Source organism: Bacillus sp. AFS018417, assembly GCF_002560985.1.
In the GTDB taxonomy this organism is placed as follows: domain Bacteria; phylum Bacillota; class Bacilli; order Bacillales; family Bacillaceae_G; genus Bacillus_A; species Bacillus_A rhizoplanae.
Genome location: NZ_NTTM01000006.1, coordinates 1 through 115343, shown reverse-complemented (window position 1 = coordinate 115343; position 115343 = coordinate 1). Strand labels below are relative to the sequence as shown.

At 36.8% G+C, this 115343-nt stretch carries 103 protein-coding genes, 9 tRNA genes, 2 pseudogenes and 2 riboswitches (1 of these 116 running past the window's edge); of the genes and pseudogenes, 33 read left to right on the top strand and 81 right to left on the bottom strand.

Going from position 1 to position 115343, the window contains the following annotated elements:
* From CN326_RS04465 to CN326_RS04445, 5 genes are all read right to left on the bottom strand, one after another.
* On the bottom strand, positions 1 to 3816 hold the 5' portion of the coding sequence (locus CN326_RS04465; RefSeq protein ID WP_098306627.1) for a S8 family serine peptidase. Its footprint begins 321 nt before the window's first position; the window shows 3816 of its 4137 coding nt (coding positions 1–3816); its start codon is at positions 3814 to 3816; the stop codon falls past the left edge of the window.
* A 366-nt stretch (positions 3817 to 4182) separates the two neighbouring features.
* Positions 4183 to 8340 (bottom strand): S8 family serine peptidase, encoded by a 4158-nt coding sequence (locus tag CN326_RS04460; RefSeq protein ID WP_098306625.1) that lies wholly within the window; start codon positions 8338 to 8340, stop codon positions 4183 to 4185.
* Positions 8341 to 8747: 407 nt separating this feature from the next.
* Entirely contained in the window at positions 8748 to 12296 is a 3549-nt protein-coding gene (locus CN326_RS04455) for a S8 family serine peptidase (protein WP_098306623.1), read from the bottom strand.
* 351 nt (positions 12297 to 12647) lie between these two features.
* Positions 12648 to 13286 carry a response regulator gene (locus tag CN326_RS04450; protein ID WP_098306621.1) on the bottom strand — a complete coding sequence of 213 codons (639 nt, stop codon included), beginning with the start codon at positions 13284 to 13286 and terminating at the stop codon, positions 12648 to 12650.
* Positions 13261 to 15120, bottom strand: a complete 1860-nt coding sequence (locus CN326_RS04445; RefSeq protein ID WP_098306619.1) for a GAF domain-containing sensor histidine kinase — start codon at positions 15118 to 15120, stop codon at positions 13261 to 13263. Before CN326_RS04445 ends, CN326_RS04450 begins: the two co-directional genes overlap by 26 nt.
* A gap of 388 nt (positions 15121 to 15508) precedes the next feature.
* Between CN326_RS04445 and CN326_RS04440 the strand changes: the two genes are divergently transcribed.
* Both CN326_RS04440 and CN326_RS04435 read left to right on the top strand, forming a co-directional pair.
* Positions 15509 to 15994 (top strand): hypothetical protein, encoded by a 486-nt coding sequence (locus CN326_RS04440; protein WP_098306617.1) that lies wholly within the window; start codon positions 15509 to 15511, stop codon positions 15992 to 15994.
* Between the two features lie 208 nt (positions 15995 to 16202).
* Positions 16203 to 16736 carry a GNAT family N-acetyltransferase gene (locus CN326_RS04435; RefSeq protein ID WP_098306615.1) on the top strand — a complete coding sequence of 178 codons (534 nt, stop codon included), beginning with the start codon at positions 16203 to 16205 and terminating at the stop codon, positions 16734 to 16736.
* 74 nt (positions 16737 to 16810) lie between these two features.
* Here CN326_RS04435 and CN326_RS04430 read toward each other — a convergent pair whose 3' ends face one another.
* The 3 genes from CN326_RS04430 to CN326_RS04420 are packed head-to-tail and all read right to left on the bottom strand — an operon-like array spanning position 16811 to position 18574.
* Entirely contained in the window at positions 16811 to 17455 is a 645-nt protein-coding gene (locus tag CN326_RS04430; RefSeq protein ID WP_098306613.1) for an NUDIX hydrolase, read from the bottom strand.
* A 22-nt stretch (positions 17456 to 17477) separates the two neighbouring features.
* Complete coding sequence (gene mobA, locus CN326_RS04425; RefSeq protein WP_098306611.1) at positions 17478 to 18068, bottom strand: molybdenum cofactor guanylyltransferase; 591 nt, start codon at positions 18066 to 18068, stop codon at positions 17478 to 17480.
* The gene (locus tag CN326_RS04420) at positions 18065 to 18574 is read right to left on the bottom strand and encodes a MogA/MoaB family molybdenum cofactor biosynthesis protein (protein WP_098306609.1); all 510 of its coding nucleotides are present in this window, start codon (positions 18572 to 18574) and stop codon (positions 18065 to 18067) included. Before CN326_RS04420 ends, mobA begins: the two co-directional genes overlap by 4 nt.
* Positions 18575 to 18736: 162 nt before the next feature.
* Here CN326_RS04420 and CN326_RS04415 point away from each other — a divergent pair, with 162 nt between their 5' ends.
* Together CN326_RS04415 and CN326_RS04410 are read left to right on the top strand one after the other, a co-directional pair.
* Positions 18737 to 18919 (top strand): hypothetical protein, encoded by a 183-nt coding sequence (locus tag CN326_RS04415; RefSeq protein ID WP_098306607.1) that lies wholly within the window; start codon positions 18737 to 18739, stop codon positions 18917 to 18919.
* A 3-nt stretch (positions 18920 to 18922) separates the two neighbouring features.
* A complete protein-coding gene (locus tag CN326_RS04410) occupies positions 18923 to 19108 on the top strand; it encodes a hypothetical protein (RefSeq protein ID WP_098306605.1) in 186 nt (61 codons plus the stop codon).
* 46 nt (positions 19109 to 19154) lie between these two features.
* Here the strand turns inward: CN326_RS04410 and metK are convergent, their stop codons facing one another.
* On the bottom strand, positions 19155 to 20354 hold the full coding sequence (gene metK / locus CN326_RS04405; protein ID WP_098306603.1) for a methionine adenosyltransferase: 1200 nt from the start codon (positions 20352 to 20354) through the stop codon (positions 19155 to 19157).
* A 165-nt stretch (positions 20355 to 20519) separates the two neighbouring features.
* Positions 20520 to 20644, bottom strand: a riboswitch (SAM riboswitch).
* Positions 20645 to 20863: 219 nt separating this feature from the next.
* On the opposite strand from metK, the gene pckA reads away from it, so the two are divergent.
* Together pckA and CN326_RS04395 are read left to right on the top strand one after the other, a co-directional pair.
* Positions 20864 to 22450: a phosphoenolpyruvate carboxykinase (ATP) gene (pckA, locus tag CN326_RS04400; protein WP_098306601.1), complete on the top strand. Its 1587-nt coding sequence runs from the start codon at positions 20864 to 20866 to the stop codon at positions 22448 to 22450.
* Positions 22451 to 22700: 250 nt separating this feature from the next.
* Positions 22701 to 22922: a hypothetical protein gene (locus tag CN326_RS04395; RefSeq protein WP_098306599.1), complete on the top strand. Its 222-nt coding sequence runs from the start codon at positions 22701 to 22703 to the stop codon at positions 22920 to 22922.
* Between the two features lie 23 nt (positions 22923 to 22945).
* Here the strand turns inward: CN326_RS04395 and CN326_RS04390 are convergent, their stop codons facing one another.
* Both CN326_RS04390 and CN326_RS04385 read right to left on the bottom strand, forming a co-directional pair.
* Positions 22946 to 23851, bottom strand: a complete 906-nt coding sequence (locus CN326_RS04390; protein WP_098306597.1) for a DMT family transporter — start codon at positions 23849 to 23851, stop codon at positions 22946 to 22948.
* Positions 23852 to 24467: 616 nt separating this feature from the next.
* Positions 24468 to 24791, bottom strand: a complete 324-nt coding sequence (locus tag CN326_RS04385) for an iron-sulfur cluster biosynthesis family protein (RefSeq protein ID WP_098306595.1) — start codon at positions 24789 to 24791, stop codon at positions 24468 to 24470.
* Between the two features lie 138 nt (positions 24792 to 24929).
* Here CN326_RS04385 and CN326_RS04380 point away from each other — a divergent pair, with 138 nt between their 5' ends.
* Positions 24930 to 25832, top strand: coding sequence for a Nif3-like dinuclear metal center hexameric protein (locus CN326_RS04380; RefSeq protein WP_098306593.1), 903 nt, complete (start codon positions 24930 to 24932; stop codon positions 25830 to 25832).
* 89 nt (positions 25833 to 25921) lie between these two features.
* Here the strand turns inward: CN326_RS04380 and CN326_RS04375 are convergent, their stop codons facing one another.
* The 3 genes from CN326_RS04375 to CN326_RS04365 all read right to left on the bottom strand — a co-directional run bounded on the left by CN326_RS04375 (position 25922) and on the right by CN326_RS04365 (position 29977).
* Complete coding sequence (locus CN326_RS04375) at positions 25922 to 27760, bottom strand: acyltransferase family protein (protein WP_098306591.1); 1839 nt, start codon at positions 27758 to 27760, stop codon at positions 25922 to 25924.
* A 274-nt stretch (positions 27761 to 28034) separates the two neighbouring features.
* Positions 28035 to 28832: a 2-phosphosulfolactate phosphatase gene (locus CN326_RS04370; RefSeq protein WP_098306589.1), complete on the bottom strand. Its 798-nt coding sequence runs from the start codon at positions 28830 to 28832 to the stop codon at positions 28035 to 28037.
* Positions 28833 to 29002: 170 nt separating this feature from the next.
* Complete coding sequence (locus CN326_RS04365) at positions 29003 to 29977, bottom strand: phosphotransferase enzyme family protein (RefSeq protein WP_098306587.1); 975 nt, start codon at positions 29975 to 29977, stop codon at positions 29003 to 29005.
* A 205-nt stretch (positions 29978 to 30182) separates the two neighbouring features.
* Between CN326_RS04365 and CN326_RS04360 the strand changes: the two genes are divergently transcribed.
* Genes CN326_RS04360 through CN326_RS04350 form a run of 3 tightly spaced genes read left to right on the top strand, consistent with a single transcriptional unit; the run spans position 30183 to position 32759 of the window.
* Positions 30183 to 31184, top strand: a complete 1002-nt coding sequence (locus CN326_RS04360; RefSeq protein WP_098306585.1) for an ABC transporter substrate-binding protein — start codon at positions 30183 to 30185, stop codon at positions 31182 to 31184.
* A gap of 11 nt (positions 31185 to 31195) precedes the next feature.
* The gene (locus CN326_RS04355; protein ID WP_098306583.1) at positions 31196 to 31960 is read left to right on the top strand and encodes an ABC transporter ATP-binding protein; all 765 of its coding nucleotides are present in this window, start codon (positions 31196 to 31198) and stop codon (positions 31958 to 31960) included.
* Complete coding sequence (locus CN326_RS04350; RefSeq protein ID WP_098306581.1) at positions 31953 to 32759, top strand: ABC transporter permease; 807 nt, start codon at positions 31953 to 31955, stop codon at positions 32757 to 32759. Before CN326_RS04355 ends, CN326_RS04350 begins: the two co-directional genes overlap by 8 nt.
* Before the next feature lie 23 nt (positions 32760 to 32782).
* Here CN326_RS04350 and CN326_RS04345 read toward each other — a convergent pair whose 3' ends face one another.
* The 6 genes from CN326_RS04345 to CN326_RS04310 form a co-directional block, all read right to left on the bottom strand.
* Positions 32783 to 33181, bottom strand: coding sequence for an RDD family protein (locus CN326_RS04345; RefSeq protein WP_098306579.1), 399 nt, complete (start codon positions 33179 to 33181; stop codon positions 32783 to 32785).
* A 311-nt stretch (positions 33182 to 33492) separates the two neighbouring features.
* Complete coding sequence (locus CN326_RS04340) at positions 33493 to 33858, bottom strand: hypothetical protein (RefSeq protein ID WP_098306577.1); 366 nt, start codon at positions 33856 to 33858, stop codon at positions 33493 to 33495.
* 51 nt (positions 33859 to 33909) lie between these two features.
* Positions 33910 to 35001 (bottom strand): hypothetical protein, encoded by a 1092-nt coding sequence (locus CN326_RS04335; protein WP_098306575.1) that lies wholly within the window; start codon positions 34999 to 35001, stop codon positions 33910 to 33912.
* Between the two features lie 429 nt (positions 35002 to 35430).
* Positions 35431 to 36465, bottom strand: a complete 1035-nt coding sequence (locus tag CN326_RS04330; RefSeq protein WP_098306573.1) for an AI-2E family transporter — start codon at positions 36463 to 36465, stop codon at positions 35431 to 35433.
* A gap of 702 nt (positions 36466 to 37167) precedes the next feature.
* Positions 37168 to 37647: an RNA deprotection pyrophosphohydrolase gene (ytkD, locus tag CN326_RS04315; RefSeq protein ID WP_098306566.1), complete on the bottom strand. Its 480-nt coding sequence runs from the start codon at positions 37645 to 37647 to the stop codon at positions 37168 to 37170.
* 81 nt (positions 37648 to 37728) lie between these two features.
* The gene (locus CN326_RS04310; protein ID WP_098306564.1) at positions 37729 to 38043 is read right to left on the bottom strand and encodes a hydrolase; all 315 of its coding nucleotides are present in this window, start codon (positions 38041 to 38043) and stop codon (positions 37729 to 37731) included.
* 109 nt (positions 38044 to 38152) lie between these two features.
* Here CN326_RS04310 and ytzI point away from each other — a divergent pair, with 109 nt between their 5' ends.
* Together ytzI and CN326_RS04300 are read left to right on the top strand one after the other, a co-directional pair.
* Complete coding sequence (ytzI, locus tag CN326_RS04305; protein ID WP_098306562.1) at positions 38153 to 38296, top strand: YtzI protein; 144 nt, start codon at positions 38153 to 38155, stop codon at positions 38294 to 38296.
* Between the two features lies 1 nt (position 38297).
* A complete protein-coding gene (locus CN326_RS04300) occupies positions 38298 to 38531 on the top strand; it encodes a DUF3953 domain-containing protein (RefSeq protein ID WP_098306560.1) in 234 nt (77 codons plus the stop codon).
* A gap of 311 nt (positions 38532 to 38842) precedes the next feature.
* Here CN326_RS04300 and luxS read toward each other — a convergent pair whose 3' ends face one another.
* Positions 38843 to 39316, bottom strand: coding sequence for an S-ribosylhomocysteine lyase LuxS (luxS, locus tag CN326_RS04295; protein ID WP_098306558.1), 474 nt, complete (start codon positions 39314 to 39316; stop codon positions 38843 to 38845).
* A gap of 128 nt (positions 39317 to 39444) precedes the next feature.
* Here luxS and yidD point away from each other — a divergent pair, with 128 nt between their 5' ends.
* Entirely contained in the window at positions 39445 to 39675 is a 231-nt protein-coding gene (gene yidD / locus CN326_RS04290) for a membrane protein insertion efficiency factor YidD (RefSeq protein WP_098306556.1), read from the top strand.
* On the opposite strand, the gene CN326_RS04285 is transcribed toward yidD, so the two are convergent.
* Complete coding sequence (locus CN326_RS04285; protein ID WP_098306554.1) at positions 39672 to 40235, bottom strand: beta-class carbonic anhydrase; 564 nt, start codon at positions 40233 to 40235, stop codon at positions 39672 to 39674. The genes yidD and CN326_RS04285 overlap by 4 nt on opposite strands.
* A 220-nt stretch (positions 40236 to 40455) precedes the next feature.
* Here CN326_RS04285 and CN326_RS04280 point away from each other — a divergent pair, with 220 nt between their 5' ends.
* From CN326_RS04280 to CN326_RS04265, 3 genes are all read left to right on the top strand, one after another.
* Positions 40456 to 41802, top strand: coding sequence for a cytochrome ubiquinol oxidase subunit I (locus tag CN326_RS04280; protein WP_098306552.1), 1347 nt, complete (start codon positions 40456 to 40458; stop codon positions 41800 to 41802).
* Positions 41792 to 42820: a cytochrome d ubiquinol oxidase subunit II gene (gene cydB, locus CN326_RS04275; protein ID WP_098306550.1), complete on the top strand. Its 1029-nt coding sequence runs from the start codon at positions 41792 to 41794 to the stop codon at positions 42818 to 42820. The genes CN326_RS04280 and cydB overlap by 11 nt, the downstream gene beginning before the upstream one ends.
* Before the next feature lie 397 nt (positions 42821 to 43217).
* Complete coding sequence (locus tag CN326_RS04265; protein ID WP_375337679.1) at positions 43218 to 43811, top strand: kinase; 594 nt, start codon at positions 43218 to 43220, stop codon at positions 43809 to 43811.
* Between the two features lie 46 nt (positions 43812 to 43857).
* On the opposite strand, the gene CN326_RS04260 is transcribed toward CN326_RS04265, so the two are convergent.
* The 4 genes from CN326_RS04260 to CN326_RS04245 form a co-directional block, all read right to left on the bottom strand.
* Entirely contained in the window at positions 43858 to 44304 is a 447-nt protein-coding gene (locus CN326_RS04260) for an SgcJ/EcaC family oxidoreductase (RefSeq protein WP_098306548.1), read from the bottom strand.
* A 215-nt stretch (positions 44305 to 44519) separates the two neighbouring features.
* Positions 44520 to 44687, bottom strand: a complete 168-nt coding sequence (locus CN326_RS04255; RefSeq protein ID WP_098306546.1) for a FeoB-associated Cys-rich membrane protein — start codon at positions 44685 to 44687, stop codon at positions 44520 to 44522.
* Between the two features lie 17 nt (positions 44688 to 44704).
* Positions 44705 to 46693, bottom strand: a complete 1989-nt coding sequence (gene feoB / locus CN326_RS04250) for a ferrous iron transport protein B (RefSeq protein WP_098306544.1) — start codon at positions 46691 to 46693, stop codon at positions 44705 to 44707.
* Entirely contained in the window at positions 46690 to 46917 is a 228-nt protein-coding gene (locus CN326_RS04245) for a FeoA family protein (RefSeq protein WP_098306542.1), read from the bottom strand. The genes feoB and CN326_RS04245 overlap by 4 nt, the downstream gene beginning before the upstream one ends.
* A 206-nt stretch (positions 46918 to 47123) precedes the next feature.
* Positions 47124 to 47225, top strand: a riboswitch (TPP riboswitch).
* Between the two features lie 88 nt (positions 47226 to 47313).
* Between CN326_RS04245 and thiT the strand changes: the two genes are divergently transcribed.
* Positions 47314 to 47913, top strand: coding sequence for an energy-coupled thiamine transporter ThiT (gene thiT, locus CN326_RS04240; protein WP_098306540.1), 600 nt, complete (start codon positions 47314 to 47316; stop codon positions 47911 to 47913).
* A 42-nt stretch (positions 47914 to 47955) separates the two neighbouring features.
* On the opposite strand, the gene CN326_RS04235 is transcribed toward thiT, so the two are convergent.
* From CN326_RS04235 to CN326_RS04225, 3 genes are all read right to left on the bottom strand, one after another.
* A complete protein-coding gene (locus tag CN326_RS04235; RefSeq protein ID WP_098306538.1) occupies positions 47956 to 48285 on the bottom strand; it encodes a hypothetical protein in 330 nt (109 codons plus the stop codon).
* A 332-nt stretch (positions 48286 to 48617) separates the two neighbouring features.
* Complete coding sequence (locus tag CN326_RS04230) at positions 48618 to 48962, bottom strand: potassium channel family protein (protein ID WP_098306536.1); 345 nt, start codon at positions 48960 to 48962, stop codon at positions 48618 to 48620.
* Positions 48963 to 49082: 120 nt separating this feature from the next.
* Complete coding sequence (locus tag CN326_RS04225; protein ID WP_098306534.1) at positions 49083 to 49754, bottom strand: helix-turn-helix transcriptional regulator; 672 nt, start codon at positions 49752 to 49754, stop codon at positions 49083 to 49085.
* Between the two features lie 429 nt (positions 49755 to 50183).
* Here CN326_RS04225 and CN326_RS04220 point away from each other — a divergent pair, with 429 nt between their 5' ends.
* From CN326_RS04220 to hpt, 4 genes are all read left to right on the top strand, one after another.
* The gene (locus CN326_RS04220) at positions 50184 to 50558 is read left to right on the top strand and encodes a RidA family protein (RefSeq protein ID WP_098306532.1); all 375 of its coding nucleotides are present in this window, start codon (positions 50184 to 50186) and stop codon (positions 50556 to 50558) included.
* A gap of 204 nt (positions 50559 to 50762) precedes the next feature.
* Positions 50763 to 52058 (top strand): MFS transporter, encoded by a 1296-nt coding sequence (locus tag CN326_RS04215; RefSeq protein WP_098306530.1) that lies wholly within the window; start codon positions 50763 to 50765, stop codon positions 52056 to 52058.
* Positions 52059 to 52094: 36 nt separating this feature from the next.
* A complete protein-coding gene (locus tag CN326_RS04210) occupies positions 52095 to 53084 on the top strand; it encodes a sugar phosphate isomerase/epimerase family protein (protein WP_098306528.1) in 990 nt (329 codons plus the stop codon).
* A 215-nt stretch (positions 53085 to 53299) separates the two neighbouring features.
* Complete coding sequence (gene hpt, locus CN326_RS04205; RefSeq protein ID WP_098306526.1) at positions 53300 to 53830, top strand: hypoxanthine phosphoribosyltransferase; 531 nt, start codon at positions 53300 to 53302, stop codon at positions 53828 to 53830.
* Positions 53831 to 53934: 104 nt separating this feature from the next.
* Here hpt and CN326_RS04200 read toward each other — a convergent pair whose 3' ends face one another.
* The 4 genes from CN326_RS04200 to CN326_RS04185 form a co-directional block, all read right to left on the bottom strand.
* Positions 53935 to 55875, bottom strand: a complete 1941-nt coding sequence (locus CN326_RS04200; protein WP_098306524.1) for an ABC transporter permease — start codon at positions 55873 to 55875, stop codon at positions 53935 to 53937.
* Positions 55862 to 56632 carry an ABC transporter ATP-binding protein gene (locus CN326_RS04195; protein ID WP_098306522.1) on the bottom strand — a complete coding sequence of 257 codons (771 nt, stop codon included), beginning with the start codon at positions 56630 to 56632 and terminating at the stop codon, positions 55862 to 55864. Before CN326_RS04195 ends, CN326_RS04200 begins: the two co-directional genes overlap by 14 nt.
* Before the next feature lie 390 nt (positions 56633 to 57022).
* Entirely contained in the window at positions 57023 to 57658 is a 636-nt protein-coding gene (locus CN326_RS04190) for an SdpI family protein (RefSeq protein WP_098306520.1), read from the bottom strand.
* Entirely contained in the window at positions 57655 to 57927 is a 273-nt protein-coding gene (locus CN326_RS04185) for an autorepressor SdpR family transcription factor (protein ID WP_098306518.1), read from the bottom strand. The genes CN326_RS04190 and CN326_RS04185 overlap by 4 nt, the downstream gene beginning before the upstream one ends.
* Positions 57928 to 58101: 174 nt before the next feature.
* On the opposite strand from CN326_RS04185, the gene CN326_RS04180 reads away from it, so the two are divergent.
* From CN326_RS04180 to CN326_RS04165, 4 genes are all read left to right on the top strand, one after another.
* A complete protein-coding gene (locus CN326_RS04180; RefSeq protein ID WP_098306516.1) occupies positions 58102 to 58797 on the top strand; it encodes a response regulator transcription factor in 696 nt (231 codons plus the stop codon).
* 3 nt (positions 58798 to 58800) lie between these two features.
* A complete protein-coding gene (locus CN326_RS04175) occupies positions 58801 to 59811 on the top strand; it encodes a sensor histidine kinase (protein WP_098306514.1) in 1011 nt (336 codons plus the stop codon).
* A gap of 85 nt (positions 59812 to 59896) precedes the next feature.
* A complete protein-coding gene (locus CN326_RS04170) occupies positions 59897 to 60649 on the top strand; it encodes an ABC transporter ATP-binding protein (protein WP_098306512.1) in 753 nt (250 codons plus the stop codon).
* Positions 60646 to 62628: an FtsX-like permease family protein gene (locus tag CN326_RS04165; protein WP_098306510.1), complete on the top strand. Its 1983-nt coding sequence runs from the start codon at positions 60646 to 60648 to the stop codon at positions 62626 to 62628. The genes CN326_RS04170 and CN326_RS04165 overlap by 4 nt, the downstream gene beginning before the upstream one ends.
* Positions 62629 to 62758: 130 nt before the next feature.
* On the opposite strand, the pseudogene CN326_RS25535 reads toward CN326_RS04165, so the two are convergent.
* The 6 genes and pseudogenes from CN326_RS25535 to CN326_RS04135 all read right to left on the bottom strand — a co-directional run.
* Positions 62759 to 62872: pseudogene (locus tag CN326_RS25535) on the bottom strand (YjcZ family sporulation protein); the annotation flags it as partial.
* Positions 62873 to 63194: 322 nt separating this feature from the next.
* A complete protein-coding gene (locus tag CN326_RS04155; RefSeq protein WP_098306506.1) occupies positions 63195 to 63737 on the bottom strand; it encodes a DUF1003 domain-containing protein in 543 nt (180 codons plus the stop codon).
* Positions 63738 to 64067: 330 nt separating this feature from the next.
* Positions 64068 to 64271: a hypothetical protein gene (locus CN326_RS04150; RefSeq protein WP_098306504.1), complete on the bottom strand. Its 204-nt coding sequence runs from the start codon at positions 64269 to 64271 to the stop codon at positions 64068 to 64070.
* A 260-nt stretch (positions 64272 to 64531) separates the two neighbouring features.
* Positions 64532 to 64834: a nucleotidyltransferase family protein gene (locus CN326_RS04145; protein ID WP_098306502.1), complete on the bottom strand. Its 303-nt coding sequence runs from the start codon at positions 64832 to 64834 to the stop codon at positions 64532 to 64534.
* Positions 64835 to 64838: 4 nt separating this feature from the next.
* Positions 64839 to 65945, bottom strand: coding sequence for an o-succinylbenzoate synthase (gene menC, locus CN326_RS04140; RefSeq protein ID WP_098306500.1), 1107 nt, complete (start codon positions 65943 to 65945; stop codon positions 64839 to 64841).
* Positions 65946 to 67391, bottom strand: a complete 1446-nt coding sequence (locus tag CN326_RS04135; RefSeq protein ID WP_098306498.1) for an o-succinylbenzoate--CoA ligase — start codon at positions 67389 to 67391, stop codon at positions 65946 to 65948.
* 617 nt (positions 67392 to 68008) lie between these two features.
* Here CN326_RS04135 and CN326_RS04130 point away from each other — a divergent pair.
* Positions 68009 to 69775 (top strand): M60 family metallopeptidase, encoded by a 1767-nt coding sequence (locus tag CN326_RS04130; protein ID WP_098306496.1) that lies wholly within the window; start codon positions 68009 to 68011, stop codon positions 69773 to 69775.
* Between the two features lie 124 nt (positions 69776 to 69899).
* On the opposite strand, the gene CN326_RS04125 is transcribed toward CN326_RS04130, so the two are convergent.
* A complete protein-coding gene (locus CN326_RS04125; protein WP_098306494.1) occupies positions 69900 to 70376 on the bottom strand; it encodes a GyrI-like domain-containing protein in 477 nt (158 codons plus the stop codon).
* A 178-nt stretch (positions 70377 to 70554) separates the two neighbouring features.
* Between CN326_RS04125 and CN326_RS04120 the strand changes: the two genes are divergently transcribed.
* Entirely contained in the window at positions 70555 to 71052 is a 498-nt protein-coding gene (locus CN326_RS04120) for a CcdC protein domain-containing protein (RefSeq protein ID WP_098306492.1), read from the top strand.
* A gap of 170 nt (positions 71053 to 71222) precedes the next feature.
* On the opposite strand, the gene mnmH is transcribed toward CN326_RS04120, so the two are convergent.
* The 24 genes and pseudogenes from mnmH to CN326_RS03990 form a co-directional block, all read right to left on the bottom strand.
* Positions 71223 to 72260, bottom strand: a complete 1038-nt coding sequence (mnmH, locus tag CN326_RS04115; RefSeq protein WP_098306490.1) for a tRNA 2-selenouridine(34) synthase MnmH — start codon at positions 72258 to 72260, stop codon at positions 71223 to 71225.
* A 32-nt stretch (positions 72261 to 72292) separates the two neighbouring features.
* The gene (selD, locus tag CN326_RS04110; RefSeq protein WP_098306488.1) at positions 72293 to 73342 is read right to left on the bottom strand and encodes a selenide, water dikinase SelD; all 1050 of its coding nucleotides are present in this window, start codon (positions 73340 to 73342) and stop codon (positions 72293 to 72295) included.
* Positions 73343 to 73854: 512 nt separating this feature from the next.
* The gene (locus CN326_RS04105; protein ID WP_098306486.1) at positions 73855 to 74058 is read right to left on the bottom strand and encodes a hypothetical protein; all 204 of its coding nucleotides are present in this window, start codon (positions 74056 to 74058) and stop codon (positions 73855 to 73857) included.
* Between the two features lie 37 nt (positions 74059 to 74095).
* The gene (locus CN326_RS04100) at positions 74096 to 74683 is read right to left on the bottom strand and encodes a hypothetical protein (protein WP_141524961.1); all 588 of its coding nucleotides are present in this window, start codon (positions 74681 to 74683) and stop codon (positions 74096 to 74098) included.
* A gap of 13 nt (positions 74684 to 74696) precedes the next feature.
* Entirely contained in the window at positions 74697 to 74963 is a 267-nt protein-coding gene (locus CN326_RS04095; RefSeq protein WP_098306482.1) for a hypothetical protein, read from the bottom strand.
* A gap of 343 nt (positions 74964 to 75306) precedes the next feature.
* Complete coding sequence (locus CN326_RS04085; RefSeq protein ID WP_098306478.1) at positions 75307 to 75783, bottom strand: hypothetical protein; 477 nt, start codon at positions 75781 to 75783, stop codon at positions 75307 to 75309.
* 94 nt (positions 75784 to 75877) lie between these two features.
* Entirely contained in the window at positions 75878 to 76297 is a 420-nt protein-coding gene (locus tag CN326_RS04080; RefSeq protein WP_098306476.1) for a hypothetical protein, read from the bottom strand.
* A 275-nt stretch (positions 76298 to 76572) separates the two neighbouring features.
* Positions 76573 to 77325 (bottom strand): enhanced serine sensitivity protein SseB, encoded by a 753-nt coding sequence (locus CN326_RS04075; RefSeq protein ID WP_098306474.1) that lies wholly within the window; start codon positions 77323 to 77325, stop codon positions 76573 to 76575.
* Between the two features lie 840 nt (positions 77326 to 78165).
* The gene (locus tag CN326_RS04065) at positions 78166 to 78492 is read right to left on the bottom strand and encodes a hypothetical protein (protein WP_098306470.1); all 327 of its coding nucleotides are present in this window, start codon (positions 78490 to 78492) and stop codon (positions 78166 to 78168) included.
* An 11-nt stretch (positions 78493 to 78503) separates the two neighbouring features.
* Positions 78504 to 80132, bottom strand: a complete 1629-nt coding sequence (locus CN326_RS04060; RefSeq protein ID WP_098306468.1) for a pre-toxin TG domain-containing protein — start codon at positions 80130 to 80132, stop codon at positions 78504 to 78506.
* A 3-nt stretch (positions 80133 to 80135) separates the two neighbouring features.
* Positions 80136 to 80456 (bottom strand): hypothetical protein, encoded by a 321-nt coding sequence (locus CN326_RS04055; RefSeq protein ID WP_253630722.1) that lies wholly within the window; start codon positions 80454 to 80456, stop codon positions 80136 to 80138.
* Complete coding sequence (locus CN326_RS04050) at positions 80449 to 81171, bottom strand: DUF5081 family protein (RefSeq protein WP_098306466.1); 723 nt, start codon at positions 81169 to 81171, stop codon at positions 80449 to 80451. The genes CN326_RS04055 and CN326_RS04050 overlap by 8 nt, the downstream gene beginning before the upstream one ends.
* 3 nt (positions 81172 to 81174) lie before the next feature.
* A complete protein-coding gene (locus CN326_RS04045; protein ID WP_098306810.1) occupies positions 81175 to 81474 on the bottom strand; it encodes a WXG100 family type VII secretion target in 300 nt (99 codons plus the stop codon).
* 5 nt (positions 81475 to 81479) lie between these two features.
* A complete protein-coding gene (locus CN326_RS04040) occupies positions 81480 to 81818 on the bottom strand; it encodes a chorismate synthase (RefSeq protein ID WP_098306464.1) in 339 nt (112 codons plus the stop codon).
* Between the two features lie 16 nt (positions 81819 to 81834).
* Positions 81835 to 86373 (bottom strand): type VII secretion protein EssC, encoded by a 4539-nt coding sequence (gene essC / locus CN326_RS04035; RefSeq protein WP_098306462.1) that lies wholly within the window; start codon positions 86371 to 86373, stop codon positions 81835 to 81837.
* Between the two features lie 183 nt (positions 86374 to 86556).
* Entirely contained in the window at positions 86557 to 87750 is a 1194-nt protein-coding gene (gene essB, locus CN326_RS04030; RefSeq protein WP_098306460.1) for a type VII secretion protein EssB, read from the bottom strand.
* Between the two features lie 60 nt (positions 87751 to 87810).
* The gene (locus CN326_RS04025) at positions 87811 to 88062 is read right to left on the bottom strand and encodes an EsaB/YukD family protein (RefSeq protein WP_098306458.1); all 252 of its coding nucleotides are present in this window, start codon (positions 88060 to 88062) and stop codon (positions 87811 to 87813) included.
* 12 nt (positions 88063 to 88074) lie between these two features.
* Entirely contained in the window at positions 88075 to 88578 is a 504-nt protein-coding gene (gene essA / locus CN326_RS04020) for a type VII secretion protein EssA (RefSeq protein WP_098306456.1), read from the bottom strand.
* The gene (gene esaA, locus CN326_RS04015; protein WP_098306454.1) at positions 88550 to 92017 is read right to left on the bottom strand and encodes a type VII secretion protein EsaA; all 3468 of its coding nucleotides are present in this window, start codon (positions 92015 to 92017) and stop codon (positions 88550 to 88552) included. Before esaA ends, essA begins: the two co-directional genes overlap by 29 nt.
* 215 nt (positions 92018 to 92232) lie before the next feature.
* Entirely contained in the window at positions 92233 to 92529 is a 297-nt protein-coding gene (locus CN326_RS04010) for a WXG100 family type VII secretion target (RefSeq protein ID WP_098306453.1), read from the bottom strand.
* Between the two features lie 446 nt (positions 92530 to 92975).
* On the bottom strand, positions 92976 to 93794 hold the full coding sequence (menB, locus tag CN326_RS04005; protein ID WP_098306808.1) for a 1,4-dihydroxy-2-naphthoyl-CoA synthase: 819 nt from the start codon (positions 93792 to 93794) through the stop codon (positions 92976 to 92978).
* 36 nt (positions 93795 to 93830) lie between these two features.
* Positions 93831 to 94619: pseudogene (gene menH, locus CN326_RS04000) on the bottom strand (2-succinyl-6-hydroxy-2,4-cyclohexadiene-1-carboxylate synthase); the annotation flags it as partial.
* A complete protein-coding gene (gene menD / locus CN326_RS03995) occupies positions 94616 to 96370 on the bottom strand; it encodes a 2-succinyl-5-enolpyruvyl-6-hydroxy-3-cyclohexene-1-carboxylic-acid synthase (protein WP_098306451.1) in 1755 nt (584 codons plus the stop codon). The pseudogene menH and the gene menD, both read right to left, overlap by 4 nt.
* A complete protein-coding gene (locus CN326_RS03990; RefSeq protein WP_098306449.1) occupies positions 96367 to 97761 on the bottom strand; it encodes an isochorismate synthase in 1395 nt (464 codons plus the stop codon). The genes menD and CN326_RS03990 overlap by 4 nt, the downstream gene beginning before the upstream one ends.
* 247 nt (positions 97762 to 98008) lie before the next feature.
* On the opposite strand from CN326_RS03990, the gene CN326_RS03985 reads away from it, so the two are divergent.
* Positions 98009 to 98962 (top strand): 1,4-dihydroxy-2-naphthoate polyprenyltransferase, encoded by a 954-nt coding sequence (locus CN326_RS03985; RefSeq protein ID WP_098306447.1) that lies wholly within the window; start codon positions 98009 to 98011, stop codon positions 98960 to 98962.
* A gap of 317 nt (positions 98963 to 99279) precedes the next feature.
* Here CN326_RS03985 and CN326_RS03980 read toward each other — a convergent pair whose 3' ends face one another.
* A complete protein-coding gene (locus CN326_RS03980) occupies positions 99280 to 100065 on the bottom strand; it encodes an enoyl-CoA hydratase/isomerase family protein (RefSeq protein WP_098306445.1) in 786 nt (261 codons plus the stop codon).
* A 336-nt stretch (positions 100066 to 100401) separates the two neighbouring features.
* Here CN326_RS03980 and CN326_RS03975 point away from each other — a divergent pair, with 336 nt between their 5' ends.
* On the top strand, positions 100402 to 101133 hold the full coding sequence (locus CN326_RS03975; protein WP_098306443.1) for a yteA family sporulation protein: 732 nt from the start codon (positions 100402 to 100404) through the stop codon (positions 101131 to 101133).
* Positions 101134 to 101293: 160 nt separating this feature from the next.
* Here the strand turns inward: CN326_RS03975 and cspD are convergent, their stop codons facing one another.
* Positions 101294 to 101494, bottom strand: a complete 201-nt coding sequence (cspD, locus tag CN326_RS03970; protein WP_035432508.1) for a cold-shock protein CspD — start codon at positions 101492 to 101494, stop codon at positions 101294 to 101296.
* Positions 101495 to 101780: 286 nt separating this feature from the next.
* On the opposite strand from cspD, the gene CN326_RS03965 reads away from it, so the two are divergent.
* Positions 101781 to 102563 carry a TIGR00266 family protein gene (locus tag CN326_RS03965; RefSeq protein WP_098306441.1) on the top strand — a complete coding sequence of 261 codons (783 nt, stop codon included), beginning with the start codon at positions 101781 to 101783 and terminating at the stop codon, positions 102561 to 102563.
* A 150-nt stretch (positions 102564 to 102713) separates the two neighbouring features.
* Complete coding sequence (locus tag CN326_RS03960; RefSeq protein WP_098306439.1) at positions 102714 to 103436, top strand: lipase family protein; 723 nt, start codon at positions 102714 to 102716, stop codon at positions 103434 to 103436.
* 263 nt (positions 103437 to 103699) lie between these two features.
* Here CN326_RS03960 and CN326_RS03955 read toward each other — a convergent pair whose 3' ends face one another.
* The 6 genes from CN326_RS03955 to CN326_RS03930 all read right to left on the bottom strand — a co-directional run bounded on the left by CN326_RS03955 (position 103700) and on the right by CN326_RS03930 (position 113367).
* On the bottom strand, positions 103700 to 106108 hold the full coding sequence (locus CN326_RS03955; RefSeq protein WP_098306437.1) for a glycogen/starch/alpha-glucan phosphorylase: 2409 nt from the start codon (positions 106106 to 106108) through the stop codon (positions 103700 to 103702).
* A 135-nt stretch (positions 106109 to 106243) separates the two neighbouring features.
* Entirely contained in the window at positions 106244 to 107752 is a 1509-nt protein-coding gene (glgA, locus tag CN326_RS03950; protein WP_098306435.1) for a glycogen synthase GlgA, read from the bottom strand.
* A 93-nt stretch (positions 107753 to 107845) separates the two neighbouring features.
* Complete coding sequence (locus CN326_RS03945; protein WP_098306433.1) at positions 107846 to 108877, bottom strand: GlgC family sugar phosphate nucleotidyltransferase; 1032 nt, start codon at positions 108875 to 108877, stop codon at positions 107846 to 107848.
* Between the two features lie 173 nt (positions 108878 to 109050).
* Positions 109051 to 110181: a glucose-1-phosphate adenylyltransferase gene (locus CN326_RS03940; RefSeq protein WP_098306431.1), complete on the bottom strand. Its 1131-nt coding sequence runs from the start codon at positions 110179 to 110181 to the stop codon at positions 109051 to 109053.
* A complete protein-coding gene (gene glgB / locus CN326_RS03935; protein WP_483295631.1) occupies positions 110129 to 112066 on the bottom strand; it encodes a 1,4-alpha-glucan branching protein GlgB in 1938 nt (645 codons plus the stop codon). Before glgB ends, CN326_RS03940 begins: the two co-directional genes overlap by 53 nt.
* 356 nt (positions 112067 to 112422) lie before the next feature.
* Entirely contained in the window at positions 112423 to 113367 is a 945-nt protein-coding gene (locus CN326_RS03930; protein WP_098306429.1) for an L-lactate dehydrogenase, read from the bottom strand.
* Between the two features lie 389 nt (positions 113368 to 113756).
* Between CN326_RS03930 and CN326_RS03925 the strand changes: the two genes are divergently transcribed.
* Together CN326_RS03925 and CN326_RS03920 are read left to right on the top strand one after the other, a co-directional pair.
* Positions 113757 to 113990 carry a penicillin-binding protein gene (locus tag CN326_RS03925; protein ID WP_483295630.1) on the top strand — a complete coding sequence of 78 codons (234 nt, stop codon included), beginning with the start codon at positions 113757 to 113759 and terminating at the stop codon, positions 113988 to 113990.
* A 92-nt stretch (positions 113991 to 114082) separates the two neighbouring features.
* A complete protein-coding gene (locus CN326_RS03920) occupies positions 114083 to 114382 on the top strand; it encodes a hypothetical protein (protein ID WP_098306427.1) in 300 nt (99 codons plus the stop codon).
* A 152-nt stretch (positions 114383 to 114534) separates the two neighbouring features.
* Here CN326_RS03920 and CN326_RS03915 read toward each other — a convergent pair.
* The 9 genes from CN326_RS03915 to CN326_RS03875 all read right to left on the bottom strand — a co-directional run bounded on the left by CN326_RS03915 (position 114535) and on the right by CN326_RS03875 (position 115300).
* Positions 114535 to 114606: transfer RNA gene (locus CN326_RS03915), tRNA-Glu, on the bottom strand.
* Positions 114607 to 114612: 6 nt separating this feature from the next.
* Positions 114613 to 114703, bottom strand: a tRNA-Ser gene (locus tag CN326_RS03910).
* Positions 114704 to 114708: 5 nt separating this feature from the next.
* Positions 114709 to 114783, bottom strand: a tRNA-Asn gene (locus CN326_RS03905).
* Positions 114784 to 114786: 3 nt separating this feature from the next.
* Positions 114787 to 114863 (bottom strand) — tRNA-Ile (locus tag CN326_RS03900).
* Between the two features lie 8 nt (positions 114864 to 114871).
* Positions 114872 to 114942, bottom strand: a tRNA-Gly gene (locus CN326_RS03895).
* A gap of 7 nt (positions 114943 to 114949) precedes the next feature.
* Positions 114950 to 115025 (bottom strand) — tRNA-Lys (locus CN326_RS03890).
* A 34-nt stretch (positions 115026 to 115059) separates the two neighbouring features.
* A tRNA-Phe gene (locus CN326_RS03885) sits at positions 115060 to 115135 on the bottom strand.
* A 10-nt stretch (positions 115136 to 115145) separates the two neighbouring features.
* Positions 115146 to 115221: transfer RNA gene (locus CN326_RS03880), tRNA-Asp, on the bottom strand.
* 2 nt (positions 115222 to 115223) lie between these two features.
* Positions 115224 to 115300 (bottom strand) — tRNA-Met (locus CN326_RS03875).
* Positions 115301 to 115343: the final 43 nt, after the last annotated feature.

The following is a 115343-nucleotide window of genomic DNA, read 5'->3' as shown; positions in this document are numbered from 1 at the left end:
ATATCCAGGAATAAACTTCTTCATTGCTTTTAGATGTCCTGGAACCTCAGCAACAACTGTGAATACTTCACCAGAAGCTGGGATACCGGTGATACGGTATTCTCCTTGTTTATCAATGGTTCCCTTATATTTTTTACCGCTCGGAGACAGCGCATATACTTGGGCACCGATTTTTGTATAATCTCCCTGTTTCAAATAACCGCCTGCTGTTAAAAATGCTTCCGGCCCTATATAGCCTGTCACAGTCGAATGCTTCGTAATGATGTTAACATTTTGCGTATTGTAAAAAGGAATGGCAGTAGCTGCCGCTTGTCCCACTTTCATATAAGATGCCTGTTTTACATCCATAAAGATATCGCCAGAATACGATTCATCATGTACTACTTTGAACGTGACATCAAGGAAAGGCATATCTCCGTCCAGACCGCTGAAGGCATTCCCTTTCATAGATGCGCCAACCTTTACCGTACTAAAGTAATCGCCATCCGCCACCACAGGCTCTTGTAGTGATACCTCCAAGCCATTTTCCTTTACATACTCGTTTGCCGCATTGTTCAGCTTCACATTCTCAAACTTAAACAGATCTTTGATGAACTCTACCTGGAATTCCCCAGATACAAGCTGCTTCACATTATTCAAGCTCAGTGTCATTGTTACGGTATCACCGACTTTTACGTCTTTCTTATCGTAACTAGAAGTCGTATACTCTGTACCTTCTTTCATGAAGATATAGTCTTGTCTATCAACGGCCGTTGCCATATCAAACGTAGTCAACTTAAATTTTAAAGGTTGTGTTGCAATATCGCTTTCCTCAATTCCAAATTTTACATCTCCGTTTGCTTGGATCGGGAAGAATGCCTCTATGAATCCAGAGTTTCCATAGTAAGCCATTGTATTGGACGATTGATCATAGTTCAACCCTTTGGACTTTAATAGATCTACTGTCGCATCCTTGGCTGTTCCATGCAGCCATACTGCTTTTTGTCCATCCTCTACTGTAAACATGGAGTCATTAATCTCGATTACACCCGGTTTTTTATCCATGTTCACTTCCGGTGCTGTATTGTCCACAATCATCGGATTGCCTACAACATATGATTTTCCTTCCTCATCATGCCCAATCATTTCAATTGTATAGTCTCCTTCTGGAAGTTTCACAGGGACATCTCCAATTGGCTTGGAAGGATCATTTGTAAATGGATAGACATAGCTATTGAATAACATTCCGCCATACGCTCTATCTGTCATCATGTTGCTGGCGTCTATCGTTCCAGTCAGTCCTACGGCTTTCCCCGATTTGCTGTCCTTGACAACTATATCGATTGTTTTCATTGGGCTATTCAACTTCATTTTTCCAAGGATGAATGGCCTCATGTATTGCCAGAAAGGCGTATTAGTTGTTACCGATGGTCGTTCCGTTTCCATATAGGCAAATCCCTTTTCCGTCACCATGACAGCGAATGGAATTTGATACGTTTCGGCCGAATTATTCGCATTCGTTACATGAATATATCCTTCATATCTGCCTGCCGCTGCGCTAGCAGGAATCGTAATTTTCGGCTCTAGCTCCTGCGATTGTCCACTTGCTACTGTGATGGACGCCGGTACCGCAACTTGTACACCGTTCTTCACCGCATCTTGGATACCTGTACGCTCGCCATGGTACTCCACTTCCACTTTAAAGGATTTTTCTTCCTTGCTGTGGTTTTGAACAGCCACTTTTTTGCTCACTTCAATTGGTTTATCACCTTGTTTATAATATCTGCCGAACACGATGGAGCCCGTTTGTTCATCAATTTCAACAACGTTTCCATTCTCTACATTTTGCGTTTTGTCCAATACTTTGATGGATGTGTCTGTATGAACGGCTTGATACGCATCGATGCGCCCAGCACCCGCTTCGTATACGGAATAGTTCCCGTTCAAATCATCTGATGTATTCATAAGAGCCGACTTTACATCGAAAGGAGTATATTCTGGATGCTCCTGTAAAATCAATGCTGCTGTACCTGTCACGTGAGGAGTCGCCATGGATGTACCAGACAAGCGTACATATGCATTGCTATAATTAATGCCGTCCTGCGGATCATTGATATATTCCGGTGCAGTAGAGAAAATCGACACACCAGGAGCGACTACATCCGGCTTAATATCATAATTTCCGTTTACCGGTCCGCGTGAGCTGAAATCAGCTAAGTGATCGCCTTCTGTTTTTGTATTACTCAGTGTTTCGAATTTGAAAGATACTTCGCCTAATCCCTTTAACCGTTCGCCATCTGCTTTTGACAGTCGGAAAGATGGAATAAGACCTACCCCCTCACCTAAATAGGCAGGTATTTGTCCGTCTACATTGTTATACACGATAACAGCTTTAGCTCCGGCTTTTTTGGCGTTTTTGATTTTTTCATCAAAAGTAAGTTCCCCGCGCTGAATCAACGCAATTTTTCCGTTGAGATCTTTCCCTGCAAAATCAGATTCTTTCCCAAGTCCCGCAAATACAATTGGTAAAGATTGTCCTTGTAAATCTTCTAACTTATCAGGAAAATCTTTCCCTAATAACTGCATGTTTTCGAACTTTTCATTGGAGGCACTTGCACTGAATGTAGGAATAGACATAGAAACATCACTTGCTCCTACCGAAATGCCGAGAGCCGCCGATCCCGGGGAACCGAGTGTTTTTTCGTTCGGTCCAGAGTTACCTGCGGCAACAACTGTTACCACACCTGAAAGCATGGCGTTATTTGTCGCGACAGAAGTGGCATATAACGGATCGTTCGTCTGCGCACCTAGCGACATATTGATGACGTCCATACCATCTTCAATCGCTTTATCGATTCCAGCAAGGATTCCTTCTGTATATCCTGCCCCCCATGGTCCCAATACTCTGTAAGAATATAAATCTACCTCAGGTGCCACACCTTTCACAGCATAATCCGTATTATTTTTCTTTTGAGCTGCAATCGTTCCAGCTACATGTGTACCATGATTTGTATAATATACATACCCTGGATATTCCGGCTTACCAGCTTTTATCCAATCCTCGTATGTTGTTTCCATCGGATCTGCATCATTATCTACAAAATCATATCCGCCTTTATAGGCACCTTTTAAGTCAGGATGATTATAGTCAACACCTGTATCAAGAACGCCAACTTTAATACCTTTACCTGTAATGTTTTCCGCATGGAGCTTGTCTACGCCAATTTGCGGAATGCTGTCCGCCATTTTTGGCTGAATTGATTCTTTTGTTTCTACTGGAGGTTCCACTTTTACCTCGTAATCTTTAAAGACACGTTTTACGACTCCAGATTGCATTAAATCCTGCACTGCGACACCAGGTAAAGTCATCGCTACACCATTGATCGCATTCTTATATTCACGTGTAATCTTCACCTTTTGTGCATCATACGTGCCGACGTTCTTCTTCGATTTCAAGGATTCGACATGTTGTTTGAACACTTTATGTTCTTCATCCACTTTTGCTTGTGCAGCACTAGAAGATATTTTCTTTCCTTTCGCCGCTTGTTTTATCACTTCAATTTTCGCTGGAGCCTGATTGAATTCCACGATAACTTTGACTAATTCAGGACTATTAGAATCAATATCAGGCGAAATCGTAAAGTTAGGATTTACATCTAATTGCTCTAAAGCCTTTCTTTGATCCGCAGACAGGCTCGTCAAGACTTTCTCCGCATTATCAACTGGATTCAGTGCAACCGGGCTTTCTGCCAATACGTTATACGGAATGCCTTGTGACAATAGCATGCCTACAGCTAACGTTCCTATAAGAAGCTTTCCTTTTTTTCTTCTCTTCATAGCGCATCTCCTTTTCCTCATATAATTGTTTTACAAACAATCCGTGAAACTAGTAAACTAAGATGCCATTCTGAAAATCAAACAAAAGAAGTAACCTTTAAAGCTATCGATCTCACTTTGTGTAAAAATATAGTGGATAAAATCTATCATTAGATTAAGTTAGAAATCATTAGTGAGGGATGAAGAAAATCCCCCACTAATGGAAATTTCACTTTATCCCGCATTAACGGGCAGTAAGACCCCCACCTCAAGATTCAGAGGAAAGCGTGGAAGATAGGTGGGGATAACTGCCCGTAAAAGCCCGATTGGTTCAACTAACCATCAGTGGGGGATGAAAAACCCCCCACTGATGGAAGTTTCACTTTATTATTTCGATTTCGGCTCCAAACCGATTTGACGCAGGAAGTCTGCCAGTCCTTTTTTGCCGATTGTTTCTTTTGGCTTAACAACTTCTGGAACGCCGACTTCTTTTTGCAAGAAGTTTTTCTCAATGAAGCGGACATCTGTCTCGTCTACGACACCGTCTTGATTGATGTCTTGCGGCACGATGGATGCATCCTTCTTACCGTATACATCAACTACACTTTGCATATCGCGAATATCAATTAATCTATCACCATTCACGTCCCCTGCAAGATTTTTAACACCTATTCTAACATGTTGCCCGCGCATCTCACCGTTTACAGAATATCCAGGAATGAATTTCTTCATCGCTTTGAGATGTCCCGGAACATCAATAACAACTGTGTATGCTTCATTAGAAGCTGGGATACCATAAATGGTGTAGAATCCTGTATTATCAATTGTTCCCTTATATTTTTTACCGCTTGGGGACATCGCATATACTTGAGCACCGATTTTTGTATAATCCGCTTTTCTCAAATACTGAGAGCCCTCATTCCCAATGAAAAATGCTTCCGGTCCGATAGAACCCTGCACTCTCGAATGCATTGGAATGATGTTAAAACTTTCCGTGTTATAAAAAGGAATGGCAGTAGCTGCTGTTTGTCCCGCTTTCATATAAGACGCCTGCTTTACATCAAATCTGATAACATTATCGTAATATGCATCACTTACTAATTTGAACGTGACATCAAGGAAAGGCATATCTCCATCCATACCGCTGAATGCATTCCCTTTCATAGATGCGCCAACTTTCACCGTATTCTTGGAAGTTCCTTCTGTCACCACAGGCTCTTGCAGTGATATCTCCAGGCCTTTTTCCTTTACATACTCGTTTGCCGCATTGTTCAGTTTCACATTCTCAAACTTAAACAAATCTTTCATGAATTCGACCTGAAATTCCCCAGATACAAGCTGCTTTACATTATTGAGGCTGAGTGTCATCGTAACTGTATCGTCAACTTTTACATCTTTCTTATCATAACTAGAAGTCGTATATTCCGTACCTTCTTTCACGAAGACATAGTTTTGTTTCCCCATTGCCGTTGCCATATCATACGTAGTCAAGGTCAATTGTAAAGGTTTTGTTGCAATATCACTTTCCTCAATTCCAAACTTTACATCTCCGTTTGCTTGGATCGGGAAGTATCCATCTATGAACGGAGAGTTTGCAGAGTAACCCATTTGGTTGGAAGATTGATCATAGTTTAAGTCTTTCGATTTCAATACATCTACTGTGGAATCTTTAGCTGTTCCATGCAGCCATACTGCTTTTTGGCCATCTTCTACTGTGAACATGGAGTCATTAATTTCAATTATACCCGGTTTTTTATCCATATTTACTTCCGGTGCTGTATTGTCCACGATAAGCGGATTGTCTGCAACATATGATTTCCCTTCCTCATCATGCGCAATCATTTCCAGTATATAATCGCCTGCTGGAAGCTTCACAGGAAGATCGCCAATCGGCTTGGAAGGATCATTTGTAAATGGATAGACAGTACCGCTGAATGCTCCTATAAGAAAAGTTTCTGTGTCTGTCAGTAATTTGCTGGTATTCGCTGTTCCTATAAAACCTACAGCTTTTCCTGTTTTACTGTCTTTGACAACTATATCGATTGTTTGCATCGGACTATTCAACTTCATTACTCCGTGGACCACAGGATCTAAATATTGCCAGAAAGGTGTCGTGTTTGTTACGGATGGTTTAGTCGTTTTTATATATTCAAATCCTTTTTCCGTCACCATGACAGCGAATGGGATTTGATACGTTTCGGCTGGATTGTTCGCATTCATCACATGGATATACCCTTCGTATCTTCCTTTCGCTGCGCTAGAAGGAATCGTAATTTTTGGCTCCAGCTCCTGTGATTGTCCGCTTGCCACTGTAATGGATGCCGGTACCTCAACTTTTACACCGTTCTTCACTGCATCTTGAATACCTGTACGCTCGCCGTGATACTCCACTTCCACTTTAAAGGATTTTTCTTCCTTGCTGTGGTTTTGGACAGTCACTTTTTTGCTCGCTTCAATTGGTTTATCACCTTGCTTAAAATGTCTGCCGAACATGATAGAGCCTGTTTGTTCGTCAATTTCAACAATATTTCCGTTCTCGATATTTTTTGTTTTGTCTAATACTTTAATGGAAGTGTCCGTATGAACAGCTTGATACGCATCGATGCGTCCCGCGCCCACTTCGTATACAGAATACTTCCCATTCAAATCATCAGATGTGTTCATAAGAGCTGCTTTTACATCGAAAGGAGTGTATTCTGGGTGCTCCTGCAGAATCAATGCTGCTGTACCTGTCACATGAGGAGTCGCCATAGATGTACCTGATAAGCGTACATACGCATTGCTATAATTAATGCCATCCTGCGGATCATTAATATATTCCGGTGCAGTAGAGAAAATCGACACACCAGGAGCAACTACATCTGGCTTAATGTCATAATTTCCGTTTACCGGCCCACGTGAGCTAAAATCAGCTAAGTGATCGCCTTCCGTTTTTGTATTGCTCAGCGTTTCGAATTTGAAAGATACTTCGCCTAGCGCCTTTAACCGTTCGCCATCCTCTTTTGATAGGCGGAAAGATGGAATGAAACCTACTCCCTCACCTAAGTAGGCAGGTATTTGTCCGTCGGCATTGTTATACACGATAACAGCTTTTGCTCCGGCCTTTTTGGCGTTTTTGATTTTTTCATCAAACGTAATTTCTCCGCGCTGAATTAACGCAATTTTTCCGTTTAAATCTTTCCCCGTAAAATCAGCTGGTTTACCAAGTCCCGCAAATACAATTGGTAACGATTGTCCTTGTAAATCTTCTAACTTATCAGGAAAATCTTTCCCTAATAACTGCATGTTTTCAAACTTTTCGCCCGCTGCACTTGCGCTGAATGTAGGAATGGACATGGAAACATCGCTTGCCCCTACTGAAATACCGAGAGCTGCCGTTCCCGGAGAGCCGAGCGTTTTTTCGTTCGGTCCAGAGTTACCTGCGGCAACAACTGTTACCACACCTGAAAGCATGGCGTTATTTGTCGCGACAGAAGTAGCATATAACGGATCGTTCTTCTGAGCACCAAGTGACATATTGATAACGTCCATACCATCTTCAATCGCTTTATCTATTCCAGCAAGAATTCCTGCTGTATTTCCTCCGCCCCAAGGGCCTAATACTCTATACGCATATAAATCTACTTCAGGTGCCACACCTTTCACAGCATAATCCGCATTATTTTTCTTTTGAGCTGCAATCGTCCCCGCTACGTGTGTACCATGGTTTGTGTAATATACAAGGCCTGGATATTCTGGTTTACCAGCTTTTATCCAATCCTCGTATGTTGTTTCCATCGGATCTGCATCGTTATCTACAAAATCATATCCGCCTTTATAAGCACCTTTTAAGTCAGGATGATTATAGTCAACACCTGTATCAAGAACGCCGACTTTAATCCCTTTACCTGTAATGTTTTCTGCATGGAGCTTGTCCACGCCAATTTGCGGAATGCTGTCCGCCATTTTTGGCTCGATTGCTTCTTTTGTTTCTTTCGTTTCTACTGGAGGTTCCACTTTTACCTCGTAATCTTTAAAGACACGTTTTACTACGCCGGATTGCATCAACTCCTGCACTGCAACACCAGGTAAAGTCATGGCTACACCATTGATAGCGTTCTTGTATTCGCGTGTGATCTTCACTTTTTGCGTATCGTAAGTGCCGGCATCCTTCTTCGATTTTAAGGATTCGACATGTTGTTTGAACACTTTATGCTCTTCATCCACTTTTGCTTGCGCAGTAGTAGAAGCTATTTTCTTTCCTTTCGCCGCTTGTTTCATCACTTCAATTTTTGCTGGAGCCTGATTGAATTCCACGATAACGTTAACTAATTCAGGACTATTAGAATCAATATCAGGAGAAATCGTAAAATTAGGACTTACATCTAACTGTTCCAACGCTTTTCTTTGTTCTGGTGATAGATTCATCAATACCTGTTCTGCATTATCAACTGGATTCAGTTCAACCGCGCTTTCTGCCAATACGTTATACGGAATGCCTTGTGACAATAGCATGCCAGCAACTAACGTTCCTGTAAGAACCTTTCCAAATTTCCCTCTCTTCATACAAGTTCCCCCGTCTAAATTTATTTTTATCTGTAGTCAGTGTATAACATAAATTTACGAAGCTATTAGACTACGATTCTACTTTCTTATTGTATTAAATTAAAACTTTTCTGAAAATTAGCAAAAAGGAATATTTTTTATAGTTATTAGTTCTATACCGTATAGTACAAAAGAACTACTCTATGATTTAAAAGAACATAAAAAAGTAGAAGTAGTACGTCCTTTTTGTAATGGTACAACGCAATGAACCAGAAAAGACCCAAGTGAATAATCCTCACTTGGGTCTTGATTTAGTCATGTTAGCGATTTTATTCGCTGATAGGAAAATATTTCACTTTCCTATCAGTCATACGTGTAACTACACCTCTGTCTTCACTCTTAGGAGCCCGCCAATCGGCGAGTTTTCTTTATGATTGTTGGTGAACCGTTACTTGCTTAGGTTCTGTTGTGACTTTAAAACCGTCTTTTGTAACTACATCAGCTGAGATCGTATACGTTCCATTTGGAAGATCCGCATTAGGTACCCATTGTGTTTTCAGTGTATGTTCATTTTTCACTTCAAACGAATCGACTATCTTTCCGCTTGCATCTTTAACATTAATCGTCCAGTCTACTCTAGCATAAGCCCAGGCACGAATATTTGCAGGTTTGCTTTTGTTAATATTTGCAGTCGGAGTTATACTGATCGTTTGAACAGCCATAGTATGTTTAATATAGCTTGGATCTCCCCAAACTTTGTAGGATTGATTTCCTGCGTAATCAATGGCTAGAATAATAATACTTTTCGGTTCTGTATTAACTAAGAAAGATTTTTGCTCAAGACCTAGTGAATAATATTGTCCATTCACCCATACAACAGCAGAATTAAAGTCACTTGCATTGTCTTGCGGATTGAAGGAAATTTCATATTTTCCGTTCTTTGGCGTTACTGTAATATCTGAAACGGTCGGAGCGATGGAATCTACCGTAATTGGCATTTTAACAATCTGTGGCTTTGCGTTTGGATAATCTAATGTTGTTTTGATAACATATTGATAAACACCATCAGGCACATATTGTCCGGATGAGTCTTTCATATCCCATTTATATCCGTCATACTTTGTATCCCCATATGACATTATATTTTTTCTAAATTTCCATGGAGTACCAGTATATTCACTAAAGTCACCTAAATTTTTAATGAGATTTCCAGATTGATCTTCAATTTGCATTTCAACTTTGTCTAAATTACGTAAGGCTTGGAATGACGGATAGATACCATCGAGTATATAGTTTTTCGAGAATGCAATATGGTTAGGACTGAACCTTCCCGTATATGGGTTATATCCTAATGGATATCTTTCTGAATTTTCATCCCAAAGGGCCGTATATCCTACAAATGCATCCTTCTCCCATGCAGGTGCGTCGATATTTCGTGGTTCATCCCATTTTCCATAGAAGCCCATATATGGAACAGTTAAAGAAACTGCTTTATCCTGCTCTTTAGCAACCGGAACGAGACGAACAAATCCTTCTACAAAACTATTTTTCTTTAAGGAATCTGGTAAAGTTACATTAACAGTCAGCATTTTTGTTTGACCTGGTTTGATTTTAACTAATGCTCCTTCTGTTTCTGTAACTGTATTATCATTAACAGTGACTGTCGCACCATTAATACGTTCACTAGTTAATGTTAAATACTCTTTTGAATCCAAGTGCCCATCACTATCTAAATCAAATTCCTTCATTTCCGTCTTATCTCTTAACACATCTACATAAACTTTATATTCAATATCATCACTACTATTTTTACCTTTAGGAGCGTCGAATGCTTCCATGTTTAATTTGAAACTTGTATTTTGACCTATTTCCTTTAAAGCAACCGCTCCAGCTTGTTCTAAAGGCGCATTTCTATTTGTCACAATGACTGGTGTATTAATGGCATTTTGAATTTGCATTAGACCTGACCCTTGTACACGTGGTGAATATGGAACTTCTCCACCGGTCCCTGGATCCATGACAATATTAGCTGTATTCATTAAAGCAAGTTTTGCTTTTAAAACTGTATCTTCTGAATGGGTTAATCCTTTTTGATAAAGGGCCTGCAATAACAATGCTGAACCGCCTGCAACATGAGGTGCTGCCATGGATGTACCGCTCATCATTTCATAATCATTACCTGGTACAGTGGAATAAATATTTCCACCAGGGGCAGAAATTTCTGGTTTAAAATTTAATGTATGCGGAGTACCCATCGATGAAAAACTAGACATACTATCTTTTGCTGGGTTATCAGCGAAAGCATCGCCTGCGAATTTCATACTTAAATATTGACCGCTTGGCAGACTATTCATTTTACTCAGTAATGCTTCACCTGCAGCTTTACTTGTTGTGGCCGTTGGTGCTGCAGTTGGACTTAATTTTAGAGTAGGATAATCTGGCAAAACAGTAGGCGGTATCATAATAACTGCCTTTGCTCCAGCTCTCTTAGCTGCCCATTGAGCGGATGAATAATCGCTATATACATTTAATAGTTTAACTACTGCAATGTAATCAGTTTTTCCTTTAGGATAATCTGATGCATTCTTTCCTTCCGCAACATATACCAAATCATAGGGTACATCTGGTGAAAGAACCTTAGAGACTTTAAAATTATACGATGCTGGAAATTGCGTTTGATCTTTGAACGGCACCGAAAAACCACTTGCATCTGCTAATGCATTTAAATGAAGTTTAGTATTTTCATAGGAAGCAACCGATAACGCATATGGACTTACACCCGGTGCACCAACTGTTCCAATATCAGGATTTTCTGCATATGGTCTTAATGAAGAGGGAATGATATTATTTTTCGTACTGTAGGCTGAATTACCAGCTGCCACTACAACAAGGGTGCCTTGTTCTGTCGCAACTCGAATTGCTTTTTGGATCGGATCAAATTCTTCATCTACATAGCCTGCATCGACACCTAAGCTCATGTTTATTACATCTGCATCCAATGTAATGGCATGCTCGATACCCGCTATAATATCATCCTCATAGGCACCACCGCCATTATCAGGAAATACCTTCTCAGCTAATAGTTGAGCACCTGGTGCAATACCCTCGACACCGCCATTCGTTTCATCGCCATTTGCTCCAATTGTACCAGCCACGTGTGTACCATGCGGGCTGCCTTTTGTTCCCGGAATGACATTGGTATCATTGTCTGCCCAATCATATCCTGTTGGAATTTTATCGGAATACCAAATTTCGTTTACATCTGTCTCAACAAATTTTTGATTCATTTTATCTTGAGTCCATTTTTCTTTCGCTTTGGCTGTGTCAGATAGTTTCATATCTTTGTGCGTATAATCAATCCCGGAGTCTACGACCGCTACTACTAATCCTTCACCTTTATAACCATATTGTTCCCATACTTTTTGAGCTTGTACTAATTCTTTACTTGCTCCCATCGTTTCCTGGTATGTTCTAGCAACATGGACATTCATAACCCCTGGAATAGATTTGATATCTTTAATATTTTGAAACTCTGTTTCTACACTGAATCCGTTAAACCCTTCGAAAAAACGATGCTTCACTTTAATAGAAGCATTTGATTTAGAATTTTTTTCTTTTGAGATTTGTTCGATTACTTTGTCTTGCTTTTGTTTATATAAAGCTTTTTTACTTTTGGCTGTTTGCTCAATTTCTGTTGGTTGTTCAACTTCTACAATTAAGCGAACAGTATCATTTGGTTTATATGCTGTAGCCAAACCTTCTTTTTTAACGTCTTTATATAGTGAATCATCTTGACCTGTTTCGATCTTATCCTTATCAAAAAATAATTGTCCTCTTTGTTCCACAATTTCTTCAACCATTTGCGACTCAGCAGGCGTAACATCACCTTCTGCAAAAACTGTAAGTGATGCAAAGAATAATGATGTTATAGCGGCTGTGGCCATTACCTTAAATGCCTTCATTTTTCTTTTTTTCATTAACATATCTCCTTTTTTATTATTAAATAAATATCTTTCCTTTGTTGTAAAACGTAATGATTACGTTTTATATTACCAATTCAGTATAATACCTCTTTGGTAATGTCGCAATAAATAGGAATTATTACGATTTATAATTTATTCTAAATTTGTCACTTTAGATTCTTAATCTACTAGTAAACTATGATTCTGTCCTTATTATCTAGAATTTTAATCTTTCTGAAAATTAGACGAAAGAAGTAATTTCATAGCTATTGGTTCTAAAGCAAAATAAAACAAAAGAACTATCCCGCACCTTATTATTTTGAGTAAAATAATAAAACACAGAACAGTTCTTTTAAGCGCGTTTATTTAAGAAAATGGAACAAGTTGATTTCGAACGGCATAAATGACAGCTTGCGAACGACTCTTCACATTTAACTTTTTAAAAATTTTATTGATGTGAATTTTAACTGTCTTGTCACTGATATATAGTGCTTCAGCAATTTCCTTATTGCTAAGACCTTTGACCAGTTCAAACAGTATTTCTTTTTCACGCTCTGTCAGTTCATTTTCATTTGATTCTGATTTCGTTTGCTGATGATATGTAATCAACTTTTTAGTCATGCGCGGGTGAATCACAGAATCTCCTTGTAATACCATCCGGATTGCCGCCACCACTTCCTCGGATGATGAATCCTTTAATAAGTAGCCATCTGCACCTGCCCGAAGAGCAGACATCAAGTATTCATCATGTTCATACATCGTTAATACGAGAACACGGCAGTTCGGATACTGATCTTTTACAAGTGATGTAGCCTCAATACCATTTTTCCCTGGTAAATTAATATCCATTAAGATACAATCAGGTCTGCACTCTTCCACCTTCTTTAATACCTCATCCCCGGAAACAGCTTCTCCAACTACTCGCATATCAGATTCGAGTTCTAATATACTTCGAATTCCATCGCGCAAAACAGTATGATCATCCACTACTAATATTCGAATCATGATACTCCTCCCCTATTTCTGAATTTGGAATTAACAATGTAATTTCTGTGCCTTTTCCTGCTGAACTATCAATCTGAAGGGCAGCCCCTAGCTGTTCAGCCTGTTCATTCATATGTAATATACCATAATGCGGTTCATGCTTTGCTTTAATCATAGATTCAAAAAGGGAAAAGCCAATTCCATTATCCTTCACCTTCAAAAGTACATGTTCCCGTTGATAACTTAGCAACACGTCAACTTTGTCTGCTTTCGCATGCTTTACAATGTTTTGCAAGCTCTCCTGTAAAGTATCAAAGATGACTCGTTCTTTCGTAAAACTAAGTTTTCGAGAACGGCCTCTTTCATGATATGTAATGGCCAGATCATATTCTTGTTTTAAGGATTGAATTTTATTTGTAATTGCTTGTTTTAGCCCCAGTCTTTGTGTTGGATATGGCTTTAAGGCATAAATAGAATAACGAACTTCACTTAAGCTCTTTCGTAATTTTTTTATGCTTGTATCTACTACTTGCTGCATGTCCTTTGGTCGATCTGCGTACTTTTTCTGAGCTGATTCCAGCTGGAATATCACTCCGGCCAATGCTTGTGCGATTCCATCGTGGATTTCACGGGCAATTCGATTTCTTTCTTCCAAAATTGTTCTTTTTTCCTGTTCAGAGACGAGTGTCCGTGTTTTAAGCAAACTGCCTAGTTGATTGGCAAACGTAGCTAAAGTCTGTACATCTTCAGTAATAAAACTCGCACTCCTGCTTTTCCCTGCTACAAACATGCCAACCAATTCATGATTTACTTTAAGAGGTAAATATACAAGAGAGCGCATAGTATTTTCAAACACGTCATCTCCTGGAGCCATACCTGTTTTCCAATCAGTAACAACAATCGTTTCGGATATTTCTTCAAACTTCGCATGAACATCAGAATAATTCGAAATATCAGAACGAACTTCCCCATCCTTTAGTAAAAGTGTCCAGTTCCCCTCATCTTTTGCCCATAAAACATATGCCTGTATTCCTAAGAATCCTTTCAGTGATTGTTTCATCTGCTGTAAGTTTCCGGCAGATAACCCACGACTTAATTCCGTCGTAATAGAAAAAAGCTTATATAAGCGTTCTTTTTCCACCCGTATTTGCCTAACGAAAGAGCTGATGATACAGATTGCCACAAGCGGAAAAAAGAAGAACAGAACCATAATTTCATCCATCACTCCGCGATATCGGTAATCTAAAATATGTATAAGCGAGGAGTAAAATAAACAAAAACTCACACTCAATAATACTAATATATTTTTTTTACGCCACTCTTCTAGCGGATATGGCTGAGGAAGAAGTATGATTAAAAGATCGTAAAAAATGCTGTTAAAAAAGCAAAGAAACACGCTGAATAAAAACAAGCTTATGAATTTTCCATATAAAACCGAGAGATTCATCCCAGAAATAAAAAGAGAGAGGCATTCGTTGGAAAGCCAGTCTGCTAATATAATACTAAGAGCAAGCTGAGCACAATTAAATAGTGTCCTTTGCATAGGTAAACGGCGAAGCAAATGGATACATAACATCGCACATACACAAGAAACAACAGTTATATGTATTCCAAACTGCCAATTCATCGTATAAATGAGCGTAAGACTGAGTGTGATTCCCCCTCTCCAAATACGGATAGGAAAATACTCAGTAATCCCCATAAACATAATTAACAACAAAAGCAGTATGAGATGAGAAGGCATTTTACTTAAAAATAAGGAAATGATAACAGCAATCACACCAAGAAAAGAAATAGAATAAATATAAAAACTAGCTACTTGTTCTCTCATAGAAGTAAAGTCTATCTTTTTCAAAACGATCCCTCCCTCAAAAAATCTATCACTATCATTATCCAATAAAAAACCGGCACTGGCAAAATGAGAATGTTCCCATTAGCCAATCACCGGCTGTACGCTGTCCCTTAGGGAGGGTGGCACACTATTAGTATAAAATGGAATTCTACGTTTTCCTATCCACCAAATGTTATAATTGTAAATATATTCTATTCCAATCATATAGAACTAAAGATGTATATGAATTTCATAATTGCTTCTTTACCAGTAAAAATAATACTTTGAATCCAATTTGTTCATATAATTCGTACTGCTAAGAATAAATTGGGCCATGAATAAGCTTCATATAAGAATCACACAACATACTCATATTTTAAGTGCGCATTTAAAAAAATGAGGTGATTTTTTCATGAATAACCAGCCAATGTCTTTTCCGCATGTAAATTATAATCAACAGCCGTATTATCAACATCCAGGTTATCAACAGCCAAGTTATCAACAGCCAGGTTATCAACAGCCAGGTTATCAACAGCCAGGTTATCAACAGCCAAGTTATCAACCACTCGAGGACACAAGAGAGATCGACGATGATGTCTATCGTCCCGACGATGCTGAAGATGCTCCAACAACCCCACCACCAGCACAACCACCATCAGCACCAGCAGCATTTTCTTCTCCTATACAAACGGTTCAAATACGATCATCGCTATGTAATTGTTTAGGAAGATGGGGATTTATTGGTTTAAGAACACCAGGACCTTTTGGAAGAGATTTTTGGTTTTATCCAACTGAAGTTAGAAAAAACGGGGTAGTCGGATATATTTGGCAAGGAGGACGCCGCCGAAAAGTAAGCTATCGATATTCACAAATTAGAAACTTTATGTGTGTCTCTTGACGTAAATAACAGACCAACTATTTGAAAAGAAGAGGAGAAGTCCTCTTCTTTTTATATTCTCCAAGAATCATTTTTCCTATCAAACTTAAGGAATTTTATAGCATCCCAAAACCAGCTTCATAATTATTTCCGAGACTCAATTACAGCTATTAAATTTTTCAAATTAATATTATGATGAATTTAACTAATTCGAAAGAAGTTGATAGATATGAAAAACATACGTTTAAGAAACGGAAAAGAAGTAATTATAAGAGAAGCTTTACGAGAAGATGCTAAGTCTATGATTGATTTTTACAATATAGTAGGCGGAGAAACTGATTTTCTTTCATTCGGGAAAAATGAATTCAGTATGTCTTTACATGATTATGAAAACTTCATAGAGTCTACTAGCGCAGATAATAGTTCCATCATCTTACTAGCAACAATAGATGATGAAATTATAAGTATCGCTTCCATTACCTCTAGCCCAAAAGCGAGAACGAGACACGTAGGAACACTAGGAATCGTAATTGCGGAAGAGCACTGCGGATTCGGTTTAGGTAGAATACTGATGGACGAGCTTATCGAGTGGGCAAGATTAAATGGGACTACGAAGAGAATACATCTCGTAACGAGAGAAGATAATGCTAGAGCAATCGAGTTATATAAAAAAGTTGGCTTTAAGGAAGAAGGATTATTACAACAAGATACATATATAAATGGTGTTTATTATAATACTGTTATTATGGGCTTAATGATTTAAATACCTATTATAAACATGGACAGGAGGTTAACCAAAAACCTCCTATCCATACAAAAATTATTTGGTCATTCGCTTTACGCTTCAGTACTCCCTAACGATTTCATATTCTTTCTCATCAACCTTATAATGCTCTCATAATACGAATGTTCATGCTGCACAAATTTACTTTTATCTACGGTCTTATGGATTAAAACTTTTTCCCCAGCTTCATTCATTTCGAATCCTTCTACTGTAATTTCATCCATTTCTCCTAACCAAAGTTCAGAAAAACTGTTCAATTCAGCTTTAACAATGCCTGATACTTCTTCTATTTGCAGCTTATACTCATCCATTGGTTTTTTATTTTCATATAAAAAAACGTGAGCTAATTCTTTATCAATAAAATCTCCTATTGTAACGCAATAATCGATAATACCTAATGACACGAGTTCATCAAACGAGACATCAATCCCTACTTCTTCCTTCACCTCTCGGATTCCATCATATACCGTTTCATGAGCCAATATATGTCCCGCCGCTGTAATATCTAACAGATTCGGATAATCCTTTTTTGTCTCACTACGAATTTGAAAATGAATATAATCTACTCCATTTTCTCTACTTATAAACCAACAATGAAACGTCTCATGCCAATGTCCCATTTTATGTACTTCTTCACGAGTTGCGACTCCTACTGGATTTCTATGGTCATCAAATATTTTCAGTAATTCACTCTCCATTATATATTCCCTTCTTCCCCATTCACTTTTTCTTCTGTAATTGGCTATATTCTTCTTTTGTATTTACATTCAGAAATAGCTCTTTTGATAACTGTGATTCTTCCGCCGTCACATACTGGACATTACACTGAGATAATAGCCCCTGCATACTTCTCTTACCTTCTTTTAATAACTGTTCTATTTTTCCTTTTACCTTGTGATGATATAGCGCTAAAAGTGGTTGCTTCCGTCCTTCAACTAGTGGAACAATTGCTTCATATGTTTCGTCTGCTCGTTCGATGAATGTCATCGCCCATGCTTTCGAAATATTTGGTGTGTCACACGGTGCAACAATATACCAATCTGCATCTACAAATTCCATACCTGTTAATAAACCGGCAAGCGGACCGTTTCCTTTATACAGCGCAATATCTTCTACAACTGGTACATGAAGTATATGCGAGAGATCATTAGTAATCGCTGGATGGCTAATCACAACAATGTCTGTAACAACTTCTTTCAAAGCTTCTATACTATGTTCAATAAATGTTTTTCCGCACCAAGTTGCTAATGCTTTCGGTTCTCCAAAACGACTGGACTGTCCACCGGCTAATACAATTCCTGCAATTTTCACTGGCGATGCAACTCAAATGTAATGTGTCCAAGCTCTGGTAAAATTAATTTCTTCATCGCAAGGCGAACCGCACCTGTTGATCCTGGCATAGAAAAGACAACTTTCCGTCCAATTGTCCCGCCAATTGCTCTGCTTAACATCGCTGAGCTTCCAATATCTTCTAAATAACTAATCATCCGAAATAGTTCTCCAAAGCCTACAATTTCTTTATCAAGCAACGCTTCTACTGCTTCAATTGTAACATCACGTTTTGTAATACCGGTGCCGCCGTTTGTTAACACAACATCTACATCTTCTTGTTGGCAGCCTGCTAACACAGCTTGCTGAATGCTTTCTTTATCATCTTTTACAATTTCATAAGCTGTTACTTGATGATTTTCTTCTATTAATAATTCTTTTAATAACCGTCCGCTTTTATCTGTTTCTTCTGTACGTGTATCCGAAACCGTTATGATTTTACAACGAACCTGTACCGGTGCTTGTTTTTTATGTTCTGTGACGCTCATTGTCATTCGCTCCTTCTTCTGAACTTATCTAAATTTTATCATATATGATGCAGCAACAAAAAAATGTGCGGCCTGTCACACATTTTTACAGAAAAAACATCTCGCTTCCGTATTTTTCCTTATAATAGAAATATAGGGATTTTCAAAAGGGAGGAAATGAATATGGATACAATGAAAAAATTAACGACCTTATTTATTTTACTTTTCGTCGCTTCCATTAGCGCCGGCATGGCACTAAAAGACGCTGTGCCTTACGCAGCCATCGGTGGTTTTGGATGTGCCACAATCTTTTTACTTTGTAGTGCATACTGCTTTGGAAAATCCCGTTCACAGAGGGGGCAATAATTGATGTTCGGTAAAAAATCAACCGCGTGTACATCATGCGGAAAGGAAATTGCGGTACACGAACGTTCTTGGATTTACATGCAATATCCGCCAAGCGGTATGACAAATATCCAAAAATATATTGAGCTGGGCGGAGAAGTGTATTGTACTTCCTGCGTTGGAAAGTTAGAAAAACAGGAAAGTAATTAAATAAAAAAAGCTTTGCACGTATGTGCAAAGCTTTTTTCTTCCTATATTATAGACCAGCTTGCTCTTTTAAAGCTTCAGCTTTGTCTGTACGCTCCCAAGAAAGATCTACATCAGTACGTCCGAAGTGGCCGTATGCTGCTGTTTGTTTGTAAATTGGGCGACGTAAGTCTAGCATTTTGATGATACCAGCTGGGCGAAGATCGAAGTTGTTGCGGATTAGTTCTACTAATACTTCTTCAGATACTTTTCCAGTGCCAAATGTATCAACAGAGATAGATACTGGTTTCGCTACGCCGATTGCGTATGCAAGTTGTACTTCTGCTTTGTCAGCAAGACCTGCTGCTACGATGTTTTTCGCAACGTAACGAGCTGCGTATGCTGCAGAACGGTCAACTTTTGTTGCATCCTTACCAGAGAATGCACCGCCGCCGTGACGAGCGTATCCACCGTAAGTATCTACGATAATTTTACGACCTGTTAAACCAGCATCCCCTTGTGGTCCACCGATAACGAAGCGGCCAGTTGGGTTAATGAAGAATTTTGTTTCTTCATCGATTAATTCAGCTGGTACAACTGGTTTAATTACGAATTCTTTTAAGTTGCGATCGATTTGTTCCCAAGAAATCTCTGGGTGATGTTGCGTAGAGATTACAATTGTATCAACGCGAACTGGTTTACCGTTTTCATCATACTCAACTGTTACTTGTGTTTTACCGTCTGGACGTAAGTATGGTAATGTATCATCTTTACGAACTTCAGTTAAACGACGAGCTAATTTATGAGCAAGAGAGATTGGAAGTGGCATTAATTCTTTTGTTTCATTACATGCGAAACCAAACATTAAACCTTGGTCGCCTGCACCGATTGCTTCGATCTCTTCGTCAGTCATTTGACCTTCGCGTGCTTCTAACGCTTTGTCAACACCCATTGCGATGTCAGCAGACTGCTCATCGATAGATGTTAAAACTGCACAAGTTTCTGAATCGAAACCGTATTTTGCACGAGTATAACCAATTCCTTTAATTGTTTCACGAACGATTTTTGGAATATCTACATAAGTAGAAGTCGTAATTTCTCCCGCTACCAATACTAAACCAGTTGTTACTGTTGTTTCACAAGCTACACGTGCGTTTGCATCTTTTGCTAAGATTGCATCTAAAATTGAATCAGAAATTTGGTCACTAATTTTATCTGGATGTCCTTCAGTTACAGACTCAGATGTGAACAGATGACGTTTTTTTGTCATGTGGTAAACCTCCCGACAGTAAATGTATATATTGTACGGAACTCATCCTTAATTTGCCACAAACTGCGACATTCATGTATTCTCCCACAAGCGCAAAAGAAAAACCTTTCCTATATATAGAGGAAAGGTTGTATTCGCTACTTGCATACTGCTTTTTGCCCTTCGCTCTTATCGCTCGAGACATTACATCTCGCACAGGTTTAAGCACCTATTCACTTGAACTTGTCGTACATACAAGTGAGGTTGCCGGGCTTCATCGGGCCTGTCCCTCCGCCAGCTCGGGATAAGAGAGTATCCGTCCTCAACTATACTAAAGAAATGCTTTTCATTTGTCAATCCATATACACATATTCCTATAAGTTTTTAACGACAGAAATTTATGGAAAAAAATAATATAATAACACAAACAAAAATAAATAAATAGTATACATTATTTATATGATTGTGTTATACTCTAAATGGGGATTACGAGAATATTTATAAATTAAACAAAGGATGGTATATAAAATATGAGTACTGTGAATGTCCAAATTGGATTACACGAATTATTAAATGGAAGCAATGCACAGGTTCAATTGAGCGTTCCGCAACTAACGGAAAAAGTATTAATGAGAAAAGAAGGACGATTAACTTCTACTGGCGCTGTTTCTGTTTCAACAGGAAAATATACAGGACGTTCTCCGAAAGATAAATTTATTGTAGACGAAGCATCTGTTACGGATAAAATCGCTTGGGGTTCGGTAAACCAACCGATTTCTGAAGAGCATTTTAATAAATTATATACAAAAGTATTAGAATACTTAAAAGAAAAAGAAGAACTATTCGTATTCAAAGGATTTGCAGGAGCAGACCGTAGCTACCGTCTTCCTCTTCAAGTTATTAATGAATATGCATGGCATAACTTATTCGCACATCAATTATTCATTCGCCCAACTGAGGAAGAATTAAAAAATCATGATTCACAGTTCACAATTGTATCTGCACCAAACTTTAAAGCAGATCCAGAAATCGACGGCACGAACTCAGAAACATTTATTATCGTTTCATTTGAAAAGCGTATCGTGTTAATCGGCGGTACAGAATACGCTGGTGAAATGAAAAAATCAATCTTCTCTATCATGAACTACTTACTTCCAGAACAAGATATCTTTTCTATGCACTGCTCTGCAAACGTAGGTGAAGAAGGCGATGTTGCTTTATTCTTCGGTTTATCTGGAACAGGTAAAACAACATTATCTGCTGATCCGAACCGCAAATTAATCGGTGATGACGAGCATGGTTGGTCTGATAACGGCGTATTCAATATTGAAGGCGGTTGCTATGCAAAATGTGTGAACTTATCTCGCGAGAAAGAGCCACAAATCTTTGACGCGATTAAATTCGGCTCTGTTTTAGAAAACGTTGTGATTGATGATCATACACGCATTGCAAATTATGATGACACTGCATTAACAGAAAATACACGTGCAGCTTATCCAATTGATGCAATTGATAACATCGTATTACCTAGCGTTGCAGGTCATCCAAATACAATTATTTTCTTAACTGCTGATGCGTTTGGTGTATTGCCTCCAATCAGCAGATTAACGAAAGAGCAAGCGATGTACCATTTCTTAAGTGGTTACACGAGTAAACTAGCAGGAACTGAGCGCGGTATTACTTCACCGCAAGCAACATTCTCAACATGCTTCGGTTCTCCATTCTTACCGCTTGATGCATCTCGCTATGCAGAAATGCTTGGAGAAAAAATCGAGAAGCACGATGCTAAAGTATTCTTAGTGAACACTGGCTGGACTGGCGGCGAATACGGCGTTGGAAAACGTATGAACTTAGGTCATACACGCGCAATGGTGCAAGCTGCATTAAATGGCGAGTTAGATAGCGCTGAAACAGCGAAACATGATATCTTTGGTCTTGAAGTACCACTTCATGTTCCTGGTGTACCTGATGAAGTATTAATGCCAGAACAAACATGGACTGATAAAGAAGCTTACAAAGCAAAAGCAACTGAGCTTGCGAATAAGTTTAAAGAAAACTTCAAGAAATTTGATAACGTTTCTGAAACAATTGTAAAACTTGGCGGTCCAATCGCTTAAACCCGACTTTACTTTGAAATATCCTAAATCATGTGAATAAGTATGTTGTTATTGCAAGAAAACAAGTACTCACCGACAAAGCCCACGTTTTCTTGTGATAGCACATGCTTACATATAAAAGAGGCCTACGATTCATTTCGTAAGCCTCTTTCCTATTTGCAAACATTTTTGACGATTTCTAAAAAACAAGATATCAACCTTACAAAATATGGATATGATATATAAGTACACGGTAAAGGAGGGACTTCCATTGCTCTTCTTTTTAATCGCTCTTATTCATTTTGTTATCCCAGCTCTTGTTGGCTTAACATTATATTGGTACACACCTAAGCATAGTATTTTTTATGCGGTCCTCAGCGTTCTTCTCACAGGTATGATTCTTATTAGCTTTTTCCGCTTACCTGTCCTCAACTGGATTCCATTTATTACAGCTATTTTGTATCTTATTTTCTTACCTAAAATAAAAAAATAAGAAAGCAGATTTAATCTGCTTTCTTATTTTGATATATTTTCTTTTACGAGTAATGTTTGATTAGCTTTTTTAGATTTTACAAACCACAAACCAACAAAAATAACAATTCCACCTATCATTTGTTGTAAAGATAGCTGTTCTCTCGCCCATATTGCCGCAAATATAACTGCTACAAACGGTGTAACGTACATATACACCATCGTATGAGATGCACCAATCTTTTGAATCCCAACGTACCACATGACAAGCCCAAATACAGTAACGAAAAAAATCGAATATAATAACGAAAACCATGTACTGCCGTGCTGAATCTCAAAAGGCAGCTGAACAATTCGCCAACCGCTTAATAATACAAGCGGTACTGCACCAATCGCTGCTGACCAGGCCGTTACGCGCAAGGCTGAATATCTCTTCATAAGCGGCCCTGCTAAGACAGGATACAATCCCCAGCAAATCGAAGTAATGAGTCCAATTGCATTGCCATAAAAAGAGTCCACAAGTGAATGCCCCGCAAGTAATACAAGTGCTGCTCCTATACACGCAATGACCGATCCAATGAGTTTACGTGATGAAAGCTGTTCTTCTTTCAAGAATACGGCAAACATTGTTGTAAAAATAGGAGAAATCGAAATTAATAGTGACGCATTAGTTGCAGACGTATGTTGAATTGTCTCCATAAACAGCGTTTGATACAGCGTAATCCCCACCATACTAACGAAAATAAGCCTGACAACATCTTTCCATGCAATATAAAGCGATTTTTCTATGTAAAACGCCAACAATAATAAAAGCGGTGCAGCAGTAACCATGCGCATTGCTGTAAATTGAATTGCTGTTAATTCTACAAGACCGTATTTTCCGATTGTATAATTGATTCCCCATATGATAACGACACAGAAAAGCAGTAATTCAATTCCCCATCTTTTCATACATTTCCCCCACTATGTCTAATCCTTTACCTCATTAAATTTCAAGAAACATGTTAAAATTCCTTCTTTCCTTCAAACATCCTACTTATCCTTTCTATATGCGTAAGGTTTTGCATACATAATAAAGGAAGAATATGTATGAACAAAGAAAAAAATACTAGGACAGATGGAATAACAACCCTTAAGGTATGCATAAGGTTTTATCATACGAAAGGAGGAATATATATGAGTACAGACAAACGACTAGAACATGTAGAACAACAACTCGAAAAGATAGAAAATCTACTATCCCAGTGACAGCATAGGAAGCGAAAAACCATCATCACAGTCATACTTATTATACTCCTTCTATTTCTCGTTGTTCTTGGAGGCCTTTCTTTCTACCTCTTTGGAAACGGTGATTCCTCAACCGAAACCGAGACAATTATTCAAGAACAAGAAATTCCTTAATACGTACGTGCTTATATCATTAGACAGAAACTCTCACCGCTAATTCTCTTACAGACTATTTTCCTTCACCTATCTTCTTTGTCTTCCCTAAATCTTAACGTATACAAGCAGCAAAATAAAAAAGAAGAAAGCAAATGTAATCTGCTTTCTTCTTTTTTTCTATCAATTAAACCCTAACATGCAATTTCATGTTCGGATTATAATATTGACTCGGGCTTTTTAATTGAAAACTTCCTCCTGATTCCTGAAAATCAACAATCAAGTTATCATCCATAAAAACAAGCTTCGTTCGATCTGCAATAAACTGAAATTTGTTTGATGAAATCTCTACATCACGCTCATCTTTTTCAGATACAGCAACCAAATCAATAATCCCACTCATCACACAGCCGCATCCTTCGTTATCATAAAATAATTTTATATATTTTGCCTCACTTGGAATCATTTCTTTTATTTTTACATATGCCGCTTCTGTCACTGTAACATTCATTCTTTTTTTCCTCCTACATATATAACAATTATCCTATTGTACCATTCTTTTTCATAAATCGGCTCGGTTTATATATACAGAAAATTCATTCAAATGTATAATAAACTTCATATATTTTCCAAAGGAGGAGATTGCATCATGCCAACACTCCAAGACATACAACATAAATTAGATACTTTATTTGCAGTGCACAAATATGGAATAGACCCTGGATTTAGTCGGTTTATTCCATATGTTTACGATCCAATCTCTTTTCCGTGGCAAGATTTCTTTGAGGATGATTTTGTTACATATTTTAACGGGCTCATGCTAAAAGGAGAAGATACTGTTCGTAACGTATTTCTAGCTGTCTTTCCAACAAATGAGGTGCTAGACAGATTTCTTGATGAAGGAAAAGCTGGAGATTTATTATTTATGCACCATCCTCTTGTCATGGAATGCGGAGACCCGCACGGCTTACCAGGGCGCGGATTCGTTCCTATTCCAGAACATTATTTACGGGCCATAAAAGAAAAAGGATTATCCGTGTACACATGTCATGTGCCAATGGATCGTCACAAAGCATATGGTACAAATATCGCTATCGCCAAAGCGCTGCATGCGTCAGTCATTGAAAGCTTTGCTGAAGACGACGGGTTAATTTGTGAAATTGCCCCAATACATACAAATGCATTAATCGGAAAAGCAAAAAGCATTTTTGATATTCCGTATGTAGACTTTGAAGGACAAGAACGTTCTCATATTTCAAAAATCGCCATCGTCGCTGGTTGCGGTGATAAAGTAAGTATGATGCAAGAAGCAGAAGAAAAAGGTGCACAAGCTTATATTACTGGAGAGGTGCATTGCCATATTGATAACGAATATGGAAAAAAGAAATATGCCATCATGAAAGAGTACGTCCCTCATACAAATATGTCGCTGATTGGGGTCTCTCATTCTGCGTCTGAGTTTTTAGTGAAAAAGACGTTAATGTATGATTGGTTTTCGCATAACTTTCATGTAAATGTTGTGTTATTGCCGCAGAATAAATGGTGGTATTAATACAAAAAGCGCTATTCTTTCTGTAAAAAAGAATAGCGCTTTTTCCTACTCATTCAAAAATCACTTTAAATTCAAAACGAGTGTTTTACCTACTTAATCTCCTTCACTACAAGTGAAGCGTATGCCTCTGCCCCTGTTTTCGTCAAATGGACTCCATCTGGTTCAAAATACTCCTGCTTCCCAGCACTTGCTGAATACCAATCGACTAGTGTGACATTTGAGAAATTCTCCGCTGCTTCTTTTAATCTTTCATTAACCAATGATTCCCATGGACGAGGCACTCTTGTATTAATTAATATAACTTTACGTTCATTACCTATCGATTGAATCAATGATGTGATTTGCTCAGTAGTAAATGCTCCATTTGTACCTAATCCGATAATTACATACTCTCCTAAATTACCATCTTTTTTCATTTGATCTACCGTGGCGGTTGCTTCAGACATTTGTCTTCCAATCTTCGCATCGATCTTAATATTAGGAAAAGTATTTTTCAAATATGGAGATATGTCAATCATAATTGAATCTCCAATGGCTGTAACTGTTGGAGGTTCTTTAGGCTTCTCAGAAACCGTTCCTTTTTCTTCTTTATTTTGAGCTGATTTATCAGCCTGTTCTTTTTGTTCCGTTTGTTCTTTTGGTTTTGTTTGCTCTTTTGGTTTTGATTGTTCTTTTTGTTCTGTTTGTACTGCTTCTATACTAGCTTTTTTAGAATCCGCTTTTGCTTGGCTCCCTGTTAATAAACCGAAACCAGCTGTCACAGAAACCAATAGTGCAAATGCTAAAGCTAGCTTACCACTTAACGCTAAGTTTCTTATGCTTAAGTTATGTAAACGAATATTCTTCAATGCACCTTGACGAATTGGATTTTCGATAAATTTCCATGAAAGCTGCGCTATAAACAGAATAAGAAAAAGTTGAAAAATAGCCCTCGTAAACTGAAATTCTCCAGTACTTACTTGCGGACTTGTCAATGTGATAATCGGATAATGCCAGAGATATATCCCATAGGATCGGACACCCATCCATCGTAAAGGCCTAAACCTTAAAAATACACTAATTCGGCTAGCTGGATGAGCAAGGTTCGCTACTAATAATGCCGTAACAACCGAGAAAAGGAACATTCCTCCGCGGTATAGGAATGGATCATATTGATTCGTCTTCCAAAACATAAAGAGAATCACAATAAGAGCAATTCCTCCAATTACATCAAGAGCAAGACGAGCTGACGGGATAATTTTATTAGCAAGCCTACTGCTCGGCCAAATGAAAGCAAGTGCTGCACCAATCAGTAAGGAAAACGCCCTTGTATCGGTACCATAATAAACCCTACTTGGATCAGCGCCCGGTACATATATCATTGCCATTGCGACAGCTGAAGCAATCGCTCCGAGAAAAATAAGTAACGTTATACGTGACTGTTTTTTTATATAGGAAAATCCTAAACTAATTATGAGCGGCCAAACTACATAGAACTGTTCCTCAACAGCTAATGACCAAAAATGATTCAGTGGAGCAAGTTGGCCAAAACTATCAAAATATGATACTTTGTGAAATATATACCACCAGTTACTAACATAGAATAAAGCTGCTAATGAATCTCCCCACATTTTTCCAAGTAAAGAACTATGAAAAATTGTAATCCATGCTAAGATTATAACAAGCATGACAAGCATTCCTGGAAGCAATCTCCTTGCCCTACGCAACCAGAAATTTTTCAAATCAATCCTCTTTTTTTCCTTCCATTCAATAACAAGAAGATCAGTAATTAAATAACCAGAAAGTACAAAAAATACAGTAACGCCTAGGAATCCTCCAGGCAGCCACTTAGGATTGAGATGATACAAAATAACACCTAGTATGGCTAGGCCTCTTAGACTTTCTAATCCAACCATATAACGACGATCTTTCTTTAATGGTTCAGGCATTCACAGTCACCTCCCATGTCTCTCTAAGAATTCTATCAATTTTATACTATAACCCGAATATAAACCCATCTGTATTTTACGTAATACTACATTTTAAAATGTATCATCAATCATGTAAAGGTTCAACTGAGATACGTGTAATGTGGTTCCGGCACAAGAAATCTACCGAACTTGGACATATTGATTCTATCAAATTAAAAAGGATAATTTTTAGAAAATGCTAGTTTATATAACAAATTCCCTTTATCCCCCACCTATCTTCCTCGCTTCTCTCTCAATCTTGAGGTGGGGTCTTACTGCCCAAAAATAGCGGGATAAAATTCACAAACCGATCATTCTGTAAAAATGGTACTACTTGCAGTAGATTTAGAGATGTACTATGTGTTACGTCCTCTGCAAATCCACGTTCACGTAACTCTCGGCCACTCCCACAATCCCAAATGAACTCATTAAGATTGGACTTTGCATATTGAAAAGCACCCATACATAACTGTACTTCACCTGACTTGCTTCCCCGTAAATTTTCTATGATTGCACCTGCTCCTAAATAATCTTCTATTGCTGGTCTCAGCTCATTTTCATCTTCCTTTGGATCTTCCCAATGTTCTCCGCAAGGGACAACCGTAATATTTGCACCAGTTTGTTTTTGGAGGAGATTCGCAGCTTCCGCAACAGCTGAAGCATTCAGTAAACAGCCAATGAAAAGAGCAGGAACTTTCGAAGCAATCCATGTACAAGACGCACCGTTTAATGAACATAAAACAAATCTGCTCCCCTGATCAGCATCGTTAAATGTCACCGGGGATAAAGAATGCTTGCCCATTTTCGCTGCTTCTGCCCTGCTTAACATAAGCTCTGCACCTAATTGCTGTGCATACGCTTTTGCTTTTTCATTTAATGGCGGCGGATATGGAAAGATCTCAGCCCCTACATGTAAAGCTGTGACTACGGTTGAAGAAAAACTAAGAACATCTACAATAATAGTAATATCTCCTCGCTTTGCTGCCTCCCTAGCGCCGCGCCGTCCCCATTCTATGCGGCATTGAAATGAAGATTGATCAAAGACTGACATATAGTATCCCCCATCCATTATCATTACTTTCACTCTCATGTTAGCTGCATACTATAAAAAGAAATAGACTATTTTTCAGAATTTTGATAACATGTTGAATGAGGTCTATATAAAAAAGCAATGTAATAACTTACACATACAGTGAGCTATTACATCGCTTTTTTATCTCATTATGCAAAACTTAAAAAGTCCACCTCTGTATACGGAACTCCCTGTTCAATTCGGTATCGTAAATCTTTTAATGTATAAGCTTGCCAATCTTCTAACTTGTCCAGAGCCCATACTTCATGAAACAGCGTGAATAAAAAAACTTCCCGCAGTTTAAGAAAAAGTGGAATTTGCTTTAGTATTTCTTTATTCATACGATGTTCTTTACTATATCCTTCTATGAAATACTTCATGAATTCCTGTGGAAAGGATACATGTTCCGGTCTTACTGATAATCCTTGCCACACTGCGTGATAAAATGATACGGCAATATCCTGTGCAAACCAGCAAAATGAGCAATCATCAAAATCAAAGATTGTTAATGTGTTATCCCGCACAAAAAAGTTTCCTTGATGGAGGTCATTATGGATCAGTCCATATGTATCTCTTTCCCTTGAGAGCGCCTGAACTTCTGTAATTATTTTTTCATAGCTTGTGGCTAATGGTTTACTGATTGATAATAAAAAGTTCATAGATTTTCTATTCGGCTCCCAACTTGGCCTCTCGTACTCTTCATCATGACTATGCTTCCGCTTAGCAAACGCGTGCATCTTTCCAATCGTTTGTCCCCAATTTTGAAACAGCTTCGTATTCCATTCACGCTCATTCGCAACATTCACAAACTGACCAGGTGCTTTTACAAATGAAGTGATAAAAAATGACTCTTCATCTATATCTATTCGTTCTATATCATTTCCGAAACAAGAGACAACTGGCAAGGAAACATTTACACCGCCTTCGTCTAAACTGCGTATAAAATCTAGTTCACTTTGGATTTGCCTAATCGTTCTACGAAAACTAGGCGTAACGCGTAAAATACGCCTTTCTCCTTCATACGTATACTCATATACCTCATTTTGAAATCCGCCAGAGAGCTTAACACAACTTTCCTCTTTTCCTCCAAAACATTTCACTGCTTGTTTGATTTTCGCATGCATGTTATATACCTCTTCTCTTCTTTCCTTTGCACATTTTCTTCATCTCTTTTAACAAAGCGATACTTCCATTTTTATGACGAAAAAACCAAAATCCGCACACCACTATTTTTTCTTTCCTGCTCAAAAAATTCCTCCTCTGTCCACTCACATATAGGCATTTACCTACATACATTAAAGTAGATGTATTTTTAGGAGGTGTCATAAATTGCGAAAAGTTCTAGCGTGTTTTTTAATTGTCTTCCTTACTGCCTTTACGTTTGTTGCGTGTAATAAAAAAGAGGAAAGTACAAAGTTAGAGAAAGTGCGCGTTGGTGAGGTAACACATTCATTATTTTATGCTCCGTTATATGTCGCTATGGAAAAAGGATTTTTTAAAGATGAAGGGTTAGACATTGATTTGCAAACAACTGCTGGCGGCGATAAAACGATGACAGCTTTATTATCAAATGGCATCGATATTGCCCTTGTTGGTTCAGAAACATCTATTTATGTTTACGCTCAAGGTGCAAAAGATCCTGTCATTAACTTTGCGCAATTAACACAAACAGACGGAACATTCCTCGTTTCTCGTAAAAAATTGGATTCCTTTAATTGGAGTGATGTGAAAGGTACAACTTTCCTCGGGCAACGTAAAGGCGGTATGCCGCAAATGGTTGGCGAATACGTACTGAAAAAGCATGGAATTGATCCGCACAAAGATACAAATTTAATTCAAAATATCGAGTTTGCAAATATTGCAAATGCCTTTGCTTCTGGAACAGGTGATTTCGTACAGCTCTTCGAACCAACTGCTAGTATTCTCGAGAAAGAAGGAAAAGGCTACATCGTCGCTTCCTTTGGCGTCGAATCTGGAACTGTTCCGTATACAACCTTTATGGCAAAAGAAAGCTTTTTGAAGAAAGACAAAGCAACTGCAGAAAAATTTACACGCGCCCTTTATAAAGCGCAGCAATGGGTCGATACACATAGCCCCGAAGAAATTGCAAAAGCCGTTGAACCACGCTTTAAAGATACATCAAAAGATATTATGGTGAAAGTTATTGATCGTTACAAAACGCAACATTCGTACGCAACGAATCCATTATTAGATGAAGCAGAGTGGAAACAACTGCAAAGTATTATGAAAGAAGCTGGCGAATTACCGAAAGAAGTGCAACATAAAGATTTAGTGAACACATCCATTGCAGAAAGTGTTATTAAGAAGTAGAGGACCGTACAATGAAATTGCTACAGCTTTCTAACGTATCTCATTGCTTCTTCTCAAAAGAAAACGCCAGCCTCGTCTTATCAAAGATTTCCTTAACAATTGAGGAAGGAGAATTTATCTCCTTCCTTGGCCCAAGTGGCTGCGGCAAAACAACACTACTTTCTATTATTTCAGGCTTACTGCAGCCAATTGAAGGAACTGTCTTTCTCGACGGAGAATGTGTGACAAAACCAACATCCTCCATCGGCTATATGCTTCAGCAAGATTACTTGTTCCCGTGGAAAACGATTGAAGAGAACATCTCAGTCGGCTTACGCATTACAAAAGAATACACATCAAAAACGAAACAACACGCCTTGCAGCTATTAGAACAAGTCGGTCTGCAAGGGGTTGAAAAACAATATCCGCATGAATTATCAGGAGGAATGCGCCAGCGCGCTGCTCTCGTTCGGACACTCGCAACAAACCCGAAAATATTATTACTAGACGAACCATTCTCTGCACTCGATTATCAAACAAAATTAAAATTAGAAGAACTCGTTTTTTCCATTTTAAAAGAATATAAGAAAACATCGCTTCTCGTTACACACGACATCGAAGAGGCTATTGCAATGAGCGATCGCATTTACTTACTGCAAGCCAAACCAGGACGCATCGCCAAAGTCTTTTCTGTTCCAGAAAACATTCGCTCCCTTTCACCATTTGAAGCGCGTCAGCATCCCGATTTCCCTTCATTCTTCCAGTTAATATGGAAGGAGTTGGAACACCTTGGATAATATAAAAGAAATTCACCAAGACTTTCGAAAACGAGAAATAAAACGGACACTTGCTGTACGAACGTTGCAGCTATTCATTCTCTTCCTCTTTTTCGCATTGTGGGAAGTCGCTAGCCGAAACCAGTGGATTGATCCATTATTATTTAGTTCACCTTCTAGCATTCTTCACTTACTCATTACAAAATGGCAAGATAATTCCCTTTGGCCGCACATTTATACAACGCTCTTTGAAACGTGCCTTGGCTTTATACTCGGAACATTTCTTGGTACGTGCATTGCAACCTTCCTTTGGTGGAGCCCTTTCATTGCCCGTGTACTCGATCCATACCTTGTCGTCTTAAATGCAATGCCAAAGGTCGCGCTCGGTCCGATTATTATTGTCATCTTCGGTCCGAATATCTCATCTGCAGTGGCGATGGGTGTCATCATTTCCATCATCGTTACCATTCTCGTCATTTACAGTGCCTTTCAAGAAGTGGACGCCAATTATTTGAAAGTCATGCAAACCTTTGGCGCAAACAAATGGCAATGTTATAAACAAGTCATCTTACCAGCATCGTTCCCAGCCATCATTTCTACATTAAAAGTAAACGTCGGTCTCTCTTGGGTTGGGGTTATTTTCGGGGAACTGCTCATTTCAAAAGAAGGACTCGGCTATTTAATTAGCTACGGCTTTCAAGTCTTTAACTTTACGCTCGTTTTGCTTAGCGTACTTCTCACATGTATTCTCGCAACACTTATGTATGTGCTTGTTGCAGGATTTGAAAAGTTCATTACGCGTACGAAAAAAGCAACCTAACAATGTATAGGTTGCTTTTCATATTAGTCACGAATAACTTTTGTTCCTGCAATAAAATCATGAATAGAACGTTTATCTTTTCGCAGTGCTACCATAAATGCACTTACGATAAATCCAATACCAATTGTAAGTGTATATACAATTCCACCTAATAGGTAGCGTTTTAACGTAGTCCAAATCGTAATTTTCTTTCCATCAATACGTACAATTCGAATATCTAATGCTTTCTTACCTACTGTAAACCCTGCCCATACGACAGGAACAATTAGATAGTATAACGTTTCTAAAATACCTATTATATTATCTGATTTCTCCTTAGACATATCTAACCACATAAAAATTACAAGAAAAGGAACTAAAACTAGTCCATCTAAAAAATTAGCTCCAAATCGTCTCCAAAATCCTGCTAGTTGTTGATTCATATTATCTTCTCCATTCTCTTGTGTATTTTATACAAATCTCTCTTTAGATTTTGGATGTATTTATAGATTCTCTTTTCTTGTCCAAACACCCTATCACAAATTTGAATGTTTTTATCAAACGTAAATGAATTAAAAGCGATACTCATGCTTAGACAAAAAAATTCGCATCTCCTCTATATATCACATCCAAAAACTATAACCTTCACAGTATAACAAATTTCGAGGTAACTCGACATTTTATTTTCGTATTATTCACGAATCATAATGTTATACTTATCCCCAATCTCACATCAACGAACAGTACTCACCAATTAAAATTTCATTAACATTTCCACAAGTGGTATTTTAAAAGCACCTAAGAAGATAGGAATGATAAGTGCAAAAACAAGAAATATCCCTTGAACTATCCGCTTTTTCCAGTGAGATTCAGATGCAAATTTTTGATAAAAATAACAAAAAAGAATAGCTGAAAATAAGAATAAGTAGCCAATCAAAGGAGGATACAATTGTGACATTACTATAGGGGGATATTCAGCATTTGGAGCGTCCAAAAACATAGAAACACCGAATACAATTAACAAAAATATCCCCAAGTTAATCATATGAAAAGATCCAATCAATAGAATTACTATTAAAATAAATTTGTTTTTTAATAGATTAGTTAAACTATTATTCATAACTCATGCATTCTCTCTCTTTTGTATAATGTCTTTATCCTGTTTTTCACCTTATGCCTCTTCCACTTCCTCCGAAATTTGCTGTAACCCTGACAGCACTTCCGCTCTCATCTTCACAAGCTCTGGAAATTGATAAAAGAAAGCAATCTTTTGATACTTTAATTCTTGTGATTCTTTCACTTTGCTAGAATCTTGTAAAATAAACGCGGTAAATGTATCAGCAATGTCTTCTGCGACATTCGTTGTTGCATATTCAGAAACAAATTTGTCTTCATGTTCTTTAAAAAACTGCATTTGCGCTTCTAAATTTGTTTCTACTTTTTTCTCTTTCCATTCACTTTCAATTGGTTTCCAAAACTGCTCATAAAATTGATTTACATACGAATCTTTTTTTGTACAGCCTTCTGTTAAAAACAGCGCCGTACATTTTGCTTCATATGCCGAAATGTCTTTTTCCTCTGTAACATCTTTTATATACTTCTGATCCACAGGAATTTGTGTGCTATTCAATGTTAAAACATGAGCAGTTTCATGAATTAACGTTTTCATCACTTCATTTATATTTACGTTAGAATCTAACGCATCTAAACTTATTATCCAGTCTTCAGGATTTTCTGCATTTTGCATAACATGAGCAACAATATTATCGTATCCGTCCGTTACAATATCGAATTCTTTAATATCCTCTCTATATTTTGCTGGAATTAAGAGGCTGTACATGTCCCATAGCGTTTGATGATAATCCATATCTTCATGAGATGCGATCACTTCTTTACTTGCATCTTTATCATCAGCAAATACTTTATATAATCTCTTTTTATCTAACTCTTCAAAATATGGATCTGCTAACTCATCATTATCAATATAATAAGAGGCTAAAAAGAAGTAACGGTCGTCATCTTTTCTTTGTTCTTCATAGGCTGTTAATTGTTCTTTATTTTCTACTTCCGTATATGCTTCTAGTTCAGAAATTCCCTGCATTTTTTTATTAATCTTACTAAGGAATGCATCTCCCTTTTTTATACATTCTTCTTTTATTTTACATATCTCTTGTTCTTCTGCCACATCTGTTGCTTTACTACAGCTACTAATAAAGCAAATGAATATGAGCAAAAATAAAAAATGAATACGGTGTTTCCTCATAACGTCCTCCCTACACTCTATTATGTCATTGAAATCATAATCAATTTTGACAAGATATACAACAGCACGATTTAACTATTATTCACTTGGTAAAAGTAACTTCATTTAATCTGGACGCCGCCGTCCGCTGCAACTCCCCTACTAACATGCAAAAAAACTCGGCTGTTTCGTAAAACAGCCGAGTTTTTTATCTTTTCTATATTCCAGTATTCTCATTCCCATATTGAGTGATTTTTTCCATTCTCCAAATCCCATATGAGAGTAAGCCTCCAATAAGGAAAAACATTGTAATGGCAGTTATCATTAAAGTTAACGCAGCTTACTTCTTTTCTTAGGATGAATTTTGAGGTGAGGGTATTACTACCCGCGAATAGCGGGATAAAAAGCAATCCAATATACTTGGATTGCTTTTTACATGCCTTCGAGGTATCATTCTACATCTACATACGATTTCTCCTCATTCTTCACGTCAAGTACATCAAGCAAGAAGATAAAAATCGGAATCCCAATTATTAACCCCCACACACCAAAAAAATGCTCTGAAAATATAAGGATCATAAACGTATAGAAAATTGGTAAATTCGTTTTTGCAGACATAAATTTTGGATTTAAAAAATAGCTTTCAAACGCATGAATGACTGTAATGAAAATTAAAATGTATACTACATATGTAATCCCACCAATATTATAGGCAATAATACAAAGTGGAAATAGCGAAATGATTACACCTGCAACTGGGATGAGCCCAAGCAAAAAAATCATTACTGCTAATACAAGGAGCTGTGGAAATCCTAAAAGCCAAAGTGCAATAACTGAAAGAATACCATTTACAACAGCGATTAAAAACTGTGCCTCAATAACTTTTCCAAATGAACGTACAAATTTCTGTCCAAAATATGCAATCTCATTGTAAAAAATGCTAAGCTTACTATCTTTGAATTTAGAAGTGAAAGCTATAATACGCTCTTTTTCTAACAAGAAGAACAAACTTAAAATAAGGGAAAGAAACATTTGCAAACTTACTTTTCCAATATTAGCTAAAGACTGATAAATAACATCGACACTTTGTTCAATATACTTTGATACTTCCATCTCTTTAATGGTAGAAATCAAATATTTTATAATTTCATTATCAGGTGGCTGCTTAAAAAACACTTGAAACTGATGAATTAACTGTGAAACTTGAACGGTAATGACCGGTAAATATTTATATAACGTGGTAATAATCAACATAACTAAAACAATGTATAAAAAAGCGATAATTACTTTCCTATTTATCCGTACAAAACGATTAAGCTTTTCAGAAATAAACCTTTGAAAATGATCCATTAAAAACGTAAGGATAAAGGTAATCAATATTAAATTAATCATACTTTTTAACCCATATAATATAAGGGTTAAAATTACTAACACAAGCAACCTTTGAAATCCTTTACTTTGAAAGAAATTTTTTATTTGCATCATTAGGACTCGATCTCCCCCTTCAGTGGATAGAAATTCAATATATTCATGAAAACGTTAATCATTTATCTATTGCTTTCTACCTGCTTTCTTTGTTTTTATTCGTATACAAAAAACACATGTAATATAATATGCGTATGTAGATAAAAAAAGGAAGAATCAATTTTCAGCAGTTATATAATTAATCTACAGAAAAGGAGAAGTGTAGATGAAAAATTATGAGGGGTAGCTGGATTTACGTGTTAGACGTACACTATAAAAATACTTTTCATGATATTGAATTGTCATATAAAGAGGAAGCAAGATACTCGTTGCGATCCCCATCAAAAGGGCAGATAACTCAATCCAAATCGGTGAAAGAGGCGCTAACATCCCGCAAACAGCTGCGAAGATTGCAACGAGAAGAAAGCCTAACAATGACTCCCGAGTCTTCACTTTTTGGAAAAACGAATGAATGAGGAATGCCCCCCGTATACTTAAATGTATAGAAAATAATAAGCGGAAGCCCACCATGCAAGGAAGTGTCATAAGAATTTCCGATAATGGTAAACAAAAAATACGGCAAAAAGATAATTGTATTCATGAGAGCGTATGTAAAATAATTAAATTGAATCATATCACAAACCTCTTTTTATATAATATTTTTGAGTCCTCTCTAGCATGAATAAGGAAATACAATCAAAAAATAAAAAGAAATCGACTGCTCTATTTCGTGAAACAGCCGATTTCTTCTATATGCTGCATTGTGCGCGCTAGTACGTCATCGCGCATAATGAAACTAAAGCGTCTATTCTCTTTAATATTTTCTGGAATATCTGTTAGTAGTACAGATCCCTTCGTTTCTTCATAGTGCGTATGTTGTTCTACTGCACTAATTGTTGCGAAATAAATGTTTTTAATGATTATTTTGTCTTTTCCGGATACTTTATATTGTCCGATATACGTTAAGCTTGATACAATGCCGCCCGTTTCTTCATGAACTTCACGAGCTGCCGCTTCTTCCGGTGTTTCCCCAGCTTCTACTTTTCCACCTGGAAATTCAAGACCCCGGCGCAAATGATGTGTTAATAACCATTGGTTCCCATATCGACACACAACCCAAACGTGCTTTGGTTCTGGAGAAAATGGGTAACGTTCAAACGATAATTGTACAGTGTTATGATAATAATCTTTAAATGTGTACATGCCCTACTCCCCTATTGATGGTTACAAGTTTCTTACCATAAATTGTAGCACATTCTGACTAGTATGACTAATCTTATCCAATCATAACCCGTTGATAATTCCCATCTGTGCAATCAATTCTTTCGCTTCCTGATCCCCTAATTCATAAATCATTCGATATGCTTCTTGTAGTTGTTCATCGAACCGATCATTATTAGAATCATTATGATATTCGACAAACGGAACATGAGAGCGCACAAATGCTCCAAGATCTTCACGATATGCTTGATCAAAATATTCTCGGAGCTTAATAATTTCCTCGTTTGTCGCTTGAATCGCAAAACTATATGTATTGGCCGTTTTCACCTGTGAGATTTCACCATTTGCAACTGAAACATAGTATGTTTTCTTATCCATAGAACGTCCCTTCTTTCACCCGCTTTATTTTCTATTGTTTTCATTTTCTTACAAAAATATGTAAAAGAGAGCATATGCAATGATAAAATAAAGAAAAGGGGGCCTTTCTATGATGAAGATATTAATTATAGCAGTCATTATTGTGATTGTTGTATTATTACTCTCAGTATTAACGATTAATAAGGGATATTCTTATAAACATTCAGTAGATTCTATAGAGGATAATCCGTATCAAGAAGAAAAGGGACAGTAACATGCTGAAAATATTAAGCATTACTTTTTCTATCATCACGCTATTTTTAGCCGCTTTTGGACTTTTTACAGATAACATTCCATTCATTTTACCTTATATGTTCATCTCTCTAGGACTCATCTTTTTCGTTTCTAGTATTGCAGAATTTCAAAAAAAACAAACATCTGCTGGGATTTTTCTGTTTCTTACTGGTGCATTTGCATTATATATTCCTCTATTACAGTCCCTTCGCTAAACGAAACACGATGTGAATGCTACGATGCTAAAAATACTTCGCATTCTATTTAATACAATCACTTCTATATATCAGCGCTTTTTACAATATATCGGCGCTTCGACACGATATAAAGTGAAACTTTCATCAGTGACGCTTTTCTCACTGATGGAAAGCTCTCACCAATCGGGCTTTTACGGGCAGTTTTCTTCCCCGCTCTTCTCCAGCCTTTACTGCCCGTTAATGCGGGATAAAGACCCCGCGACACCATTCGACATACATATATCCGCCAATTAAAAAAAGCTGCCTATCACAGGCAGCTTTCCTTCATCTTATCCAAACACTTTCTCAAGTTCATCTTTATCTTGGCTTAACCAGAAATTCATTAAGCGTTTTGCGCCTTCTAAGTCATGAAGTTTCGCTTGACCGCACTGCGTTTCGTTTGCAGCAGGAATTTCTGTGATTTTTACTGCATCTTGCAGTGTTAACTCTAATAAATCGATGATTTCGCGTACTGTTGGCGTACCGCTTACAACAAGATAATATCCTGTTTGGCAACCCATTGGCGAAATATCAATAATATCAAAATGAGGATAACGATCAATATATTTACGTAAATTAAATGCTAATAAATGTTCTAGCGTATGAATCACATCTGGCTTCATCGCTTGCTTATTTGGTTGGCAAAAACGAATATCAAATTTATTCACGACACCGTCGCTGCCTACTTGATGAACGCCGCAATGTCTTACGTAAGGCGCTTTTACAATTGTATGATCTAATTCAAAGCTTTCTACTGATGGCATATGCATCTCTCCCGCTTTTATTTTAATTCCGTTATATCCAATATGATATAACGGAATTACAAATTAGTAAAGTATTATGTACAGACCATGCTATAATACTTACAGCATATGCAAGAAAGGAGATCGTTATGAAACGCATTTTCATCGGTATTATTCGCTTTTACCAAACATTCATTTCCCCAATGACGCCGCCAACGTGCCGCTTTCACCCAACGTGTTCTCACTACGGACTAGAAGCGATTCAAACTCACGGCGCATTAAAAGGAAGCTGGCTTACAGTGAAACGAATTTTGAAATGCCACCCGTTTCATCCAGGCGGATTCGATCCTGTACCAGAGAAAAAACAAAAAGATAATTAACCTTCGTAGCCATTTACAACAACGTCTAACTTTCCAGTGTCTGGATGAATAACAAGTCCATGCACAGGCACTTCTATTGGCATAAGCGGATGGTTCCGAAGGATAGAAACACTATGCTCTACGCTTTCTTCTACACTTGAGAATCCACGTAAAAACCTTTCTAAATCAATTCCAGAATAACGAAGTGTGTCTAGTTTCTCTTCTGAAATACCGCGCTCTTTCATCTTTTCAATCGTGCTGCTCGCTTGAATTTTAGCCATACCGCAATCATGGTGACCAACTACACACACTTCATTTGCACCAAGTTCATAAACCGCGACTAAAATGCTACGCATAATACTTCCAAATGGATGTGAAATAACAGCGCCAGCTACTTTAATAATTTTCACATCACCGTTACGCATGTTCATCGCTTTTGGCAATAGTTCTACAAGACGTGTGTCCATACATGAAATAATAACCATTTTTTTATTCGGGAATTTTCCTGTTTCATATTCTTCATACTTTTTACTTTCAACAAATTCCTGATTATATTGCAAAATCTCTTCTAATGCTTTCAAAGTAAAACCCCTCTTTCTTCATATAATTACAAATTAAGTGTATCAAAGAATGAAAAAAACAAAAAATGTATTGCTTTATTCTAAAAATACGATTTTTTCAGATAACAGCCATAATTCTTCCATAATTCTCACACAGTTCTGTAACAACTCCCCCACACTTTGCTCAAATTCTCACTATAAACTATTTGTAGATAATGAAAAAAAGGAGTGAATCATTACTATGTCCGACGTTCTGTTACTGAGTCGTTTTCAGTTTGCAATTACAATCTTTTATCATTTCTTATTTGTACCGTTAACACTCGGACTTGTTATTTTAGTAGCGTTTATGGAAACGCAATATGCGCGTACATTGAATCCAACGTACCGCAAAATGGCGAACTTTTGGGGTAAATTATTTACCATTAACTTCGTAATGGGAATTATCACTGGGATTACAATGGAATTCCAATTCGGAACAAACTGGTCTGAGTACTCCAAATACATGGGAGATATTTTTGGATCCCCATTAGCGATAGAAGCACTTGTTGCCTTCTTCTTAGAATCTACTTTCATGGGAATTTGGTTGTTCGGTAAAGATAAAATTTCACCAAAATTCCGTGCATTCTCTATGTGGATGGTCGCACTTGGAACAAATATTTCCGCACTTTGGATCATTACAGCGAACGGCTTTATGCAAAACCCTGTTGGCTATGTAGTCCGCAATGGCCGCGCTGAATTAAATGACTTTTGGGCACTAGTTACAAATCCATATGCGTGGCATATGTTCTTCCACACTGTTGTTGGTTGTTACATCGTTGGTGCATTCTTCGTTATGGCTATCAGTGCGTATCACTTACTACGTAAAAATGAGGTTGCATTCTTTAAAAAATCATTTAAGTACGGTTTAATATTCGGTTTATTTGCAGCAACTGCAACACCTTTCATCGGTCATGAATCCGGTGCTTTCGCAGCAAAAATGCAGCCTGCAAAAGGTGCAGCAATGGAAGCAGTTTGGGAAACCGGGGAAGGACAAGGCTTCTCCATTATTCAAATTCCTGATGTGAAAAATGAAAAAAACTTTGAAGCATTAACAATTCCAAAACTCGGCAGCTTCTTCTATACAAACTCATTTGATGGAAAAATTGTCGGTTTAAAAGATATTCCGAAAGACGAGCGTCCAAACGTGAATCTTGTTTATTACAGCTTCCGTTTAATGGTTGCACTTGGTACATTCTTTATGGCACTAACATGGTTTGGTTTCTATTTAATGCAAAAAGGAAAACTAGAAAACTCAAAACGTTTCTTAAAAATTACAATGTGGTCTGTATTACTTCCGTATGTAGCAATTAACGCTGGTTGGATTGTTGCAGAAGCAGGACGTCAGCCTTGGACAGTGTACAAACTAATGCGAACAGCAGAATCAGTTTCACCAATTTCTGTACCGCAGATTTGGTTCTCTTTAATTAGCTTAATCTTGTTCTACACTTTACTATTAATTGCTGATGTATACCTTATGTTAAAATTTGCGAAAAAAGGTCCAGCAGCATTAGAAGAAACGAATCAAGGAGGTGTAGCTCATGTCTCATGATACACTTGCAATTATTTGGTTCGTCTTATGGGGCGTGATTTGGACAGTTTACTTTATTCTCGATGGCTATGCACTTGGTAACGGAATGATTTTTCCATTTGTTACGAAGGATCGCCAAGAACGAAATCAATTGCAGGAAGCAATTGGACCGTTTTGGGGCGGTAACGAAGTATGGTTAATTACAGCAGGGGGAGCAACATTTGCTGCTTTCCCAATCACATATGCAAACATGTTCAGCTACTTATATACACCGTTATTTTTAGTATTAATTGCTCTGTTCGCTCGTGCAGCAGGATTAGAATTTATGCATAAAGATGATTCACCAGTTTGGCAAACTGTTTGTAAATGGACGTATGCGGTTGGTAGTTTCTTAATTGCTTTCTTATTCGGCGTTACATTCGCTAACCTGTACTACGGACTACAAATTGGTAAACATGGCTATGAAGGAAACTTACTTAGCTTATTACATCCTTACGGTATTTTAGGCGGTCTCTTCTTCACTGCAATCTTTGTCGTATCCGGTGCACTTTGGGTTATGATTAAAACGACTGGTGAAGTATCAGATCGTGCTTATAAAATTGCCAAACCATTTTCGATGGCAGCAGCAACCATTTTAGCTATCTTCTACGTCGCAACGGCAAACCTTACAAACTTATTCCAAAACTTTACGGAATACCCTGTACTGTTTATCATCCCGTTACTTGCGATGTTAATGAGTGTCATCATAATCATTATGGTTTTCAAACGTAAAATTGGTTTAGCGTTCACATTTGTTTGCTTAACAATCGCCATGTTTATGGCAACTGGTTTTGCTGGCATGTTCCCAAGAATGTTGCCATCTCGCATTAACGATGCATACAGCACAACATTATTCCAAGCAGCAGGCAGTGAATTAAACTTAAAAATTATGTTCTTTGTTGCAATAGTCATGGTACCAATTGTTATTGGCTATCAATTATGGAGCTACACAATCTTTAAAGAGAAAATTCATAAAGACTCTGCGAAGGGATATCATTAAAATAAAAAAGAAGCCTGTTTTTAGCAGGCTTCTTTTTTATTTTGGCTGTGATAAATTTTAATATTGATATTCATATAAAAAAATAGGGAACTCTCCCTGAATTACAATAAATGTTAATTTATACTAATGAATATGTTAACATTTATTTAAAATAAAGATTTTTCGGGGGTGCAAAAACTGGATATTAAAACTCGAACAATTATAACTCTCGTGGGTAGTTTCCTATTATTTACTTTTGGCACATTTAGAATAATTATAGAGTCACTATCATCAACATCCTTGTTCGTAGCGTATATATTCGCTATCACTGGTTTTATTGGCATAATAGCTAATAGTTCAAAACTGAGAAAAATAAGGTAAGAAAAGAATGACTTTTTTCAAAGGAGATGATACTACCTTGAAAGATAATTTCATAACGCTCTTACATTTGATTACAAATCTTGAGATAGATGGTCGGTTTATTTTAGGGGTAGATGGGTTAAGCCGTTCTGGCAAAACAACACTTGTGAAAAAACTTAGTGAGGCTGTAAAAGAAAAGAATATCCCTTTCTATGTCTTTCATATTGATGACCACATTGTTGAACGTAAAAAGCGTTACAATACCGGCCATGAAGAATGGTATGAATATTATCATTTACAGTGGGACATTAATTGGTTACGGGATCATTTTTTCGATAAACTTAGATTTTCGAACGATCTTATTCTACCCTTTTATGATAACGAATCTGATACACAGAGTATTAAGAACATTAAACTTCCCAATACTTGTGTAATCTTAATAGAAGGTGTTTTTCTTCAACGTAAAGAGTGGAGAAGTTTCTATGATTCTGTAGTGTATTTGGACTGCCCGCGAGATAAGAGATTTCTTCGTGAAAATGAACATACACAACAAAACATTTCCAAGTTTCAAAATAGGTATTGGAAAGCAGAAGAATTTTATATAGATACAGAATTCCCTACAAAAATTGCTGATTTAGTTTTACAGGGATAATAGCACACAAAAATGCTCAGAGTTTTTATGCTCTGAGCATTTCTTTTTATAACAGTTTCCTCAGCTCTTCTGTCATTTGTTCTACTAATTCAGGTCTTCCATGAAATTGTGCTGGTGTATTTTGAAATAATTCGATTTTCCAATCATTAGAGTTATTTATAACCACAAGAGTGTGATGGGTGTTAACCTCTGGCTTTAAATCTGATTTTCCTGGAGGTATCATACCTGCGATAGCTCTTAAGATAGCAACATTTTCACCAATGAAACGTAAATCTTTTATTTTACTTACAAATTGAGCAGTAGGATGGTCCCTAAAAATGGGGCTTAAATGAGAAAAAATCTCTTTACGTCCAATCGACTGACTTCCATCAAATCCTATACTCTCTCCATGTTCAGTAAACAAGTTTGCCATACCTTCTGCATCACGATTGTTCCAAGCTTCAATAAGTTGTTCGTAAACTTTTTTGATATGTATTTCTTTACTTTCGTTCATTTCATCACCTCTATGTTCTTAGTTATTATATATATTCTAAATTATTGTTACATCAGCCTAAACACTTTTCAACTAAAGCAAAACTTCCATCAGTGGGAATTTTTTCATCCCCCACCTATCTTTCTCGTTTCTCTGTGAAACTTGAGGTGGGATAAACAAAAAACGCATGGATCAGTTCTCCATGCGTTTTTATATGTTATCTAGGAATCTCTGTACTACTTATTCACTGCATGCTTCATATCAGGGCTACAAGCATTAGACTGACATGATTTATTAATGGAGCACGCTGCACATTTCCCTTTTTTACTTCTCTTTACAAAGTTAATTAACGTATATGCTGCATATCCAAAAACGACAGCTCCAATTAAAATATTAACTACCATTATGCAAACATCTCCTTCTAGAATCCCATCATAGATCCAACTTGGTATACAATTAGTGTTAATACATACGCAACAATAAGCGGATAAACAACAGAGAAAATAGTCCACTTAACTGATCCTGTTTCACGGCGAATTACCGCAACTGTTGCTAAACATGGTACATATAATAAGATAAAGAACATAAATGCATATGCTGATAATGCTGTAAAATGAGCTCCGATTATGTTTCCTAATACATCTTCTTTCACAGAATAAATAATCGCCATTGCGGAAACAACAACTTCTTTTGCTAAAAATCCTGTTAATAATGCTGCAGCTGCTTGCCATGTTCCAAAGCCAAGCGGTGCTAGAATTGGAGCCAAGACGCCGCCAATCATCGCTAGGAAACTATCTCCCATCTTTACATCGAACCCAGATGGACCGGCATAGTTTAATAACCAAATGACAACAGAACCACCAAAGATAAATGTACCTGCTTTACGTACAAATCCTTTTCCTTTTTCCCATGTACTGCGCCATAACGTTTTTGCTTGCGGTACGCGATAAGGCGGAAGTTCAATTACAAAAATAGATTTTTCTTCTTTTAAAACCGTAACAGACATAATCTTTGTCACCAATAGCGCAAGTATTATACCAACGATATATAAAGAGAACACAACGATTGCTTGACTATGCGGGAAAAAGACCCCAGCAAATAATGCATATACAGGTAGACGTGCTGAACACGACATAAATGGCGTCACTAAAATCGTAAGCAACCTCTCTTTATCCTGTTCAATCGTTCTTGCGGCCATAATGCCTGGTACGTTACAACCAAAACCAATAATCATTGGAATAAATGCTTTTCCATTTAGTCCAAAAAACTCCATAATACGATCCATTACAACGGCAATACGCGCCATATATCCAGAGTCTTCCAATAATGAAATAAAGAAGAACAATACAAAAATTTGCGGAACGAATACTATAACTCCACCGACACCAGCAATCACGCCATCTGTAATAAGCGCTCGAATAAACTCAGATGCCCCCATATTCGTTAGAGCTGTCGTTACCCAATCTGTGAACGGACCACCGACAAATGCATCAAGTTGATCAGATAGAGGTGTCCCAATCCATGTAAATGTAACCTGAAAAATGAAATACATAATCCCTAAAAAGATCGGAAGCCCCCAGATTTTATGCGTAATTAATTTATCAATTCGTTCAGAAAAAGGAATGCTTCCTTCTTTCTCATGACGAATGACACTTGTTTTCAACTTTTCAATATACGCTGCACGTGCCCCGTATATATGCTGTTCTAGCGTTACGTCTAGTTCTGCTTCTAATGCAGAGCGAATCGCTACAATTTCGTTATATGCATGTAATTGACTCAATTCTTTTTCTACCACTTCGTTATTTCCTAAGAATTGAAGTGCAAGCCATCTTGGATGTTCATAATTTGCTTGTTGCAATTTATCCATAACTTGCTGAATTCCTGCATCTATCTTTTCACCATAAGAAAGAATAAATGGCTTCTGTTCTACGCGATCACTTTCGTGAAGAGAAGCTAACAATTCCTCACAGCCTTTTCCGCTCCTCGCAATAACCGGAATAACTGTTACACCGAGTATTTCAGCTAGTTTCTTTACATCAATGATAATTCCACGCTGCCTGGCAACATCTATCATGTTTAAACCAATTGAGAGCGGTTTACCAAATTCTAATAATTGCAAAGTTAAATGCATATTACGCTCGAATTGAGAAGCGTCTACAATGTTTAACATATGATGAAATTCGTCAGTTAATAGGAATTGTGTAACAACCCCTTCATCACGTGACACAGGGTTTAAATTATATACACCTGGTAAGTCTATTAAAGTTCCCTTCTTATCTTTTAACTTACCAATCTTTTTTTCTACAGTTACTCCGCTCCAGTTCCCTACATATTCATAAGAACCAGTAAGCGCATTAAATAATGATGTTTTCCCCGTATTTGGATTCCCTAGTAAAGCAACCTTATTCACGCTAATTCCACCTTTATCATTTTCGCATCACAATGGCGAATAGAGATTAATTGTCCGCGGCATTCTAATGTACATGGACCATTAAACATTGCCTTTTGTTTTATACAAAGTTCGCAACCCTCAGCAAATCCAAATGAAGCTAAACGACGTTTTAACAATTTATCAAGAGATTGTAAATCTTTCACACGTACTTTTTCATCTATATTCATATCAACTAAGTTCATAACTTCTCCCCCTTGGAAGATAACGATAATTATTATCAATATCAATCATATCATGACTTTTGGAAAAAAAACTATACAATATAATGTGAATTTATTACTATTTTTGTACAATTTCAGCGTTTTTATGTTACGAAACAAAGTTATGTATGATTCATTTGTCATTCTTATCCATTTTCGTTACAATAAAAATAACAATCTAAGAATCTCGTTGTCACAGGGGGAGCTTTGCTGCTGAGAGGGAACACATCGTTCCGACCCTTTGAACCTGTTAGTTAATGCTAACGCAGGAATTGTGCAAACGTATATACATAAATAGTTATTTGTAACTTGTATATTTCAATATCCCCCTATGCTAGTGATTCTTTTTTTGTAACTTGGATGTAGGGGGAGCTATAAATGCGCAACACAAATTTACAAGCGATGATAGAAGCAGCGATTCTCGCAGCACTTGCGTTAGTCATCGACATTTTGCCGCTATCTATTAAACTTCCAGGCGGCGGTTCTATCTCATTTGCTATGATTCCAATTTTTATTATCGCTTACCGCTGGGGATTTAAAGCGAGTTTCTTAAGTGGGCTCATTTGGGGATTACTACAAATTGTCGTAGGAGATGCATACATTTTAACGCCCGTACAAGCGTTTATTGAATACTTCATTGCATTTGCTTTTATCGGTTTTTCTGGATTATTTCATACACCCATCCAACAAGCACTTGCCAATAAACAAAGAACAAAAGCAATTACGTATATCATTATCGCTACATTTATTGGCAGCCTAGCTCGTTACTTCTGGCATTTTATTGCCGGTGTTATTTTCTTTGGACAATACGCACCAAAAGGACAATCTGCTGTTTTATATTCTTTCATCATAAATGGCAGCACAATGATTGGTTCTTTCGCATTATGTTCAATTTTACTTGTCATTTTATTTACAACAGCACCGCGCTTATTTACAAGCGTGAATATGAATTATACAAACAAAAAAAAGATTGCTTAAATAGCAATCTTTTTTTGTGCCTCAGTTTCCAATGTTACTTTCCTAATGTGAATCTATGTGTCTTACCATTTCAGGAGTTTGAAAATGGAGTGTGTCTATCTCTCTCGGCTGCTCTCGTTTATTTTTACCGTTATGCTTATGAATCCAAGATTTCATCTCATTCCATAAAACAACTCTACGCATATCATACCCTATGTGCTGCTTCTTTATATTCTCTTTATAGCTATCATTCCATTTGTGCCACACAACTTTATCATGTGAATCTATCCATACTTCTTGTCGATCAACTACAGTTTTACAGCCTTCATTATTAGCTAACATAATCGTATCATTCTCTAATAATAAAGATAGAGCCGCCGAGTGCCTCTCCATTCCCCTACTCCTTTCTTTTTTTAGTGCCTGCCTTTTTTCCCTAAAATGTGTGTGCCTTACACATATGTAGTGTATACAAAAAAATCAGTACAAACTATCGATTTACCTTACAAAAAACCTTACAATTTTGTAAGGTTAAAATCATAAATAATGATATATAAATATATAAAATTCAATTACATATAAATAATACGCGCGCTTTGATTGATAGTACTCTCTCATGAAGTGGCTTGTATAATTTAGAAGCAAAGTGTAGGAAATGCAATGATTATTAGTATCGTAAAAAATTCAAAGCATCTATACATACAATCGAGTGCATATCCTGATTGCTTTTACCCGTTTTTTCGTCTTGATAATCGATCTGGCAATTGAATATTTATTGCTAGTTTACGAATAAAACCAGCTACTAAACCAAGTCCAATAAAAATATAAAAAATAGTAAAGAGCTTTCCAAAGTCTGTTTTTGGACTAAAATCGCCATACCCAACTGTCGTTAATGTGACAACACTAAAATATAAAGCATCAATTACGCGCATTTTTTCTACCGTACTATAAAAAATAGTTCCTGTCATAAGAGTTCCAGCCGTTAATACAAATAACACTTGAAATTCTTTATCCTTCCACGCTCTAAAAAAAGCTTCTAACATTCTTTTTAAAGTAAATAAAAATGAAATCATATGACTCTCCTTTTCTATTCAGTTCATTTAATCAATGGAAAGTCTATCACTTTTCTGCGCATAAAAAAAGTAGCACTTCTCCTTTAAAGAAAATGCTACTTAAATAAGTAAATGACACATTTACTTTACCTTATTTAAATATCGATAGATAGTTGCTTCTGATGCTTTTAAATGTTTAGCAACTTCACTTACGCCGCCTTTCAGTAAAAATACCCCCTTATCATTAAGTTTTTTTATCACTTCCATTTTTTCATCGGGAGACATTCTCTCAGGCGACACTTCGTACTCAGATAAAACTCCTGTAATAAGTGATGAAAGCAGACTATCGAGATTTTCTTCTAAATTCTCGGAAAGATCTAGTTCAAGATTAGGGTGTGACTTCTCCGCATCTTCATTCATGCTAGTCTGACTCATAATCATACTATCTAACCAGTCTCTTGCTTTTATCATGTTACTAATATCAATATTCACACACAGCATTCCAATTATGCTATTGTGTTCATCTTTAATAAAATAGCTTGATGAACGAAACGTTTGATTATTTTTTGAGTTTCCTTTGTAATTGGAAATAAAATGTTTATCTATGTATTTTTTTTCTTGTAAAATCTTTAAAGCTAAGTCTGTTAAATGCCCACCAACTTTTCTTCCACTAAGATGTCCATTAACAACTTCAATGATAGATTCGTCTGGATTCGTAACATCATGCAAAACAACTTCGCAATTTTCTCCAATTACATCTGCAATGAAATGAACAAGAGGAATATACCGCTTTAACTTTTCTTTATTTTCCATTGATATCGCACCTTTTTTAGAAGATATGAAGAAAGTACACACTTTCGCATCAACATTTTTCTTTGCTTTCTTCTTTCATACTATCATACTACTACACAATGCCTCTCTAAAGATAAAGTGAAACTTCCATCAGCGGGGGTTTTCTTCATCCCCCGCCTATCTTCTTCGCTTCTCTCAATCTTGAGGTGGAGGTCTTACTGCCCGCGAATAGCGGGATAAGAGGCAGATTTTACCCAATTTTTCTCATTTTTTACTTTCTATATGTAAATTTATCAATAAAAAATTCTTATTGCAATGAGAATTTTTTTAATGTTTTAAAGAATTTTTAAAATATTTGTTGAATTAAGAAAAAGGAAGTATTAAAATAAAATCACGTTATAAGAAATTATTATAGTTATGATAAAAAATTATCACAGGAGGGGTTTTTGGATGAATGCGGTTATTTCTACTCAACATGCACCTGGTGCAATTGGTCCTTATTCACAAGCGATGAAAGCGGGGAATTTTATCTTTACTTCGGGGCAACTGCCGATTGACCCCAAAGACGGAGAAATGCCTGAAACAATTGAAAATCAGACAAAACAATCATTAGAGAATGTAAAAGCCATTCTAGAAGAAGCTGGAAGTAATCTAAGTAAAGTTGTTAAAACAACTGTGTTTTTAAAAGATATGAACCATTTTGCACAAATGAATGAAGTTTACCGTACTTACTTTACAGCAAATTGTCCCGCTCGAAGTGCCGTACAAGTAGCACGATTGCCAAAAGATGCACTTGTTGAAATTGAAGTTATTGCAACTTTATAAAGTTTTTAATGTTAACGCATACAGTTCAATGTAATGATGTCGCTTTATTATAAGGAAAAATTAAATATTAAAAATGATAAAATAAAATGTCGCTCCTTTATTATCAAACGATTTAAAGACTTAATCTTTATAGTGAGGGAGTGCTAAGTTTCGAATTCATTGAAAGCGCTATCTTTAAAAAATCAACCTCTGAGGGGGAAAAGGATGGATACTCCAAAAAAAAATAAGTGGTTTGCACTTGTCGTACTAATTTTAGGCGGAGGAACAATTTTTAAACTTCCGTTTTTAAAAGATGCTTTTTATATTCCCATGATGGAGTATTTTCACTTATCTCATACCCAAATAGGTGTAATCTTATCTATTTATGGGATTATCCAAGCATTCGGTTATATCGCATCGATGTATATAGTAGACAGGTTTTCTAAGAAAAAAATCATACCGTTTAGCTTAATTGGTGTTGGATTATCAGGATTATATTTAACAACATTTCCTGGTTATTATGGTGTTTTAACTGTTTGGATCATTTTCGCTTTATTTGCAGAAACTGCTTACTGGCCTGCTTTAATAAAAGCTGTAAGGTTATTAGGAGATAAAGACGAACAAGGTAGAGTGTTTGGATTCCTTGAAGCAGGAAGAGGAGTGGTTGATACTATTGTTGCTTTTTCTGCCCTTGCAATTTTTAGTTGGTTAGGATCAGGAGCAGCTGGCTTTAGAGGTGCAATTATCTTCCTTGCAGCAACAGCAATTGTTATTGGTATCATTTCTTATTTCTTAGTAGAAGACGACGTAATTAAAGATACAGATGAACAAGGTAACAAAATTAACAAAAATAAAGCTGCACTAGAAGGTGCTTTACAAGCATTAAAGATGCCTGAAGTATGGGCAGTATCATTCACTATATTCTCTGTGTATTCCGTTTATATTGGTTTAACATATTTTATTCCGTTTTTAAAAGAAATCTATGGTATGCCTGTTGCACTAGTAGGTGCTTATGGAATTATTAATCAATACGCTTTAAAAATGCTTGGAGGTCCGCTAGGAGGATTCTTAGCTGATAAAAAATTCAAATCTCCATCTAAATATTTAAGAGTTGCTTTTATAGCCGCAATTATTGGGATGACTATTTTTATCTTCTTACCTCATGAGACGATGAATGTATACGTTGGAATGATCTTTACACTAAGTTTTGGCACAATTATTTTTACTCAACGAGCGGTATTTTTTGCGCCTATTGATGAAGTGGGAATACCAAGAGAAATCAGTGGTTCATCTGTTTCTATTGCTTGCTTAATAGGATATGCACCTTCGATGTTTGCATTTTCTCTATACGGAAGCATGTTAGATAGAACACCAGGAATGGACGGTTATAAGCATGTATTTTTAACAATGATTGCTTTTTCCGTACTTGGCCTGATTATTAGCAGTTATTTAGTCCGAATTGTTAAGAAGAAAAATGAGTTAGTGAAAAACGAGACAAGTTCAATTTCAAATGAAGTATGAGATTTATAACCGAAAGATAAGAAAGGTGAGGATATTATGAAAATTGGATTAGAAACAGAAAGCTATCATTTATTTTTTCACAACAACCGAATGGATATTTTTGATTTTATAAGAAAAACAGCTGAACTCGGATTGGACGGGGTTCAGATCAATATTATTACAAATGAGGCAGACAAGAATTTACATCCAGAATGGGGTGTGCTTGGCGGAAACGACCCTGATCACTTGAAAAAGGTTCGAGAAGAAATTCAAAAATATGGTTTATATGCTGAAATTGATACAAGAGGTACAGATATAGAGCATTTGACAAAAGTGATAGACATTGCCAATCAAATTGGTGCAGATGTCATCCGGACTTACGTTTGTGTAGGGGAATATGATGCCGAAAAGATGGCTAAGGCTCCTGAAGAACTCAAACAAATCGTGCCATTGTTAAAACAATATCGAATTAAACTTGGAGTCGAAAACCACGAAGAAGAAACAACAGCTGAGGTAATTAAAATTATTAAAGAAGTAAACAGTCCTTGGGTTGGAGCACATTGTGATCTAGGAAATGGAATGATGGCATGGGAAGATCCAGTTGAAGCAGTAAGGAATTTAGCTCCGTATGCCTACACAACTCATTTTAAAGATCACATTGTCATTCATGACGGTGAAGACCATATAGTTTGCGGGGTTCCAGCAGGAACTGGAAATATCGATTTGGAAGAATGTTTTAAAATCCTTGTGAATGAATCAACACTAACGAGAATCAATGTAGAAATGTGTTTTCCATACGTAGCTCCATTTAAACGTCCAAAAGGAACTGGGGGAGTATATGAAGTCGGTGAAGGAGCATTCAAAGTAGAAAATCCTCCATATGACTTACATGTCATTCAGCCTGCAGATTACTATTATCCTCCTGAACATCTATTAGAAAAAATGCTTGAAGATCAAGAAAAAGGTGTTCAGCAATCTGTAGAATATGTACTAGCTTTAAGAGAAAAATATTGTAGACAAAAAAATTTCAATGAGATAACTAATTAATTTCCACCTATATATGTAGAAGTATCCACTATTTCTGCATAAATTCAAGATACAAAACTGCTATGAAATTAACAAAGGGATTGGCTAATTACCAATCTCTTTTTCATTTTATTTCTTCGATTTAAAATAAATTATTCCTCTCTCATTTTTGACTTTTTCACATCAATCCTTTACAGTCAAACTGTTCATAAGTTTTACAATGTAGGAGGATCAGCATGGAAATCCAAATAAAAGACACTTTAATCTCACAAGAACAGCTGCAAGAAAAAGTAAAAGAGCTTGCACTGCAAATCGAACGTGATTTTGAAGGAGAAGAAATTTTTGTTATTGCTGTACTAAAAGGTTCTTTCGTATTCGCAGCAGATTTAATTCGTCACATTAAAAACGATGTAACAATCGACTTTATCTCTGCATCTAGCTATGGAAACCAAACAACAACAACTGGAAAAGTAAAATTATTAAAAGATATCGATGTAAATATTACAGGTAAAAATGTAATTGTCGTAGAAGACATTATTGATTCTGGTTTAACACTTCATTTCTTAAAGGACCACTTCTTAATGCATAAACCAAAAGCGTTAAAATTCTGTACGCTTCTTGATAAACCAGAACGCCGTAAAGTTGATTTAACAGCTGAATATGTTGGCTTTGTCATTCCAGATGAATTCATCGTCGGCTATGGCATTGACTGCGCTGAAAAATATCGCAACTTACCATACATCGCTTCTGTTGCAACAGATAAATAATACGATATCAGCGTTTTTTACATATATCGGCCATTCGCCAATATACGACATGCATACGTAGTAAAAAAAAGCAGCTATGGCTCATACCAATAGCTGCTTTTCTACTACTTCTCACTTACAATCTTAAAATAAGAACGAACCGTTAAGAAGTAATAGCCAATATAAATCACACTATATACTCCAATGCTCATTAATAATGGAATTAAAATTTCAAATGGCAATAAGTTAGCCAACCCTTTTAGCGCAAATAAGCTATGCAAAATTCCAATGACTAATGGAATCGCAAAAATAAAGCGAATTTGTTTTGCGATTGCTTTCTTCATCTCTTGCTTCGTTACCCCAATTTTACGAAGAACAACATAGCGATCACGGTCTGCATTTGCTTCTGTTAATTGTTTAAAGTAAATGATAGAACCTGTTGCAAGTAAGAATACCAGTCCTAGGAAAGTACTGATGAACATCATCAGACCAGTTGCTTCGATTCCGCCTTTAAATCCTGTATAGAAATCTCTAAATGACGGTGCAGGTTCAGGCTCTCTCGGCATAATCTTTGTTAATTTTTCCGTTAATGCCTTACTATTCTTCTCATTTTTCACATTAATATTTTTAACAACTCTCGTTCCATTTACCTTTTTCGCTTGCCCGTATACGTCGTCTGGAACAACAACAACTAATTCTCCTAAGTTCGTAACATTACGACCTTCAACACCTTTAATTGTTAATGCCTTCGTTTCATTTCCAAGAGGAAATACCGCTTTATTTCCTGTATATACTGTACTAAATTCATGTCCTTCAATATACGTGCCATCCAATACGAAAGCTTCTCCAGCGGTTAACCTTACCGTATCCATTTTGTTCGCAATTGTATTAAAGGCGGATTGTGACACAAGTTGATATTGTTCTGTCATCATATAATGAGCATTCATACTTATATCAGCTTTTTCACCTTCAAATTTCCCTTTCACCGGCACCATTTCAATTTCGAACTGCTCTTTAATTGGATTATGCTTCTTCTCTTCCTCAAAGATTGCATTCACTTTCTGTTCTAAAGCCTCATCCTTTTTCTCATAAGAGAAGCTATACGGTGTATAATCTTTCGCTTGTGTGAATGTGTTGTAATACATCGTGACAGATGTACCAACGGCTGTTAATGTTACTGCACTTAAAATAGCAATGGTTGCAAGCGATTTTGCATTTCCTTTAATGCGGTATAACAACTGAGATGTCGTTACCATATTCATTCCATTATAAAAGGATGATTTATTATTTCTTGCGCGTTTTAAAACGACAACTGTAAAGAACTTAAATAATAAATACGTACCAATTACGGTTGCAAATAGAATATAAAATGCGATCATCATGAAGTCTGCGTATTTAATAGCTTTCGTAAACATAAGTGATAAGAAATATCCAGAACCAATTAAGAATATAGCGATAAATGCCATAATAATAGACCCTTTTGGCATTTGTTCTCCTTCACGCTCAGCGCGGAATAGCTCAATAAGCTTAAATCGATAAATTAAACGATACCCTTGCAGCGATGTATACAAAATAATAACAAAAAACACAACTGCCGTATTCGTAATCGCTGCTAACGGCACTTCAAAATGAACATGTAAATCGAGTCCCATTAAGCTTACTAGTAATTCCAGAAATAGCTTAGACAGTAAACTACCAATCACAATACCAATTACTAAGGACATTAATCCCATTAACATATTTTCATAAAACAGCATTCTCCCAATTTGGCGTTTCCGAATTCCTAGTAAAGAATATAACCCAACTTCTTTTTTTCGTTTACGTGTAAAGAAGCTATTGGAATAAATAATAAATACCGCTACGAAAATAATGAGCATTACACTAGAGACTTGGAATGCCCCGCTAATTTTCTTTGATCCTTCTGCCGCTTTTTCCATTTGTGTATTATATTGAAGTGCTGCAAAGGTAAAGTAAATGACGATACTAAAAATCATCGACATAAAATATAAAGCATAATCTTTAAAGTTTCGCTTTATATTGCGAAGGGCAATACTAGATAACGTCATCTACTATACCTCCAGAGATAATAGACATTACGTCTAGTACTTCTTGGAAAAATTGCTTCCGCGTTACTTCTCCTTTGTGCAGTTCTTTATATAACTCACCATCTTTAATGAAAATAACACGCTGACAATAACTTGCGGCAAATGCATCATGCGTGACCATTAAAATTGTCGATTGATCATATTCATTTAATGCTTTCATGCTCTCTAATAAGTCAGTTGCAGACTTAGAATCTAACGCACCTGTTGGCTCATCTCCAAAGATCATACTTGGATTTGTAACAATAGCACGAGAGGCTGCGCAGCGCTGCTTCTGTCCGCCAGATACTTGGTATGGATATTGATCTAAAATATGATCAATACCAAATTTTTTCGCGATTTCAAGAACACGGCGATCAATTTCACCTGCTTTTACTTTTGATAACGCAAGTGGAAGCGCAATATTTTCTTTCACTGTTAACGTATCTAATAAATTATAATCTTGGAAAATGAAGCCTAAGTTATCACGACGGAATAATGCTAGCTTATCATCATTCATTTTCACAATATCATTTCCATCAATTAAAATTTCACCGCTTGTTGCGTTATCAATTGTAGAAAGAACATTTAATAACGTTGTTTTACCCGATCCAGACGGCCCCATAATTCCAACGAACTCGCCTTCTTTCACTTGTAAGTTAATTCCTTTTAACGCTTCGTATTTATTTCCACCGGTGTCATATATTTTTTTAATATTATTTGCTTCTAGCACTGTTTTCATTACTATATCCCTCACTTTACCTTATCTCATCATTACTGTTGCCACGATCGAACCCCCTTACACAAACATGATTGTTATATAAGTCACAATATCTTCTATAAAAATTATATTAAAATGATTTTATTAAGTATTTTGTTACTATAACACCGCCACTAATGCCACACTATCTATTTCTCTTACATAAACATTACATTTATGTAAGATTAGAAAAAAGCCACTCTTCTCAATGGAAGAGTGGCTTTTTTCTTTTTGACCGTTTTCATAATATATAATAAATAGATTGCTGATATAAGGGCTGTATTATAAGCCTATCCTAAAAGAATTATTACACAATAATATTTTATCTATATATTAATATAAATATCTTCCCTTTGGAAAAGAACCTTCTTTTTATACTTTCATCTCTTTCTTATAAGCAAAATATGAATATAGCATTGTGATTACCACTCCAATCAAAACGACAGTCAGTACGATATATGATCTCCAATGAACAGGAGCAAAAATGCTTAAGCACATGATAATACCTAAAATAATAAATACTTTTCCACTAAAACGATGTGTTTTCCGCCATACTTCTTCGTTACTCAATGTCCATGGAGTTCGAATCCCAACGAAGAAATTCGGTTTACACTGGGGTAAATAGTTACCAATCACTAAAAATAAAATACCAACAATCAATTCTGAAATACGATTTATTGGTAAATCATAGCCCAAGCCAGTCGCAATGATATCCATGTTTCCAATAAACAATACAACGAGGATACTATACGTGATCATCGTAAAACCTTTCGAGAATTTTTTATAATTGTCTTTCTTGGGATCAATCTTTGGAACAACATTGAGTAATATATAAGTTCCAATCATAACCCCAACCATCGACAACATTCCATTTAGTTTAGAAGAATAGCCATCTGCGGTGCCGCCGCTCCAATGTGTAGCGATTGTATTAGGAAGGTGCGGCCAAGAGATAATCCAAGCAAATATTGTTATGCTAATAAGTATAATGGCAAAAATGTGTTTCTTCATTTCGTTTCTCCCCCTTTATTCGTAAACGTAAACACCCAAGTTAATAAATCTTGAAAAACAGTCGTGTTTAATGAATACACCACAAACTGTCCTCTTTTTTCATCTTGAATGAGCTCTGCGTTTTTGAGCGCATTTAAGTGATGGGATATACTCGGTTTAGTCATATTAAAATGCTCTGCAATTTCCCCCGCTGTCAAATCACCTTCTTTTAATAAGTCTAAAATTTTGCGCCTTGTCGGATCTGCTAACGCTTTAAATGCTTGGTTCAATGTTCTTCTTCCTTTCACTAATTAAATATTTAGATATTTATCTAAATATTTAATTCATTTTTCGAATCTGTCAATTTCATTCACACTGTATAATAGGTATGATTTTGACATAATGAAAACTGAGAAAACACATGTTACACTATACATACACAAAGTTAGAGGAGGATTTTCCATATGTACAAAATTTTAATTGTAGAAGACGATCCTAATATTTCATCTTTACTACAATCTCACATTCAAAAATACGGTTACGAAGCAATTGTTGCTGATAACTTTGATGATATTATGATTTCATTTAACAATGTGAAACCACACCTTGTTCTATTAGATGTAAATTTACCGAAATTCGATGGCTTCTACTGGTGTCGTCAAATTCGTCACGAATCCACTTGTCCAATTGTTTTCATTTCAGCTCGTGCTGGTGAAATGGAGCAAATTATGGCGATTGAAAGCGGTGCGGATGATTATATTACAAAGCCATTCCACTATGATGTAGTAATGGCAAAAATTAAAGGGCAATTACGCCGCATTTATGGTGACTATGCACCAAGTATGTCAGAACGTATTGTTGAAGTGGAAGGATTAAAACTATATCCTGAACGACCAGAGCTTCATTTTAGAAATGAGCAAGTATTACTAACAAAGAAAGAAGCAATTCTAGCAGAAATGCTCCTATCAAAATATCCTCGTACAGCAAACCGAGAAGATTTACTCTCTGCCCTTTGGGATGATGAAAGTTTTGTTGAAGAAAATACATTAAACGTAAATATTACGCGTCTTCGGAAAAAATTCACTGAACTTGGAATTGAAAATGCCATTGAAACAGTACGCGGCTTAGGCTATCGCTTTAACACAACTTGGAGTGAATAAATCATGAAGTTATTTTTACGTGATCATGTTGGTTTTTTACTTCTTTATATTGTAAACTTTGTCATCATCTTCGCTTTGTATGATGCCGTTGATGGATTTCAAAACAATAAATTTTATTTTATTGTGTTAAGTATGTATCTATTCATCTGCTTTCTTGCTTACCGCTACGTTCGGAATCGCAGGTTGTATAAAAGACTAAGTGAACCACCTGAAAAAATGGAAGATGCGTTCATCGAACGAGCAACTGCCCCTATGCCGCATAGCGTAAATGAACTTGTTCGTACACAATATCGTCTATTTCAGAAAGAATTGCAAACATATGAAGTCAAACAGCAAGAACATCAAATGTTTATTAATCAATGGGTTCATCAAATGAAAACACCCGTTTCTGTTATGCAGCTGATGGCGCTTGAAATGGAAGACGAACATCTCATTCCGAAGTTTAAAAAAGAGCTAGAGAGATTAAATCAAGGACTGGATATGGCATTATATATGGCACGGTTAACGAACTTCCATGAAGATTTCCACGTGGAAACCATTTCATTAAAAGATGCGGTAACGAAAAATATAAATAACTTAAAAGAACTGTTTATTAGAAGCGGTGTCTTTCCTGTTCTAGAAGTACATTCTGATTTAATGGTTACTTCTGATGCGAAATGGTTAAAATTCATTATTTATCAATTAATGACAAATGCCGTGCGCTATTCAGGAGAAAGAGGAAAAAAAGTATTCTTATCTGCTTCTCAAAGTGGAAAAGATATTGTTTTTGAAGTTCGGGATGAAGGTGTCGGAATTCCGGAAGAAGATATTCGCCGTGTGTTTGAACCGTTTTATACTGGAAAAAATGGACGAATATTTGGAGAGTCTACTGGTATGGGGTTATATATTGTTAGCAAAATTTGTTCTTATTTAGGTCATTCTATAAAATTAGAATCTGAAGTTGGAAAAGGTACAAGTATCAAAATTATTTTCCATAACGCTGTAATAAACAAAACAGAAGAGTATGAAGGGTAATTCTCTTTTTCCATTCATTCGTTCACTATATATGCCATATGAAACTGTAATGAAAGATAAGCATAGTTAGAAAGGTGATTTACATATGGACGAAGTACTACATATTAAAAATGTATCGAAAGTATATGAGGGAAAAGTCCCTCATACCGCTTTAAAAAATATTAATTTACACGTGGATAAAGGCGAATTTGTTGCCATTATGGGCCCGTCGGGGAGCGGCAAGTCAACTTTATTAAATGTCATTTCGACAATTGATTCTCCTACATCAGGAGAAGTATTTATTAATGGAAAACAGCCGCATACGTTTCGCAATGAAAAATTAGCTGTGTTTCGCCGGCAAGAGTTAGGATTTGTGTTTCAAAGCTTTAATTTATTAGATACGTTAACAATTGGTGAAAACATCATTCTGCCATTAACGTTAGATAATGTTCCACTTTCTGAAATGGATGAGAAGCTAGATACAATTTCAAACAAACTCGGAATCAATCACATTTTAAATAAACGAATTTTTGAAATTTCAGGAGGACAAGCACAGCGTACGGCAGTAGCCCGTGCTGTTATTCATCAGCCATCTTTATTGCTTGCTGATGAACCAACAGGAAACTTAGATTCTAAAGCAGCTATCGATGTAATGGAGTTATTTACGAAGTTAAATAAAGAGGAACGGGCTACTATTTTAATGGTGACACATGACCCATTTGCAGCTAGTTATTGCAGTCGCGTTATTTTTATTAAAGATGGTGAGCTTTACAATGAACTGCATCGCGGCCTCCACCGTGAAAAGTTCTATCAAGAAATATTAGATGTATTAGCTTTACTAGGAGGAAGACGTGGATGAAGTTTTGGCAATTTGCTTTAAAAAATGTCGTCCGTAATTCAAGAGCTTATTTTGCTTATTTTTTAAGTAGTTCTTTTTCCATTACGGTCTTCTTTTCATTTGCTGTGTACCGATATCATCCACGCCTGCAAAATATACAAGACTACAAAGATACCGGGCCTCTTATGAATTTAGTTGGCTTTACCCAAGTTGTAATTGTACTGTTTTCTTTTTTCTTTTTGTTGTACTCCATCGGAGCGTTTTTAAAAGTACGTAATAAGCAGTTTGGTGTTTTAACGATTTTAGGTATTTCAAACAAACAACTGAAACGACTTATTTTCTTAGAAAACATGCTGATCGGATTGCTTTCTATTTTTGTAGGCATTCAAGTTGGCCTTGTGTTTTCTAACTTTTTCTTATTAATCACCTCAAAGATCTCAGGTGTTAACGGCCTTTATTTATATTGGCCATCAGAAGCAATTTGGACAACTGTAACAACATTTCTCATCCTTTTTATTATTGTATCAGTCTTTACACCTGCTTTAATTCGAACACGGAAAGTAACTCGTCTTCTAAAAGGAGGAATTCGTACAAAGAAGGAAAAACTGCCTTCCATTGTCATTTCAATTTTTAGTTTACTGTGTTTACTTTCAGGTTATATTTTTGCGGCTTATCCACAAAGTTATATAACAGAAGAAAGCTTAACAAATGGAGTTGGTGTACTCATTATCTTAGCCATTATTCCTCTTGTTATAGTTGGGACATACTTTCTATTCTCACAAGCTAGCTTCCTGTTCATTTGGATATTAAAAAAGCGACGACGCTTTTATATGAAAAAAACAAATATGCTTTGGATATCCGATTTGGCATCACGAGTTCGTGTCAATATTAATATGCTTTTCATTGTAACAGTGTTATCTGCAGTTGCTTTTACCACTATTACAACATTATACGCTCTTAATAAACACACAAAGACTTCTATAACTGAATCATTTCCTTTTCCATTTACTTACGCATCTTACGAAGGGAATCCATTTGAAACGAAGCATATTACAACACTAGAAAATGAATTAATGACAGACAAATTTACATATCAAAAGCATAAATCAGTTGTATATAAAGATATGGCAGCTAACGAAGATATTTGGATTATGAAACAAAGCGACTATAATATTCTTGCTAAATTTCTAAATCGTTCTCAAATTCAACTAGCTAACAACGAAACATATGTTATTCCAAAATATTCGCCTGTAACATTAGAATTGTTAACAAATCCTTTTCTTAAGCAAGAAAATATTACGTTACAATCTAATAAAAAACAATTTCGTATAAAAGAAATAGCAAACAAGCCAATTATACCGCAACATGCTTGGGTATATCTTATCGTACTGTCGGATGAGGCTGTAAACAACGAAATTCCACACCTCGAACCAATTACACTTTATAATTTCCAAGTGGATAATTGGGAAAATACGCTTCCGCTTACAAAGCGCATATTGCATATGACCGATGCCGATGCACATAGTTTACTTCCAAATCCAGATCAGCAAACGAAGCATGACCAGAAAAGTTTCTTTCATATTTATACTGCCAGCGATGAATTATATGCAGAAAAGCGATGGAATGTTGCTTACCTCTTCACTGGTACATTTCTTGGAATTATTTTCTTTATCGGAGCAGGAAGCGTTCTGTACTTCCGTATGTATACTGATTTAACGAGAGAAGCAGAAAAATATAAGACGATTACAAAAATCGGATTAACAAAGTCTGAAATGATATGTTCGGCAACAATTCAATTAGCAATACTATTTTTCGTTCCTTATATTATTGCTTCTATTCATACAATATTTGCAATTAAATTTATACAAAGTACACTCTCTTTCTCTTTAACAAAAGAAGCTATGTTAGTATTAAGCCTCTTTGGAATAGTCGAAGTCATTTCCTTTTTCCTAATTCGCTCATTTTACATTCAAAAGTTATCACAACATATTAAACTGTGAATAAAATAGCCTTGTGCAGAGCACAAGGCTATTTTCAATAGTTTTTAACTTATTAGCAGCCAAAACCACCATAACCGCCGTAGCCAAAGCCGCCATAGCCACCGCCGTAGCCAAAGCCGCCGCCGCCACAGAAGCAAGCAGCACCAATGATGATTAATAAAATAAACAATACGATTACAAGCGCAAAGCCACTGCCGTGATGACGAAACCCATGCCCATGTCCATGATCACAACTTTCACTCATTACTCTATTCCTCCTTTAATAAAAATCCTTTTCATTTGTGGGATCCTTTCAAGTGGATTCCATTTATCCTATGTTCCGAATGGGAATAAGAGCTTGTTCTTTTCAAAATCAGGCTTGTTTCCAAACGAGATTGATTTTCTAATCTATCCTGCATAAAGTGAAACTTCCATCAGTGCTTTTTTCATCCCCCACCTATCTATCTTACCCACTTTTAAGGCGAGGGGCTTACTTGCCCGTTCATGCGGGATAAAATGCAAAAAAGCTAATCATCTACTTATATCCTGTAAATGATTAGCTTTTACTCTTTTAAAAGGTAATATATTTATTCTTTTTTTAATTGTTTCAACAGCTCTTTAATTTCCGCTAATTCGCTTTCTATATTGTGTAAGCGGCTTTGCATATTATCAATCTCTTGCTCTGCTTTATAATTAATCGCAAAGTCAATAACAGATTCATGTTTGTCACGTGCAGCTTGACGGTTTTGGCTCATCATAATAACGGGTGCTTGAAATGCCGCTATAAAAGATAAACATAAGTTCAATAAAATAAACGGCGGGGCATCAAAGTGTGCTCCTTTTGTGATAGGCAGGCCATTCCAAATAATCCATCCAGCAAGAAAACATGCAAACCAGATGATGAATCGCCAGCTACCGCCAAACTGTGCAATTTTATCAGCTATTCGGTCTGCCCACTTTGTTCGTTGTGTGTATTCACTATCAAGCTGGTGAAGTATTTCTGACTCGTAGCGATCTACAAGTCGGTCAATACGTGTTAAGCTTTCTTGGTTTAAGTCAATATCAAAACCTTGGATTTTCGTAGTTTCTTGTTTTTGTCCTTTAATTTGCTTCCAGATTTTTTGTACCATTGTACAAACCTCCTCTCTTATAGAGGAAGCCATTTTTCCAAAGTTTATATGAAGCGGTAACTATTTTTACACAGTAACCCGCTTCGGATATTCAGTTGTATGACTTCCTCAGACGTCGGGGCCATGTCCGACTCTCCTATACTCGGATTACTCATAAAACAGTTCCACCTCACTTTTTTCTCAAAATCCTTTATCATTATATGCTAGTGTATTCCTTATGACTATGCGATTGTTGAGAAAATACACTTTATTATCTTACATTTTTATATAAAAAATTTATGTGACTAGTATTTCATTATCATAGCCCAAATCATAAGTGGCTTATATACTTCAATCTTGCTTTGTATGAGTACCCTTATCATTTAATAACTGAAACATACATTGATGATAATCTGTTATTAATGTACTTAACTTCTCTATGTGCTTATCTTTTAGATGTCTTCCTAACTTCCAAGGTACTTTTTCTTTATATTTTGGGTCTTCCGTAGAATCAGCTTGCTGTAGTTCTTTAAACTGCATACTATCTTTGTTCATTATTAAAATTCTCCCTTATTATAAATTTCAAATGAACAAATTCTAATATTACTGTATCCAAAACAGCTCAATTCACACCTTTTATAATATTTTTTGATAGGATACTTATAGGATTTTTCTCTTTTACTAAGATACTCCCATTTAAAAAATCAAATCCCTTTTGAATATCATATGCATATATGTTTTACATAGTTATCGAAAGTAAATGAAAAGGCTCACCCCTTACGTACGAAGGAGAGCCTTTTTCTCTTTGAAAATCTTCATATCCGCTGTGCAAACAACTTTCCTTCTCGTAAAATATGACGCTTCAGTTCGCTATTAGACAATGTATTCAAATGAACTGCATCCACTTTACCTGTCCCGTCCAGCTCCTCCATCAATTGAAACCAAAGCCATTGAAACTCACCTACTGAAATATGTGTTGTCTCAATTGCAATATCATAATCTGAAGAAGATGTTGCTTCTTTTCTTGCATGAGATCCGAAGATGTACGCCACTTTCACAAACGGTGTGTTTAATAAACGAGTTTGTATATAGCGCAGCTCCTTTTCATGCTTTTGCATATGTTCACCTCTCACATACAATACATTGTTTCGTTATCTCTTCTAGTCTTGCCCGGTTTATGTCATAACCAAACCCTGCTTGCTGCGGAATAACAATTTTTCCATTTTTCAGCGTTACTTCCGGTGAAATAATATCTTGCTTCCAATGCCTGTTTGAAGCTGAAATATCGCCTGGAATTGTAAAGTTTGGAAGAGATGCTAACGCAATATTTTGTGCACGTGAAATTCCCATTTCTACCATGCCCCCGCACCAAACTGGAATACCATGCTGCTGACAATAATCATGAATGCGAATGGACTCTGTTAATCCGCCAACTCGTCCAGGTTTTATGTTAATAATACGGCAGCTTTCAAGTGTAATCGCTACCCTTGCGTCTTCTAAGCAATGAATGCTTTCATCTAAACAAATCGGTGTTTCCATTTGCTTTTGCAAACGGGCATGATCAAGAAAATCGTTATCTGCTAGCGGCTGTTCGATCATCATTAAATCAAACTCATCCAATCGCCGCAATTGCTTCATATCATCTAATGTATACGCAGAATTCGCATCTACCATTAATGGAATAGTAGGAAACGCTCTTCGTATTTCATGAAGCAACGCATAATCATTATCTGGTTTGATTTTCACTTTAAAACGTTTATAGCCTTCTTCTCCATACGTTTCAATACGTTTTAACATGTTTGGAACTGTATCAAGGCCAATGACAACCCCAACTTCAATTTCTCGTTTTACACCGCCAAGCAGCGCAGCAAGCGATTGATTCTCACGCTTTGCATACAAATCCCATAATGCGCCTTCTATGCCTGCTTTCGCCATATTATTACGTTTTATATGCTGAAAAAGAGATACGACATCAGCAGGGTGTGACAGCTGCTGTTCAAATAACACTGGCAACAAAAAATCTTGCAGCATATGAAATGCTGTTACAACTGTTTCTTCTGTATACCATGGCTCAGAAAAAGCAACCACTTCTCCCCATCCGCTTCGTCCTTCTTCATCTATTAATTCAATTACAATACTTTCACGCTTTTCATACGTCCCGTAACTTGCAGCAAATGGAATAACGAGCGGCATTTCTGTTAGGTAAAGTATTGCTTTTGTAATACGCATTTACATTTCCTCCACCAGCTGCCGCAGTTCACGGCGCAATAATTTTTTTGAAGCATTGCGCGGCAACTCAGAAAGAAAATAAATCGCTTTTGGCACTTTATACCGCGCTAGTTTATCTTCACAAAAAGCGAGTAGCTCTTCCGCTGTTACCTCTTCTGATTTCACAACGAATGCGACAGGAACTTGTCCCCATCTTTCATCATTTGCTCCAACTACTCCCGCTTCCGAAACAGCCGGATGTACAAGCAAGACTTCCTCAATTTGCGCTGGATATATGTTCTCTCCGCCTGAAATAATTAAATCACTACGGCGATCTAACACATAAAGAAAGCCATCTTCATCTAAATAGCCAATATCTCCAGTATGCAGCCAGCCGTCTTGAATACTCTCTCTCGTCGCCTCTTCACGCTTAAAATAACCACCCGTTACATTTGGCCCCTTCACAACAATTTCCCCGGCAGTTCCTACCCCAGCTTCTCTTCCATCTTGTTCAATGCGAAGCTGACATGGAAACAATGTTTTTCCGGCCGAACCAACTTTCGTTAGCATATAATCAGCAGCCAATGTGCAAATTTGCGAAGATGTTTCTGTCATACCGTACGTCTGATACACTGGAATTCCTTTTGCAACGCACGTTTCTAACAACGGCCTTGGAGCTGGTCCTCCGCCAAGTAATACGCAGCGAAGAGACGTTGGATAAGTATCTTCTTGCAACCTTTCTAATAAATCCGTCAGCATTTTAGATACGACCGAAATCATCGTTACGCCTCTCGTTTGCAGCGCTTCATGAATAAAATCCGGATCATACTTCGGAACAAGTAACACCCTCATACCGTACATAATATTCTTCATTAAAAGTGATAACCCGCCTACATGGAAACACGGCAAACACGCTAACCAGCAATCATCCTCACGAAGTCCTAAATTCAAAGAAGAACCAACTGCACTCCACCAATGATTCCCGTACGTAAGCATAACGCCCTTTGGCTTTCCTGTTGTACCTGACGTATAAATAACTGTCATTGTATCTTCTAAAACAAACTCATTCTGCACAGTTACTTTTTGTTTTGGCAATGCCGTAAGTTCTGTAAACAAGTATACCGGTACTCGCTCTGCCTCGAAATCTTCATCCGTAAGCAAACAAGAAACTTCCGCATCCTTCATTTGCCAAAGTAGCTCTTCTCTTGAAAGACGTGTATTCAGCAATACGGCTACTGCACCCATATAAGAAAGGGCATGAATCGTTATTACCATCTCCATACTATTTTTCATCAGAACAGCCACTTTTGTACCTTTTTGCACTTGTAAATAAGCAAGATGCTCACAAAGTGAAAGAACTTCTTCATGAAGCTGCAAAAACGTATGTGTACTTTCTTTCGTTTCAATCGCGGTACGCTCCGGTGTTAAAAAAGCTCTTTGCATAAGCCAATTTGGCATTCTCTTCATATCATATTCTCCCTTCACAGAATAGAAGACTAACATAACTTCTTTTACTTCTGACCTATTTCTTTACTTGTAACTAGTGTTGCTTTATTTCCATCTTATCTATCTCTTGCTTTTATATCAAATAGGAACTCTTTGTCTGTTTCATATGCTGCAACAAATTATTCTGTATTATTTTCTTGAATAGCAAACGATTGCTCAGTACATAAAGAGAAACTTCCATCTGAATCTTGAGTTGGAAGTCTTACTGACAGTTAATGTGGGATACATGTAAAAAAATGTCGAAAAAAGAAAAAAATTCAGTTTTTTTGTTGTTATTTTTTAATTTTACTGTTATTATAAATAATAATCATATAGATGTTGGGAATGTTGCTCCTATAATAGACTGAATTTTCAAACTCCAATACCAACATTGTGTGATTGTAAGCTCCCCTCCCCTTTTTATTTTATGCCCGACAAAAAGAACCTTTTTAAGGTTCTTTTTGTATATATTAGATTAAAAAATCACCATTTAAATTTAACTATAAAAATATACAAATTATATATACAACCCTATTTTTGATAAGTAAAATAGATTTAAAATGCAAGAAATGATTCTTGTAAAAAAAAGGAGGCCTCATATGTTACAAAAATCAATAAAAGTATTTGCAACTTCTGCTATCTTAACAACTACATTATTTGCTCCTATCATGACAAATCATGTCGTTGTTCATGCTGAAACAGCTGCTACGCAAACCGCAACTCAATATGAACAGAGAGAATTTGATCTTCCAGGTACAGGAAGTTATTGGGATGAAGCAAAAAGAGAAAGAAGAGCACAGCAAAAAACATTTACTCCAACCGGGATCTATGTAAAACCGAATGAACAAGTTACAATTGAAGTATCAGGATCACAACCAATTAGAGCTATTATTGGTACACATCAATACGATAAAGAATGGGGTAAAGAAATGGATCTTTCTCCCGGCTCTAATACCATTTCCTCTCCAAATGGTGGTTTATTAGGATTGGATAACTATCAAAATACAGGAACAATTCACGTGAAAGTGGCACAAGGTGGAAGTCCTATTCCATTTTTTGAATTAGGGAAGCATACGAAAGAAGACTGGATTGCGATGATGAATGCATACCCAGATGCGCATGCCGTCCAACTAAAATCAGAGAAAGCAGTACTTACTGTTACTCAAGATAGTGCTAGAAAATATATCGTAGATCAAGACCCTGTTCCCCTACTAGAGAAATATGATGAAATGATTCGAGCACAAGATAAGATATCAGGGTTATCTGAAACAGACCCTAACCCTTTACATCAACCAACTCATCGCCTTTGGGCTTTTGTAGAAAACCCAAACAAACCAGATTGGGGCATGTATGCAAGTTTGGATGGAGCCGTGTTTACTACTGCTGGTAACGCAATCGAAAGTGCTTTGAATGTAAATAAGTTTGGATGGGGACAAATGCATGAAGCAGGACACGCAAGACAACAATACCCATGGACGTGGAATAATGATTTGAGAGGAATGACTGAAGTTACAGTTAACTTATATTCTTTAGCTGCACAAAAGCAATTATTCCCGAATCAACCAACACGTTTAGAAACAGAAGGGGATTATGATAGAGCCTTTCAATACTTAAAACAAACAGATAAAGACTATAAAAATATTGATGACTTGTTTGTAAAACTTGTTATGCTTTGGCAACTTCATCTAGCATACGGTGATGATTTTTATCCAAATCTTCACAAGCTATATCGAGAGTTACCAAATGATCAACTTCCACAAACTGATGAAGAGAAAATACAAGCATTTATTTACAATACATCCAAAGTAGCAAAACAAAATTTACTTCCATTCTTTGACAAGTGGGGATTAAAAGCTTCACAAGAAACAAGACAAAAAATTGAAGATTTGCATTATCCGACTTTGACTGCTCCTATTTGGGAAGCAACTGATTCTAAACCTGTTCCGTTAAACACATTACCTAAAGAAAACATGAAAGTAGTTGCAAGTAGTGAAGAATCAGGGCCTGAACCTGCAACGAATGCAATTGATGGGAATCCATATACAAGATGGCATAGTAAATGGAGCGAACAAAACCAATACCCATTTAATTTAACGATTGACCTTGGCGATACTCATACCATTACACAGCTCGCATATCTTCCGAGACAAGATGACTGTCCAAATGGTCGTATTTTAAACTACAACATTTACACAAGTACAGATGGTGTTAATTATCAAAAAGCAGCTTCTGGAACATGGGAAAATAGCACGAAACAACAATTCGCAACATTTGATCCCGTATCTGCTAAATATGTGAAATTAGAGGTGTTAAATGGAATGAACGGATATGCCTCAGCCGCGGAAGTAGATATTTTAGGAAATTAATCTATCTCAAAAACGAAAAAGACGTTATCCTGTCTATAGAATTATAGAAAAGGATAACGTTTTTTCATCTCTCCACCTATCTCTTTATCAGTTCGATTTGCGTACACGTTTTCATTTTAATAATCTATTTTATCGGTATCCATACCTCTTCTTTTGCATTTACATCATCCGGACGATAATGATCATCCATAACTTCAAAATGTTCCCTTACGTCTAAACTATAATTGGAATTCGGTAACCATTCTTGAAAAATATACTGGAAAGTGCTCATATCAGATGCCGTTCCTTGATGGATAAAAACAGCATATAAGCCGCCTGTTAAGGTATGCGTGGATAATTCCGAAGAAGTCCCCATTTCAAAATCTTCAACTTCAACAGCAGCCCACTTTTCATAAGCATAGTTTATATCATTCATATTTAAAGGTGTATGTAACACCTTTATAGAAAGGAAACAAGAGTTACTTCTATGAGGAATACGATTTCTTAATGGCATAAATGTTTTCCATATTTCTCTTGTGACTTCGGGATCTGTGGCAAAAGTTGTTTCTCTCTTAATCCCAACAATTTTTTTTGCTGGAATGCTTACTATTTTAGGTTCCATTCTTTTATTTCCTCTCCTTATTAACATTCAACATGAATCACTTCAGTTTAAATCCAATATTCTATATATGATATTCATAAAGCAGTTTTATATTTTTGCAATTAAAACGAATACTGGTACTCAACCACTGTAATTCCCATATAAATAATTGAAATACACTATGTATAGAGGTGAGATTATGAATTCTTCTTCGTTTTACTCTATTGTGATCATAGTTGCTGCGTTGGTCTTATGGCGTAGAACTAGGGCAATGTATCGTCCTATTAAAGGAAACGGAACCCGTCTTCTCTTACCCATATTATTTCTACTATTACCTAGTGTTTTCATAATCCTGAATCCAAATGTACATGCCGCTGTCTGGGAATGGATTTGTGCAGCTATCTTTGGGTTCCTTTTGTCAATTCCACTTATTTGGACCACTAACTACGAACTCCGATCCGATCAGCATATTTATGCTGTAAGAAACAAGAGCTTTGCCATTACCTTTCTCATCGTATTTATTATTCGATTTTTACTTCGTGATTATTTCAAATGGCTAGGTCCAGAGACAGAAGCAGCACTATTTATAACTGTAGCGCTGGGATATATCTTACCTTGGAGGATTATTTCTTTCATCAAATTTCGTCAACTATACAAAAGTCGAATCCGAACTAACGACAACATTGACTTCCGATAACATTGATTATGTGAATGGAAAGTTCCTTCAGTTCTTCTGAAGGAACTTTTAAAGTTCTTGTGATACATTGGTTTTATGTTAACAAAAGGTGCTTTCATGTATAGAAAACACCTTTCCAGTCTACAACTATTTTTTAACAGAATACTAGAACCATCTTCTCTACTTTACATTTACTTGAACGGAATCGAGAGAATATCTCGAATAGCCTCCACCGCTTCATCCACATTCTGCACTTTTATAGTGAGCCTACGTTCCTCTGGATAGTGTTTCGCCGTATGTTCATAAAGAGGATCATAGTAATGTTCAAGCAACAATTGCACCGCTGAATCAAAATTACCTGATTGTAAATCATTGTTAATCTTTGTTGCGACAGGTGTGTGAATACGTCTTTTAATTTTTCGGAAAGCCTCAATGCATTCCTCTTGATGCTCCCAAGGGCAATAATCTTCCAAAATATGTCGGACTCGTTCTTCTACAGGCATATCAATAAATAATTGTATTCCCTGTTCTTTTCTCTCAAAAATACAATCGGGGATCATTACTTTCCCGACTCGCTTGCTCTCCGCTTCAACTAACATATATGGTGCTTGCTGTAAATGAAGGGCCTCTTGAACAAGAAGAGATTCGAACGTTTTCTGATTGTGCGGTTCAAGTCCAATCTGTCCGAAGATGGAACCTCTATGGTTAGCCATCCCCTCCAAATCAAGAATAGGGTATCCTTCCTTTCTCAGACGTCTTAGAATAGTAGTCTTTCCTGACCCCGTATAACCGTTCAAAACATAAGTTTCCTGCTTGGGCTCCAGATGATCAAGAGTTTCAACAACCCACTTGCGATAAGCGCGGATGCCTCCCTGTAGACGATAAACATGAATTCCCATTAAATCTAAAACGGTAGCCGTCGTCCCGCTGCGCATGCCCCCACGCCAGCAAAATACAGCCTTTTGTCCATCAATTTGGCCAAACTCCTTAACGAAAGCCGGCAACTTCGCCGAAACAACTTCAAGACCGCGTTCTTTAGCCGCTTGAAAACTGACTTGTTTGTAAATCGTTCCAATTTCAGCTCTTTCCTCATCATTAAACAGTGGAATATTTAAACTGCCAGGGATTGTAGCATCCTTATATTCCGAAGGTGACCGAACATCGATCAGCACAAGCTCCTTTTTATCATGCAAAGCCAATAACTCATCAATAGTGATATCTTGGAACACTGATCTTTCCGCCTTTCTACAATATAGATTGCTTATATAACAACAATTTGACCTGGATGATCTTCTGTTACTTCACCAATTATGCAAGCTTCCACGCCAGCCTTCCGCAGATCCGCCAGAAGTAATTCCGCCTCTTCGCCAGTCACAGACATCAAAAGTCCGCCAGATGTAACCGCATCACACAAAATCCATTGGTCTATTTGATCCATCGTCTCCGGAAAATTTACGGCTCCTTGCAAATGAACAAAATTATTTTTCGTTCCTCCAGGAATCACACCCGCTTCTGCAAGCTCTCTTACTCGAGGCAAGATTGGTACTTGATCTTTCACAATGCGCAGTCCCATACCACTACCTTTAGCCATTTCCGATGCATGTCCAAGCAAACCGAATCCAGTAACATCAGTACAAGCGTGTACATTGTAAGACTCCATTGTTTCCGCCGCCGTTTTATTCAGCGTTGTCATTACCTGCGTAACATGGGAAATTTCTTCATCATTCAGCAAATTACGCTTAATGGAAGACGTCAAAATACCGACACCGATTGGTTTTGTCAAAATCAGTTTGTCCCCGTGCTTCGCCCCCGCATTCGTCCGTACTTTGTTCGGATGAACGATTCCAGTTACAGCAAGCCCAAATTTCGGCTCCTTATCATCGATTGAATGACCGCCGACAAGCGTCGCTCCTGCTTCTCTAAGCTTATCACCAGCACCGCGTAAAATATCCGCCAAAATCTGCTTATCCAATGTCGTAATAGGAAAAGCAACAATATTAAGCGCAGTCAGCGGCTTACCGCCCATCGCATATATATCACTAATGGCATTAGCTGCCGCCACCTGTCCGAACGAATACGGATCATCCACGATTGGCGTAAAGAAATCAACAGTTTGTACAATCGCCAAATCATCATTAAGGCGGTATACCCCCGCATCATCACTTGTATCAAGCCCCACAAGCAAATCAGGATTTGGCATTGCTGGAGGAAGTGTACGAATCACCTGCGCTAAATCTGCTGGACCAATTTTACAGCCACAGCCTCCCTTAGATGATAGTGAAGTAAGTTTAACTACATTAGATTTTGTCATGAAAGACCAACCCTTCTCCTTAAGGTTTATATATACTCATTATAGAACACGGTGCTGTAAATAGATAATTATTGATATACAAGCATGAACAGTTCACTTTATGTTATGGTCTGAGGATTCGCTTGCACTCCTACTAGAAATTACTTTCTTAGGGCTTCTCCATTGTTATCTATCAGTTACTAGTTGGCTTGGCTCTTACCTATCACCAGTAAGCAGTATCCAGCTTAACTGAGCATGCAACAAAAAGAAGCAAATTATCAACTACATAGTAGATAATTTGCTTCTTTTTCTCTTTAAATGGACTTTTTTAGTGCCATTAGATTTATAGGATTCTTTTGTTATTTCCCCTTTATTAACGTGGGAAATATAGTTTCATAGATGAACTGAAAGTAGAGCAAAAGGAGCGTTTTTTAGTATTCAATATTGAATTAACTCTTTTTCTTTTTGAAAAAAATAAAATATCCGAACAATGATGATATTAAAGCCAATCCAGCACCAAATACACGTAAACGTCAAGTAACTTCAAAATATACAATAAAGATTGATTTTAGAGTTGCTTGACGTTTACCTTCATACTGTTTCCAAGTCTTATAATCACCATTGTTTGCTGATACAGTATGTTCAGTCATGAGAGGATACAAAGTAAAGGCAACTGTAATAGGTATAATCAACAATACTTTTAATATCATGTTCCATACGTTTTTACGTTGTTTCAACTTTTACACCTCTAATTCCTACCCCTTATTATTTAACTTACTCAGGTTCTCTTTCTATTAATAATTCGTCTTCTTCATATCTAGGGTCTGTTCTTATTTCACCTTTACCTTTTTCTACCTCAACAACGTGAATCTTATCATCTTTACGTGCTTTATCGTATACATCTTGACTCACCCATACACTTTCAAGTCTACCATCTACGTATAGGTATAATGTAGGGTGTACAGAAAAGAAATTTTTCTTTTTAATTGCCTTGTCTATAATAGGTGCTTCATAAACAAAACCGTTTTCAATCAGTTTATCGTTTTGATACCCCTCTAGCATAGATATGCCAATAAAGAGTGCAACGATAATACCAGTGATAGTCCAAGCCTTCTTTTTCTTCTTTTTCTTTTCTGCAAATAGTTCATCTAATCTATCACGTATCGTATCGAGGTCTTTAAGTTCCTCCTCTTCATAATCGTCTGGGTCAACGTAATAAACTCTACTACCATCTTTACTGTCTAGTATAATGATGTCACTATCATCGTCTTCATCATCGTCTTCATCAATTTCTTCTATGTCTTCAGTTTCTTTTAAGTCATCAATTTCTTTTTCTAACTCTATTTTCTTCTTTTCGCTCATAATAATGCCCCTTTTATTTGTCTCCAATTATAACTACCCCTACTAAGATGAGAATGGCAATACTTATAATCAAAAGAGTTGTCTTCTTACTAAAGGTTGTCTTAGAGCCTTCTAATATTGCCCATATAATAACAGGAAAGATAAGAATACCAATAAGGATTTCAACTAACTTGTTACTGTTCTTCCCTTTTGGTTTATCCTCTTGTATACTGGGTTCTACCTTATTTTGTGATTTTCTTAAGTTTAGAGGTTTCTTCTTTTTCTTACGTCTATGACTCACTTTTCATACCCCTCAGTTTGAATCGTAACTTTCGAATAGAGTAGTCTTTCCTTTGTACTCTATAACCTCAATGTGAGAACCAATGTCTAAACGTTTATAAAGTTTCTTACTTACGCTACCTGTGTGAGTTTCACCATCTACTCTGTACTCTATTTCATAAGTCTTAAACCCTTTAGACATATACTCTTTCTTGTCTACGACTTCTGCTATACTCGACTTACCATGTTGTCTGATTTGTATCTCGTTGTACGTTCCTATACCTATGATTAGGAACGTACATACTAGAAACACTACAATACAAATAGTTTTAAACCGTTTATTTTTCAACACAATACCCCTTTACTTAAAACAATTGACTAAAGTAACTTTGAACTGAGTTTGCACCTTGAATGATAGCCGTTATAATAGCATATATCCAACCATTTAATAAACAGATACTTAATCCGATTAATAAAAACTCAATTTTAACTAAGTCTGCTATGGATATACCTTTTGGTTGACCATACGACTTTTGGTTAAATGTTGAGTCTTCTTTGTCTTCTACTACAAATAGCCTGTCTTTTGTTATAGTTGGCATTGCCTTCCACTCGGTTACTGTAATACGGTCAAAGGTGAACGCCAATAAGAAGAACAGTGAGTATATAAGAATCAGAATTCCTAGAACAGATACCCCTATTCTAAGAGCATTAATCGTTGTTTCAGATAATGAGGTTTCAGACTCTTTCTTCCACTTCTCTAAACTATTTTTCTCTGATTGGTTTAAGTCATCTTTCTTAGCGAATTCAACCTTATCTTCTTCCCAGTTTCTTTCTTTTGGCATACCTTTAATTGCTTTCTCTTTTCTTCATTCTTCAGTTGACTCTAAAAAGATGACCTTGGATCAATCCCAAAGTCATCTCTGTTCAATCACCATACTATTTTTGAAAATATACTATACTTATACCTGCAGTACATGATCTAGGATCATCCCACTGTGTTATTTTGCCCCACTCATATACATTTTCTGATAATATCCCTGCTGGATGTCCTATTTGTTCTACAAGCCAATCACCATGTTGCGCAAGCATTTCTTTATAATCCCACTCATTTATACTTGGGTCAGCTACTTTAAGATCAATAGACCAAATCACTTCATTTTCAAAGAAAATACCTATCCCGAAACTTTTAGTGCCTATTTTTACAGGTGCTAAAAGTCTTACCACCGTAGTTTCATCATCTACTTTTATTATCTTGATATCATCTTTATTAAATTCCAGAATAACTTCGTTTAATCTACAATTAGGAGTGATTAAAACTTTATTAATCTCTAAAATGCCTTGTTTTAAGTTATTCATTATTTTATTCCTCCACCGTTATTTTCTATGTTTTTGACTGCCTTTTTAACCTTTATTCAAGGTATTATATTCCTATCTACAGCAGATGAATTTATGAAAATATCTATTTTAAAAGATTTCATGGCCTTTCTCTAATAGAATATAAGACCATAAAAACTCTTCTTATTTATTGTCTACTCGAGGTGGAGGTAATCATCTTTACTACTCTTTCATTAGTGCTTAAGTTATTTCATAACTTAAGCACTTTCTGTAATGGTTAAAAGAATATATTTCATTTACTTACTATAGAATGGCTGTTGATCTTTTACAGCATTCCTACCAAATTCTTCAGCAAATGGAACAAAATCTAATTTTTCCTCAAGCTTTAAATATTTAGTTGCAATCTCTGCCATTTCTCCAAAGATTTTATTGTACTCTCCATTTGAATCAACAACTAATAAATAGCTTTTGTCAACCTCTCCTCTTATCATTAACATAAGATAAACTTTTTTTACAGAGGGTAACTTAGGTAAATGGTTTTTCAATGCTTCTACCATTTCAAGTGGATAATCTTTAGGTATTCCCAACATAACAGATTCATTTTTTTGAACTTTTATAACGCTGTTATTTACAGATTGAATTTGTTCTTTACCAAAAATAATATTTTGACCAAACGGATTTAAAACAAATCCTTTTAAATCTCTATTATCTTCCAAAATAATCTTTTCGTAGTCTTTAAATGTAAAAATAAGAGTTTGAATATCGTCATCCTGATTCCATTTTCTTAATTCTTCCCAATCAGTAAATGCAGGTAAATAATCAATTCCATTCACATCTGTAATATTAATTAAGGTTAAAGTTGTGTTTTCATTTAATATAGCTTTACCACCTTTGGTGTTTGGAGAAGGGTTAATAATAACGGGTGCTAAAAATTTGGCTTCCAAAATATCCTTAAAAAATTGATATTCATTTGTTTGATTATATTCTTGTTTTAATTTTTCAAGACTTCTTATTAAATCTGGATTTGTAAGGGGCTGATTAATATCCAATTACAATTCCTCCTCTCATTGTCTAGTTTTTATTTTATCTAATATTTTGCTTATCTTCTCAATTTCTCTTATTACAGGACTATTATACTCCGTTGTATCATCAACAAATTGCCGTATAATACTTAAAAAATCTACGTTGATACTTGAAACTTCCTTGTTTTGAATTTGTTCTGTCATCTCACTGAATTTAATATATATTTCTTTTATTATTCCATTATAATGAATTTGTCTTGAATAATTTTGTTCGAGTAATAAGATAACATTTTTACAATGTTTCAAAAGCTCATAGATTATAGTACTTCCTCCTCTATTTGCTTGAAACTATCCGAATATCTGTAATCCACTCTAGAGGTCAATTATACGGTCACAATATTTAATCTACTTCTCCACTTAAAACTGTTCCAGTTGATTTAAGTGTTTGTGGAGTCACCTTTTACTGTAGTGACTCCTGCTTTTAGACTTGTTGCTACGTTACTGAAGATAGGTCATAATCTACGAATGCGAAAGCACTTCGCATCTAATGTTCAAGTGTATCAAGCTTCCAGCCTGTCAGCCAATCTTTTCCCATTGTTACGCTTGAGGGTTCCCATGACACAAATATCAGCGGTTGGACAGAAAATCGTTATCTCTATCTTGTCTAAATTAAAACTTATAAAGAAGAACTCCAATAGATATATCATTAGCATCCATTATATATTTATCATAAATTACCATTAATCATCTAAAGAAATTTCCGCAAGATTTCTCATACTTTCCGTAACAATCCGCATTAGAAACTTCTTTTTATGCTTATTTGTAGTTTTTAGCGCAGTTAATTATTTTCTATTCCTTGACAATTAATTATTTTAACATTTCCCACAATTCATCCCCAATTCTCCCTAAAGGCTCATTGGCTTTAACACGTTCATTAAAATCCGCCTTCCATATAAAGAAATCAGATAATCCTCCTCTTGGTGGATATAAATTACTATGAATTAATTTTATTTCCTTTATAACATCATCAGAATCAGTATAATTATTATTTTGGCATTCATTTAAAATATTAATTACATATCTAACTTCAGATATCTGATAATCTATATCACCTTTTCTACTTTCCTCTAATATTACACTCAATTCACTAAAAAGCTTTTCTAATTTATCTATTACTAACTTACTTGAACTCATTATCATGCCTCCTATTTTATTGGTGTTTCACTCAAAGGTTCTACCCCATTAATCTTCCATGGTTCTGAAATAAAAATTTGATTACAATTCTCTCCACCAAGGTAAAGACCTCCTTGATATCCAACGGGACCTTCATATATTGTAGTTCCTTTAGGAATTTTTATTGCGTATGTTGATTCTAATGGCGAAGTACCTGTCAGTACACCTGTTTTAGGATCTATCCATTGAGCTTTAACCGCAGAATCTATTCGCACTTTTGCAACTGATTCTGCTGGTTCTCTTGTAAACCACTGTCCAAGCGCATTTTGTTCTTCTCCTGGAATTGTTAATCCTCCTTTTTTGCCTGAACGATATAGAGTTGTATCTTCATCCAAAGTTTTCACATTATATTTTCCTGCTAGAAAATTTGATGCCGGATTTCCCCTCATTTCAGCTAAAGGCCCAGGATTTTCTATCATATTATAACTATATTTAGTTGCAACATTACGCACTTCTTCTGTCGTATCCTTCGCACCACTCTTCAAATTCAATCCATCAAAAAACTCCGCCGATTTCTTCTCAAACACTGGCGCATTTTCCACAGGTGTTTTCTTCTCTATATTCAGCTCAAGGTTTTCGAGTTTCTCACCTGATAATTTGTTCGCATTTTGCGCCCGTTCTGTAAGAAGATTATCAGCCTGCTTCAAGCGAGATCCGCCTTCTTCTAGCCCTACTTTTGAAGCGTTTTTAATCGTCGTTGTACTAGTACCTGCTTTTAGACCTGTTGTAACATTTCCAAAGGCATGTAATCCTTTTGCCGCAGGTAATACATCTACAAACGCCAATACACCGCGTAGCCAACGTTCAGATGTATCGAGTTTTCGTCCTGTCATCCAGTCTTTTCCCGTTGCTGCGCTGGAAAGTTCCATTGCCCCAACACTCGTTACAAGGGCACCTAATGCGATACCGGCTGGAGGAAAGAACGGAGTGGCAACAGCTAATACGATTGTTGTACCTAGTATTGCTATATCACGCCAAAATTCTTTGTTTTGTTGCTGATCTTTAATTGAATCATAGGTGAATGCCCGACTATTTAATGCTGCCTTTTGGTATGTAGTATACGATACATTCTCTTCTGGATGTGCTTTCGTATACGCCTCAAATTCTGCCTTTAAATTAGTGGCGAATACATTATTGGAAGTAAAGATATCATTCACTGTGATTTTATCTTTGACGCGCTCTGTCGTTTGCACATAGGAACCTCCCATCGGCGTCGCGATTGTTTCTTTAGCGCCGATGGTGTTACTAGTTGTATATTTTTCTATTGTTAAATCTCGCATAGCTTGTGCAAAGGCATCTATATCTTCATAAAATGGCTGATCAATTTCAGTATCAATCAGTTCTCCTACTTTTTCGCTAAAATCATGGAGCACTTCATAATCTTCATATAAATCCTGATACTTACTTTTTTGGCTCGTATGTTGAAGGTGAACGACTCCGTCAACATCGTATTCCCCTATGGAATCTTTTGCATCTTCCACTATATCATCCAGTTTTTTCAGCTTGTCAATAACCCCTTTTCCCCACTTACCGAGGCCAACTAGATTACCAATTCCCTCTTCTGTTTTCTCCCAGTCCTGTGGGATATACTTCACGTCCATGGCTTACACCCCAATTTTTTCTATAATTTCTTGTGCCAGTTTTTCATCTGTTTCCATCATGGAGTTTAAAGTATAGGCAACTAGCGACATTATGCGAGCGTAATGATCTCTGATTTCCATTGTTTTGTTCAAAATTTTCTCATACTCACTTACAACCTGTTTCGCTTTTCCATCTTTGTAGTATTTAAATTGCTGGATGTTATGACTGGATGCTTGAATCTCATTTTCAAATGTACTTAGTATTTCTTGTAAGTACTTATAAATCGTAGTCATTTCATCCACATTCATCTGAATGCTTTGGCCATCAGACACAGCATTAGCCATTTACGATTTCCTCCTTCGTATAAGGAAATTCCAGTTCATCAAATACAAGCTTTAATAGCCAGAACTGACTTACAAACAAATATTGCTCTTTTACTAAATTAACAGCTGCTACTTTTTTCTCTTCTTCAAAGAAAAGCCATTGTTGATAGTAGCGTTGGTTGGACTGTAACGCTGGTTTTTCCGTCAGATGAAACAGTTCCATATTTATCATGCCCTGACCTGATAAGGAGCGTTGTTCCATCTCTTTTCTTTCCTGATCAGATGCTTCACGCGTTAGTTCTTTGTATTCATCTTCTTGTGGTTCCCTTAGCAGCATAGGGAAATGCTCAGTCAGCATTTTCAATACAATTGCTTTAGAGAGAACATGTAATTGATATTGCTGATGAGGTATGATTTCAACTAACATGATTAACTCATCTGATTTCTCCTCTAAAAAAGCAAACATAAACTGATTTAGTCGTACATACTTGCGGCTTTTATAATAAGTTTGTAGTGTTTGAATAACAGTGGCTCCGCCTTCTGTTATTTTCCCGTCTACTGTTAATATTTCTTTATCTATTAATTTTTGTTTTGCTTGTTCCATTACGTCTAGACCCTTCATGATTAGTAACTCTTTTGAATCTAGACCAAAAATGACATTGGCATCAAAAGCACTTGCTAGTAAATATAATTCTTCTGTACTGAAAGTATCCTTGATCATTTGTGAATCTATCATGAGCTATAAATTCCTCACTTTCCTCACATCTGCTGTATCTTCGAAATTTCTCACGTACGTATTTAAGTTTTCTAACGCTGTCGTATGCTTGTCCATAATATGCTTCATATCTCTATGGTATTGCGTAATTAAATCTAAGTATGCTTCAAACGCTCCGCGTGTGCTCCCGCTCCATTTAGCTGATTTTACAAAGCTTTTCAAATCATTGCTTTTTTCATAGGATGTGTTTAATGCTTCCTGGATTGCTTTAGAGCAGCTAATTGCTTGCTGTAAATCGCTATCAATAATCTCAACTTTCCCCATCTTCATCACTTCCCTTCTTTAGCCTTTGCATTTGCTTGGTCCCTGTAATAAATGTAACGATTGTAAGCTGCTTGTTTAGCTGCTATTAAACTCGACTGTTTCTCTTTTGCGGCTGAAATATACTTCGTCAGCTTCTCATCCAGTTGCTCACGTTTCGACACAAATTCATTGGATGGGATACTCCCACTTGATGAATGGGGCATCTTGCCTTTATAACTACTTAGCATACTATTAATTTCAGCTATACCATTTGAATAATCCGTGATGTTTTCTTGTAAGTCTTGGTATAGATTCCTATAGTAATCTCGTTTTCTTTCATATTCATTTTTTAAGAAATCAAACAAATCCATCCCCACCCTTTTAACGTAAATTCTCCACTGGCGATAAGTAAGCTGCTAATTTAATTTTTTCAGCCATGTTTTGCTGTATAAAGTAGGCTTCATAAGGTTGTAAATTCTTTTCTTTGTAAGGACGGTTAGAAACTTCAAACAGCCATTGGTCTGCAACTTTTGTTAATACAATACCCGTTTTCTGTTTTTTCACAGCTTGGTTCACCCTGTCGTAATCTTTTCCTAATAGACCATTTGTACCAGAAATAATACAGTGAATACCCATTCGATGCCCATTTTCGATGAGTTCTCCTAAATTGTCTTCTACTGTTGTATTCAATGTGCTATTAATAAATGGAACATCCGTTATTACAACAACAATAGGTCGTAGCTGTTTTTTAAATTCATGGATTGATAGTTGACCATTGCTTTCTTTCTGCATTTCAATAAATGCTTCTTCTCGTCTTTTCCATACATTTCTTAGTGCAGCAGCTACCTCTTCCATCTCTGTTCCATTAGAAACATACTGTGCAGCTACCTCTTTGCTTCCAGTGAATCTCATTGTACTGTTATCAAATAAAACGATATCGTATGCGTCACTACGTTTTAGAAGTTGTAGAATCATTTCCATCGAATTTTCAATGATCTCTAATTGATCTCCTATAACAACAATATTTTGATGCTTTTCTAAATCAAATGCGACAGGTTGTACTTCTTCCATATCAACTGCAAATGGTATTTGCTTGTTTTCAATAAGTTGCTTCGTTTGCGGCCAAGAAATGAACTCGTGATAATGTAGTACTTCAGGCACCATTGGAATTGGCAACGGTCTTTCACCTTTCCATGCATGATTCATAGCTTTCGCTTCTTCTTGAATAGCTTCAACAATAGCCAAAGCATCTTCTCCTATCGTTGGTAGCGCTGTTTGGAAAACTGCTGGATTTTCAAGTTTCACAAGTCCTCGCCCTGGTAATTCTTCAATTGTTAAATCTGTACGTCCAACAATATTTCGCGCTTCGTTTTGCTCAATGTTATAGAGTGCAATTTGCATTTTAATATTAGCTAAAAGTGACATCAGTATTGCGTTTTGACGGCCCGCACTCATTAATAAATGAATTCCAATACTCGCGCCCTCACGTGCAATTTGTGTAATCATTCTTTCAAATTCATCACCAAATTGTCCATCGCGTACCGTGTCATAGTTATCTAAAGTAATTAAAATATTCGGAAGAGATTTACCGCTTGCTTTCTCATACATTGCCATATTTGCGACACCATATTTGCTTAGTAGTTGTTTTCGAACTTTAAGCTCTTGGGATAAACGTCTAATAAATTTATTTATTTTCTCCAAATCATCTACCATAAGGGTATCCGCAACATGTGGTAAGCCTTTTAGCGATAATAAACCATTTGTACCAAAGTCTAATAAATAGACATGCAAATGTTCTGGACTATGCTTCCGTGCTAAATCCATTACAACAGATTGTAAGAAACTTGATTTCCCGTATCCTGGACTTGCAAAGACTACGATATGTCCTTCTTTTGTTAAATTCAGTTGTAATGGCTCTTGCGCTTGCATCTCTGGAATATCAACAATACCAATCATCGGTTCTAAATCGCTTTTCGGTTCTTGCCACGCTTGTTGGAAATCAACAAATTGCAGTTGCGGCAAGTAAATACGTTCTTCTAAAGGCGGTAACCATGGGCGCTTCAGCGGTGCTATTTGTTCTTCTTCTGTGTACTCATGAATGTAATCAATGACTGCATCCAATTCGGTTGGTACTTTTGCGATGCTCTCTTGTTTCCCAAAACCACTCAAATCCTCACTCAAAATCTCATACTGCCCTAAATCATTAATCGCATAAATAGTTGCGTCTAAATGCTCTTGATCGTCTCTGTTCTCTATGTAATCAGCACCGCTCCATGCAGATTGGAATAATTCATAGATTTCGTTATTTCCGACTTGTAAGTAAGCTCGTCCTGGCAGTGTGATTTCTGCGGCATCTGGTGTTTTTAAGATTTCGTTACTGTCGGATGTGTTTTGTACTTTTAGTGCTAATTTAAATTTCGAGTTACTCCAAATTTGGTCATCGACAACCCCGCTTGGTTTTTGCGTTGCTAGGATTAAGTGAATTCCTAGAGAACGACCGATACGTGCTGTTGATACTAGCTCTTTCATAAAGTCAGGCTGCTCTGCCTTTAACTCTGCGAATTCATCACTAATTAAGAACAAGTGCGGCATTGGTTCTTTCGCTTTGCCTTGTTTGTACAGTTTTTGATATTGGTTAATATGGTTTACATCATGTTCCCCAAATAAGCGCTGACGCTTTTGTAATTCCGCTTTAATCGATGCTAGTGCACGCATACTTTGTGCACCGTCTAAGTTCGTAATGGTTCCTAGTAAATGCGGTAAATCTTTGAATAGATTCGCCATTCCGCCGCCCTTATAGTCAATGAGTAGAAAGGCTACTTCATACGGATGAAAGTTTACCGCAAGGGATAAAATGTATGATTGAATAATCTCTGACTTACCAGAACCTGTCGTACCTGCCACTAATCCGTGTGGTCCATGTGCTTTTTCATGTAAGTTTAGATTTACAATATCTTCTTTACCGCGTAATCCAAGTGGTACAGCTAATGATTTGTGGGCTGCATTTTTTTCCCACCTTGCTGTAATGTTTAATTCTTGAATTTTCTCGACACCATACATTTCTAAGAAAGTTACACTTTCGGGAATACTATTTTTCAAGTTTTGTAAGTGATTCAGCGGTGCTAATGCACGGGATACATCTTCTAAGTTAAAGTCTTTTGGAAAATGATCGAGCGCGAATTGGCGGTTAACAAGTTCACCTTTTTCTAAGATGATATTCCCTTTCTTGGAATCTCTTATATCGATGACTGTCTTCACATGTTCTGGTAGACTTTGCATTACATCTTGTACGAAGACAAGTGATACTCCTAATTCCGTTGGATCTTCATTAAAGAATTCCATTACAATGTGATCTAAGATCAGTTTTTCATCTGTAATGAGTACAACATAGTGCGGTGCAAAATATAATTTTTCATTAGAAGAACCTTTTTCTTCTATTTTCATTTTGCGGTCTTTTAATATTTGATACAGACTGTTTAGTACTTGGTCACGGCTGCGTTCATGGTACACAAAACCACGTACGTTAATATCGCGCACACTTGCATGCGGCAGCCAGCGCATCCAATCCCATTTCTTCTTTTCTTCTTCAGGGAACAATGTAATAAACTGCAAATCATAGTAACTATGAAATAGTGCAGTTTGCATAACTAAAAGTTGCAGTTGTTCTAACACTAAAGAACGTTGTCCAATATATCCGACTGGTCCATTCATTAAATCTGTCACGACTGGAACATCTTGTAGTGAAAGGTATTGTTGTCTTAGTTCACGTGCTGTATCAATTAATTCATCTTTCTTTTGACTAAATTCTTCTTCGTTAAATTGAATTTCAAAACTAGTATTTTCCTGACCTGTTCCAACACGATATGTTAAGAAATCATGATGAAGCATCGTTTTTTCATATATACGTGAGTTTACCTGCATAGCCATGTTGCGAATTTCTGCAACATCTGGATAATGATAGTGAAGTGCATGACGTTGCTTTTCAGTTTCTTCATATAAATCTTTTGTCTTTTGTTTTAAATACTCTCTATAACTTGTGTCACGCTCTACAATATCAATTTTGTATTGCTTTAAACTTTTAATATACGATGTGATCGATATAATTACTGTCGCTACAGTCATCGCTAATGAGGCAAATATATATAAGCCATTTGACATAAAGATTGCCAATAGTACAGTGACCATGATCATAACAAGGGACGGAGCGATCATTCGCACTAAATGTTCTGTTGGTTTTGATGGTTCACTTGGTGGCTTTGCAATTGTCATTTTGTCAACTGGCTCACGATAAATAATGCGTGGTGAACGATGGTAGTCTGGATATTCATCACGAAAATAGCTATCTGCTTCAAGTAAACGAGGTAATATTGATTGTACTTTGTCTTTGGCTGCTCCAAATTGAATATCTTCATGTCCAATTTGAATTGTTACACCATCAAAAAATAATTGATCTCCACTTTCTAAAATAGCACTACCTTCTAATTTTTGATGGTTATGAAATACACGTCCTTCGTATACGTTAACTTTGAATGGTTCATCTAATGACTCACGAATGAATACGAGGTCTGCACCTGTTCCATCAATGGTAATATCATCACCTTCACGTTCGCTAAGCGTGATGGAATACTTCGTCGCTATATCATATACAGCAACCTCTTCAACATATGTGATCCACACATGGAGAGATTTATGATTTTTCAGTTCAATTTTATTCTCCTTGTTAACATGGATGGTTCTATCTTCTATTTTCCATACACCATTCTCAAGGTCCCAATTCATCGTAAGCGATTCTTCTAAATCAAGATTCGTAATTGTATTTGACCACTCATTCCCAATTGTCACAACGGGACGTTCAGATGGATTTAAGCGACATTTATACAATTTATCGCCATAGCTCACTGCTAGAAGTTGTTGCTTCATCCTTCTCCACTACTCCTTTGTTAGCTTCTATAGTTAAAAAAATATGTGTACTGTTTCTCTTAAAGATAGTAAAATTCCCACCTAGATTCTTTTCTTTACGTTTTGAGGTGAGAGTTTTACTATCCATTAGAGCAGGATACATGAAGTAAAAGAAGTTTCATTCTTTTAACGTTCTTAGTTTGTTTATTTGTTCGTATTAGATAAATCTTTTTCATCAGATGTATCACTATATTTCTTTTTATACTCATCTAACTGTTGCTGATATGTTTTTAACTTCTCATCTCGTTCTTTTCCCGACAATTTCGGATTATTTTTCACAGCCTCTATTTGTTTGATTAAGCCATACATGATTAATTGTGGATCATCAATCTGCTTTGCTATATCTAGAGATTTATTAAAATCTCCCTTACCGTTATAAATCCAATACAGCAAATAGTTTTCATCACTTTTTAAACTGATGTTCTTCATAATAGATGCTTTTTGCTGTTCCCCTAATTTCTCACCCTTAACATAAGAATATGCCAGCTCATATTTAGAAGCTAAAGGTAGTCCTTCAGCATCTTCATCTTGTAAATTACTAATGACTTGATCATAATCAGTAGCTAAAAAGTTTTTATTTGCTTCTAACAATGTATTTTGATAAGGCACTTTCATAAACGCGTAATACGCTAATGGTGCTACTAAAATAACCGTAGCTGCCGCAAAAGAGTATGCCATATATTTGAACCTTTTAAAGTTTTTCTTAGGGACAATTTGCATATTCTTTTCTGTTTTTCTTTGTTCTTTTTCAAAGCTATCTTCAATAAATTGGATTAATTCGTCTAAACTGTTCATACTAACAACATTTTGCTCAAATGTTGTTTCTTTTGCATTTTTCAAGACGCCGCTATACAATTCATCATAGCTATATTTTTTAGAAAACAATGCAATAATTAAACATTTATATTGTAATAAGAATTTTTCTTCTGTAATTGGGGCTGGCGGGACAATCTCTCGAATTCCACGATGAACAATAAAAGGTAAATAATTAGTATCAAATACTAGATTTTCTGGGTGTAAAAAGAACGTTATTCTTCTATGTAAATACTCTTTAAAACGAGCGACATTTCGAAGCAATCGTAATTTTTCATTTCTCTCTAAATCTTTTATATCGTCCCACTTCTTTAGTTTCTTACTAACTTCGTATGAAAAGACAAAGGCATCCTCCGTTTCTTCTACTGCTACCGGAACAAAGATTGCTGACTTCTCCATTAATAAATCAAATTGACAAAAATCTTTTACTCGAGTTTGTGACTGGGCAAGTTCTAATTTCCAAGTCCCTTCGCCTATTTCAAATCGATAATTCATCGAATCAATCTGAATCGTTTTCTCCACCATGTTCTTCTCCTTTTGATCGTATACATAAATTTCTACACATTGAACTATTTATCCAAGTAGTCATAGTACTTGTAAAATATCTCCATCAGTTACTTCATAATCTATTAACCGATCATTGTCTGTTAGTAATAGCGACTTATTAACAACTTTTATGACATAATGTGACCCATCATGATTTTGAACTTTTAAAGTTTCTATTAAATTCTTCAACAAATATTTAATAGATTGATGATTAGGAATGCGTAAATCATATGTTTTCCCATTCCATTTACTAAAATCTACGGTGACATTAATATGTGTTTGAACAGCCATTCATATTTCTCCTTATACCCCAGTTTTTCGAATAATGGCATAAATACCACTACAAATGAGTAGAATCCCACCGATGAGTAGTACCGTCATCGTTGTACTAATTGGTGTTCCCGTTGTGCTTTGATTATTATTTGTTTCACTCGAATTCATTTGCACCGCGTAGTTTTTCTGGAATAAACTTTCTTTTGTATCTTTGATATCATCATTTGTTTTTGTATTGAGAAATAAGGATTCCCTTAATTCTTGCATCTGTTTCTTTTCTTTCTTTTGTTTTTCTGCAATTTCTTTCTCTACTTCTGGATTAAATAATTCTATTTGTGTCTTATCTAATTCCGTTTCTTGTTCCCCTTTATTCATTTTTTCTTGATCTGTTTGTTCGATTCGATCTACTTTAAACTCCATTTTCCCATTATCATTGAGGTAGCTCTCTGCCGCGCACCTCATCGGTAACGCGGCAAATGAGCCAAGGAAAAGAAACAATGATAAATTAACTAATACTTTCCGTGATTTGATCATCTAACTCTTGTCCCTCTCCTCTTCTTCTATGCCATACAAAGAGATTGATAATAAATCCAAAAATAGCTAAGCCAATAATACATCCAAAAATAGCAGGCTCACTATTTTTACCACTTATAAAGTTATTTAAAAATGTTTCAATATATTGAAGTGGTGAGAATTTACGTATTTGTCCAAAGTACGACATTTTATCTACATTCATTCCTACTGCATTCGTTAAGAACAAATACATACTAAAGAACGTTAATAATACAAACATCCCAATCATTTTTACCTGACGTAATAAATATGTGGAAATCAGAACTAAAGCAGCCATAATCATTGTAATAGAACCAATCCACATTAAATTACGTGTCTGATCAAATTCTAGTAAATGCCCTGAAATAATACCAATCGTTATCCCTTCTGCAATTGCAATTCCTAAAGTAATTGCAGTAATTGGTACATTTGAAAGCATCGTAGAGAATTCTTCTTCAAAATCATCTTTTTGACTACGTCTTTTTTCTTGATGTGCGATTGCATAAGAAGTAAATAAAGCAACAATAAAGCATACCAATACCATTAAGTACGGTGTAAATGCATCCCCAGCTGTAATCGTACCATCATTTTGCTTCTGAACTGGACTTGCTAAAAATTGATATAAGTCTTCATTTTGACGCTCTCCAACACGGCTATTTGACAGTACTTTCGCAAAGTTTTTGGAGAAATCCTTGTCATCTGCTACTTTTTCACTATAATCATCTAGTAATGTATTCGCTTTCGATACAATCGTTACACCACTATCTTGAATTTCTTTTGCCTGATTATTAATTTCATCAAACGTTTTATACACGTTATCTGCCGCTAATAGATTTCCTTTAGACGCATCACTTAAAGATTGGCTTTGCGTTAACAATGAATTATACTCGGAATTTAATGCTAACACGGCTGTTTGTTCACCATCACGATTAGTCGCCACTACTTTTTGGTCATCCATTAATTTCAAGCTATTTTCACGCCATGCTTCTACATTTTTTAAGTATTCTCCTAAAGTCGTATTCATAACTTGAGCTTGTTCTGTTGTTTGTTTTAATACTTCTGCCAAGTGTTCTGAATTTTGATCAGCATTACCTACTAATTCCATATACGTATCGACTTTTTGTTTTAAATCATTTGTTTCTGCCGTTATTTCACCAGTAATCTCAGTTGCAATAAAGTTTGCCATTACATCTACTATATCTTGCTTATTGAAAATGTAATAAAGAGAATCTGGTGCAGCTTGATCACTTAATGTTCCCTCTTCTAACTTTGTTTCTAAATCTGATTTCATATCAAAGCCATAATACAATTCATACAAACTTACCAATTGCTCATAAGCTTGTACTGTTTTAACAGAATCACTAATTAATACATTTGTTGAATCTGGGAATAAATTCTCTGCCTTTTGATGTGAGATTCGATCATTCGTGCGTTCAATTGTTTCTACCTTAGGTTTATCTTTGTTAGGATCACCTGGGGTTGTTCCATCGCCCTTATTTGGATTACCTGGGGTTGTTCCATCACCCTTATTTGGATCACTTGGGGTTGTTCCATCGTCCTTATTTGGATCACTAGGGGTTGTTCCATCGCCCTTATTTGGATCACTTGGGGTTGTTCCATCACCCTTATTTGGATCGCCTGGGGTTGTTCCATTGCCCTTATTTGGATCACCTGGGGTTGTATCCGTTGTTTGTACTGTTTTCGTTACCTTTTGTGAAGCTGTACTTATCGATGTATTACCAGTGTTTCCGGCATCTTCTTTTCCATTAGGATTGGAAGGCTTTCCTGTTTCAGTAGGTGTTTTCTTCTCATGCTTATGGTCTAAATTCCACTGCCAATTTACTGGAGTAAACACATCTATATTTGCATTCGGATCTAGTAATTTAACATGTACACGAACATCCAAATTTCCTTCTTCTCGTGCTGGTAAAGTAACTGTGCCTTTATTTAAAAATTCTTCTGTATAATCTTTGCCATCAATTACTAACGACTGATTATCTGAATATAGACCAAACCCACTCGGAAGATTTAAAGTAAACTTTTGAGGATCATCCATCTTCGGTACTTTTTTGACATCGTTAAAGACGATTCCATTTGTTGCAAGATCCACTTTAATGGTTTTTATTGTATTTCCTAAAGGGGTTTGTCCTGTATCTTCAGGATAAAATTGATTCTCTGTATTGTATTTTCCAGTAACTCGAATCACATTTTCTAACTCTTGTTTTGTTTCATCTGGTAACGGAAGCTGATCTATCTCTTCCATACTCACACTCGGTAAGTGATTGATTAGCTGTTCAATTTTCTTCTTAATTGCATCGTTCGGTTGCTGCATAAGTGTATTTAGATATACTGCTTTTTGATCCTCACCCGAAATGGCTTTCTTTAATTTCTCACGAGTCTCAGCTTCAATATCCGACTTTAATTTTTCTGTTAAATCTGCATCGTAACTGCGAATTTTACTATTAACGTCTGTTAAGTAATTTTGAATAGCAGCTGAATCTGATAAAATATTAGCATTAGCTTTTTGATCTGCAAGAGTGAATTGATCAGCTATCGCTTTGTTAGTTAACTCCAAAGTATCTAGCCTTTTTAATACATCCTCTGTACTTAAATCGCTATTGAATTGATTCAGTTGGTTAGAGAAATTATTTGCAACTAAACTATTTTCCCCTTGTGTCTTTTGGAAATTACCAAAACTATTTTGGAAAGCCAAATTAGATTGTGCGGTTCCATCAATATTTTGTTCCAACCCATTCAAGACACCTTGAAACCCTTTAAATGTATCTATTGAAACTCCTGTATAATCTTGTACTGTTTTAAATTGTTGTGTATAGTTTGCTAAAGGGCTTTGTACATCTGTCTTATATACATTAAATTGAGCTTGTTCTTTGTTGATGATTGCCTGTATATTATCTTGTGCACCTTGTAAATTCCCAACAATACTGGCAAAATAAACATCTACTATATGTTTATTAAACTCTTCTAAAATAGAAGCCGCAGTATTTTCTGCCTCTGCCTTCAAATCTTTATTACCAGTAGCATTAATTTTGTAACTTATCGTTACTTTTTCTGGCGAATCCGAATTAATAGCAACCGCTTTCTGGGAAAAATCATTCGGAATAACAATCATCATGTTATAATTATTATTCTTCAAACCATTTTCCGCTATTCCGCGACTTACCACATACCATTGTTGTGTATCATTTTTACTAATGTTTTTTGTAAACTGATCTCCAAAATTTATTTTCTGCCCTTCAAACGTCGTTCCTTGATCTTCGTTTACTACGGCAACTGCCATTTTTTTAGCACTAGTTTCATCCTCTTTTTTAACCTTATGATTTAATGCTAAATAGGAAGTTCCCGTTGCTAGTACAAGAGCTAAAACAATAAACAACAAAATCCTCCATTGAATTTTTTTCAATACTTACCACTCCTGTGAATATAAAATAATTTATCCATTGTTAGCATGTAGCTTATTTTTTTCTTTCAAATGTATAGCCTTAAACTGCATCAACATAATTGCAATGGAGAGAATGATTATTATTAAAATTTCAAAATTAAACCACTTATATATAAATCAGCCATACAACAAAAGTCGCATGGCTCATTTATCAATCTTCTACTATTCAAGCTTTCTTATTTCAAGCCAAAATTACGTGATAACTGCTCATCATGTTCAGCAACAGCTTGTGCAGTTCTGTCTAATTGAACGTTAATCTCATGTAATAATTGAGAGAAACTTTGTACTTTCGGTTTCAATTCATTAAATTGTTGATCAAACCCTTGGAAAGCACGGCCTTCCCATTCACCTCTTAATTCATTTTGTAACCCTTCCAGCTTGCGTAAAATACTATCAATTTCTTGAGAGCTTCTACCATATAGAGCTGCTTTAGCTTTAAGTTCCTCAGGACTCATACGAATTTGTCCAGACATTTAATATTCCCCCTATCAATATGCGAAAATTGTAAAATTAACCATTTTAATTTTACTATTTCTATTATAACAATAATGATAAAATTATAGGAAGGAAAATTTACCTTTTTGTATATAAATATCCAATATTATTATTATTATATTTATATATAAATATAATAATAATAATAATATGTTATTAAACGAGAATAACTGTAATCTAATACAGATTTTTGAAAATCATATTAGAAAACTGGCTAAGCATAAAGTGAAACTTCCATCAGTGGGGTTCTTCATCCCCCACTGATGGTTAGTTGAACCAATCGGGCTTTTACGGGCAATTTCCCCCACCTATCTTCTTTGTTTCTCTCTCAATCTTGAGGTGAGGGTCTTACTGCCCGTTAATGCGGGATACAAAAAAGAGACTTGATGAAATTTCATCAAGTCTCTTTTGTTCCCCTTCCCGATCACGGGAATCGAGGGAATTGTCCAAAGTCCGGACGGCGTTTTTCTTTAAACGCATCGCGGCCTTCTTTTGCTTCGTCTGTTGTGTAGTATAATAGCGTTGCATCACCAGCTAGTTGTTGAATACCAGCAAGGCCATCTGTATCTGCATTAAATGCAGCTTTTAAGAAACGAAGTGCCATCGGGCTGTTTGCTAAAATTTCTTCTGCCCATTTCACAGTTTCTTCTTCTAACTGTTCTAATGGTACAACTGTGTTAATTAAGCCCATATCAAGTGCTTCTTGCGCATTGTATTGACGGCATAAGTACCAAATTTCGCGTGCTTTCTTATGACCAACCATACGTGCTAAATAACCAGCACCGTATCCGCCATCAAAGCTGCCTACTTTTGGACCAGTTTGGCCAAATACTGCGTTATCTGCTGCGATTGTTAAATCACATACGATGTGAAGAACATGTCCACCACCGATTGCATAACCTGCTACCATTGCGATAACTGGTTTTGGAATCGCGCGAATTAAACGTTGTAAGTCTAATACGTTTAGGCGCGGGATTTGGTCTTCCCCAACATATCCGCCATGACCGCGAACCTTTTGGTCACCGCCAGAACAGAATGCACGGCCACCTTCACCTGTTAAAATGATAACGCCAACATTTTCATCATCTCGTGCATGTGCAAACGCATCGATTAACTCCATTACCGTTTTTGGACGGAATGCATTATGTACTTCAGGACGGTTAATCGAAATTTTTGCGATTCCATTGTATGTGGAGTAAATAATATCTTCGTAATTACCTTCTTTTACCCATTCAATCGTCATTTTGTCTCTACCTCCTTTTATGTTTTGCAAAAAGCCCCTTACTATTGTATCAAACTTTTGCGGTTGTTCCACATGAATTGCATGGCCCGCGCCAATAATTTGTACAAATTCAGCATGAGGAATATGTTTTTTCATCTTTTTTAAGATGTGAAAGAACTTTTCATCATATTCTCCGCTCATGAGTAAGACCGGCATTTGCAAGTGTTGCAATTCATTCCACCAAGATGGCTGCGCTCCTGTTCCCATGCCCCGCAAGCTATTTGCAAGACCCTCAGGATCATTAGCTAACCTTTCTTCACGTACGCTAGCTTGTACATGAAGCGGTAATTTTTTTTGCGTGGCAAAGAGCGGAATGTTCTCCCATTTTTCCACAAAAGCAGAAACGCCTTCTCGTTCAATCTTTTCAGCAAGCTGTTCATCCTTTTGTCTACGCTCTTCACGTTCTTCTTCTGTTATCAGTCCCGCTGTACAGTTTTCTAACAAAAGAGACAAGGCGCGCTCTGGATATAAACAAGCAAGCGTAAGCGCAAGGCGCCCGCCCATAGAATAACCTAACATATGCGCTTTTTCAATTTGCAAATGATCGAGTAAGGCAATGAGATGCCCAGCTACCGTTTCTACGTTATAGTGCCAGGGTTCCTTTGGACTTTCCGTTTTACCATGTCCGATTATATCGACTAAAATCACTTGAAACTGATCGCTCCATGCAGGAACAAACGAACGCCATGTTTCCATGCTGCCTGTAAAACCATGAAGTACAAGAAACGGCTCGCCGCTTCCGATTACTTCATATTCGTAAGAAACACCATGTACGTTTACTTTCATTTCCCTTCACCTTGCAATACTTCTGAAACAATGGCTGCTGCCTCTGCCATAATGTCACGATGAAGCTGTAAGTTCTCTTCACGATCTGTTTGGATTTCAATGACATGCAGTCCATTTTCTCTCGTACCTTTGTCCACTTCATTTCGAAACGCTTCCCATGTTTTTACGCGCTGGAATGAACCGTTATACATCTTGACAACATGTTCATAATCAAGTCCGAGCGGCGTACCAAATAATGCTTCAAAATGTTCTTTCTGTTCATACTGCGGTAAAAATGAGAAAATACCGCCGCCATCATTGTTAACGACAACAATAGTTGCATTTAAATCATGTAGCTTTGCTGCTAACAATCCATTTAAATCATGGTAGAACGATAAATCCCCCACAACTAATACGAGCGAATCACGAGCTACACTCACCCCAAGCGCTGTCGAAACAATGCCATCAATGCCATTGACACCGCGATTTGCTAGTACTTCAATATTTTTATCATTTGAGAAGAAAAATGTATCTGTATCACGAATTGGCATACTGTTACTTACAAATAAAGTTGCATCATTTGGCAGAACATCTACAAGTTCTGTAATCACTTTTCCTTCAAATGCATGTTCATACGATTCAATTTTAATAAGCTTCTCTTTTGTTACAGCATTTATCTGTTGCCACATATGAAGCCAGTCATAGTTGCTTTGCTGCTTGACGTCATTTACAAGCTGCTCACAAAATTTAGCATCATTTGCATACACAACTTCTGTGGACATAAGCGCTGGATCACGCCAATTTCCAGATTCGTCAACAACAATGTGCAATGCTTCTGTTTGCTTTTTCAAGTATTGCGTAAGTGCTTTAGAAACTGGCATACCGCCGAAGCGAATGATCACATCTGGTTTCCAACTATCGCGAAGTTGTTCATTTCGTAAAAATGTATCATAGCAATCTATAATCGTCTCTTTATCGTGAAGACTGCTGCGAAGCCCAGAAAGCGGATCTGCAAGAATCGGATAACCATATGCTTTTGAAAAAGCCACGACAGCTTCTGCAATATTTGGATGACTATCATCACCACATACAATAAGCCCCTTTTTCATATGCGAAAGGCGCTCTCGTAAAGATGCTGCATATTCATCCGTCACCGCTATTTCCCCTTGATGAACGGTTGTTTCGTATTCTCCGCGGCCTTTTTCCCATAAATTTTCTAAAGAGAAATTCGGAATTAACGGCTCGCGAAGCGGAAAGTTTACATGAACGGGTCCTTTCGGCGTTTGTAATGCCGCTGCTATCCCTCGTCCCGCTGTCATCCGTGCATATCGATACATTGGTTCTGCTGCTTCTGGAAGTGCCATTTCAATAAATTGTTTTACAAACGAACCGAACAAATGAAATTGATTCATTGCTTGCGGTGCACCAATATCTCGCAATTCATGCGGACGATCCGCTGTCAGTACGAGAAGCGGGATGCGCGAATGAAATGCTTCACATATAGCTGGATAATAGTTTGCTGCCGCTGTGCCTGATGTACATAATAAGGCAACAGGGCGTTTTTTTGCCTTCGCAATGCCAAGAGCAAAAAAGGCCGCTGATCTTTCATCCACGTGTAAATATGTGCGGATTTGTTCATGCTGCGTCATTAATAAGGCAAGCGGCGTTGACCGTGAACCCGGGCTAATGACAACATCCTGCACATGCAGGCGCGCCAATTCATCAACAAACGCGCCTAAGTAATACGATAATGCTTCTATATGATTGCTCATCTAGATAGTCCCTCCAAAGCAGAAAGCATCGGCTTAAATTTCAGCCTTGTTTCCTCATACTCTAAATGCGGCTTTGAATCAATGACAATGCCGCATCCAGCAAATAACGAAGCTTGTTTACCAGACAATAATCCGCAGCGAAGTGCTACGGCAAATTCTCCGTTTCCTTGTTCATCAACCCAGCCCATTGGCGCTCCGTATAACCCGCGATCTAATAGCTCTACTTCACGAATCAATTTCAGCGCTTCTTCTCGCGGTGTTCCTCCAAGAGCTGGTGTTGGATGAAGTTCTTCAATCATCGATAATAAATCACCATTTCCATTTGCTTGTACTGGTGTATATAGATGAAGTAAATTTTTCGTCTTCAATAATTGCGGTTCATATGGAATATCAACCGTTTCACAATGCCTTGTTAACACACTGCGAATCATGTTTACAACATAATCATGCTCTGCTAAATTTTTCTCATCATGCAAAAGTTCATATCCATTCTCTTTCGTTTCCTCTTCTGAAGCACCTCGTCCAATCGAACCGGCAAGACACATGGATGTATATGTTTCTCCCTCTTTACGAAGAAGCCTTTCTGGCGTTGCTCCTAAGAAGCACGTTCCTTTATAATCAAACGCAAATACATAACAATCCGGTTGACCTATACGAAGTGCTGCCAAAACAGAAGCCGAATCAACATCTTTATCCATAACAAGTTGCATCTCACGAGCTAACACAACTTTTTGAACAGCCCCTCGCTTCATTTCTTCCTGCACTTGTTCAATTGCTTGCAGCCATTTCTCGGGCTCTACTTCTACTTTCGAAAGAATGGTCACATGCTCTTCCACGAAGGAATGCTTGCTTTGCTGCAACAATTGCTCCTCAGCGTTTTGTAATTCCTCATAAATCTTTTCTGCACAATCATTTCCAGAAACAAAACGGTTCACTGTTAACCATGCCTTTTCATTCTTTACCGTTAACAAAAAGGCTGGCAATTGCAGTGTTGTATCGTGAAATGACTTCCATAAATCCGTTCTTTCTTTTCGTGGATCAAAAGCAAAACCACCAAATAAAAGCGGTCCTGTTCCAAATTCGTAAGTATCACGATGAATTACTGCTTCGTCTTTCAATCGCGCCCACTCTTGACGAGCATTTTGAAAGCGCTTATCAGAAGAATTTGCTATAGTAAAGGCAGAACCTACTCCAGCGAAGATAACGTGCTGCGATGGATCTGCAAAATAACATCTGTCTCTATATCCAAATTGTGTTCCTGCTGCATAAAAAAGGAGTGGATCAACCCATTCCACTTGCTTCACAAAACTAACGAGTACTTGCCCGTCAGCTGCGCGCTGAATCGCAGTAAGAATCACATCTTTTACATCATGTTGTTTCGTTTGAATCACACAGTCTCCCCCCTATGGGCGAAAAATAGTCATAAATACGCTTGATTTTAAGATACACCTCAAACGAAAGGTGTGTCAATGTTTAGCATTTCTGAGAAAATCCGAGCATATTCCTAGAAAATAAACGTTGACACTATATGATGCTTTTCCTACACTTAATTGTGTACTTTTTGTGTACGTGTTCCGCTCTAATGGGCAGTAAGAACTCATTTTTATTTTATATAACAAACAGATAGGAGGATTCCATATGGAAGTAAAAACTGAAACGAATTCCTCTTCCATGCAGCCAAAGCCAAGTAAACAAACGGGCTGGCGTATTTGGTGGAGTTTATTACGTCCTCATACATTAACTGCAGCTTTTGTTCCCGTCTTTATTGGAACAACTTATGCTATGCATGTTGAAGGTATTAGCAAAATAAATCTTCCTCTTTTCCTTAGCATGCTTCTTGCTTGCCTTCTCATTCAGGCAGCAACAAACATGTTTAACGAATACTTCGATTATAAAAGAGGGCTTGATCATGAAGGATCCGTTGGGATTGGCGGTGCAATCGTTCGCGATGGTATTCAGCCGAAAACAGTATTAAACTTAGCGTTTGGATTCTTTGGCATCGCAATTTTATTAGGAGTTTACATTTGTATGAGCTCCAGCTGGTGGCTTGCGGCAATCGGTCTTATTTGTATGGCTGTTGCCTACTTATATACAGGCGGCCCAATTCCAATTGCCTATACACCTTTTGGAGAATTAACAGCAGGATTATTTATGGGTGTTATTATTATTGGAATTTCATTCTTTATTCAAACTGGAACTGTAACATCAGAAGTTATATTACTATCCATTCCAAATGCCATTTTAATTGGAGCCATTCTACTTGCCAATAATATTCGCGATTTAGATGGCGACAAAGAAAACGGACGAAAAACATTAGCCATTTTAGTCGGACGAAACAATGCAATTAGTGTGTTAGCATCCATGTTTATCATTTCTTATATATGGACGATTGCCCTTATTATTGTCGGTATTGCCTCACCGTGGATGCTCGTAGTCTTTCTAAGCGTTCCAAAAGCATTTAAAGCAACAAAAGGTTTTATCGGAAAGAGCATCCCAATGGAAATGGCACCTGCGATGGTTGCCACAGCAAAAACGAATACAATTTTCGGATTTTTAATGGGAATTGGGTTATTACTTGGATATTTCCTATAAGAAAAGCGCAAGTGTAAAAGCACTTGCGTTTTTTTATGGTACATTCATGTTATATGTTGTCGAATTGTCTTTATCCCGCATGAACGGGTAATAAGTGTTGAATTGGAATACAGTTTAACATTCCTTCCCAATCAGAACTGTTATAGAGCCACCATAAAGCCAAGAACTAGGGAATCATCCTTGGGTATGCAACCTACAAACGGAGTCCACGAAAGACCGAGGCTAGACAACCAGGGCTTTTTTCAAGCCACCACTTCAAAACGTGTTAGCGTTTAAGTGGTGGGTAGTTGACATCCACATATGATTATTTTCATTAACTATCTTCCTTTAAATAATGGTTGGGTCTTTTCTAAAAATGATTTAGTTCCTTCTCTGAAGTCCTCGGTGGACGCTATCAAACCGAAATAATCTGCACCGAGAAGTGCGGACTCTTCTAAAGTTAAATTACCTCCCCGATGAATTGCCTCCCAAGTCATTTTTACTGCGATAGGAGACTGAGACAGAATTTCTAAAATAAGCGTTTCTACTTCTGATAATAATTTATCGGGTTCAACAATCCTATTAATCAGTCCTATTCTATAAGCTTCGTCTGCGCTTATCACGTTTCCGGTGAGCAATAGCTCTGTAGCACGCCCCTTACCTATAAGTCTGGGCAGTCTCGTAGTTCCTCCAAAACCGGCAACAGCTCCAATACGGACTTCAGGATGTCCTAATCTAGCATGATTAGCACAAACACGGAGCGTACAGGATTCAGCTAACTCAAGTCCGCCTCCCAGTGCGAAGCCGTTGATGGCAGCAACAACTACTTTCCCTAATGACTCAATTTTATTAGTAACTGTAACAGCTAACTGAGCTAAATCTCGTACTTCTAGCGGAGTGGCTTTATTGAGAAACTGAATGTCAGCACCTGCGGAAAATGCCTTTTCTCCGGCACCGATGATTATCACTGCCTTTACACTTGAATCAGTTTTAACCCTGTCCAAGACGGACGAAAGTTGTTCAAGAACATCTCGGTTTAACGCATTTAGTGCTTCCGGTCTGTTTAGTGTAATTCTTGCGATACCATTTTCTTCAGTGTAGAGGACGACATTTTTATTTAACATCTTAATCCCTCCAATAGTTTGGTGTACCGACACAAAAGGTTGCCTTCCTTGAAACACTTTTCAATATTAGATGTTCTTACATAAAAACCCTCTTCAGACAAAAATATTTAAAGAAGAAAAATTTCGCAATTTTTTTATGTCGCGACTTTATTTGAAATATCGCATCTATTTTATAAACATCGTGACTTTATTTTAAGCCCACAGTAAGACCCCTACTGATGGGAGTTTCACTCTATATTATGTTGAACCGCCGATATATTAACGTATTATTTTTCATAATTCCTGTAATTGAGCTCATACTACTTAAAGAAACCGAATTGTAGGAAGGTGGATTTTATGCTAACTCCACAACAAATGGATCATTTTCAATCTGTACTACAAAAACAAAAACAAGAGCTTGAACAAACGCTGCAAAATCATGAACATCGAGGGCAAGCTTCTGAACGTGATTCAGTTGGCGAACTCTCTGCGTATGATAATCACCCTGGAGACATGGGAACAGAATTGTATGAACGTGAAAAAGACTTAGGATTAGTCGAATTTTGGCATAAACAACTTACGGATGTAAAGCATGCCCTGCAAAAAATAGAAGCTGGAACATACGGGATTTGCGAAGTATCGGGTGAACCAATTCCACTTGAACGTTTAGAAGCAATGCCGACTGCAACAACTTGTATCGAACATACACATAATAAACTAATCCTTGGTGCGCGTCCTATTGAAGAAGAACTTATTGAGCCTCCTTTTGGTAAATATGATATGGATAGTGCTGTTGGTTATGATGCTGAAGATGCTTGGCAAGATGTTGCTTTATATGGAACGTCAGAAACTCCTGCTGATTTAGAGCGCCGCGACTCTAAAAATTTTAATGAAATGTATGTAGATGCAGAGGAACCGCGCGGATATGTTGAGGATTTTGAAAACTTTATTGGAACAGATATGTATGGAAAAAACGTACAAGTATATGCCACAGAAGCACATGAAGAATATGAACAAATGCTAGATGACTACGAAAAAAGAACCTTTAACGGCGAACTTTCTTCAGATGAATCAAGTTCAAGACCATAAAGTGAAACTTCCATCGGAGTGCCTTTTCTCCGATGGTTAGTTGAACCAATCGGGTTCTTAGGAACAGTTTCTTCCCTGTATCTCTTACACCTTTACTGTTCCTTTGAGCGGGATAAAAAAAAGAAACATTCCTTATTCAGGAATGTTTCTTTTGCCTTCATTACTTTTTAGTAACGTTAGCAGCTTGAGGTCCGCGGTTACCTTCAACGATTTCGAAAGAAACTTCTTGACCTTCTTCTAAAGTTTTGAAGCCTTCGCCTTGAATTGCAGAGAAATGTACGAATACATCTTCGCCACCTTCAACTTCGATGAAACCAAAACCTTTTTCGCCGTTAAACCATTTTACTTTTCCTGTTTGCATTGCATGTACCTCCTAAATAAAAAGAAATCTATCTATTGGAAACTACATACAAAGGTCGAGATAAACATCATGATTTCCTCACAAGCTAATGCTTTGAAACAAACACGCTTTATTTCCGTACCACATTATGCAGCTCAATAGTTCTTTTACTATATCATGCCCGAAATAAAACGTCAAATAAAACAGAAATATCTTTTTGAAAATTAACAAAACTTGTATTTTCTATTTGAAGATGTTTCGGTACAATATAAATACGGATATACATATTTATAATTGAGGTGAAACCATGAAAGCACATGAGATCGAATACAAATTATACGGCGATGATATGCAGTTTGTTGAAATTGAGTTAGACCCGCAAGAGAGCGTAGTTGCTGAAGCCGGTGCTATGATGATGATGGAAGACAATATTGAAATGGAAACAGTATTTGGTGACGGTGCTGCACAAACAGGTGGATTTTTCGGCAAGCTTGTCGGTGCTGGGAAACGTCTCGTGACAGGTGAGAGCTTATTCATGACTGTATTTACAAATACAGGACATGAAAAACGTCATGTTTCATTTGCAGCTCCGTATCCTGGGAAAATTATCCCTGTTGATTTAACTGAGTATCGCGGGAAAGTAATCTGCCAAAAGGATTCTTTTCTATGTGCTGCAAAAGGTGTTTCTGTCGGCATTGAATTTACAAAAAAACTTGGTAGCGGCTTCTTCGGCGGCGAAGGATTTATTATGCAAAAACTTGAAGGCGACGGCCTTGCTTTCATGCATGCCGGCGGAACAGTTTATAAGCGTGAGTTAAAACCAGGAGAAAGATTAAAAATTGATACTGGTTGCCTCGTTGCAATGACACAAGATGTTGACTATGATATTCAATTTGTTGGTAATGTAAAAAGTGCAATCTTCGGTGGTGAAGGCCTATTCTTCGCAACATTACAAGGACCGGGAACGGTTTGGGTTCAATCTTTAACATTAAGCCGCTTAGCACAGCGCATTGCTGGCCCAGGAGCAAAAAATTCTGGAGAAGGCAGTATTCTCGGTGGACTTGGACGCATTCTGGATGGCGACGAGTAAAGTTTTACTAACCAACCGGGCTCTTACGGGCAGTTTTACTCCCCGCTCTTCTCTATCCTTTACTGCCCGTTAGTGCGGGGTAAGTAAAAGAATGAAATCCATATCCTCCTCATATATTGAATTATATTTCATCATGAGGAGGACTTTTCTATGCCAACTTCTGTATCCTTTCATAAGGATACCGCTGTGTTGTTAGCTACATGCTGCGAGCTAACATATGAGCAATATAAGCAAAATGGCATTTTCACCATTCCCGAAGGTTTTCGATATATACAAGGCTTTCAGGCAAAAGCCATTCAAACAACAACATGGTTTGGATTTATTTTAGAATCAGAGGATCAAATTATTGTAGCCTTTCGCGGGACACAATCCGACCGTGATTGGATGGCCGATTCGATAGTCCAACAAAAACCATATCCATTTACTGCAAATAGCGGCAATGTTCATAGCGGCTTTCTTTCTATTTACGAATCATGTAGAGATACAATAATGGACACCCTCGTTTCCCTATCTTCTCATAAAGCACTTTTCGTTACTGGACATAGTTTAGGAGGAGCCCTTGCTACCCTGCACATACTAGACGCCCGTGTAAACACTTCATTCTCTCATTACACTCTCTACAATTTCGGCTCCCCGAAAGTCGGAGATATTGCCTTTCGAAATTATTATAAAATGCAAGTGGCCAACAGCTTTCGCTTCGTAAATTTATTTGATGTCGTCCCGCTTCTTCCTCCTCGTAAAGTACAATTTGAAGAAAATAAATGGGAATATTCCCATATTCATCGCAGTATGACCTTTACGAAAAATATGAATTCCATTACAAAAAACCATCACATTACAACTTATAAAACGTCAATTGCCACTCTTTTTTAAAAGGTCTATATTGGAGACCGAACATAGTAAAAGCTATCGTTACATTCTTTCTAGTTATGCTTGTTGTTTTTACAGGTTTCGTTACATTTTCGTACTTTGCTACAACAGAATACGATGGACACGGTATATTATATGCACCGTTCTATCCTACTTCTGCCACAAAGTAAAACGACTTGAAATGTTTACAAGTCGTTTTTTTCGTTTTCCTTTAGTGAACAATTGTTCCGTTTCTCGAAACTATTTAGATGAAACTCTACTTTCTTTTACCGCGCTCGCATGCCCTCTGCGATTCTCCAAATATCACGACTGTACTGTAAGATTGTTCGGTCACTTGCGAAATGACCAGATTTCGCAATATTAACAGTACTCATTTCAAGCCATTTTTTTCGATTCTCATATGTTCTTCCAACTTTTTCTTGCACATCTGCATACGGTGCAAAGTCCCGGAGAACAAAATATTCATCATTTTGAATAAGAAGGGAATCGAAAATAGCTTCAAACTCATCACCCGCATCCTCAAAAAAGCCATTTGTCAGCTGATTGACGACTTTTTGAATGCGCATATCATGATGATAATAATCGCTAGCACGGTATCCGCCATTTTGATAATAATGTAGTACTTCTTCTGCAGTTAAACCGAAAATAAAAATAGCATCATTTCCAACAGTTTCTTTTATTTCAACATTAGCACCATCTAGCGTACCAACCGTTATCGCACCGTTCATCATAAATTTCATATTTCCGGTTCCTGATGCTTCTTTACTTGCAGTTGAAATTTGTTCACTCACATCTGCCGCTGGAAAAATATCTTCGGCAAGAGAAACGCGATAGTTTTCTAGAAAAATAACTTTCATATATTGACTTACATACGGATCATCATTCACTTTTCGGGCTAATTCATTTATAAGTTTAATAATCTTTTTCGCATAATAATAACCAGGCGATGCCTTTGCACCAAAAATAAATGTACGCGGATAAAAGGAAAAACTAGAATCTTCTTTTAAACGATTGTACAAATATAAAATATGCAGCACATTTAATAATTGCCGCTTGTATGCATGTAGCCGTTTTACTTGCACATCAAAAATAGAATATGGATCAACAACAATACCTGTTTGTTTTTCAATCCGCTTCATTAACAATTCTTTTCGCACTTGTTTTACATTATGAAGCGCATCTTGAAATGCTGCATCATACTTATAATTTCCTAAAGTTTGCAGCTGATCTGGCTCCTTCACCCAATCTGTTCCAATTGTTTCACAAATTAATTTTGACAGCTGCGGATTTGCTTTTAATAACCAGCGCCGATGGGTAATTCCATTCGTCTTATTATTGAATTTCTCTGGATAAAACTCATAAAACAATCGCATTTCTCGCTGCTTTAATATTTCCGTATGAATGTTAGCAACACCGTTTACACTATGACTGCCAACGATTGCTAAATGTGCCATCTTCACAAGCCCATGAGCGATAATCGCCATATTTTCAATGCGATTCCACTCATACGAATACCGCTCCCATAAATCACGACAAAAGCGCTCATTAATTTCTTGTACAATCATATAAATGCGCGGTAATAACGGCTCAAAAATATGAATCGGCCACTTTTCTAACGCTTCAGATAAGGTTGTATGGTTTGTATAAGAAATCGTATGTCTTGTAATATACCACGCATCCTCCCAGCTCATCTTTTCTTCATCAAGCAAAATACGCATTAATTCCGGAATCGCTAAGACAGGGTGCGTATCATTAATATGAATCGCAATTTTCTCATGCAGATTGCGCAGCGTGCCATTTCGTTCACGATGCAACCGAACAATAATTTGTAAGCTAGCAGACACAAGAAAATATTGCTGTTTCAAACGAAGTATTTTTCCTTCATCATGCGTATCATCTGGATATAAGAACTCCGATACTGCCTCCGTTTCCCGTTTATATTTCAATACATCCTTGCAGTTTTGGGGAAATAGAACCGGCTCTGCACTCCAAAGACGCAGTGTATTTACAGTATTTGTCTGATAGCCGACAACAGGTACATCATACGGTACAGCCATAATTGTTTCCGCATTTATATGCCGAAATTCAAGACGTTCATTTGACTGAAATGTATCAACTTGTCCCCAAAAGCTAACTTCCACAGCTTGATCATGCCTTCTTACTTCCCAAACATTCCCGTGACGCAGCCATTGCTCCGGCAGCTCGATTTGATAACCATCCACAATTTTTTGATCAAACAAACCGTGCTTATAGCGAATACCGCACCCGTGGCCTGGCAAATTTAATGAAGCAAGAGAATCAAGAAAACAGGCCGCCAAACGACCAAGACCGCCATTTCCAAGTCCAGCATCTGCTTCAATTTCTTCAAGGTCTTGTAAGTAAATCCCAAGTTCTTCTAATCCTCTCTCGCATACATCACGTATTCCCAAGTTTAAGACATTACTTCCTAATAAACGCCCTAATAAAAACTCAATCGATAAGTAATACATTTGCTTTTGATTGTCTGTCCGATATCGTTCATTCGTCTCAATCCAGCGCTGACTAATATATTCACGTACCATATGTCCGAGCGTATTATATTGATCTTGCACAGTCGAATCTTTAAAACTTTTACCATACATCGTTTCTAGCTTTTCTAAAAAAGCAGCTTTAAAACTCTCTGTACTCGAAAACATCTCTCTCACCTCTTCCAAAATGAAACTACCAGCAGTGGATTTCCCGCTGCTGGTTAGCCCTCCCAATCCGGTTCTAACGAATGAATCCTTCACACATACAACCCGTTCAGTGAAACATGTATCAATTATGCTTTCCTACTGATGATGAACAAAAAGAATCGGTTGCTTATCATCAATCTCCTGTTGTTCCTCATGAGATTGTGGTTCCTCATTTGATTCGAATAAGCTTTCATAAAGCTCCTTATACTTACGTGCGGACTGCTTCCAGCTATAATCCTCTGTCATTGCTCGTTTCACAAGAGACTGCCATACCTTTTTGTCATGATAATAGTGCAGTGCACGCTGCACCGTATGCAGCATATCGTGCGCATTGAAGTTCGTAAAACTAAAACCATTTCCTTCATTTATAGCTTCATTGTACGATTGAACTGTATCATTTAAACCGCCTGTTTCCCGCACAATTGGAATCGCTCCGTATGCAAGGGCAATTAACTGTCCAAGGCCGCATGGCTCAAATAAAGATGGCATTAGAAACAAATCTGTCCCGGCATACACTTGATGTGCCAGCCCTTCATGAAATCCGATATACACTTTCACTTTATCTGGATATTCATATGCCATTTGTTCAAAAAACTGTTCATATTCTTTATCGCCCGATCCAAGTACAATAAATTGCACATCTTCTTGCATCATTTCATGAAAAACATGACGCACTAAATCTAATCCTTTTTGCTGCGTTAAACGTGTAACCATCGCAATAATAGGTGCCTCTTCTTTTTCTGGCAATCCAAAATAACGCTGTAATGCACGTTTATTATCTCTTTTTTTATGAAGTGAATTTGCATCATACATTGCTGCTATCGTTTTATCATTCTTCGGATTGTACAAAACATCATCAATTCCATTTACAATCCCAACAAGTTTATCGTTATATTTACGCAATAAACCATCTAACTTCTCTCCGAAAAATGGATATTGAATTTCTTCTTTATATGTCGGACTTACCGCTGTAATCATATCAGAGGCGATAATTCCGCCTTTCATGAAGTTGATGTTTCCGTAAAACTCAAGCTGTTCACTATGAAAATACTCATTGCCAAGCTCCAATAAGTCATCCATAACGATGCGCGGAAACACGCCTTGAAACTGCAAGTTATGAATCGTAAAGACTGTCTTTATCTTTTCGTATAATGGCTGATCACGATATTTTTCACGCAATAAAAAATTCGCCATCGCTGTATGCCAATCATGACAATGCAGAACATCTACTTCAAAATCTATATGCGGAATGCATTCTAATACCGCCTTTGAGAAAAATGAAAAACGTTCGCCATCATCATAATGACCATATAGTGAATCGCGTTTAAAATAATATTCATTGTCGATAAAATAATACGTAATTCCTTCATGCTCCATTTTCAAAATACCGCAATATTGATTACGCCAGCCAAGCTGAACCGTAATCACTTTATGAAGCACACATTCTTTTCGTACATGCTCTGGAATTAAACTATAGTACGGAAGCATAACACGCACGTTCATTCCAAGTTTTTGCAATGCCTTTGGAAGTGCTCCAGCTACATCTGCTAATCCACCCGATTTAATAAATGGTACACATTCTGATACTGCAAATAAAATATTCACTGCGATTGTCTCTCTGCAGCAGCAAGCATAGGCAAACTATGCTTACCTATGCCATGCCTGCAGATTCCTCCTCTCAATTTTCAAATATACATCTTAGTAAATCGTTATATTACTGCTTTGTATTGTTCCTTTCTCTACAACAAATGGAGAATGGGCTCCACCTGTTAACGTCGTTCCATCTTCAATTTTTACATCCTTATCAATAATTACACCATCTAGTATACAATTCTCTCCAATTTGGCTCTTTTGCATAATAATACTGTTACGAACAATCGAACCTTTTCCAATCTTTACAGAACGAAAGACAACGCTATTTTCTACTTCTCCCTCAATAATGCTGCCATTCGCAACCATCGTATTATGTACACTCGCGTTTTTTCCGTACCTTGTTGGCGGCTCATCCTTTACTTTCGTAAAAATCGGCGTTTCTTTCTTAAACACTTGCTTCCAAATATGCGGCTGCAGTATTTCCAAGCTATGTTTATAGTAACTTTCAATTGAATCGATTACCGCCACATAGCCAGTATGCTCATAACTTTCAATATGCAATGATGTGTTTCGTTTTTCTTTTACAACATCAATTAATCTATAATATCCCATGTCTTGATACGTCTCAAACAAATGTAATAATAACTCCTTCTTTAATACATATGTCTGAAGTGACTCACCTTGGTGACATACTTCTGTAATATCTGCCTCTGTGTATAAGTGACGGTCTAATACCGCTTGGAAATCAAGCGCTGTTACAACATGACTGTTTGTAATGACAACATACTGCTCTTTACTACGTAAAAAGTAATCAATATGTCTGCTAAAATGAGCAAATGTACCAAACTCATCTTGATCACATTGACAATTTGGAGGAAATAAAAATAAACCATCACGTTTTCGATCTAAGTCCCACTGTTTTCCAGAACCGAGATGATCCATGAGTGAACGATTTTTATGACTTGTGAAAATGGCTACACTATGAATATGAGAATTTACCATATTGGAAAGCATAAAATCTATTAAACGGTAACGCCCAGCAAACGGCAATACCGCCAATGATCGATGATTTGTTACTTGTTGTAGTGATGGAAAATTCTCTGTTGCATTAATAATTCCTAACATTGATTCTCTCACTCATCTCATCCCCTTTTCGTCACGCTCTAACAGACAGTAAAATTATCACCGTAACCTTCCATAAACTCAAAGAAGATAGGAATAGAATCACTATCCGTAAAAGCTCCGATTGTTTCCGCTAACTATTTATGAAGGGATTAAGCTCCCCTTGCTAATCATTAGTTTTACTTCATTTAATTTTCCTCTGCAATTAATACAACGTCTTCAATATTTCGTTCCGGACGAATAATTGCTCCATCTTCAACGACCATCCCTGGCCCAACAATGGCACGCTCAATCACAACATTCTTTCCAATTCTGGCATCTGGCATAATAACTGAATCTACAACCTTGCTGCCTTCCTCCACGATTACCCCTTGAAACAATACAGAATGCTGCACATCACCTTCTACAACACAACCTTCGTTAATTAACGATTCTTCCACTTTAGCTGACGGTGCAATATATTGAGGCGGCTGGTTCGGGTTAACAGAACAAATTCGCCAATCACGGTCATATAAGTTGAGTGATGAATCTTCGCGAAGCAAATCCATATTTGCTTCCCATAAGCTCTTCACTGTTCCAACGTCTTTCCAATACCCGCTAAATGGATACGCAACAAGCTTTTTCCCTTCATCCAATAAAAGCGGAATCACATCTTTTCCAAAATCATTACTAGATTCTGGATTTCTTGCATCCATTTCTAAATACTCTTTTAAAATAGCCCAATTAAAAATATAAATGCCCATTGAAGCTAGATTGCTTTTTGGAAACTGCGGCTTTTCTTCAAACTCAACAATTTCCATCTCTTCATTCGTATTCATAATGCCAAAGCGGCTCGCTTCATCCCACGGTACTTCAATAACAGAAATAGAGACATCTGCTTCTCGTTCCATGTGATGATCGAGCATTTTTGCATAATCCATCTTATAAATATGATCGCCAGATAAAATGAGAACATATTCCGGATCATACTGCTTTAAATAATTCAAATTTTGATAAATGGCACTTGCCGTTCCTGTATACCATTTCACTCCAGAAGACTCTGCATAAGGCGGGAGTACAGTAACCCCTCCATTTACACGGTCTAAATCCCATGCATCTCCAATACCGATATAACTATGCAATTCTAACGGCTGATATTGTGTTAAAATCCCCACTGTTTCAATACCAGAATTCGCACAGTTACTTAATGTAAAATCAATAATGCGATATTTACCGCCAAATGGAACAGCTGGCTTCGCTAAATTTTTTGTTAAGGCGCTTAAACGACTACCTTTTCCCCCTGCTAATAACATTGCTACGCACGTCTGCTTTTGTACCATCTTGTTTACTACTCCCCTTTCGTGTTTTCACCGGCCGTAAAATTGAAATTCCAAATGGTGGTATTGTCATTTCAACATGAGCAAGCTGATTATGATAAGGTTCCATAATCGCTTTTAATCGCTTCTTATTGATTTTTCCCGAACCGCCGTATGCAGAACTATCACTATTTAAAATTTCGTTATAATAGCGAAATGCTGGTACGCCAACTTTATAGTTTTCATACACCGCATTTGTAAAGTTACAAACGATAACGAGAACATCCTCTTCTCTCTCCCCTTGGCGAATAAACGAAAAAATACTTTGCTCACGATTATCCGCATCAATCCACTGAAAACCCTTTTCTGTGTGATCAAGCTGCCAAAGCGGCTTAGAGCGCTTATACAATGCTATGAGCTCCTTAAAGTAATCATGCATACGATCATGCATTTCAAAATCATGTAAGCCCCAATCTAAATCTTCAAGGTCTTTCCATTCGTCATATTGTCCAAACTCGCCGCCCATAAAGAGCAGCTTCTTACCTGGATGTGTAAATAAATAGCCATACAATAAACGAAGCTGAGCAAACTTGGACCAATAATCACCCGGCATTTTATTTAATAGCGACTTTTTCCCGTGTACAACTTCATCATGTGATAACGGTAAAATAAAATTCTCAGAATACGCGTAAAGCAGTGAAAATGTTACTTTGTCATGAATATATTTCCGATACTCCGGCGCACATTCCATATATTTTAAAATGTCATTCATCCAGCCCATATTCCATTTATAATTAAAACCAAGTCCACCTTCATATGTCGGTGCAGTTACGAGCGGCCATGCTGTTGAATCTTCCGCAGTCATTAAGAAAGTTGGATCTTCCGCAAATACTGCTTCATTCAGCTGTTGCAGGAATAATACAGCATGTTCATTACTTTCCTGCCCCCCATTTCGCTCCCAATATAGCATGTTAGCAACCGCATCAACGCGAAAGCCGTCGATATGATAATACTTCATCCAAAACAATGCATTCGAAATGAGAAAATTTCGTACTTCTTGTTTTCCTAAATCAAAGTTCACAGTTCCCCATACGTGATTTTCTTGTACATCAAGATCTCTATATTCATACGTTGGTTCTCCATCAAACAAATAAAGCCCATGAGCATCTTTACAAAAATGCCCTGGTACCCAATCTAAAATGACACCGATCCCATATTTATGACATTCATCGACAAAATACATAAAATCCTGCGGTGCTCCGTATCTACTTGTCGGTGCATAATATCCAGTACCTTGATATCCCCAAGAACGATCATACGGGTGTTCAATAAGCGGCATAATTTCAATATGAGTAAATTGATGCTCTACTACATACGGAATAAGCTCATCTGCCATTTCTCTGTAAGAGTAAAAAGACTCATCTTCTTTCTTTTTCCATGAACCAAAGTGAAGCTCATAAATTGCTAACGGTTCATTATAAATTGGTTTTCGTTTCTTTTTTTGAAACCACTTCTGATCTTTCCATTTATATCCTTTTATATCATAAACAATGGATGCCGTATTTGGTCTCACTTCAGCATACATTGCATACGGATCAGCTTTTAAAATTGTATGGCCGTTTGAGGCTTCAATTGCATATTTGTACAATTCCAGCTGAGCTACATTTGGTATGAATAAAGACCAAATTCCATCCTCTGTCACTCGCACCATTTTATGAATTTGATTATTCCATTCATTAAAATCTCCTACAATACTCACAGCTTGTGCATGAGGAGCCCATACGGAAAAACGTGTTCCTTGCACCCCATCTTCCTTCGTTAGATGAGCACCAAATATTTCGTAGCTATCGTAAAATTTCTCTTTATGAAACAATAGCATTTTTTCCTCATTACAATTTGTTACAATCACTATGTTCACCTCACAAGATGACAGAATTTTAAATATGTTATTACTATTCTTCGGTAAATAGAAATATCCTTGCGATTTTCTAAAAAAACATACGTTTTTTTCGCGGAAATTCATGGTAATTCCGTAAATTTCAGCTGAAAATATCGAATTTTGACGAATATTCCTTGTAAGCGTTTTATTTTAGAATAATTTTCAAAGTGAAAAAGAGGGGAAATTTTACTGCGATTCATTACTTCCTATTAGAGCAAAATACATATTACATTTAAAAAGTAATTAACTTTCAGCAAAACAAAAAAACCCTTTCCGGCAAAAGGGGATATACAGGGGCTGCCGGAAAGGGGTTTATACAATTTGGATTATAGTACTGGTGCCATAGTTTCTTTTAGCACTTTTACAGAATGATCAAATTTCAATTCTTCTGCTTCATTTAATTCAAGCTCTACAATTTCTCGAACACCTTGACGGTTGATAACTGCTGGAACACCTACGTAAACATCTTGTTGTCCATATTGTCCTTCAAGATATGCAGATACTGTCAATACGCTGTTTTCGTTGTTTAAAATCGCTTTAGTTACACGTAGTAGTGACATACCGATACCGTAGTAAGTTGCACCTTTACGTTGAATAATATGATAAGCAGCATCGCGTACATTCACAAAGATTTCATCTAAATCGCTTTGATTGTACTTTTCATTGTTTGCTAAGATTGTTTCAAGTTTTTGTACACCAACAGTAGCATGGCTCCATACTGGAAGCTCTGTGTCGCCATGTTCACCAATAACATATGCGTGAACGTTACGTGGATCCACATCTAAGTATTCACCTAGCATGTAACGGAAGCGAGCAGAGTCTAAAGTTGTACCAGAACCGATTACACGTTCTTTTGGTAATCCAGATTCTTTCCAAGTTACATAAGTTAAAATATCAACTGGGTTAGTTGCGATTAAGAAGATACCATCAAATCCGCTATCCATGATGCCGCGAACGATTTGTTTAAAGATTTTTGTATTCTTCTCAACTAAATCTAAGCGAGTTTCACCTGGCTTTTGTGGTAATCCAGCAGTGATAACAACAAGATCTGCATCTTTACAATCTGCATAGCTGCCTTTCCAAACTTTTGTTGGAGCTGGAGCAAATGGAACAGCATGGCTTAAATCCATTGCTTCCCCTTCTGCTTTTGCTTCGTTTACGTCAACAAGAACAAACTCTTCAGCTACACCTTGGTTAATCATAGAATATGCATAGCTGCAACCTACAGCTCCTGTTCCTACTAATACTACGCGGTTAATACCTTTTTTCATGGTAAAATCCCCTCTCTATTTTTCATTTCATTATTATTATTATCATTGTCATTTAAGTAAATAATTAAAATACTGATTTTATATTGTTTAACTTCCTTACACACATATTGTAGCACGTTCATTTGTGAATGTATTCACAAATTATGACCTATTTGTGAACTTTTTCACAGATGAGAGAAAATTATAGTATCAGGTGTGAAATCTATCCCAGTTCAAGCGAAACACATTCACATACTAATTCCATCAGAATCATAAAGCGAAACTTCCATCAGTGGGGGTTTTCTTCATCTCCACTGAATGAAAATATTTATATAACTTATATAAGTTGTCCACACCTTTTTTCAGCTTAGAAATATTATATATTGAGTCAAAATTTATTTTGAAAGGAGTTGGTTTATATAAATAAGCATAAAAAATGCGTCTGTGAACAACTAGAAGAATTACAGGTAGGTACAGAAGTAGATATTTTTCTAAATGGAAACTTTATAGATGATGTTAAGTTTGTTAACTTTAATCCTGAAAACTTTTGTGCAACTTTCGTATTTACAGAAGGACCCGAAGCAGGAGGAGTACTTCTTGTAGATTGCCGTGATATTCAAGCACTTACAATTGAGGCAAGCTAGTTTATAAAAGAGAGCTTTGAAAAAAGCTCTTTTTTATAATTTCAAAATATGCTTCTATATGAATTAAAAAAGAGAGGAAGAGGGAAAGAAACATGTCAATTCTCATAAACTATACTGCTATCCCTAAAATATTTAATCCAAATTTAGTGAAGGACACAGATAAACAACCTTCAAATATAAAAAATAAACAAAAACATTTTGAAGGTATTTGCTGCCTTTTAAACACCTTTAATTTAGGAAAAAAAGTAAACGAAATTTTAGTTAATGGCACACCATTAGCCGTTTCAAATTTCGCAGGATTTCACTTTAACACGGGTCTTGCTACATTTATGGATGAAAACGGGCGCATTATCCTTGTTAATTGCGAGCGCATTGATGCAATTGTTCTTTAGCATTTTTATTGATATTAAAACGAAGAATTGTATTTTAAATAAAAAAACTATCTTCTTTCGTTAATACTCATGTGATTAAAGTTGAGGATTAATTATTCATTAACACAAGACAAATAGAAAAAGAGATAGCATATATGCTATCTCTTTTTTTATGACCCGTACGGGATTCGAACCCGTGTTACCGCCGTGAAAGGGCGGTGTCTTAACCACTTGACCAACGGGCCAATTTCTGGCAGAGAAGAAGGGATTCGAACCCTCGCACCGCGTAAGCGATCTACTCCCTTAGCAGGGGAGCCCCTTGAGCCACTTGGGTACTTCTCTATATATGGCTCCGCAGGTAGGACTCGAACCTACGACCGATCGGTTAACAGCCGATAGCTCTACCACTGAGCTACTGCGGAATATGGTGGGCCTAAATGGACTCGAACCATCGACCTCACGCTTATCAGGCGTGCGCTCTAACCAGCTGAGCTATAGGCCCATAGAAAAAGCGGGTGAAGAGAATCGAACTCTCGACCAGAGCTTGGAAGGCTCTTGTTTTACCACTAAACTACACCCGCATAAAAATGGTGAGCCATGAAGGACTCGAACCTTCGACCCTCTGATTAAAAGTCAGATGCTCTACCAACTGAGCTAATGGCTCATTTTGAAATGGTGCCGGCTTGTATATTTCAAAATGGTGGCTCGGGACGGAATCGAACCGCCGACACGAGGATTTTCAGTCCTCTGCTCTACCGACTGAGCTACCGAGCCTTAATATAAATGGCGGTCCCGACCGGGGTCGAACCGGCGATCTCCTGCGTGACAGGCAGGCATGTTAACCACTACACCACGGGACCATTGGTTGCGGGGACAGGATTTGAACCTGCGACCTTCGGGTTATGAGCCCGATGAGCTACCAGACTGCTCCACCCCGCGATGATAAAAATATTATTTTAGTTAAAATGGAGGAGGTAGAGGG

Coding starts and splice junctions, on each gene's coding strand:
- CN326_RS04460 (WP_098306625.1), bottom strand. CDS start 8,340: ATGAAGAGAGGGAAATTTGGAAAGGTTCTTACAGGAACGTTAGTTGCT.
- CN326_RS04455 (WP_098306623.1), bottom strand. CDS start 12,296: ATGAAAAAAAGAAAAATGAAGGCATTTAAGGTAATGGCCACAGCCGCT.
- CN326_RS04450 (WP_098306621.1), bottom strand. CDS start 13,286: ATGATTCGAATATTAGTAGTGGATGATCATACTGTTTTGCGCGATGGA.
- CN326_RS04440 (WP_098306617.1), top strand. CDS start 15,509: ATGAATAACCAGCCAATGTCTTTTCCGCATGTAAATTATAATCAACAG.
- CN326_RS04435 (WP_098306615.1), top strand. CDS start 16,203: ATGAAAAACATACGTTTAAGAAACGGAAAAGAAGTAATTATAAGAGAA.
- CN326_RS04430 (WP_098306613.1), bottom strand. CDS start 17,455: ATGGAGAGTGAATTACTGAAAATATTTGATGACCATAGAAATCCAGTA.
- CN326_RS04420 (WP_098306609.1), bottom strand. CDS start 18,574: ATGAGCGTCACAGAACATAAAAAACAAGCACCGGTACAGGTTCGTTGT.
- CN326_RS04415 (WP_098306607.1), top strand. CDS start 18,737: ATGGATACAATGAAAAAATTAACGACCTTATTTATTTTACTTTTCGTC.
- CN326_RS04410 (WP_098306605.1), top strand. CDS start 18,923: ATGTTCGGTAAAAAATCAACCGCGTGTACATCATGCGGAAAGGAAATT.
- metK (WP_098306603.1), bottom strand. CDS start 20,354: ATGACAAAAAAACGTCATCTGTTCACATCTGAGTCTGTAACTGAAGGA.
- pckA (WP_098306601.1), top strand. CDS start 20,864: ATGAGTACTGTGAATGTCCAAATTGGATTACACGAATTATTAAATGGA.
- CN326_RS04390 (WP_098306597.1), bottom strand. CDS start 23,851: ATGAAAAGATGGGGAATTGAATTACTGCTTTTCTGTGTCGTTATCATA.
- CN326_RS04385 (WP_098306595.1), bottom strand. CDS start 24,791: ATGAATGTTACAGTGACAGAAGCGGCATATGTAAAAATAAAAGAAATG.
- CN326_RS04380 (WP_098306593.1), top strand. CDS start 24,930: ATGCCAACACTCCAAGACATACAACATAAATTAGATACTTTATTTGCA.
- CN326_RS04375 (WP_098306591.1), bottom strand. CDS start 27,760: ATGCCTGAACCATTAAAGAAAGATCGTCGTTATATGGTTGGATTAGAA.
- CN326_RS04370 (WP_098306589.1), bottom strand. CDS start 28,832: ATGTCAGTCTTTGATCAATCTTCATTTCAATGCCGCATAGAATGGGGA.
- CN326_RS04365 (WP_098306587.1), bottom strand. CDS start 29,977: ATGCATGCGAAAATCAAACAAGCAGTGAAATGTTTTGGAGGAAAAGAG.
- CN326_RS04355 (WP_098306583.1), top strand. CDS start 31,196: ATGAAATTGCTACAGCTTTCTAACGTATCTCATTGCTTCTTCTCAAAA.
- CN326_RS04345 (WP_098306579.1), bottom strand. CDS start 33,181: ATGAATCAACAACTAGCAGGATTTTGGAGACGATTTGGAGCTAATTTT.
- CN326_RS04340 (WP_098306577.1), bottom strand. CDS start 33,858: ATGAATAATAGTTTAACTAATCTATTAAAAAACAAATTTATTTTAATA.
- CN326_RS04335 (WP_098306575.1), bottom strand. CDS start 35,001: ATGAGGAAACACCGTATTCATTTTTTATTTTTGCTCATATTCATTTGC.
- CN326_RS04330 (WP_098306573.1), bottom strand. CDS start 36,465: ATGATGCAAATAAAAAATTTCTTTCAAAGTAAAGGATTTCAAAGGTTG.
- ytkD (WP_098306566.1), bottom strand. CDS start 37,647: ATGTACACATTTAAAGATTATTATCATAACACTGTACAATTATCGTTT.
- CN326_RS04310 (WP_098306564.1), bottom strand. CDS start 38,043: ATGGATAAGAAAACATACTATGTTTCAGTTGCAAATGGTGAAATCTCA.
- ytzI (WP_098306562.1), top strand. CDS start 38,153: ATGATGAAGATATTAATTATAGCAGTCATTATTGTGATTGTTGTATTA.
- CN326_RS04300 (WP_098306560.1), top strand. CDS start 38,298: ATGCTGAAAATATTAAGCATTACTTTTTCTATCATCACGCTATTTTTA.
- luxS (WP_098306558.1), bottom strand. CDS start 39,316: ATGCCATCAGTAGAAAGCTTTGAATTAGATCATACAATTGTAAAAGCG.
- yidD (WP_098306556.1), top strand. CDS start 39,445: ATGAAACGCATTTTCATCGGTATTATTCGCTTTTACCAAACATTCATT.
- CN326_RS04280 (WP_098306552.1), top strand. CDS start 40,456: ATGTCCGACGTTCTGTTACTGAGTCGTTTTCAGTTTGCAATTACAATC.
- cydB (WP_098306550.1), top strand. CDS start 41,792: ATGTCTCATGATACACTTGCAATTATTTGGTTCGTCTTATGGGGCGTG.
- CN326_RS04260 (WP_098306548.1), bottom strand. CDS start 44,304: ATGAACGAAAGTAAAGAAATACATATCAAAAAAGTTTACGAACAACTT.
- CN326_RS04255 (WP_098306546.1), bottom strand. CDS start 44,687: ATGGTAGTTAATATTTTAATTGGAGCTGTCGTTTTTGGATATGCAGCA.
- CN326_RS04245 (WP_098306542.1), bottom strand. CDS start 46,917: ATGAACTTAGTTGATATGAATATAGATGAAAAAGTACGTGTGAAAGAT.
- thiT (WP_098306540.1), top strand. CDS start 47,314: ATGCGCAACACAAATTTACAAGCGATGATAGAAGCAGCGATTCTCGCA.
- CN326_RS04235 (WP_098306538.1), bottom strand. CDS start 48,285: ATGGAGAGGCACTCGGCGGCTCTATCTTTATTATTAGAGAATGATACG.
- CN326_RS04230 (WP_098306536.1), bottom strand. CDS start 48,962: ATGATTTCATTTTTATTTACTTTAAAAAGAATGTTAGAAGCTTTTTTT.
- CN326_RS04225 (WP_098306534.1), bottom strand. CDS start 49,754: ATGGAAAATAAAGAAAAGTTAAAGCGGTATATTCCTCTTGTTCATTTC.
- CN326_RS04220 (WP_098306532.1), top strand. CDS start 50,184: ATGAATGCGGTTATTTCTACTCAACATGCACCTGGTGCAATTGGTCCT.
- CN326_RS04215 (WP_098306530.1), top strand. CDS start 50,763: ATGGATACTCCAAAAAAAAATAAGTGGTTTGCACTTGTCGTACTAATT.
- CN326_RS04210 (WP_098306528.1), top strand. CDS start 52,095: ATGAAAATTGGATTAGAAACAGAAAGCTATCATTTATTTTTTCACAAC.
- hpt (WP_098306526.1), top strand. CDS start 53,300: ATGGAAATCCAAATAAAAGACACTTTAATCTCACAAGAACAGCTGCAA.
- CN326_RS04200 (WP_098306524.1), bottom strand. CDS start 55,875: ATGACGTTATCTAGTATTGCCCTTCGCAATATAAAGCGAAACTTTAAA.
- CN326_RS04195 (WP_098306522.1), bottom strand. CDS start 56,632: ATGAAAACAGTGCTAGAAGCAAATAATATTAAAAAAATATATGACACC.
- CN326_RS04190 (WP_098306520.1), bottom strand. CDS start 57,658: ATGAAGAAACACATTTTTGCCATTATACTTATTAGCATAACAATATTT.
- CN326_RS04180 (WP_098306516.1), top strand. CDS start 58,102: ATGTACAAAATTTTAATTGTAGAAGACGATCCTAATATTTCATCTTTA.
- CN326_RS04175 (WP_098306514.1), top strand. CDS start 58,801: ATGAAGTTATTTTTACGTGATCATGTTGGTTTTTTACTTCTTTATATT.
- CN326_RS04170 (WP_098306512.1), top strand. CDS start 59,897: ATGGACGAAGTACTACATATTAAAAATGTATCGAAAGTATATGAGGGA.
- CN326_RS04165 (WP_098306510.1), top strand. CDS start 60,646: ATGAAGTTTTGGCAATTTGCTTTAAAAAATGTCGTCCGTAATTCAAGA.
- CN326_RS04155 (WP_098306506.1), bottom strand. CDS start 63,737: ATGGTACAAAAAATCTGGAAGCAAATTAAAGGACAAAAACAAGAAACT.
- CN326_RS04150 (WP_098306504.1), bottom strand. CDS start 64,271: ATGAACAAAGATAGTATGCAGTTTAAAGAACTACAGCAAGCTGATTCT.
- CN326_RS04145 (WP_098306502.1), bottom strand. CDS start 64,834: ATGCAAAAGCATGAAAAGGAGCTGCGCTATATACAAACTCGTTTATTA.
- menC (WP_098306500.1), bottom strand. CDS start 65,945: ATGCGTATTACAAAAGCAATACTTTACCTAACAGAAATGCCGCTCGTT.
- CN326_RS04135 (WP_098306498.1), bottom strand. CDS start 67,391: ATGAAGAGAATGCCAAATTGGCTTATGCAAAGAGCTTTTTTAACACCG.
- CN326_RS04130 (WP_098306496.1), top strand. CDS start 68,009: ATGTTACAAAAATCAATAAAAGTATTTGCAACTTCTGCTATCTTAACA.
- CN326_RS04125 (WP_098306494.1), bottom strand. CDS start 70,376: ATGGAACCTAAAATAGTAAGCATTCCAGCAAAAAAAATTGTTGGGATT.
- CN326_RS04120 (WP_098306492.1), top strand. CDS start 70,555: ATGAATTCTTCTTCGTTTTACTCTATTGTGATCATAGTTGCTGCGTTG.
- selD (WP_098306488.1), bottom strand. CDS start 73,342: ATGACAAAATCTAATGTAGTTAAACTTACTTCACTATCATCTAAGGGA.
- CN326_RS04100 (WP_141524961.1), bottom strand. CDS start 74,683: ATGAGCGAAAAGAAGAAAATAGAGTTAGAAAAAGAAATTGATGACTTA.
- CN326_RS04085 (WP_098306478.1), bottom strand. CDS start 75,783: ATGCCAAAAGAAAGAAACTGGGAAGAAGATAAGGTTGAATTCGCTAAG.
- CN326_RS04080 (WP_098306476.1), bottom strand. CDS start 76,297: ATGAATAACTTAAAACAAGGCATTTTAGAGATTAATAAAGTTTTAATC.
- CN326_RS04065 (WP_098306470.1), bottom strand. CDS start 78,492: ATGAGTTCAAGTAAGTTAGTAATAGATAAATTAGAAAAGCTTTTTAGT.
- CN326_RS04060 (WP_098306468.1), bottom strand. CDS start 80,132: ATGGACGTGAAGTATATCCCACAGGACTGGGAGAAAACAGAAGAGGGA.
- CN326_RS04055 (WP_253630722.1), bottom strand. CDS start 80,456: ATGGCTAATGCTGTGTCTGATGGCCAAAGCATTCAGATGAATGTGGAT.
- CN326_RS04050 (WP_098306466.1), bottom strand. CDS start 81,171: ATGATAGATTCACAAATGATCAAGGATACTTTCAGTACAGAAGAATTA.
- CN326_RS04045 (WP_098306810.1), bottom strand. CDS start 81,474: ATGGGGAAAGTTGAGATTATTGATAGCGATTTACAGCAAGCAATTAGC.
- essC (WP_098306462.1), bottom strand. CDS start 86,373: ATGAAGCAACAACTTCTAGCAGTGAGCTATGGCGATAAATTGTATAAA.
- essB (WP_098306460.1), bottom strand. CDS start 87,750: ATGGTGGAGAAAACGATTCAGATTGATTCGATGAATTATCGATTTGAA.
- CN326_RS04025 (WP_098306458.1), bottom strand. CDS start 88,062: ATGGCTGTTCAAACACATATTAATGTCACCGTAGATTTTAGTAAATGG.
- essA (WP_098306456.1), bottom strand. CDS start 88,578: ATGATCAAATCACGGAAAGTATTAGTTAATTTATCATTGTTTCTTTTC.
- CN326_RS04010 (WP_098306453.1), bottom strand. CDS start 92,529: ATGTCTGGACAAATTCGTATGAGTCCTGAGGAACTTAAAGCTAAAGCA.
- menB (WP_098306808.1), bottom strand. CDS start 93,794: ATGACGATTGAATGGGTAAAAGAAGGTAATTACGAAGATATTATTTAC.
- menD (WP_098306451.1), bottom strand. CDS start 96,370: ATGAGCAATCATATAGAAGCATTATCGTATTACTTAGGCGCGTTTGTT.
- CN326_RS03985 (WP_098306447.1), top strand. CDS start 98,009: ATGGAAGTAAAAACTGAAACGAATTCCTCTTCCATGCAGCCAAAGCCA.
- CN326_RS03980 (WP_098306445.1), bottom strand. CDS start 100,065: ATGTTAAATAAAAATGTCGTCCTCTACACTGAAGAAAATGGTATCGCA.
- CN326_RS03975 (WP_098306443.1), top strand. CDS start 100,402: ATGCTAACTCCACAACAAATGGATCATTTTCAATCTGTACTACAAAAA.
- cspD (WP_035432508.1), bottom strand. CDS start 101,494: ATGCAAACAGGAAAAGTAAAATGGTTTAACGGCGAAAAAGGTTTTGGT.
- CN326_RS03965 (WP_098306441.1), top strand. CDS start 101,781: ATGAAAGCACATGAGATCGAATACAAATTATACGGCGATGATATGCAG.
- CN326_RS03960 (WP_098306439.1), top strand. CDS start 102,714: ATGCCAACTTCTGTATCCTTTCATAAGGATACCGCTGTGTTGTTAGCT.
- CN326_RS03955 (WP_098306437.1), bottom strand. CDS start 106,108: ATGTTTTCGAGTACAGAGAGTTTTAAAGCTGCTTTTTTAGAAAAGCTA.
- CN326_RS03940 (WP_098306431.1), bottom strand. CDS start 110,181: ATGGTACAAAAGCAGACGTGCGTAGCAATGTTATTAGCAGGGGGAAAA.
- CN326_RS03930 (WP_098306429.1), bottom strand. CDS start 113,367: ATGAAAAAAGGTATTAACCGCGTAGTATTAGTAGGAACAGGAGCTGTA.
- CN326_RS03920 (WP_098306427.1), top strand. CDS start 114,083: ATGTCAATTCTCATAAACTATACTGCTATCCCTAAAATATTTAATCCA.